The 112,532-nt window shown below is 71.2% G+C and carries 97 protein-coding genes, 1 tRNA gene and 1 pseudogene (1 of these 99 running past the window's edge); 48 read left to right on the top strand and 51 right to left on the bottom strand.

Translation table 11 applies throughout. The features are described from left to right. The first annotated feature begins 214 nt into the window (after positions 1-214). From DFH01_RS09655 to DFH01_RS09635, 6 genes and pseudogenes are all read left to right on the top strand, one after another. Positions 215-568: a DUF6634 family protein gene (locus DFH01_RS09655; RefSeq protein WP_199231186.1), complete on the top strand. Its 354-nt coding sequence runs from the start codon at positions 215-217 to the stop codon at positions 566-568. An 11-nt stretch (positions 569-579) separates the two neighbouring features. Then, a complete protein-coding gene (locus DFH01_RS09650) occupies positions 580-2,595 on the top strand; it encodes an AAA family ATPase (RefSeq protein WP_109870235.1) in 2,016 nt (671 codons plus the stop codon). Then, positions 2,592-2,903 (top strand): annotated as a pseudogene (locus tag DFH01_RS29130) (helix-turn-helix domain-containing protein); the annotation flags it as partial. The gene DFH01_RS09650 and the pseudogene DFH01_RS29130, both read left to right, overlap by 4 nt. 20 nt (positions 2,904-2,923) lie before the next feature. Beyond that, positions 2,924-3,709, top strand: a complete 786-nt coding sequence (locus DFH01_RS28690) for a site-specific integrase (RefSeq protein ID WP_233256088.1) — start codon at positions 2,924-2,926, stop codon at positions 3,707-3,709. Then, on the top strand, positions 3,591-3,977 hold the full coding sequence (locus tag DFH01_RS09640) for a tyrosine-type recombinase/integrase (protein WP_332903277.1): 387 nt from the start codon (positions 3,591-3,593) through the stop codon (positions 3,975-3,977). The genes DFH01_RS28690 and DFH01_RS09640 overlap by 119 nt, the downstream gene beginning before the upstream one ends. Positions 3,978-4,453: 476 nt before the next feature. After that, positions 4,454-5,803 carry a site-specific integrase gene (locus tag DFH01_RS09635; protein WP_158287686.1) on the top strand — a complete coding sequence of 450 codons (1,350 nt, stop codon included), beginning with the start codon at positions 4,454-4,456 and terminating at the stop codon, positions 5,801-5,803. A 75-nt stretch (positions 5,804-5,878) separates the two neighbouring features. Here DFH01_RS09635 and DFH01_RS09630 read toward each other — a convergent pair. Then, positions 5,879-5,953: transfer RNA gene (locus DFH01_RS09630), tRNA-Thr, on the bottom strand. Positions 5,954-6,106: 153 nt separating this feature from the next. Between DFH01_RS09630 and DFH01_RS09625 the strand changes: the two genes are divergently transcribed. From DFH01_RS09625 to DFH01_RS09590, 9 genes are read left to right on the top strand one after another with little or no spacing between them, the layout of a single operon-like run. Further along, a complete protein-coding gene (locus DFH01_RS09625) occupies positions 6,107-7,165 on the top strand; it encodes an ABC transporter ATP-binding protein (RefSeq protein ID WP_109870231.1) in 1,059 nt (352 codons plus the stop codon). Next, entirely contained in the window at positions 7,162-7,995 is an 834-nt protein-coding gene (locus DFH01_RS28125; RefSeq protein ID WP_158287685.1) for a sugar phosphate isomerase family, read from the top strand. Before DFH01_RS09625 ends, DFH01_RS28125 begins: the two co-directional genes overlap by 4 nt. Continuing rightward, on the top strand, positions 7,995-9,029 hold the full coding sequence (locus DFH01_RS28120; protein ID WP_158287684.1) for a Gfo/Idh/MocA family protein: 1,035 nt from the start codon (positions 7,995-7,997) through the stop codon (positions 9,027-9,029). The genes DFH01_RS28125 and DFH01_RS28120 overlap by 1 nt, the downstream gene beginning before the upstream one ends. A 55-nt stretch (positions 9,030-9,084) precedes the next feature. Then, a complete protein-coding gene (locus DFH01_RS09615; RefSeq protein ID WP_109870230.1) occupies positions 9,085-10,332 on the top strand; it encodes an ABC transporter substrate-binding protein in 1,248 nt (415 codons plus the stop codon). Next, on the top strand, positions 10,329-11,285 hold the full coding sequence (locus DFH01_RS09610; protein ID WP_109870229.1) for a carbohydrate ABC transporter permease: 957 nt from the start codon (positions 10,329-10,331) through the stop codon (positions 11,283-11,285). The genes DFH01_RS09615 and DFH01_RS09610 overlap by 4 nt, the downstream gene beginning before the upstream one ends. Beyond that, a complete protein-coding gene (locus DFH01_RS09605; protein ID WP_109870228.1) occupies positions 11,285-12,097 on the top strand; it encodes a carbohydrate ABC transporter permease in 813 nt (270 codons plus the stop codon). The genes DFH01_RS09610 and DFH01_RS09605 overlap by 1 nt, the downstream gene beginning before the upstream one ends. Further along, complete coding sequence (locus DFH01_RS09600; RefSeq protein ID WP_109870227.1) at positions 12,094-12,483, top strand: carboxypeptidase-like regulatory domain-containing protein; 390 nt, start codon at positions 12,094-12,096, stop codon at positions 12,481-12,483. Before DFH01_RS09605 ends, DFH01_RS09600 begins: the two co-directional genes overlap by 4 nt. Further along, the gene (locus DFH01_RS09595; protein WP_109870226.1) at positions 12,480-13,250 is read left to right on the top strand and encodes a shikimate dehydrogenase; all 771 of its coding nucleotides are present in this window, start codon (positions 12,480-12,482) and stop codon (positions 13,248-13,250) included. The genes DFH01_RS09600 and DFH01_RS09595 overlap by 4 nt, the downstream gene beginning before the upstream one ends. Beyond that, entirely contained in the window at positions 13,247-14,149 is a 903-nt protein-coding gene (locus DFH01_RS09590; protein WP_109870225.1) for a polysaccharide deacetylase family protein, read from the top strand. The genes DFH01_RS09595 and DFH01_RS09590 overlap by 4 nt, the downstream gene beginning before the upstream one ends. Before the next feature lie 6 nt (positions 14,150-14,155). Here the strand turns inward: DFH01_RS09590 and DFH01_RS09585 are convergent, their stop codons facing one another. After that, a complete protein-coding gene (locus DFH01_RS09585; RefSeq protein ID WP_109870224.1) occupies positions 14,156-14,545 on the bottom strand; it encodes a Zn-ribbon domain-containing OB-fold protein in 390 nt (129 codons plus the stop codon). Beyond that, on the bottom strand, positions 14,545-15,717 hold the full coding sequence (locus DFH01_RS09580; protein WP_109870223.1) for a thiolase family protein: 1,173 nt from the start codon (positions 15,715-15,717) through the stop codon (positions 14,545-14,547). Before DFH01_RS09580 ends, DFH01_RS09585 begins: the two co-directional genes overlap by 1 nt. A gap of 101 nt (positions 15,718-15,818) precedes the next feature. Here DFH01_RS09580 and hmgA point away from each other — a divergent pair, with 101 nt between their 5' ends. Together hmgA and fahA are read left to right on the top strand one after the other, a co-directional pair. After that, positions 15,819-17,150: a homogentisate 1,2-dioxygenase gene (gene hmgA / locus DFH01_RS09575; protein ID WP_109870222.1), complete on the top strand. Its 1,332-nt coding sequence runs from the start codon at positions 15,819-15,821 to the stop codon at positions 17,148-17,150. A 4-nt stretch (positions 17,151-17,154) separates the two neighbouring features. After that, a complete protein-coding gene (fahA, locus tag DFH01_RS09570; RefSeq protein WP_109870221.1) occupies positions 17,155-18,456 on the top strand; it encodes a fumarylacetoacetase in 1,302 nt (433 codons plus the stop codon). Positions 18,457-18,459: 3 nt separating this feature from the next. Here the strand turns inward: fahA and DFH01_RS09565 are convergent, their stop codons facing one another. The 8 genes from DFH01_RS09565 to DFH01_RS09530 form a co-directional block, all read right to left on the bottom strand. Next, positions 18,460-18,771 carry a DUF6285 domain-containing protein gene (locus DFH01_RS09565; RefSeq protein WP_109870220.1) on the bottom strand — a complete coding sequence of 104 codons (312 nt, stop codon included), beginning with the start codon at positions 18,769-18,771 and terminating at the stop codon, positions 18,460-18,462. Then, positions 18,771-19,772 carry a phosphotransferase family protein gene (locus tag DFH01_RS09560; RefSeq protein WP_109870219.1) on the bottom strand — a complete coding sequence of 334 codons (1,002 nt, stop codon included), beginning with the start codon at positions 19,770-19,772 and terminating at the stop codon, positions 18,771-18,773. The genes DFH01_RS09565 and DFH01_RS09560 overlap by 1 nt, the downstream gene beginning before the upstream one ends. Then, entirely contained in the window at positions 19,765-20,970 is a 1,206-nt protein-coding gene (locus tag DFH01_RS09555) for an acyl-CoA dehydrogenase family protein (RefSeq protein WP_109870218.1), read from the bottom strand. The genes DFH01_RS09560 and DFH01_RS09555 overlap by 8 nt, the downstream gene beginning before the upstream one ends. Before the next feature lie 72 nt (positions 20,971-21,042). Next, positions 21,043-21,801, bottom strand: a complete 759-nt coding sequence (locus tag DFH01_RS09550) for an SDR family NAD(P)-dependent oxidoreductase (protein ID WP_109870798.1) — start codon at positions 21,799-21,801, stop codon at positions 21,043-21,045. Between the two features lie 94 nt (positions 21,802-21,895). Beyond that, positions 21,896-22,285, bottom strand: coding sequence for a response regulator (locus DFH01_RS09545; protein WP_109870217.1), 390 nt, complete (start codon positions 22,283-22,285; stop codon positions 21,896-21,898). A gap of 12 nt (positions 22,286-22,297) precedes the next feature. Then, positions 22,298-23,839, bottom strand: a complete 1,542-nt coding sequence (locus DFH01_RS09540) for a sensor histidine kinase (protein WP_109870216.1) — start codon at positions 23,837-23,839, stop codon at positions 22,298-22,300. A 149-nt stretch (positions 23,840-23,988) separates the two neighbouring features. After that, complete coding sequence (locus tag DFH01_RS09535; protein WP_109870215.1) at positions 23,989-24,900, bottom strand: DUF6282 family protein; 912 nt, start codon at positions 24,898-24,900, stop codon at positions 23,989-23,991. A 14-nt stretch (positions 24,901-24,914) separates the two neighbouring features. Continuing rightward, on the bottom strand, positions 24,915-25,655 hold the full coding sequence (locus tag DFH01_RS09530) for an amino acid ABC transporter ATP-binding protein (RefSeq protein WP_109870214.1): 741 nt from the start codon (positions 25,653-25,655) through the stop codon (positions 24,915-24,917). A gap of 37 nt (positions 25,656-25,692) precedes the next feature. Here DFH01_RS09530 and DFH01_RS09525 point away from each other — a divergent pair, with 37 nt between their 5' ends. Genes DFH01_RS09525 through DFH01_RS09510 form a run of 4 tightly spaced genes read left to right on the top strand, consistent with a single transcriptional unit; the run spans position 25,693 to position 29,478 of the window. Further along, the gene (locus tag DFH01_RS09525) at positions 25,693-26,001 is read left to right on the top strand and encodes a (2Fe-2S)-binding protein (RefSeq protein ID WP_233256051.1); all 309 of its coding nucleotides are present in this window, start codon (positions 25,693-25,695) and stop codon (positions 25,999-26,001) included. Beyond that, a complete protein-coding gene (locus DFH01_RS09520) occupies positions 25,998-27,437 on the top strand; it encodes an FAD/NAD(P)-dependent oxidoreductase (protein WP_109870213.1) in 1,440 nt (479 codons plus the stop codon). Before DFH01_RS09525 ends, DFH01_RS09520 begins: the two co-directional genes overlap by 4 nt. Further along, positions 27,437-28,546 carry an NAD(P)/FAD-dependent oxidoreductase gene (locus DFH01_RS09515; RefSeq protein WP_109870212.1) on the top strand — a complete coding sequence of 370 codons (1,110 nt, stop codon included), beginning with the start codon at positions 27,437-27,439 and terminating at the stop codon, positions 28,544-28,546. The genes DFH01_RS09520 and DFH01_RS09515 overlap by 1 nt, the downstream gene beginning before the upstream one ends. Next, positions 28,543-29,478 (top strand): dihydrodipicolinate synthase family protein, encoded by a 936-nt coding sequence (locus tag DFH01_RS09510; RefSeq protein WP_109870211.1) that lies wholly within the window; start codon positions 28,543-28,545, stop codon positions 29,476-29,478. The genes DFH01_RS09515 and DFH01_RS09510 overlap by 4 nt, the downstream gene beginning before the upstream one ends. Here DFH01_RS09510 and DFH01_RS09505 read toward each other — a convergent pair. The 5 genes from DFH01_RS09505 to DFH01_RS09485 all read right to left on the bottom strand — a co-directional run bounded on the left by DFH01_RS09505 (position 29,423) and on the right by DFH01_RS09485 (position 33,336). Continuing rightward, the gene (locus tag DFH01_RS09505) at positions 29,423-30,151 is read right to left on the bottom strand and encodes an amino acid ABC transporter permease (protein WP_109870210.1); all 729 of its coding nucleotides are present in this window, start codon (positions 30,149-30,151) and stop codon (positions 29,423-29,425) included. The genes DFH01_RS09510 and DFH01_RS09505 overlap by 56 nt on opposite strands. Before the next feature lie 3 nt (positions 30,152-30,154). Continuing rightward, positions 30,155-30,823 (bottom strand): amino acid ABC transporter permease, encoded by a 669-nt coding sequence (locus DFH01_RS09500; RefSeq protein ID WP_109870209.1) that lies wholly within the window; start codon positions 30,821-30,823, stop codon positions 30,155-30,157. Positions 30,824-30,826: 3 nt separating this feature from the next. Next, entirely contained in the window at positions 30,827-31,654 is an 828-nt protein-coding gene (locus DFH01_RS09495) for a transporter substrate-binding domain-containing protein (RefSeq protein WP_109870208.1), read from the bottom strand. Positions 31,655-31,729: 75 nt separating this feature from the next. Further along, positions 31,730-32,920: an MFS transporter gene (locus tag DFH01_RS09490; RefSeq protein WP_109870207.1), complete on the bottom strand. Its 1,191-nt coding sequence runs from the start codon at positions 32,918-32,920 to the stop codon at positions 31,730-31,732. Further along, positions 32,917-33,336, bottom strand: a complete 420-nt coding sequence (locus DFH01_RS09485) for a VOC family protein (protein ID WP_233256050.1) — start codon at positions 33,334-33,336, stop codon at positions 32,917-32,919. The genes DFH01_RS09490 and DFH01_RS09485 overlap by 4 nt, the downstream gene beginning before the upstream one ends. 32 nt (positions 33,337-33,368) lie before the next feature. Here DFH01_RS09485 and DFH01_RS09480 point away from each other — a divergent pair, with 32 nt between their 5' ends. The 4 genes from DFH01_RS09480 (at position 33,369) to htpG (ending at position 38,363) form a co-directional block, all read left to right on the top strand. Further along, on the top strand, positions 33,369-34,478 hold the full coding sequence (locus DFH01_RS09480) for an FAD-dependent oxidoreductase (protein WP_109870206.1): 1,110 nt from the start codon (positions 33,369-33,371) through the stop codon (positions 34,476-34,478). Then, positions 34,475-35,176 carry a TVP38/TMEM64 family protein gene (locus DFH01_RS09475; RefSeq protein WP_109870205.1) on the top strand — a complete coding sequence of 234 codons (702 nt, stop codon included), beginning with the start codon at positions 34,475-34,477 and terminating at the stop codon, positions 35,174-35,176. The genes DFH01_RS09480 and DFH01_RS09475 overlap by 4 nt, the downstream gene beginning before the upstream one ends. A gap of 159 nt (positions 35,177-35,335) precedes the next feature. Beyond that, positions 35,336-36,457 carry a mechanosensitive ion channel family protein gene (locus DFH01_RS09470; RefSeq protein WP_233256049.1) on the top strand — a complete coding sequence of 374 codons (1,122 nt, stop codon included), beginning with the start codon at positions 35,336-35,338 and terminating at the stop codon, positions 36,455-36,457. A 79-nt stretch (positions 36,458-36,536) separates the two neighbouring features. Continuing rightward, positions 36,537-38,363 (top strand): molecular chaperone HtpG, encoded by a 1,827-nt coding sequence (htpG, locus tag DFH01_RS09465; protein ID WP_109870203.1) that lies wholly within the window; start codon positions 36,537-36,539, stop codon positions 38,361-38,363. Between the two features lie 13 nt (positions 38,364-38,376). Here the strand turns inward: htpG and DFH01_RS09460 are convergent, their stop codons facing one another. Genes DFH01_RS09460 through DFH01_RS09445 form a run of 4 tightly spaced genes read right to left on the bottom strand, consistent with a single transcriptional unit; the run spans position 38,377 to position 41,935 of the window. Next, positions 38,377-39,168, bottom strand: a complete 792-nt coding sequence (locus DFH01_RS09460; protein WP_158287683.1) for an SDR family NAD(P)-dependent oxidoreductase — start codon at positions 39,166-39,168, stop codon at positions 38,377-38,379. Between the two features lie 10 nt (positions 39,169-39,178). Continuing rightward, entirely contained in the window at positions 39,179-40,318 is a 1,140-nt protein-coding gene (locus DFH01_RS09455) for a mandelate racemase/muconate lactonizing enzyme family protein (protein ID WP_109870201.1), read from the bottom strand. A gap of 13 nt (positions 40,319-40,331) precedes the next feature. Next, positions 40,332-41,219, bottom strand: coding sequence for an SMP-30/gluconolactonase/LRE family protein (locus DFH01_RS09450; RefSeq protein ID WP_109870200.1), 888 nt, complete (start codon positions 41,217-41,219; stop codon positions 40,332-40,334). Continuing rightward, on the bottom strand, positions 41,216-41,935 hold the full coding sequence (locus tag DFH01_RS09445; RefSeq protein ID WP_158287682.1) for a FadR/GntR family transcriptional regulator: 720 nt from the start codon (positions 41,933-41,935) through the stop codon (positions 41,216-41,218). Before DFH01_RS09445 ends, DFH01_RS09450 begins: the two co-directional genes overlap by 4 nt. Before the next feature lie 212 nt (positions 41,936-42,147). Here DFH01_RS09445 and DFH01_RS09440 point away from each other — a divergent pair, with 212 nt between their 5' ends. The 7 genes from DFH01_RS09440 to DFH01_RS09410 are packed head-to-tail and all read left to right on the top strand — an operon-like array spanning position 42,148 to position 51,621. Then, entirely contained in the window at positions 42,148-44,079 is a 1,932-nt protein-coding gene (locus DFH01_RS09440; protein ID WP_109870198.1) for an ABC transporter substrate-binding protein, read from the top strand. A gap of 5 nt (positions 44,080-44,084) precedes the next feature. After that, complete coding sequence (locus DFH01_RS09435; protein WP_109870795.1) at positions 44,085-45,071, top strand: ABC transporter permease; 987 nt, start codon at positions 44,085-44,087, stop codon at positions 45,069-45,071. Next, positions 45,068-46,204 (top strand): ABC transporter permease, encoded by a 1,137-nt coding sequence (locus tag DFH01_RS09430; protein ID WP_109870197.1) that lies wholly within the window; start codon positions 45,068-45,070, stop codon positions 46,202-46,204. The genes DFH01_RS09435 and DFH01_RS09430 overlap by 4 nt, the downstream gene beginning before the upstream one ends. A gap of 2 nt (positions 46,205-46,206) precedes the next feature. After that, positions 46,207-47,991 (top strand): ABC transporter ATP-binding protein, encoded by a 1,785-nt coding sequence (locus tag DFH01_RS09425; protein WP_199231185.1) that lies wholly within the window; start codon positions 46,207-46,209, stop codon positions 47,989-47,991. Continuing rightward, complete coding sequence (locus tag DFH01_RS09420; protein ID WP_109870196.1) at positions 47,988-49,202, top strand: mandelate racemase/muconate lactonizing enzyme family protein; 1,215 nt, start codon at positions 47,988-47,990, stop codon at positions 49,200-49,202. Before DFH01_RS09425 ends, DFH01_RS09420 begins: the two co-directional genes overlap by 4 nt. Further along, positions 49,199-50,356: an enolase C-terminal domain-like protein gene (locus DFH01_RS09415; RefSeq protein WP_109870195.1), complete on the top strand. Its 1,158-nt coding sequence runs from the start codon at positions 49,199-49,201 to the stop codon at positions 50,354-50,356. Before DFH01_RS09420 ends, DFH01_RS09415 begins: the two co-directional genes overlap by 4 nt. Beyond that, a complete protein-coding gene (locus tag DFH01_RS09410) occupies positions 50,356-51,621 on the top strand; it encodes an enolase C-terminal domain-like protein (RefSeq protein WP_109870194.1) in 1,266 nt (421 codons plus the stop codon). The genes DFH01_RS09415 and DFH01_RS09410 overlap by 1 nt, the downstream gene beginning before the upstream one ends. 9 nt (positions 51,622-51,630) lie before the next feature. Here DFH01_RS09410 and DFH01_RS09405 read toward each other — a convergent pair whose 3' ends face one another. From DFH01_RS09405 to DFH01_RS09390, 4 genes are read right to left on the bottom strand one after another with little or no spacing between them, the layout of a single operon-like run. Further along, positions 51,631-52,236: a sarcosine oxidase subunit gamma gene (locus DFH01_RS09405; RefSeq protein WP_146217021.1), complete on the bottom strand. Its 606-nt coding sequence runs from the start codon at positions 52,234-52,236 to the stop codon at positions 51,631-51,633. Between the two features lie 7 nt (positions 52,237-52,243). Beyond that, the gene (locus tag DFH01_RS09400; protein WP_109870192.1) at positions 52,244-55,222 is read right to left on the bottom strand and encodes a sarcosine oxidase subunit alpha family protein; all 2,979 of its coding nucleotides are present in this window, start codon (positions 55,220-55,222) and stop codon (positions 52,244-52,246) included. Continuing rightward, positions 55,219-55,473: a sarcosine oxidase subunit delta gene (locus DFH01_RS09395; protein ID WP_109870191.1), complete on the bottom strand. Its 255-nt coding sequence runs from the start codon at positions 55,471-55,473 to the stop codon at positions 55,219-55,221. The genes DFH01_RS09400 and DFH01_RS09395 overlap by 4 nt, the downstream gene beginning before the upstream one ends. Before the next feature lie 7 nt (positions 55,474-55,480). Beyond that, entirely contained in the window at positions 55,481-56,731 is a 1,251-nt protein-coding gene (locus DFH01_RS09390; RefSeq protein ID WP_109870190.1) for a sarcosine oxidase subunit beta family protein, read from the bottom strand. A 474-nt stretch (positions 56,732-57,205) separates the two neighbouring features. Here DFH01_RS09390 and DFH01_RS09385 point away from each other — a divergent pair, with 474 nt between their 5' ends. The 3 genes from DFH01_RS09385 (at position 57,206) to hmuQ (ending at position 66,081) form a co-directional block, all read left to right on the top strand. Then, positions 57,206-59,467: a calcium-binding protein gene (locus DFH01_RS09385; protein ID WP_158287681.1), complete on the top strand. Its 2,262-nt coding sequence runs from the start codon at positions 57,206-57,208 to the stop codon at positions 59,465-59,467. A gap of 267 nt (positions 59,468-59,734) precedes the next feature. Beyond that, entirely contained in the window at positions 59,735-65,671 is a 5,937-nt protein-coding gene (locus DFH01_RS09380; protein WP_146217020.1) for an Ig-like domain-containing protein, read from the top strand. A gap of 83 nt (positions 65,672-65,754) precedes the next feature. Next, positions 65,755-66,081, top strand: a complete 327-nt coding sequence (gene hmuQ, locus DFH01_RS09375; RefSeq protein ID WP_109870187.1) for a heme-degrading protein HmuQ — start codon at positions 65,755-65,757, stop codon at positions 66,079-66,081. Between the two features lie 372 nt (positions 66,082-66,453). On the opposite strand, the gene DFH01_RS09365 is transcribed toward hmuQ, so the two are convergent. The 3 genes from DFH01_RS09365 to DFH01_RS09355 form a co-directional block, all read right to left on the bottom strand. Next, complete coding sequence (locus DFH01_RS09365; protein WP_109870185.1) at positions 66,454-66,831, bottom strand: c-type cytochrome; 378 nt, start codon at positions 66,829-66,831, stop codon at positions 66,454-66,456. Beyond that, positions 66,828-68,117 carry a c-type cytochrome gene (locus DFH01_RS09360; protein ID WP_109870184.1) on the bottom strand — a complete coding sequence of 430 codons (1,290 nt, stop codon included), beginning with the start codon at positions 68,115-68,117 and terminating at the stop codon, positions 66,828-66,830. The genes DFH01_RS09365 and DFH01_RS09360 overlap by 4 nt, the downstream gene beginning before the upstream one ends. Positions 68,118-68,201: 84 nt before the next feature. After that, entirely contained in the window at positions 68,202-68,897 is a 696-nt protein-coding gene (locus DFH01_RS09355; RefSeq protein ID WP_199231184.1) for a superoxide dismutase family protein, read from the bottom strand. A gap of 11 nt (positions 68,898-68,908) precedes the next feature. Between DFH01_RS09355 and DFH01_RS09350 the strand changes: the two genes are divergently transcribed. Together DFH01_RS09350 and DFH01_RS09345 are read left to right on the top strand one after the other, a co-directional pair. Further along, positions 68,909-70,729, top strand: coding sequence for a thiamine pyrophosphate-requiring protein (locus tag DFH01_RS09350; RefSeq protein ID WP_109870182.1), 1,821 nt, complete (start codon positions 68,909-68,911; stop codon positions 70,727-70,729). Between the two features lie 126 nt (positions 70,730-70,855). Beyond that, positions 70,856-71,611, top strand: coding sequence for a phosphatase PAP2 family protein (locus DFH01_RS09345; protein WP_233256048.1), 756 nt, complete (start codon positions 70,856-70,858; stop codon positions 71,609-71,611). A gap of 6 nt (positions 71,612-71,617) precedes the next feature. On the opposite strand, the gene DFH01_RS09340 is transcribed toward DFH01_RS09345, so the two are convergent. Then, positions 71,618-72,883, bottom strand: a complete 1,266-nt coding sequence (locus tag DFH01_RS09340) for a DUF389 domain-containing protein (RefSeq protein ID WP_109870181.1) — start codon at positions 72,881-72,883, stop codon at positions 71,618-71,620. 146 nt (positions 72,884-73,029) lie between these two features. Between DFH01_RS09340 and DFH01_RS09335 the strand changes: the two genes are divergently transcribed. Then, positions 73,030-73,971: a lipid kinase gene (locus DFH01_RS09335; protein ID WP_109870180.1), complete on the top strand. Its 942-nt coding sequence runs from the start codon at positions 73,030-73,032 to the stop codon at positions 73,969-73,971. Positions 73,972-73,989: 18 nt separating this feature from the next. On the opposite strand, the gene DFH01_RS09330 is transcribed toward DFH01_RS09335, so the two are convergent. The 4 genes from DFH01_RS09330 to DFH01_RS09315 all read right to left on the bottom strand — a co-directional run bounded on the left by DFH01_RS09330 (position 73,990) and on the right by DFH01_RS09315 (position 78,363). Continuing rightward, positions 73,990-75,237, bottom strand: coding sequence for a cytochrome P450 (locus tag DFH01_RS09330; protein ID WP_109870179.1), 1,248 nt, complete (start codon positions 75,235-75,237; stop codon positions 73,990-73,992). A 69-nt stretch (positions 75,238-75,306) separates the two neighbouring features. After that, positions 75,307-76,809 (bottom strand): tripartite tricarboxylate transporter permease, encoded by a 1,503-nt coding sequence (locus DFH01_RS09325; RefSeq protein WP_109870178.1) that lies wholly within the window; start codon positions 76,807-76,809, stop codon positions 75,307-75,309. After that, positions 76,806-77,297, bottom strand: a complete 492-nt coding sequence (locus tag DFH01_RS09320) for a tripartite tricarboxylate transporter TctB family protein (RefSeq protein ID WP_109870177.1) — start codon at positions 77,295-77,297, stop codon at positions 76,806-76,808. Before DFH01_RS09320 ends, DFH01_RS09325 begins: the two co-directional genes overlap by 4 nt. 55 nt (positions 77,298-77,352) lie before the next feature. After that, the gene (locus tag DFH01_RS09315; RefSeq protein ID WP_109870176.1) at positions 77,353-78,363 is read right to left on the bottom strand and encodes a Bug family tripartite tricarboxylate transporter substrate binding protein; all 1,011 of its coding nucleotides are present in this window, start codon (positions 78,361-78,363) and stop codon (positions 77,353-77,355) included. Between the two features lie 185 nt (positions 78,364-78,548). On the opposite strand from DFH01_RS09315, the gene DFH01_RS09310 reads away from it, so the two are divergent. Further along, positions 78,549-80,237: an FAD-dependent oxidoreductase gene (locus DFH01_RS09310; protein WP_109870175.1), complete on the top strand. Its 1,689-nt coding sequence runs from the start codon at positions 78,549-78,551 to the stop codon at positions 80,235-80,237. 1 nt (position 80,238) lies between these two features. On the opposite strand, the gene DFH01_RS09305 is transcribed toward DFH01_RS09310, so the two are convergent. The 6 genes from DFH01_RS09305 to DFH01_RS09280 all read right to left on the bottom strand — a co-directional run bounded on the left by DFH01_RS09305 (position 80,239) and on the right by DFH01_RS09280 (position 86,815). Next, on the bottom strand, positions 80,239-81,039 hold the full coding sequence (locus DFH01_RS09305) for a shikimate dehydrogenase family protein (RefSeq protein ID WP_109870174.1): 801 nt from the start codon (positions 81,037-81,039) through the stop codon (positions 80,239-80,241). A gap of 72 nt (positions 81,040-81,111) precedes the next feature. After that, positions 81,112-81,975: a sugar phosphate isomerase/epimerase family protein gene (locus DFH01_RS09300; protein WP_109870173.1), complete on the bottom strand. Its 864-nt coding sequence runs from the start codon at positions 81,973-81,975 to the stop codon at positions 81,112-81,114. Positions 81,976-82,102: 127 nt separating this feature from the next. Further along, a complete protein-coding gene (locus tag DFH01_RS09295; RefSeq protein ID WP_109870172.1) occupies positions 82,103-83,572 on the bottom strand; it encodes a trypsin-like peptidase domain-containing protein in 1,470 nt (489 codons plus the stop codon). Between the two features lie 103 nt (positions 83,573-83,675). Further along, positions 83,676-85,031: a sensor histidine kinase gene (locus DFH01_RS09290; protein ID WP_109870171.1), complete on the bottom strand. Its 1,356-nt coding sequence runs from the start codon at positions 85,029-85,031 to the stop codon at positions 83,676-83,678. Beyond that, positions 85,028-85,705, bottom strand: a complete 678-nt coding sequence (locus tag DFH01_RS09285; protein WP_109870170.1) for a response regulator transcription factor — start codon at positions 85,703-85,705, stop codon at positions 85,028-85,030. Before DFH01_RS09285 ends, DFH01_RS09290 begins: the two co-directional genes overlap by 4 nt. Positions 85,706-85,744: 39 nt before the next feature. Next, positions 85,745-86,815, bottom strand: coding sequence for a mandelate racemase/muconate lactonizing enzyme family protein (locus DFH01_RS09280; protein WP_109870169.1), 1,071 nt, complete (start codon positions 86,813-86,815; stop codon positions 85,745-85,747). 194 nt (positions 86,816-87,009) lie between these two features. On the opposite strand from DFH01_RS09280, the gene modA reads away from it, so the two are divergent. From modA to DFH01_RS09250, 6 genes are read left to right on the top strand one after another with little or no spacing between them, the layout of a single operon-like run. Then, entirely contained in the window at positions 87,010-87,786 is a 777-nt protein-coding gene (gene modA / locus DFH01_RS09275) for a molybdate ABC transporter substrate-binding protein (protein ID WP_109870168.1), read from the top strand. Beyond that, positions 87,786-88,475, top strand: coding sequence for a molybdate ABC transporter permease subunit (modB, locus tag DFH01_RS09270; RefSeq protein WP_109870167.1), 690 nt, complete (start codon positions 87,786-87,788; stop codon positions 88,473-88,475). Before modA ends, modB begins: the two co-directional genes overlap by 1 nt. Continuing rightward, positions 88,475-89,605: a molybdenum ABC transporter ATP-binding protein gene (gene modC / locus DFH01_RS09265; RefSeq protein WP_109870166.1), complete on the top strand. Its 1,131-nt coding sequence runs from the start codon at positions 88,475-88,477 to the stop codon at positions 89,603-89,605. Before modB ends, modC begins: the two co-directional genes overlap by 1 nt. Then, positions 89,602-89,976, top strand: coding sequence for a winged helix-turn-helix domain-containing protein (locus tag DFH01_RS09260; protein ID WP_109870165.1), 375 nt, complete (start codon positions 89,602-89,604; stop codon positions 89,974-89,976). The genes modC and DFH01_RS09260 overlap by 4 nt, the downstream gene beginning before the upstream one ends. A gap of 8 nt (positions 89,977-89,984) precedes the next feature. Further along, complete coding sequence (locus tag DFH01_RS09255) at positions 89,985-91,052, top strand: molybdopterin-binding protein (RefSeq protein WP_109870164.1); 1,068 nt, start codon at positions 89,985-89,987, stop codon at positions 91,050-91,052. Then, on the top strand, positions 91,052-93,034 hold the full coding sequence (locus DFH01_RS09250; RefSeq protein WP_109870163.1) for a molybdopterin biosynthesis protein: 1,983 nt from the start codon (positions 91,052-91,054) through the stop codon (positions 93,032-93,034). The genes DFH01_RS09255 and DFH01_RS09250 overlap by 1 nt, the downstream gene beginning before the upstream one ends. Positions 93,035-93,050: 16 nt before the next feature. Here the strand turns inward: DFH01_RS09250 and DFH01_RS09245 are convergent, their stop codons facing one another. Beyond that, positions 93,051-94,370 carry an aspartate aminotransferase family protein gene (locus DFH01_RS09245; protein WP_109870162.1) on the bottom strand — a complete coding sequence of 440 codons (1,320 nt, stop codon included), beginning with the start codon at positions 94,368-94,370 and terminating at the stop codon, positions 93,051-93,053. An 84-nt stretch (positions 94,371-94,454) separates the two neighbouring features. On the opposite strand from DFH01_RS09245, the gene DFH01_RS09240 reads away from it, so the two are divergent. Then, positions 94,455-94,766 (top strand): putative quinol monooxygenase, encoded by a 312-nt coding sequence (locus tag DFH01_RS09240; RefSeq protein WP_109870161.1) that lies wholly within the window; start codon positions 94,455-94,457, stop codon positions 94,764-94,766. Positions 94,767-94,772: 6 nt separating this feature from the next. Here DFH01_RS09240 and DFH01_RS09235 read toward each other — a convergent pair whose 3' ends face one another. From DFH01_RS09235 to DFH01_RS09205, 6 genes are read right to left on the bottom strand one after another with little or no spacing between them, the layout of a single operon-like run. Next, a complete protein-coding gene (locus DFH01_RS09235) occupies positions 94,773-96,824 on the bottom strand; it encodes an acetate--CoA ligase family protein (protein ID WP_109870160.1) in 2,052 nt (683 codons plus the stop codon). Beyond that, positions 96,821-98,602 (bottom strand): tripartite tricarboxylate transporter substrate-binding protein, encoded by a 1,782-nt coding sequence (locus DFH01_RS28685; protein ID WP_233256047.1) that lies wholly within the window; start codon positions 98,600-98,602, stop codon positions 96,821-96,823. The genes DFH01_RS09235 and DFH01_RS28685 overlap by 4 nt, the downstream gene beginning before the upstream one ends. Positions 98,603-98,615: 13 nt before the next feature. Next, the gene (locus DFH01_RS09220; protein ID WP_109870158.1) at positions 98,616-99,584 is read right to left on the bottom strand and encodes a Bug family tripartite tricarboxylate transporter substrate binding protein; all 969 of its coding nucleotides are present in this window, start codon (positions 99,582-99,584) and stop codon (positions 98,616-98,618) included. 39 nt (positions 99,585-99,623) lie between these two features. Further along, on the bottom strand, positions 99,624-100,664 hold the full coding sequence (locus DFH01_RS09215) for an amidohydrolase family protein (protein ID WP_109870157.1): 1,041 nt from the start codon (positions 100,662-100,664) through the stop codon (positions 99,624-99,626). Beyond that, positions 100,661-101,227, bottom strand: coding sequence for a carboxymuconolactone decarboxylase family protein (locus tag DFH01_RS09210; RefSeq protein WP_109870156.1), 567 nt, complete (start codon positions 101,225-101,227; stop codon positions 100,661-100,663). Before DFH01_RS09210 ends, DFH01_RS09215 begins: the two co-directional genes overlap by 4 nt. A gap of 2 nt (positions 101,228-101,229) precedes the next feature. Next, positions 101,230-101,973, bottom strand: coding sequence for an IclR family transcriptional regulator (locus tag DFH01_RS09205; protein WP_158287680.1), 744 nt, complete (start codon positions 101,971-101,973; stop codon positions 101,230-101,232). A 119-nt stretch (positions 101,974-102,092) separates the two neighbouring features. On the opposite strand from DFH01_RS09205, the gene DFH01_RS09200 reads away from it, so the two are divergent. Further along, entirely contained in the window at positions 102,093-102,893 is an 801-nt protein-coding gene (locus DFH01_RS09200; protein WP_109870154.1) for an SDR family NAD(P)-dependent oxidoreductase, read from the top strand. Between the two features lie 45 nt (positions 102,894-102,938). Here DFH01_RS09200 and DFH01_RS09195 read toward each other — a convergent pair whose 3' ends face one another. Genes DFH01_RS09195 through DFH01_RS09185 form a run of 3 tightly spaced genes read right to left on the bottom strand, consistent with a single transcriptional unit; the run spans position 102,939 to position 106,377 of the window. Continuing rightward, positions 102,939-103,913: a Bug family tripartite tricarboxylate transporter substrate binding protein gene (locus DFH01_RS09195; protein ID WP_109870153.1), complete on the bottom strand. Its 975-nt coding sequence runs from the start codon at positions 103,911-103,913 to the stop codon at positions 102,939-102,941. Continuing rightward, on the bottom strand, positions 103,910-104,767 hold the full coding sequence (locus DFH01_RS09190) for an alpha/beta fold hydrolase (protein WP_109870152.1): 858 nt from the start codon (positions 104,765-104,767) through the stop codon (positions 103,910-103,912). The genes DFH01_RS09195 and DFH01_RS09190 overlap by 4 nt, the downstream gene beginning before the upstream one ends. Further along, entirely contained in the window at positions 104,764-106,377 is a 1,614-nt protein-coding gene (locus DFH01_RS09185) for an FAD-dependent oxidoreductase (protein ID WP_158287679.1), read from the bottom strand. The genes DFH01_RS09190 and DFH01_RS09185 overlap by 4 nt, the downstream gene beginning before the upstream one ends. Positions 106,378-106,451: 74 nt before the next feature. On the opposite strand from DFH01_RS09185, the gene DFH01_RS09180 reads away from it, so the two are divergent. Further along, positions 106,452-108,470 (top strand): oxidoreductase, encoded by a 2,019-nt coding sequence (locus DFH01_RS09180; RefSeq protein WP_109870150.1) that lies wholly within the window; start codon positions 106,452-106,454, stop codon positions 108,468-108,470. A 64-nt stretch (positions 108,471-108,534) separates the two neighbouring features. On the opposite strand, the gene DFH01_RS09175 is transcribed toward DFH01_RS09180, so the two are convergent. The 3 genes from DFH01_RS09175 to DFH01_RS09165 all read right to left on the bottom strand — a co-directional run. Beyond that, on the bottom strand, positions 108,535-109,392 hold the full coding sequence (locus tag DFH01_RS09175) for an isocitrate lyase/PEP mutase family protein (protein WP_109870792.1): 858 nt from the start codon (positions 109,390-109,392) through the stop codon (positions 108,535-108,537). A 63-nt stretch (positions 109,393-109,455) separates the two neighbouring features. Continuing rightward, the gene (locus DFH01_RS09170; protein ID WP_109870149.1) at positions 109,456-111,339 is read right to left on the bottom strand and encodes a hydantoinase B/oxoprolinase family protein; all 1,884 of its coding nucleotides are present in this window, start codon (positions 111,337-111,339) and stop codon (positions 109,456-109,458) included. Positions 111,340-111,342: 3 nt separating this feature from the next. Continuing rightward, a protein-coding gene (locus tag DFH01_RS09165) for a hydantoinase/oxoprolinase family protein (protein ID WP_109870148.1) crosses the window boundary here: on the bottom strand, positions 111,343-112,532 show its 3' portion. It continues 856 nt past the right edge of the window; 1,190 of the gene's 2,046 nt are visible here — the last part of the coding sequence; its start codon lies beyond the right edge, outside the window; the stop codon is at positions 111,343-111,345.

The following is a 112,532-nucleotide window of genomic DNA, read 5'->3' as shown; positions in this document are numbered from 1 at the left end:
TCGTCATGAGCCCGCGCCCTTCCCGACGCCGGACCACCTCCCGACAGGGCACCTTCGCCCCGGCGTCCGCGTCGGCGCTGCTCATCCTCCTGCCCCGCCGAATACCGCTCCGCGCCTCGGTCGCCTGATCGGGTAGCGGTCCCTCCGCCCCGGTCGGCGTCCGCGGCCAGCCGTCCTCGACGGCCCCGGACACACCACGGAGCGGAGAACCACAGTGATCCTCATCACCAAGGCGGGCGCCGACATGGGCGCCGCCGATGCCGAAATCGCACGCCTCGCGGCGCTGCTCGACGACCTGAAGCGCCTGGCCAGCGGCGGATTGCCGACAGACGCCGAGTTGCGCGATGCCCCCTTCCTCGACGGCTGGACCCTGTCCCAGCGCCCGGTGCCCTGCCTGACCGGGCGGGTCAGCGGCCACCCCGTCCTAGGCGGCCCGACCGTCCGGACCAGCGATGTCTGGGCGCTCGCGCCGGGTCTCGGCTTCGCCCGGACCCTGTCGCGCCTCTACGCGCTCGGGCGGCCGCACGCCTCGGTCGCCGTCCCCTTCCGCAAGCCCGCCCGGCACTGAGGGGGCGCGCCATGACCGACAGGAAGGAAGACGGCTCGCGGAGCGAGTTCGTGGAAGCGCTGCTGGTCGGCGCCGACGCTGCGGCGCACGACGGCCCGCACGACCGGGTCTGCCCGGTTCAGGCCGCCGCCCGCGCCCTGGTGCGCCGGGCGCTGGCGGACGAGCCGGAGCTGAAGGAGATCGCGCTGGCCCCGGCGGCGGTCGTCGTGGTCGAGGTCCCCGACAGCGACTGGACCGACCCGGTCGCCGAGGCGTGGCGTGCCGAGGTCCGCGCGACCGAGGCCGTCCCCGACGACGGGGACGACGCCGACCCGCCGCGTGAGGATTGGCTCGAGTTTCGGCGCAACGAACCGCCCAAGGGCAATCCACTGGAGACGACGGCCCGCATCGGGAGCGCGTTGTCGCGGGGCAGGCAGGTCTACGCCTTCAGCCCCGAGCCGGGGCGCTGCCTCCCGGCGGACCTGCTGCGCTCGGCCGACCGGCACGTGGTCCTGCCGCGACCGGACAGAACCGCCCTCGTCGAGGCGATGGCGTTGCACCACGGGGCGGCGCCCTCGTTCGTACCGGACGACGCCGAGGCGCGCCTGGTGACGCCAGGCGACCTGCTGCTGGCCTGCCGCCCGGGCCGCGACCCCGACGGCCATCTCCGGCGCGCCCTGTCGCTGGCGTCGGCGCGGACCGGAACCACGCCCGATGCTCCCCGGCTCGAAGACCTGCATGGCATGGACGAGGCGGTGCGCTGGGGCCTGGACCTGCGCCACGACCTCGGCGCCTACCGCGCGGGACGACTGCCCTGGCGCGACGTGGACAAGGGCGTGCTGCTCGCCGGTCCCACCGGCACGGGCAAGACGACCTTCGCCCGCGCCCTGGCCGCCTCGTGCGGGATTCCGCTCGTCATCGGCAGCCTGGGCGCCTGGCAGGCGTCCGGCACCGGGCACCTCGGGGACATGCTGAAAGCGATGCGGACGACCTTCGACGAGGCGAGGAGATCCGCGCCCTGCATCCTCCTCATCGACGAGGTGGACGGTGTCGGCAACCGCGCGACCTTCGACGCCCGGCACCGCGACTACAGCGTGCAGGTGCTGAACGCGATGCTGGAACTCCTCGACGGCGCCCAGTCGCGCGAGGGTGTCGTGGTGGTCGCGGCGACCAATCGGCCGGATGCCATCGACCCGGCGCTGCTCCGTCCCGGCAGGCTCGACCGCATCGTCGGCATCGGACTGCCGGACGCCGAGGCGCTGACGGGCATCCTGCGCCACCACCTCGCCGACGACCTGAAGGAGGTCGACGTGTCGTGGCTCGCTCGTGCCTGCGTCGGGCTCAGCGGCGCGCACGTCGAGCAGGCCGTCCGCGGCATGCGCCGCCGTGCCCGGCGCGAGGACCGCCGCCCCATGCTGGCCGACCTCGAAGCGGAGATCGGGAGGGCGACGCCGGTTCCCGACGCGACGCGGCACCGCGTCGCCATCCACGAGGGGGGCCACGCCGTGGTCATCGCGCTGAACCGACCCGGCGCGCTGCGCTCGGTCTCGGTGCCGAAGGCGACCCTCGACCGGGGAACCCTCGGCACGGTCGCCTCGGAGTTCGGCTTCAACTCCGCCGAGGGCGACCGCCACGTCACCCGCGAGGTCATCGTCAACGCCATCGCCGAGAAGTTGGCCGGACGCGCCGCCGAGCATCTGCTGCTGAACGAAGTGTCGGCAGGTGCGGGCGGATCGCCGACCAGCGACATCGCGCAGGCGACCTGGATCGCGACCGTCGCGGTGACCGCCTTCGGTCTCGGCACCGACGGTGTGGAGCCACCGATCTGGAAGGGCCTGCCGTCGGTGGAGCGGGTGCCGCAACTCCTTGCTGTCGACCAGACGCTGGCGCGCGAGGTCGGCTTCCTGATGGCGGACGGCTACGCCACGACGATGCGGCTCGTGCAGAAGCATGAGACTGCCGTCGAGGAGGTCGCCCGCGCGCTCATCGACCGGGAGACGCTGAGCGGCGAGGAGGTCCAGCGCATCGTCGCCGGAAGCCGTCAATGAGGGCCGTCACCGAAACGGGCGCGCTGCACGCGTCGCTCGCGCGCGCCCAGGCGGAGACGGCGCTGCTCATGCGTGACCGTCCCCCGTCGCTGCGAACGGGCAAACGGGAAGAGGACCGCCTGACGCCATCGGTTGAGGCGTCGAGACCCCCTGAGGCGCGGGCGTCGCCGACCGGGCTGATGACGCTCGCCGACGCGGCGAGCCACCTCCGAATTCCCGAGCGGACGCTGCGCGCGCTTGTCGCCCGACACCAGCCGCCGGTCATCCGGGCTGGTCGCCGCGTGCGCTTCGACCCCGTCGCCCTCAACCACCTGATCGAGTGTCTCCGATGCCCCTCAAGGTCGTCTCCCGCCCCGGCACCCGCGTCCTCTGGCTCTCGGGGACCGTGCGCGGCCAACGCGTTCGAGAGAGCACTGGAACGGACGACCCCGCCCTCGCGGAGGAGAGGCGCGCGGCGCGCGAAGCGGAGATCTACCGGGGAGCCGTCCACGGGGTGACGGCCTCGCGCGGCTTCGCCGAGGCGGCGCTGAGCTACCTGAAGCGGGAGAGGTCCGACGACACCAAGCGGAGGCTCAACCGCTTCCTGGACTTCCTGAAGCGCACGAACCGGCAGGCCATCCGCTGCGACGACGTGAACCAGGAGCTGCTGGACGAGGCGTGCGAGGACCTGCTGCGGCCGGGCGCGGCCGACACGACGCGGCTGCGGGAGGTCGTCTCGCCGGTCCGCACCGTGCTGCGGCACGGCGCGATCCGGGGCTGGTGCCGCCTGCCGGTGTTCGAGAGCATCCGCCAGGGCAAGCGACGGAAGGAGTGGCTGACGCCCGAGGAGGCCGAGGCCATCGTCGCGGCGTCGCCGCCGCACCTGGCGCCGCTATTCGAGTTTATGTTCTGCGTCGGTCCGCGCCGCGGCGAGACGCTGAACCTGGACTGGAAAATACGTCCAGCTCCGCTACGCGCGGGCCACGCTGCGCGACGTGAAGGCCAGCTCCGGCGACGTGAAGGACCGCCTCGGCGACCTGGAGCCGCGCGCCGTGGCGGCGCTGCAGCGCCAGCGTGCGGTCTCGTCCAGCGGGCAGGTGTTCCGGCGCGCCGATGGCAGCGAGTGGCACCCTGACCCGAAGGTCTCCGGCGCTCAGCTGAACAAGGCGTTCAGGAAGATCGCCAGAGCCGCCGGGATCGACCGTCACGTGACCCTGCACATGATCCGGCACTCCTGGGCGAGCTGGCACTACTGCGTCCACCGTGACCTGAAGCGGCTGAAGGAGGAGGGCGCCTGGGAGTCGCTCGAGATGGCGGACCGCTACGCCCACCTCGCACCACCCGGGATGGCGCCGGAGATCGAGCGGTTCTGGGGGCGGCTCGCCAGTCCGGCCGAGGCATGAACGCCGCATCGCGCCGGTGAATTCCCGGCGCCGGGCTGCCTGCTTGTCAACACGAAGCCCGGCACCCGCCCCGGACGCGCCGCCAGCCTCCTCGCGCGCCCGTGATCGGGCGGTGGCCGCGCAGGGTCTTCCGCCCGACCTTGCGCAGTCCTTCAGCCGGAAGGCGGCGCCTCCGCGCCGCCCGGGGACCGCCCGAAGCCGGGCTTGGACTCCCCGGGATAAGCCCAGGCCGACGGCGCATCCGGGGACGCGCCTGGGGAATCGCCCCGTGATCGGCAAGGGCGCAGCCGATGCGGCATCAGCATTCTTCCGTAGTCGTGCAGCATTGCCAACAACAGGATGGCTTGCGTCGGCGCGACGGCGGCCGGTTTTGAAATCAAATGGTCGCAATTGCGCGGACTGTTCCTGGCCGCGTCGGAGCAGTACTTGAGACGGGGATTCATCAAGCAAAAACAGATGCTTGGAATGACCGCCCGATGGACGTACGTGACTTGATCGGCGCTGCCGGAACCCCGAGGGGAGACGCGGCGCGCGACGTGGAAGCGACACGCGGGGCGGCGATGCAGACAGGACGGGGACTGTCGAACCCGGAGGGCGGACGACGCAGGCGCCGGGGCAGCCTGGCGAAGGGGCTGCACCTGAAGCGCCGGGGGCGCATCTGGCAGGTCGTGGGGACGTATCGCGGGACAAGGGTCCGCCGGACGACCGGGGAGACCGACCGCGATCGCGCCCATCGCCACCTGGCCGACGCCCTGAGGGAGATTGACGCGAGGTTCGACGGCGTCGTCCTGCCGCCCCCGCGCGCACCCGCCGCGCCGCCGCCGCCGCCGCCCGTGGCGGTGCTCCTAGTCGAGCCGGAGGTACGCGACGCGCCCCCCAAGGCGACTTTCGGCGAGGCGGTGCAGGTCTACCTCGCGGACGAGGCCAGATCGCCAGATACGGAGACACGCGTGAAGAGGCTGCTCGGCCTGATCGGGCCAGACACGAGGTGCGAGGACATAACCGCGAACTTCCTGAAGGAGGTCGTTCGCCCAAAGGTTCTCAGCGCGAAAGCCGAGCGGGCGGAACGCCGTGGGAAGGCGCCTCCCGACACGATACCCGCTGTGTCCTTCGGCCGGGAGGTCGTGATTCCGGCGAAGGCCGTGCTGAACTTGGCGGCGCGACGGCTCGGGGCCACGCGCGGCTGCTTCAGGCCGGAATTCGACCCGATCCCGGTCTCCAAACGGCGCGAGGTCTGCCTCAGGCCCGACGACGCCGAACGCATCATCGAGGTGGCGAAGGCCAGGGGCGAGCACACGCTCGTCGTCGTCCTCGTCGTGGGGGTCTGCGAGGGCCCGAGACGCGGGGATTTCCACCGGCTGCATTGGTCGGATGTGGACCTGGAGCGGGGTTCCATGCTGCTCGGGCGGGTGAAGTCCTTGCCCGGCCAGACCCGCGAGCGCCTGATCCCCGAGATGCGCCCGCGCACCGTCCAGGCGTTGCGGGAATACCGCGCGCTCACCGGCATCTCGCACGGCCCGGTCTTCCGGACCGCCGACGGGACGCCGTTCCCCGACCCGGGTGCCCTCGGGAAGAAGATGAACCGCGTGCTCCGGGAAATCGCCGTCGAGCTCAAGATCCCCGACGCCCGCCGCCTCACGATGCACCCGCTGCGGCATACCAGCGCGAGCTGGGATTACGCGGACGACCGCGACATCCTGCGCGTGAAGGAGCGGGGCGACTGGAAGAGCCTCGAGAGCGTCGAGCGCTACATCCACCTGCTGCCGAATAAGCTCGCGCCGCTCGTCCGGGCGTTCTTCGCGGGCCGCGCCGAGGCACGATCCTGACACAGGAAAGCGCGACGGGCGGTCGCGGCGCTCCCTTCGAGTCCTCGCGGAGCCTTACGGATCAGGGGGTTGGCGTGGTGCTGCTGGAGAGGATTGAACTCTCGACCTCTCCCTTACCAAGGGAGTGCTCTACCACTGAGCTACAGCAGCGGGCCGACACGGAAGCGGCCGGGTTCCTAGCGGGTTGGGCGGGGGGCCGCAACCCCCTGCGGCCCGCCGGGGCCAGGCCCGGCGCGCCCACCCCGCTTGCACGGCGCGCCGGCAGACGCCTAGCATCCTGAAGGGGAAGGAAGCGGAACGGCAGTGGCGAGGGTCGAGCTTCGCGGCGTGCGCAAGCGCTTCGGCGATGTCCAGGTGGTCCACGGGGTGGACCTCTCGATCGCCGATGGCGAGTTCCTGGTCCTCGTGGGCCCCTCGGGCTGCGGCAAATCCACCATCCTGCGCATGGTCGCGGGCCTCGAGGAGGCCTCCGACGGCCGGATCCTGATCGACGATGCGGTGGTGAACGAACGCGATCCGAAGGACCGCGACGTCGCCATGGTGTTCCAGGACTACGCGCTCTATCCGCACATGTCGGTGGCGGAGAACATGGGCTTCTCGCTGCGCTGGCGCGGCGTGGGCAAGGCCGAGATCGGCCGCCGCGTGCGCCAGGCGGCCGAGGTGCTGGACATCGCGCATCTGCTGGAACGTCGCCCGCGCGAGCTTTCGGGCGGGCAGCGCCAGCGCGTGGCGATGGGCCGCGCCATCGTGCGGGACCCGAAGGTCTTCCTGTTCGACGAGCCGCTGTCCAACCTCGACGCCAAGCTGCGCGTTCAGATGCGCACCGAGATCAAGCGCCTGCGCGACCGGCTGCGCGCCACGACGATCTACGTCACGCACGACCAGGTGGAGGCGATGACGCTGGCCGACCGCATCGTGGTGATGCAGGGCGGGCTGGTGCAGCAGGTCGGCACGCCGGAGGAGATCTACGACCGCCCGGCCACCACCTTCGTCGCCGCCTTCATGGGCGCGCCGGCGATGAACCTGCTGCCGGGGCGCATCCAGGACGGGCACGCGCTTCTGGCCGACGGCACCGCCCTGCCGCTCCCCGATGCAGCGCCACCGGGCGAGGCCACCATCGGCATCCGGCCCGAGCGGCTGATCTGGCTGCCGCCCGGCCAGCCGGGCGAGGCCGCGATCAGTGGCGCCGCCGCCGTGGTCGAGCCGCTGGGCAGCGAGACGCTGGTGACGCTCGACATCGCCGGAACCGAGTTGCATGCGCGGGTCCCCGCCCGCAGCGTGCGCCGGGCGGGGGAGAAGGTACGCCTCGCCCTGGCGCCGGAGGATATCCACCTCTTCTCCCCGGAAGGAGCGCGGCTGTGACGGAGGTGCTGGCGATCCGGCCGGAGGATCTCGGCCGCGGCACGCGCATCCCGGTGCGCGTGGTGCCCGACGCCGCCGCGCTGACCCAGGCCTTCGCGGAGGCGCTGCTTGCGGAGTGCCGCCTGGCGAAGGCGGCCGGGCGCGAGACGGTGGTGTTCATCGTGCCGGTCGGCCCGGTCGGGCAATACGACGTGCTGGCGCGGCTCTGCGCCGAGCAGGACCAGTCGCTCGCCGACCTCGTGATGATCGGCATGGACGAATACCTGACGCCCGCAGGCGACTGGATACCCGAGACCGATCCCCTCTCCTTCCGCGGCCACATGGAGCGGCGCATGACGGCGGCGATGCCGCCGGGCCGCGCGCCGCGCATCGTCTTTCCCGATCCGCACGCACTGGATGCAGTGCCGGCGCTCATCGCGCGGCATGGCGGCGTGGATGTCGCTTTCGGCGGCGTCGGTATTGCCGGCCACATCGCCTTCAACGAGCCGCCCGAACCCGGGGAGGTCGTGGATGTGGAGGCCTTCGCGCAGCGGCCGACGCGCGTGCAACGCCTGACGCGGGAGACGCGGACGATCAACTCCGTCACCGCCACGCGCGGGGCCATCGACCTGATCCCCGAATACGCCGTGACGGTGGGCATGAAGGAGATCCTGGGCGCGCGGAAGCTGCGGCTGTTCATGAACCGTCCCTGGCAGACGGCGATGGTGCGGAAGCTCTTGCACGGGCCGGTCACGCCCGCCGTGCCCGCGAGCTACGCGCAGCGGCATCCCGACTGCGCGCTGGTGGTGACAGAGGAGGTCACCCGCATGCCGGGGGCGACGCTGGCGTGATGCGCGTCGCGCTGATCGGCTACGGGGCGTGGGGCCGGCACCATGCGCGCGCGCTGGACCAAGCGCCCTCGGCCGAGCTCGTCGCCGTCGTGGCGCATGGCGAGGCCAGCGCGGCACAGGCCGCCGCCGATCGGCCCGGCATCGCGGTGCATCGCGATCCGGCCGCGGTCTTCGCCGACCCGGCGATCGAGGCCGTGGTGATCGCCGCGCCGAACGCGCTGCATGCCGATCTCGGCCTGGCGGCGCTGCGCGCCGGCAAGCATGTGCTGCTCGAGAAGCCGATGGCGCTGACGCTGGCGGATTGCGATGCGCTGATCGCCGCGGCGAGGGCCAGCGGCCGCGTGCTGACCATCGGGCATGAGCTGCGCGTCTCGACGCAATGGGGGCGGATCAAGGCGCTGATCGCGGAGGGCGCGATCGGCGAAACGCGGCATGCGAGCGTCTCGCTCTTCCGCTTCCCCTACCGCACCGGCTCGGGCGGCTGGCGCTACGACCTCGGCCGCGTCGGCTCCTGGATCCTGGAGGAGCCGGTGCATTTCTTCGACCTGCTGCTGTGGTACGGCGAAAGCTGGGGGCGGCCGGTCGCGTTGCGTGCGCTCGCCTCGGGCGACCCCGCCATGCCGAAAGCGCTGGCCGTGACGCTGCGCTTCGACGGAGGACAATTCGCGACGCTGAACACGGTGGTGGGCGGCTTCGAGCATCACGTCGCGGTGCATGTGATGGGCGAAGCCGGCGCAATCCGCAGCCTCTGGTCCGCCGCGATGGACCGCAGCTTCGCACCCGCGGCCAGCCTGCACCTGTTCCGCGGCCGCGCCCAGCCCGGCGAGCAGGCCGAGGCGCTGCCGCTCGGGGAGAGCGGCGAGGTCTTCGAACTGGTGACGCAGGCCGAGCAGGCCGTGCAGGGTTTCCGGGCCGGCCGCGCGCTGGTGCCGCCAGAGGCGGCGCGCGACGCCGTGCGCTGCTGCCTGCTGGCCGAACGATCTGCCCGCGAGGGGCGTGAGATTCCTTGGAACGAAACGGCCGTCTCAGCCTAGGCTGCGCAACAGCTATCACGCCCGGCACGGGCGAAACGAGGAGGAAGAACGGACCATGCTTGCCAGGCGCACGCTTCTGAAAGCCTCGGCGGCCCTGCCGGCCGCGCTCGCCGCCCCGGCCATCGGCCAGACGACGCGGCGGATCAGCTTCCTGACCTGGAACATCATCGACCAGGAGCCGCTGATCCGCGGCTGGATCGCCAGCTTCCAGCGCGCCAATCCGGGCGCCGAGGTCGAGTGGCTGGACAAGAAGGGGCCGGAGCTGCCGGCCTTCTACCAGACGCAGCTCGCCGCCGGCACGCCGCCCGACGTCATCAACACGCAGGGCGCGCTGTGGATGGAGTACGCGGCGAATGGCGTCCTGATGGACATGACGCCGCGGCTGGCCGCGGAGGCCGACGTGAAGAACCGCTTCAACGCCAATTATCTGTCGAACTGGACGCTAGGCGGCAAGAACTGGATGCTGCCCTTCTACATCACCAAGACTCTGCTGTTCTACAACAAGACCATGTTCCAGCGCGCCGGCCTGTCCGGCCCGCCGCAGAGCTTCGACGAGATCCTGGCCCATGCCGGAAAGATGGCGCAGGGCGATGCCACGGGCTTCCTGACCCTGAACTTCGACTGGCTCTACTGGCCGCTCTTCGCCATGAACGGCGTGAATCTGCTGACGCCCGACCTGAAGCGGCCTGCCTTCAACACGCCGAAGGCGATCGAGGTGGTGGAGAAGCTGGCGCGGGCCAGCGAGAGCGGCGCGATCAACAAGATCTCCTGGACGGGCCGTTGGGTGGAGCCGAACGGCGCCTTCGCCACGGGCAATGTCGGCATGCTGCACGCCCACAGCCCGGCCTATTTCTTCATCCGCGGCCAGGGCAACTGGGTGAATGGCGAGACGCTCGGCGTGGCGCATGCGCCGGGCAACTACTCCACGCCGAACAGCCACGGGCTCGGCGTGTCGCAGGGATCGCGCAACCCGGATCTCGCCTGGGCCTTCGTGAAGCACGTCACGGCCAACGAGCAGGCGAACCAGCTTGCGACGCAGCGGCGCATCCTGACGGGCAACACGGCGGTGGACGAGGCGCTGCTGGCCTCGCTGCGCACCGCCGATCCACTGGTCCATGACGTGCTGAAGACCCAGATCGAGCACACCGACAAGATGGTGGGCAACTGGCCGCTGCCGCAGGATGCGCGGGTGAAGGACGCCTTCTGGCCGGAGCTGCAGAGCGCGCTGCTCGGCCGCAAGAGCGCGCGCCAGGCGCTGGCCGATGCCGAGCGCCGCGTGGGCAGGGAACTCTCGCGCGGGTGAGCGGCACGCGCGCCGAACTGCCGCCAGCCCGCATCGGGGCCGGCGGAAGCACGGGATGGTGGGGCCGGAAGCGCACGCGGCAGGCCGCGATGATCCTGTGCTTCCTGCTGCCCTCGCTGGCGATCTTCCTGCTGTATCGCGTGATCCCACTGGGCTGGAACGCGGTGCTGTCCTTCCAGTCCTGGTCGCCGATGCGCCCGCCGCGCTGGGTCGGCCTCGAGCATTACGAGGAGATGCTGTTCTACGACGACGTCTTCTGGACGGCCTTGTGGAACACGCTGATCTGGATCGGCGCCGCGCCACTGGCAATCGTGCTGGCGCTGGGGATCGCGCTGCTGGTCAATTCCGACCTGAAGGGTGCGAGCGTCTACCGCACCATCGTCTTCCTCTCCTACCCGCTGATGACGGTCGCGGTCGGCATCATATGGCGCTGGATGTACGACGAGCGCGGCGGTTTCATCAACTGGGCGCTGCGCGAGCTCGGCCTCATCGACAAGCCGCTCGGCTTCCTGCAGTCCTTCGACCTGGCGATGCCGAGCGTGATCCTGACCGACATCTGGCAGGTGATCGGCTTCTACATGATCATCCTGCTGACCGGCCTGCAGCAGATCCCGCAGCACCTGTATGAAGCCGCGCGCGTGGATGGCGTGCCGCGCCACGCGGTGTTCCTGCACATAACCCTGCCGATGCTGCGGCCATCGCTCTTCCTCTGCGCCGTGATCGGCCTTCTCAACAGCTTCACCAGCTTCGACCTGGTCTATGTGATGACCAATGGCGGCCCGGGCCACGCCACGGAACTGCTGGTCACCTACATCTACAAGCTCGGCTTCGGGCAGACGAAGTTCGACTACGCCGCCGCGGTCACCGTGGTGCAGTTCCTGCTGCTGCTGGTGCTGACCTTCCTGGCGAACCGGCTGGCCGGCGGCAACGCCGGCGCGGTGGAGAAGGATTGATGCGGCGCGGCGTGCCCTGGCTGCGCCATGCCGTGCTGATCCTGGTCAGCGCCGCGATGCTGCTGCCCTTCTACTGGGTGCTGAAGACGGCGATCACGGACGAGAACATCTACGCCTATCCGCCCAGACTGCTGCCGCAGAATCCGCATCCCTACAATTTCGTGGATGTCTGGTACCTCATCCCCTTCCCGCGCTACCTGCTGAACAGCATCGTCGTCTCGCTGCTGGCCGTGGTCGGCAACGTGGTGCTGAACGCCATGGCGGCCTATGCGCTCACCCAGAGTTTTCGCGCGAAGAAGCTGGTGATCCTGCTGCTGCTGTCCTGCATGCTGATTCCCTTCCAGGCCACGATCATCCCGGCCTACCTGATCACGGCGCGGATCGGGCTGCTGAATTCCTATCTCGGCCTGGCGCTGCCGCTGCTCTCCACCATCGTCTGCATCTTCATCTACAAATCGGCCTTCGAGGCCGTGCCGCGCAGCCTGGTGGAGGCAGCGCGGATGGACGGCCTCTCGGAATGGCGCATCATCACGCATGTGCTGCTGCCGCTGTCGCGCCCGGCCATCGCGACGAATGTGATCCTGGCCTTCATCTGGTCCTGGAACAGCTTCATGTGGCCGCTCATCATCACCCGCGATGCTGACATGCAGACGCTGCCGCTCGGCCTCGCCCGCTTCCTCTCCTACATGGAGGACACGACGGGCGCGCTCTACGCCTTTGTCTGCCTGGTGCTGGCGCCGGGCATCCTGGTGTTCCTGATGGCGCAGTCGGCCTTCATCCGCGGCTTGACGCACGGGGCGACGAAAGGATGAGCCAGCCGAGGCGCAGGCTTCATCCCTGGCTGCTCTCCCGCTGGGTGATCGTGCCGGCCGTGCTGCTGATCCTGGTCTTCGGCTGGAACCTGAACGTCGCGATGAACGCCACCGGCGAGATCCGCGGGCGGGTCGTCGGGCCCGGCGGTCAACCCGTGCCGAACGCAACCGTCCAGCTTTTCGAACGCAGCTTCGTCGTGAACACCGAGAAGCAGCGCACCACGACCGGCACCGACGGACGCTTCCGCTTCGAGGGCAATGCCAGCCATGCCGTGCAGTTGCAGGCCGAGGCGCCCGGCCTCGGCAAGTCCGAGCGCACCACGCTCCGCCTGCTGTTCCGCGCGCAGGATGCCGACCTGCCCGCGCCGCTGGTGCTGAAGCCATGATCTCCGGCCGCACCCGCCTGATCCTGCTGGCCGGCGATCCTATCGGCCACACCAAGGGCTATGCGGAATACGCAGCGGCCATCGCCGCTGCGGGGCATGACTGCGCGTATCTCCCGGCGCATGTGCCGGCCGGGCGGCTCGAGGATTTCCTCGCCGGCGTGGTGCATCTGCGAAACCTCGCGGGCGTGGTCTGCACCATCCCGCACAAGCAGGATGCCGCGCGCATCGGTCGCTGCGACACCGCGGCCCGCCGGGCCGGAAGCGCCAACCTGCTGCGCCCCGACGGCGCGGGCGGGTGGGAGGCCAGCATGGTGGACGGCGCCGGCTTCCTGGCCGCGGCGAGCGCCGCCGGGCTGCCGCTCGCGCGCCGTCGCGTGCAACTGCTCGGCGCCGGCGGTGCGGGCCGCGCGGTGGCGATGGCGATAGCCGGCGAGGGGCCGGCCGCGCTCGCCATCCACGATCCCGACGCGGTCCGCGCGGAGTCGCTGGTCGGGGCGGTCGCGGCGGAGTTCCCGGGCGTGCCGGTGCAGCGGCATCTTGGCGAGAGCGAGGTGCTGGTGAACTGTTCGGCCATCGGGATGGGCAGCGACGACCGCCTGCCCTGCGACGCCGCGCTGATCCCGGGCTTCGTCTATGACGTGGTGAACCGCGCCGACACACCGCTGATGGTGGCCGCCCGGGCGCGCGGCGCCGTCGCCGACCATGGCTACTCGATGATGGCCGCGCAGATCCCGCTGGTGCTGCGCTGGATGCTGGAGCGCGGATGAGCCCGACCCTTCGCCTGCTCGGCCTGCCCACGGATGCGCGCGTGGTGATCCTGCATGCCGACGATGTCGGGATGTGCCACGGCTCCAACCAGGCCTTCCTCGATCTCGCCCGCGCCGGGCGGATCGACTGCGGCAGCGTCATGGTGCCCTGCCCCTGGTTCCCGGAGATCGCGCGCGAGGCCGCCGCCGACCCGTCGCTCGACCTCGGCGTGCACCTGACGCTGACCAGCGAGTGGTACGGCTATCGCTGGGGGCCGGTCGCGGTGCGCAGCGCGGCGTCCGGCCTGCTGGATGCCGATGGCTATTTCCATCGCGACTGCCTCTCGCTGCGCCGTGCCGTGGACCCGCTCGCGGCGGAGGAAGAGATGCGCGCGCAGCTGGACCGCGCGCTGGCCGCCGGGATGGATGTGACGCATCTGGACACGCATATGGGCGCGGCGCTGCTGCCCGAATTGCTGCCCGCGACGCTGCGCATCGCGCGCGAGCACCGCCTGCCGCTGCTGCTGCCCCGCGACCTGCCGAGCTATCTTGGCGTGCTGCGCCTGGGCGAGGTGGACCCCGGCCCCTATGCCGAGGCCGTTGCCGAGCTGGACGCGGCCGGCCTGCCGGTGATCGACCGCTTCGCGATGACGCCGGGCGTATCCCTGGCCGAGACCGAGGCGGCCTATGACAGGCTCGTCACGCCGGACACGGCGGGCCTGACCTATGTCGCGCTGCATCCGAACCGGCCGGAGGATATCGGCGACATCCTGCGCGGCCATCCGCGCGCCCAGGTGCACTGGCGTACCGAAGAGCTGCGCCTGTTCGGCAACGGCTTCTGCGATGCGGCCATCGCGCGCGAAGGCGTGCGGCGGATGGGCATGCGCCGGTTGCGCGACCTGCATCGCGCCGCCGGCTGAACGGCGTCAGGCCGGCGCGAACATCGGCACCGGCGGGCCGTCCGCGGTCGGGACGAAGACGACGCGCAGCGCCATGCCGATGCGCACATCCTCCGGCGCGACCTGCACCAGGTTGGTGAAGAGGCGCGGGCCTTCCGCGAGTTCCACCATCGCCGGGATGTAGGGCTCCTTCGTGCGCATCACGGTCCAGCTGTAGAGCACGCCGCGGCCGCTCGCCTGCACCAGCTCGACATTCGGCGAGAGGGTGAAGGGCGAGACGCCGCGCGGCGGGAAGAAGTGCCGCCCCGTGTCGTTGCAGCGGCCGATCGTCAGCCGGCCTTCGCGCGCCGCGTGCCAGAAGGGCTCGGTGATGGGGTCGGGGATCGGGGCCGGGATCGGGCGCTCGTCGAAGGTCATCACAGCCGCTCCAGGATCAGGGTCGCGCTGCCGTGGCGGTGGCCGAGCAGACCGCCGGTGCCATGCGCCAGCGCCAGCCCGCAATCCTTCACCTGCACGGCCGGATGCGCCTCTCCGCGCAATTGCCGCACGGCCTCGATCACCTTGGTCATGCCGCCACGATTGGCGGGGTGGTTGTTGCAGAGGCCCCCGCCATCGGTGTTGAAGGGCAGCTTTCCGACGCCGCTGATCAGGTTGCCGTCGGAGACGAATTTTCCTCCATCACCCTTGGCGCAGAAGCCGAGGTCCTCGAGCTGGATCAGCACGGTGATGGTGAAGCTGTCATAGATGCTGGCGTAGCGGATGTCGGCCGGCGTCACGCCGGCTTCCTCGAAGGCGCGCGCGCCGGACCAGCGGGCGCCGGAGAAGGTCAGGTCGTTGTAGCCGCCGGCGTGGTTCTTCACCGCCTCGCCGGTGCCGCGGATGCTGACCACCGGCCGCTTCAGGCTGCGCGCGATCTCGGGCCGCGTGACGACCAGCGCGCCGCCGCCATCGCTGATGACGCAGCAATCAAGGCGATGCAGCGGGTCGGCGACGAGGGGCGAGTTCACCACCTCCTCCACCGTCACCACCTTCTTGAGCATCGCATGCGGGTTGTGCTGCGCATGGTGGCTGGCCGCCACCTTGATCCAGGCGAGCTGCTCGCTCGTCGTGCCGAATTCGTGCATGTGGCGCATCGCGCACATGGCGTAGGCAGCGGCCACGGTGCGGCCCATCGGGATCTCGAACTGGTCGTCCGGGACGGCGGGGTTCTGCGCGCGGGTCGCGGTGCCGGTCGCCTGGCCCTCGCTGCGCGGCCGCCCGGCCAGCGTGATCAGCGCGACATTGCAGCGTCCGGTCGCGATCGCCGCCGCGGCATGCGCGACATGCGCCAGGTAGGAGCTGCCGCCGATATCGGTGCTGTCCACATGGCGCAGCCGGTCGAGCCCGAGATACTCGACGACGGAAAGCGGCCCCATCCCGGGCGCGTCGCCGGCGCAGAAATAGCCGTCCACGTCGTCCTTGGAGAGGCCGGCATCCTGCAGCGCGCCCCAGGCGACCTCGGCATGCAGCTGCGCGACGGACTTGTCTTCCGCCTTGCGGGTCGGATGCTCGAATGCGCCGACGATGCAGGCGCTGCCGCGCAGGCTCATGCCCGGTTTCCCCTCATTTCCGGCGCAGACTGGCCCCGCCACGGGGCATTGGGCAAGCCGGGGCTGGCTGCGCTATATCGGGGCAAACGAGGAGGCCAGCCATGGACATCACCCCCCCGCAGGGCCTGACCGCGGCGATCGCCGGCTACATGTCCGGCTTCGGCAACGGCTTCGAGACCGAGGCGCTGCCAGGCGCGCTGCCAATCGGGCGCAATTCGCCCCAGCGTTGCGCCTACGGACTTTATGCCGAGCAGTTGAGCGGATCGCCCTTCACCGCGCCACGCGCGAGCAACCAGCGGTCCTGGCTGTATCGCATCCGGCCGACGGTCGCGCATATCGGGCGCTTCCGGAAGCATGCACTGCCTTTCTGGGTCAGCGCGCCGGACACGGTGGAGAACGAGTTGCCGATCCAGCCGCTGCGCTGGGACCCGATTCCGCTGCCGGACCACGCGCTGACCTTCCTGACCGGCATGCGCACGATCACCACGGCCGGCGACGCGTCCTCGCAGACGGGCATGGCCGCGCATATCGCGCTGGTGACCGAAAGCATGACGGACGAGACGTTCTGGAACGCTGATGCGGAGATGCTGGTCGCGCCGCAGCAGGGCAGCCTGCGCTTCCGCACCGAGTTCGGCGTGATCGACACGGCGCCGGGCGAGATCGCCGTGATCCCGCGCGGCGTGAAGTTCCGCGTGGAGGTTTCGGGGCCGGCCCGCGCCTATGTCTGCGAGAATTACGGCGGCGCTTTCACCCTGCCGGAACGGGGGCCGATCGGCGCCAACTGCATGGCGAACCAGCGCGACTTCCTCTCGCCCGTCGCGTCCTACGAGGATGTCGACGCCCCGCATCGCGTTACGGTGAAGTGGGGCGGCGTGTTCTGGACGACGGAGATCGGCCACTCGCCGCTGGATGTCGTGGCGTGGCACGGCAACTACGCGCCCTACAAATACGACCTCACGCGCTACTCGCCCGTGGGGCCGATCCTGTTCGACCACGCTGACCCCTCGATCTTCACCTGCCTGACGGCGCCATCCGAGACGCCCGGCACGGCGAACATCGACTTCGTGCTGTTCCCCGAGCGCTGGATGGTGGCCGAGAACACCTTCCGCCCGCCCTGGTACCACATGAACCTGATGAGCGAGTTCATGGGGCTGATCTACGGCCAGTACGATGCAAAGCCGCAGGGCTTCGTGCCCGGCGGCTTCAGCCTGCACAACTGCATGTTGCCGCATGGCCCGGATGCGGACGCCTTCGAGAAGGCCTCCACGGCGGAGCTCGCGCCGCACAAGCTGGCGAACACCATGGCCTTCATGTTCGAGACGCGGCTGCCGCAGCGCGTTACCGCCTATGCCGCGACGCTGCCGCAGCTTCAGAAGGGCTATCTCGACTGCTGGTCGGGGCTGCGCAAGACCTTCGATCCGGGCCGGCGCTGAAGCCATGCTGGACCACACGCACCTCGCCGCGCGACGCAGCTTCGTCGCCAGCGCCAACGGCCATCCCGACTTCCCGCTGCAGAACCTGCCGCTCGGGAGTTTTTGCACGGCGGAGGACGAGATGCCGCGCATGGGCATCGCGATCGGCGACCGCATCCTGGACCTGGAGGCCGCGCAGGAAGCGGGGCTGATCAGCGGCGAGGTCGCCGAGGCGGTCGAGGATGCCAGCCTGCTGGAGGGCTGGAACGACTTCCTCGCACAAGGACCCGCCATGCGGGCGGCGCTGCGGCGGCAGGTCTTCGACCTGCTGGCCGAAGGCTCGGCCCATCAGGCGGTTCTCGCGCCGATGCTGCACGCGGCGGCGGACTGCACGCTGCATGTTCCGATGCGGATCGGCGACTACACCGACTTCTATGCCGGCATCGTGCACGCGACCAATGTCGGCGCGCTGTTCCGGCCCGACAATCCGCTGCTGCCGAACTACAAGCATGTACCGATCGGCTATCACGGCCGCGCCAGTTCCGTCGTTGCCTCGGGCCATCCGCTGCGGCGGCCGAAGGGGCAGCGCAAGCCGGCAAGCGAGACGGAGCCAAGCTTCGGACCGTCGCGCAACCTCGACTACGAGCTGGAGCTCGGCATCTGGATCGGGCCGGGCAATGCGCTCGGCGAGTCCATCCCGATCAGCGAGGCGGCGCAGCACATCGCGGGCTATTGCCTGCTGAACGACTGGTCGGCGCGCGACATCCAGGGCTGGGAATACCAGCCGCTCGGGCCCTTCCTCGCCAAGAACTTCGGGACGACCGTGAGCCCCTGGATCATCACGCCGGAAGCGCTGGCGCCCTTCCGCATCGCGCAGCCGAAGCGCCCTGAGGCCGATCCGAAGCCGATGGACTATCTCTGGGACTCCGCCGACCAGGCGCATGGCGCGCTGGGGCTGGAGCTGGAAGTGCTGCTGCTGACGCCGGGCCTGCGGGAGAAGGGGCTGGCGCCGCATCGGCTTTCGCGCGGGCAAGCCAGCGGGCTTTACTGGACGCCGGCGCAGCTCGTCACGCATCACACCTGCGGCGGCTGCAACCTGCAGCCGGGCGACCTGCTGGGCACCGGCACGATCTCCACTGCGGAGGGGTTCGGCTCGCTGCTGGAGATCACGCGCGGCGGGCGGGAGCCGCTGACGCTGGCGAGCGGCGAGACGCGGCGCTTCCTGGAAGATGGTGACGAGGTGTTCCTGGTCGCTCGTGCGCGGAAGGAAGGCTTCGCGGCGATCGGCTTCGGGGAATGCCGCGGGACCGTCACGCCCGCGGTGTGAGACTCAGCCCAGGGCCTTCGGCGCGCTGACGCCGGCACGCAGCCGCGCGTAGTCGCGCAGCCAGGTGCGCATCGCGTCGTGGGTCGGTGTGCCGGGATCGTGGCGGCCTGCGCGGATCTCGCGCGAAAGCTGCGCAAGGTCGCGCGCCGGCACGGCGGCAGTATCCGCCTGGGCCTCACGCGCGGCGATCGCCATGGCGTTGGCGACCATGCGCGCCGCGAAGACCTTGTCGGGCGGCAGCGCGGGCAGCAGTTCCTTCAGCAGAACCTCGCGCGCGGTGGCCAGCAGGTCGGGGCCGTCCGGCTTCTCGAGCATCAGCGCCCCTCCGAAAGAAACAGAATCTCCCATTCGAGCTCCGGGACGATGTGGCCGGTGAGCGCAAGTTCCAGGCTGCGCTCCTCGCCCGACAGATGGCGTTGCGCCTGGTCGGCGGCGATGACGGCCCAGCGCAGATGCGCCATCAGCTCCCACCAGCGGACGCGCGCATCGTCCACGGTGGCGCCGCTCTCGGTTTCGTAGCCGGCGTAGAGCGCTTTGCGCGGGCCGAGGCCGCCGGCCTCCTGCGCGACATTGCCGAAGCGCCAGCACTTCGCGCAGAGCCAGCCGAGATCGGCATGGCCATCGCCCCAGGCAGCGAACTCCCAGTCCAGCACGCCCGTCACGCCAGAGGCATCCAGCATCAGGTTTCCGGTGCGGAAATCATTGTGGACCAGCACGGGCGGCACCGGCGGCGGCGCGCTGCGCTCGGCGGCCCGCAGGCCCCATTCGATGGCGGGTCGCGGCGTGCCCGCTGCGTCGAGCCGGCCGCGCAGCGTGGCGATGACGGCAAGGCCCGCATCGGCCGGCGGGGCACCCAGGAAGGCGAGGTCCGGACGAGGCGGGCGGATGCGATGGATGCGCGCGAGCTCGCGGCCCAGCGCGCGTGCCAGCTGCTCGCGCCCGCCGCCGAGCGCAGCATCCTTGACGACACGCGGGCCGAGCGCGGTGCCGCCGACGCGGCGCATGATGAAGAAGGGCGCGCCGGTGACGCCAGGATCCTCGCAGAGGAACAGCGGCTCCGGCACCGTCACGCCGGCATCCCAGGCCGCCTTCAGCAGCGCGTATTCCGCCGTGCGCGGCAGGCTGACGGCCAGCACCGCGGCGCTGTCGGTGCGCAGCACCCAGCGCTGCGCGCCGGCGATGGTCTCGACGTCCAGCGCCCAGTTCTGCTGAATCGCCCCGCCCGAGAGCTTCTGCGCCTGCTCGATGCGGAGCGATGCGTCGCCGGATGCCGCGGCGAGCCAGTCCCGCAGGCGGGTCAGGCGCGCCTCATCCATGCGCGCCCCACCGGAAGAAGTCGGTGCCCTCGCGGCGCAGGAAGTTCGCCAGCACCATGCGGTGCACCTCGCTCGCGCCATCCACCAGGCGGGCCTGGCGAGCGTAGCGATACATCCACTCGATGGGCGTGTCCTTGGAATAGCCGCGCGCGCCGAGCAGCTGCAGAGCGGTGTCCACCGCCTTGTGCAGCGCATCGGCCACGACGATCTTCGCCATCGAAACCTCCTTGCGCGCGAAGCCGCCCTGGTCCAGCACCCAGGCCGCCTTCATGGTCAGCAGGCGGCCAATCTCCAGCTCCATCGCGGCCTCGCCGATCAGGCCCTGCACGCTCTCGCGGTCGATCAGCTTCATGCCGAAGCTTTCGCGCGTGCGGATGCGCTCCATCGCGATCTCCAGCGCGCGCCGCCCCATGCCGAGCCAGCGCATGCAGTGCGTCAACCGCGCCGTCCCGAGGCGGATCTGCGTGAGCTTGAGCCCGTCGCCGACGCCCATCAGGACATTCTCGTCCGGCACTTCGAGCCCGTCGAAGCGGAGTTCGCAATGCCCGCCATGCTCCTCCGGCCCCATGATCGGGATGCGACGCACGATCTCCCAGCCCGGCTGGTCGGCATGAAACAGGAAGCAGGTGAGGCCCTTGCGTTCATCGTCGGAGGTGCGCGCGATCAGCAGGAAGTGCTTCGCCTCGCCGGCACCGGTGATGTAGTGCTTGCGCCCCGTTATGCGCCAGCGGTCGTTGCCGATGCGCTCGGCCTGCGTGTAGGTCAGGCCGGGATCGCTGCCGCAGCCATCGGGCTCCGTCATCGCGAAGCTGGACTGCACCGCGCCGTCCACGATCGGCTGCAGCCATTTCGCCTTCTGCGCCTCGGTCGCGACCTTCTCCAGCACGATCATGTTGCCGTCGTCGGGTGCGGCGCTGTTGAACACGACGGGGCCGAAGATGGAGCGGTTCATCTCCTCGTAGCAGGCGGCCATGCCGACCACGGGCAATCCGCCGCCGCCGCGGTGCTTCGGCATCTGCAGGGCCCAGAGCCCCTCCGCCTTCGCCTCGGCGCGCAGGCGCTTCAGCACGTCCGGGTGGATGTTCTCGTGCGCGTCGTAGTTGGCGCGGTCGGCTTCGAGCGGGATCAGGCGCTCATCCACGAAGGCGCGGAGCTTCGCGCGGACGGCGTCGATCTCGGGCGGGAGGGAGAAATCCATGTCGGCGTTCCGGCTGCGCTGGCGTTCCGCGCATCTTACGCCCTCCCCCCGGCCTGGGGGAGGGTCGGGCCGCTACAGCGCGTTGACGCTGTGCCCGCCATCCACGGTGATGACGCTGCCCGTCATATGCGCGCCTGCTTCGCTGGCCAGCAGCAGCAGGGGCCCCGTAAGGTCGTCCGGCGTGCCGAGCCGGCGCTGCGGGATGCGCTTCACCATCGCCTGCCCGGCCTCGGAGGCAAAGAAATCGCGATTGATGTCGGTCTCGATGTAGCCGGGCGCGATGGCATTCACGCGGATGCGGTGGCGCGCCAGTTCCACGCCCATCTGCCGGGTGAGCTGGAGCAGCCCGGCCTTGGCCGCGGTGTAGGCCGCGACGCCGGGTATGATGCGGACGCCGCCGATCGAGGCGATGTTGACGATGGCGCCGCCCTTTCCCGCCGCGACCATCCGCCGCGCCGCGGCCTGCGCCATCACGAAGGCGCCGCGCAGGTCCACGTCCATCACCTGGTCCCAGTCGGCTTCCTCCTGCTGCAGGAAGGGCTTGGTGACGGCGATGCCGGCATTGTTCACCAGCACGTCGCAGGGACCGAAGCGTGCCTCCACGGCATCCAGCGCCGCGGCGATCGAGCCCGCGTCCGTCACATCCAGCGCGACGGGCATGGCGCGGTCGCCGAGCGCCGTCGCCGCTGCGGCCACGCTCTCTGCCCGGCGTGCCGCCAGGACCACGGCGGCGCCGGCCACATGCAGCACGCGCGCGAAATGCCGGCCGAGGCCGCCGGACGCGCCGGTGACGAGCGCGACGCTGCCGGCAAGGGAGAAGTGGCCGGTCATGCGCGCCCGCTTGCGAAGCCTGCCTGCATGATTCTCATCGTCCTGCACTCCTTCCGCATTCCTGGCGGATCATGCCGCGCGGACGGCCCGGGGCCTATCCCACCAGCGGCAGCAGGCGGCGGAGTTCCAGGATCAGGGCATCCATGTCCACCGGCTTGGAGAAGAGCGCGACCGGCCCCTCCCCGTCCTGGCGAAAGGCGGCGGCGCCGTCGGAGGGGACATAGCCCGTCATCACCACGACCGGCAGCAGCGGCGCCATGCCGCGCAGGGCGCGAATCAGGCCGATGCCGTCGAGGCGCGGCATGCGGAGGTCGGTCAGCAGCAGGTCGGGCATGCGGCGCCGCGCAGCCTCGAGCGCTGCCTGGCCGTCGGCCGCCACCTCCACGGCATAGCCCTCGCCCAGCAATTCATCCTCGATCGCCAGCGCCGCGAGGATCTCGTCCTCGGCGACCAGGATGCGCGGCGTTGCGGCATGCTCCTGCATCCCGAAGCTGCCTCAGGCAGGAACCGCGCCGGCACCCGCGGGGACCGCACCCGCATCGGCCAGCGGCAGTTCCAGGCGGAAATTCGCGCCGCCGCCGGGGCGGTTCCACGCCTCCAGCCGGCCGCCCATGGCGCGGGCGGCGCTGGCGGCGAAGGGCAGGCCGAGCCCGATCCCGCGCCCAGGATCCTTCGTCGTGAAGAACGGGTCGAAGATCGCGTCCGCAACGGCCTCCGGGATACCGACGCCGCTGTCGCGCACCTCGACCACGACCGAGCCCGATTGCTGCGCCAGCGCCACCTCCACCGAAGCCGGCGCGTCCGGCTGGTTGCGGCGGCGCTCGATCACGGCGTCGCGGGCGTTGGCGAGCAGGTTCATCATGGCCTGTTCCAGGCGGCCGGCGCTGCCTTGGACCGGCAATGGGCCATCGGCGGCGCGCAGCGTCATCGTGATCCCCTCCGCGGCCGCCTCCGAGGCGGCGAGGCGGAAGGCGGCTGCGACCGGCTCCTTCGCGTCGAAGCGGCCTGCGGCTTCGGGTTCGGCGCCGGCGAGGGAGCGGATGCGCGCCACCAGGTCACCGGCACGGCGCAGCTGGTCCTCCACCACCGCCGCGGCGCGCGCGAAGGCGGCGCGTTCCGCCTCCGGCAGGCCGCGGGCGGCGGCCCGGGCGCGACGCAACCAGAGCGATGCGGTGTTCAGCGGCTGGCTTGCCTCATGCGCCAGGCCCGCGCACATGGTGCCGACCGTGGCGAGGCGGGCGCTCTGCACCAGTCCCGCCTGCAGCCGTCGCGTCGCTGTGACGTCGCGCGCCGAGCCGAGGAGGCGTTCGACGCGGCCATCCGCGCCGCGCAGCGGAACCAGCACGGTCTGCCAGGTGAGGCGACCTGACGGCAGGTCGGCGGTGATCTCGTATTCCATGGGCGCGCCCTGCTCCGCCACCTTGCGCCAGCGCGGCAGTGCCAACTCGGCAAGGGGCGGCGGCAGGGCCGTCTCGGGCGCGGCACCTGCCAGGCCCTCGCCCGGCACGCTGAACATGCGCTCGAAGGCCGGGTTGACGCTTTCGATCTGCAGCCGTCCGTCCGGGTGGACGCGCACGACGAACACGGCTTCCGCGAGGTTCGCGAGGAAGGTCCCCAGCCGTTCCTCGGCGGCGCGGCGCTCCATCACCTCGCGTTCCAGCGCGGCGGGCGAACGGAGCGCCAGCAGGCGCGGCAGCACCGGCCAGAGCGTCACCGCCACGGTTACGGATATGGCGGCGGTGATGGCCTTCAGCAGCGTGTCCAGCACGGGCGCGGGGCTGAACAGAGTCCAGGCATGCATCAGGTGCGTCAACCCGCAGGCGACGATGAACAGCGCGAACAGCCCGACCAGCCAGGGATAGGCAAGGTCGCGCCGCCGCAGCAGCACGACGAGCAGGACCGCCGGGATCGACAGGTACGACAACCCGATCGCCAGGTCCGAGAGCAGATGCAGCCAGGCCAGTTCGGGCGAGACCAGCGAACAGAAGCCGGACGCCGCAAGAAAGGGCGGCCAGGCGCCGACCAGAGGCGATGACATGGAACGATGTGCCCCGCGCGCGAACGAAGGGGCGCGACACTACGCCCGGCGTGCCGGCCGCGCCGCAGCCGTGGCGCGCACGGCTTCGTGACTCACGCCGGCTTGATCGCTGCGCGCGCCTTGTCGCGAAGCGTCACACGCATCGCGTGTCAGGCCGACAGTCCGAACAGCGCCGCCGGGTTCGTTGCCGTCATGCGGCGGATCTCCGCCTCGCTGAAGCCGACGCTCTCCACCAGCAGCAGGTATTCGCGGAAGGCCTCGACCGGGGGCGGCAGCAGGAAGACGCCGGCATCGGTGGAGAGGATGCAGCGCTCGCCGGCGGCACGGATGCGGGGGGCGAAGTCGTGGATCGTGGCGCCGCCGGCGATGCGGTGCTTCTCCTCGTCCACATGGGTCAGGCCGACCTGGGTGGCATGGGTGAGGATGAAAAAGGACAGTTCCACATAGCCGCCGAGTGCGACGATGGCGCGGATCTCGTCCTCGGCGTAGCGGCTGCCATGCGTGCGCAGGCGGTGGACGCCGCGGCGCTTCGCCTCCTCGGCAAGCGCAACGGCTTCCCGGCCGGAGACATGGCCGCAATCGAAAACCACGTCCTTCTCGGCGCAGAGCTCCATGATCGCGGGGACGGGATCCGGCACGCGACCGTTCGGCGGCACCTGGAAGGTGGTTTCGAGAAAGGCGGGGCTGCGGCCCTCGCGCTCGGCGATGTAGCGCGTGTGGTGCGTCGGCAGGCTGACGAAGCGTGCGCCCGTGCCGGGGCCGTAGCCGTATCCGATGGCGGCCTTCGCGACCTCCAGCGTCACGCCGCCGGCGGTGGGCTGCATGATCACGCCGCCGAAGGCGTGGCAGCCGAGATGGCCGAGCTCGTCATTCGCCAGCGCGGCGAAGCCCGAGCTGTTCTGGAAGTTGCACATGATGCCGATGCCGCGCATGCCCGCGGCCGCCGCCTGGCGCACGGCCTCGAACACATTGACGGAGCGGCCGTTGAGATGCGGCGCGCAGTGTACGTGGCAGTCGATCGCGCCCTGCAGCAGATGCGATCCGGGCGGGGTCCAGGGCATCGGTGCGCTCCCGTTCAGTGGCGAAGGATCTTGGCGGTGAAGTCCTTGAGGCGCGCGCTTTCGGGCGCATCGAAGATGCGGGCGGGCGGCCCTTGCTCGACCACGCGGCCGGCATCCATGAACACCACGGTGCTCGCGACCTCGCGGATGAAGGCCATCTCGTGCGAGACGACCAGCATCGTCATCCCCTCGTCGCGCAGTGCGCGGATGGCGTCCAGGACTTCCGTGACGAGCTCGGGGTCGAGGGCGCTGGTCACCTCGTCCAGCAGCAGGATGTCGGGACGCAGCGCCAGGGCGCGGGCGATGGCCACGCGCTGCTGCTGCCCGCCGGAGAGCTCATCCGGGTAGGCGTGCAGCTTCGCACCCAGGCCGACGCGCCCCAGCAGGCGCGTGGCCTCGGCCTCCACGTCGGCCGGCGGGCGCTTCTTCACGAGGGTCGGCGCGATGGCCACGTTGCGCAGCGCGGTCATGTTCTGGAACAGGTTGAACTGCTGGAAGACGATGGCGAAGCGATCGCGCGCGGCGCGCAGGCTGGCACGGCTGCCATAGTCCACCGGCTGGCCGGCGATGCTGACGCGCCCGGCGCGCGGTCGCAGCAGCCCGACCAGGGCCCGCAGCAGCGACGACTTGCCGGAGCCCGAAGGGCCGATCAGCCCGACGACCTCGCCCTGGCCGACCTGCAGGGAAATGTCGCGCAGCACGTCGTTGCGCCCGTCATGGCTGGCGCTCAGCCCCTCGATCGTCAGGAAAGCCATCTGGCGAGTGTCCCGGCGCCGTCGCGGGGGGTCAAGCATGGACGCGCGCGCCGCACGCACTATCCTCTCCGTCGTGCGTGCATCCATGCGAATCGCCGGCGTCGAACGACCCACCGAGGTGGCGTTCAGCTTCGCCGGGCAGGAACTGCGCGCGCCGGTGGGCGAGAGCCTGGCGGCGGCGCTCATTGTGGCGGGCGTGCGACGCCTGGGCGAAGGCCCCGGTTCGCCGCGCGCGGCCTTCTGCATGATGGGCACCTGCCAGCAATGCCTGCTGCGCGTGGACGGCCGGCTCGCGCAGGCCTGCATCACGCCGGTGCGCGCGGGCATGGTGGTGACCGAGGCATGACGCACCCCTACGACGTCGCGGTGCTCGGCGCCGGCCCCGCCGGCATGGCGGCGGCGACCGAGGCGGCGCGGCGCGGGGCAAAGGTGGTGCTGCTGGAGGAAAGCCCGGCACCCGGCGGGCAGGTGTATCGCGCGGCGCCGCCCGGCTTCGTCGTGCCCCCTGATGCGGACCGCCGCGCCGGCGATGCCCTGCGAGCCGCGCTGGCGGCGAGCGGGGCGGAGCTGCGGCTCGGTCATCGCGTCTGGGGGCTGGGCGGCGGGCCGCTGGTGCGGCAAGGCGAAGCGCCGGTTCCGTTCCGCATCGATGCGCTGCCACCCGATGGCGAGCCGGTGACGCTGGAGGCACGCGCGCTGGTGCTCTGCGCTGGCACGCATGAGCGGATCATCCCCTTCCCCGGCTGGACCCTGCCCGGCGTGATCGGTCTGGCGGCGGCGACGATCCTGCTGAAGGCGCAGGGCGTGCTTCCGGGGCGGCGGGTGGTGGTGGCCGGCGCGGGACCGCTGCTCTACGCGGTGGCGGCGAAGCTGCTGAAGGCGGGCTCGGAGGTGGCCGCGATCGCCGATCTTGCGACGCGTGGCGAATGGGCGCGCGCAATGCCCGCGCTGCTCGCGCGGCCGGACCTGCTGGCGCGAGGCCTGGCCTGGCGCGCGGCGCTGGCGACGAACGGCGTGCCGGTGCTGCAGGCCCATGCGGTGATCGCGGCGGAAGGTGTCGGGGCGGTGGAGCGCGTGCGCGTGCAGCCGATTTCCGGCGGCGCGGCGGAAAGCTTCGACTGCGATGCGTTGTGCATCGGACACGGGCTGGTGCCGGCGACGGAAGCGACGCGCGTGTTCCGGGCTGCGCATCGCTATGCGCGCGAGTCCGGCGGCTGGGTGCCGGTGCTGGATGCGGATCGCCGGGTTTCCGTGCCGCTTCTCTACGTGGCCGGCGATGGCGGCGGGGTGCGCGGCGCGGCGGCGGCACCGGCCGCGGGCCGTCTCGCGGCGCTGGCCGCGTTGCGCGACCTGGGAGTGCTGGATGGCCGCGCCCATGCGCGCGCGCGACGGCGCCCGGCCCTGGAGCAGTGGCGCGCCGCGCAGGCAGGACAGGCCATGGCGCGGATGATGGCGCTGCGCCCGGCGCTGGTGGACGCGATCGCGCCGGAGACGGTGGTCTGCCGCTGCGAGGGCGTGACGCGGGCGGAGATCGAGACGGCGCTGGATGATGGCGCGACCGAGATGAACCAGCTCAAGCAGTTCACCCGCTGCGGCATGGGCCCCTGCCAGGGCCGGCTCTGCGGCGAGGCCGCGGCGGAGCTGGTTGCGCGTCGCGTCGGCGGGCGGGAGCGCGCGGGCTTCGCCACGGGTCGCCTGCCGCTGCGGCCGGTGCCGATGGAAGCGGTGCTCGGCGAATTCGACTACGCCGACATTCCTGTGCCGGCGCCGGCGCCGCTCTGATGGCGTTCGACGTCGCGATCGTCGGCGCGGGCGTCATGGGCTGCAGCACGGCGCTGCACCTTGCTCGCGCTGGCATGCGCGTGGCGCTGCTGGATCGCGGCGCGATCTGCCGCGAGGCGTCCGGCGTCAATGCCGGCACGCTGACGATGCAGATGACCCGCGCGGCGCTGATCCCCTATGCGCTGCGCGCGCATGAGATGTGGCTGCGCATGGCGGAATGGTGCGATGGCGGCCATGTGCTGGCGGTGGCCTGCCCGGGGCTTTCGGTCGCCTTCACGGAACGCGAGGCGGCGATGCTGGAGGAGCGCGCGAAGGCCCGCCGCGCGGCCGGCGCGCCGATCGAGCTGATCTCCGGTGGGCAGGCGATGGAGATCGAGCCGGGGCTGTCCGACCGCGTGCTGCTGGCCGGGCATTGCCCCATCGACGGCTTTACGAGCGCCTATCTGACGGGCCGCGCCTTCCGACCGGCGCTGCTCAATGCGGGCGTCGCGCTGTTCGAGAACCGCGCGGTCTGGGGCGTGGACCGTGAGGCCGGGCGCTTCGTGCTGGAGACGGAGACCGGCCCGCTTCAGGCGAAGCGCATCGTGCTGGCGGGGGGCGTCTGGCTGGAGGAGATGGCCGGCTGGCTCGGCGTGCGGCTGCCGATCAAGGTGCTGATCAACCAGCTTGTCGTCACGGAGCGCATCCGCCCGGTGATGCGCACGGTGCTTGGCGTGGCCTCGGGCCTGCTGTCGCTGAAGCAGTATGCGAACGGCACGGTGCTGATCGGCGGCGGCTGGCAGGGCATCGGCGACCGGCAGCGCGGCGGGCTCGCGGTGCGCGCAGAGAATTTCCGGGGCAATGTGCGCCTCGCCGCGCACACCATCCCTGCGCTGCGCGATGCGCGCGTCGTGCGCGCCTGGCTGGGGCTGGAAGCCGAGACAGCGGATGCGCTGCCTGCCATCGGGCCGATCCCTGGGGTAGACAACGCATGGATCATCGGCAGCGTGCATTCCGGCTACACCAGCGGTCCATACTTCGGAAAGCTGCTGGCACAGGCCGTAGCCGGCGAAGCGCCGGAGATGCCGCTGTTCCCCATTGATCGCCTGCTGGCGATGGAGGCTGCATGATCCCCAAAGGCCCGACGCGCTTCCACGGCATCTATCCTTCGACCGTGCTACCGATGACGCGCGAGAACTTCGCGCCGGACTGGGAGGCCTATGCGCGGCACACCGCGCATTGCGTGCTGCGGCCGGGCATCGCGGGCGTGCTGATGAACGGCCATGCCGGCGAGAATTTTCTGCTCAGTCGCGCCGAGAAGCGGCGGGCCGTCGAGGTCGCGGTCGAGACGGTCGGCGGCTCGCACATCGTCGTCGCTGGGGTGAACGCCGAGAGCAGCCTGGAGGCGGCCGAGGAAGCGCGGGACGCGCGCGCGGCGGGCGCCGACGCGATCATGGTCTTCCTGCCCAACGGCTTCGCCCTGGCGCAGACCATGGAGATGGCGCTGCTGCATCATCGGACGATCCTCGACGCCGTGCCGGGCATGCCGACCTTCCTGTTTGCCGCGCATCACGGCGCCGGCCGCATGGCCTTTACGGAAGAAACCTTCGCCGCCCTGCTCGACCTGCCGGAGGTGGTGGGCGTGAAGGAAGGATCGTGGGAGGTGGACCGCTACGACGCGCTGCGGCGCATCTGCAAGGCGAAGCGCCCGGATGTGGCGTTCTGCGCCAGCGGCGACGAGCACCTGCTGGCCTGCATGGTGCACGGCTCGGACGGGTCGCTGGTGTCGCTGGCGGATGTGCTGCCGGACGAGATCGCAGCACTTGATGCGGCCGTGCGCGCGGGCGACCTGGCTCGCGCCCGCGCGCTGCACGAGAAGCTGGAACCGCTGGCCGAGGCGATCTACGGCGCGCCGCCCGGCGGGCGCGCCACCGCGCGCCTCAAGTTCTGTTTGGCGGAGATGGGGGTGATCGCCGACCCCGCGCTGCGCCCGCCACAGCCGCCGGTCAGCCCACCGGAAGCGGCGATGCTGCGCCAGGCGATGCGGTCTTCCGGCCTGTGAGGCGCCGTTCGGCATAACGCCCCAGCGCAGCCAGCGCCCAACCGAGGAAGAAGTAGAGGACCAGCGCCGTGCCGTAGGTGAGCAGCGCGGAGAAGCCGCGCTGCGTCAGCATCTTCGCAGCGAAGGTGATCTCGATGAAGCCGATCTGGCTGACCAGCGACGTCTCCTTCACCATGGACAGCACATGCGCGATGGAGGGCGGCAGGATCACCCGCCAGGCCTGCGGCAGCACGATCTTTCCCAGCACCGTCCAGGGCTTCAGGTTCATCGTCAGCGCCGCCTCCCATTGGGTCGGGCGCACGGACTCCAGGCCGGCACGGATGTTCTCGGCCGCCAGCGCGGACATGCGGATCGCCACGGCGACGACGGCGATGACCCAGAGCGGCGCCTCGAGCTTCGCGAACTGGCTGACGAAGAACACCAGCAGCAGCAGCACCAGGAAGGGGATGCGCCGGAAGATCTCGACCCACAGAATGCAGACCGCGCGGAGCGGCGCGAAGGGCACGAGTTGCGGCAGGCGCAGCGCCGCCAGCGCGAAGCCCAGCGCATAGCCGATCGCGCAGCCCAGCACGCTGGCGATGACGGTGTTGGCCATCGCCTCCAGCAGGAAGCGGATGTTCCACCAGGTGAAGAAGCGCGGCGCCTCCGCGACGATGATGTCCCAGGCCGACATCCGTCAGAAGACCTTCGCCTTGATGCGGAACATCCAGCGCCCGACGAACCAGAGCAGCGTGGACGCGACGATGGTGAGTGCAATGTAGATCACCGCGACGACGGAAAAGATCTCCACCGAGCGGAAGGAGATGGCGTTGGCGTTCAATGCACGTCCCGTGAGCTCCTCCACGCCGAAGATCGCCGCCATCGAGGTGCCGAGCGTCATGATGATGTAGTGGTTCGACAGCGCGGGATACAGGGCGCGCACCACATGCGGCGCGATCACGTACCAGACCGTCTGCACCCGGCTGAAGCCGAGCGTCTCCGCCGCATCCAGCTCGGCACGCGGGACGGAGGCGAAGCCGCCGCGCTCGATTTCGGTCAGGTAGGCCCCCGCGTTCAGCGTCATGCCGATCAGCACGGCCGTGAAGGGCGAGAGGATAATGCCCACCTCCGGTAGGGCGAAGAACAGGAAGAAGATCTGCACCAGCTGCGGCGTCCAGGTGAAGAAGCGCACATACGCGCCGACCAGGGCGCGCGCCGGACGCGGGCCGAACTGCAGCACCGCGGCACCGAACAAGCCGATCAGCAATCCGCCCGCGAAGGCGACGGCGGCGATCCAGAGCGCCACCGCCGCGCCGACCAGGAAATCGGGCAGGTATTGCCAGACCTGCCCGTACTGCAGCGACACGCTTCAGAACATCGGGTTGAACGGGATCGGCGTCTTCATGGGCACGCCGAACCACTTCTCCCAGGTGCGGTTGACGAAGCCGTCGCGGTGCATCTCGAACAGCACGATGTTCAGCACGTCGCGCAGGCTGTGGTTGCCCTTCTGCACGCCGATGCCGACCCAGGTGCTGCCGAGCACCTGATCGAGGACCTTCCACTGCACCTGCTGGAAGTTCCGCATCGGGATGACGACGCTCTCCAGCACGTCCACCATGGCGTCGGCGCGGCCCTGCGCCAGGGCGCGGAAGGTGTCGGGGTAGTTGTCGAGCAGGGTCACCTGGGCACGCGGCGCGTTCGCCTGGATCCAGGGCACGCCGATGGTGCCGCGCACCTGCACCAGCCGCACCGCGGGATTGTTCAGGTCCGCCGGCGTGTTGATCGGGGCGGCGGTGCCGCTCTGCTTGGTCAGCACCACCACGGACTGCGTATGCAGCGGGATGGTGTAGTCGATGACCAGCGCGCGTTCGATCAGGCGGGTCATCGCGCCGAGCACGATGTCGATGCGGTCGGCCTGGAGGAAGGGGATGCGGTCGGGGCTGCCGACCTGCACGATCTCAAGCTCCACATTCATCCGCCGCGCGATCTCGCGCGCGATGTCGGCATCGAAGCCGTCGATCTGGTTGCGCTCGTTGAAGGTGCCGAAGGGCGGCAGGGTCGGGTTGATGCCCGCGCGCAGCCGCTTCGTGGACAGAACCTGGTCAAGCGGGCGCGCGACGGCGGCGGGCGGCAGCAGCGCGGAGCCGGCCGCGGCGGCGGCGAGCGCGAGGAGGTTGCGACGGTCGAAGGCAGGCATGGGCGATCTCCGGTGGCGTGACAGGCCGGGTCGGCGTTGTCCCCTGGGCGGCGTCTTGCGCGCCGCGACGACAGGCTAGGTCGAGGGTGGAACTCTCCGCAACCCGTCGGCCGCCAGCACCCAACCCATCGTCGCCGCCAGCAGCCCGGCCAGCAGCAGCGGCAGCGCGAGGAAGCCCCAGGCGATGCCGGCAAGCGCGCCGAGCAGCGGCGGCGCAAGCAGCTGCATCAGGTTGTTCCCCTGGATCGTCATGCCGACGGCCGGCGAAACGAGCTCGGCGCGTGGCACGCTGGCCGGCAACAACGCGAAGCAGGCAGCCGGAACCAGCCCGCCGACGGCCGAGGCGAGCAGCGCAAGCCCGGTGGCGGCAAGGGACATCGGCGTCACGAACACGGCGGCCGCCAGCGCCCCCATCGCCAACGCACCGAAGGTCACCAGCCGCTCCGGCGCGACACCGCGGCGCATGAGCGCCGCCGCGGCAAGGTTGCCGGAGAGATTCGCCACCGCCGCGAGCGCGCCGGCACCGCCTGCAAGGCCGGTCCCGGTCCCGAGCGATTCGAGATAGGCCGGCAGGAAGGCGGCCACGCCGAAATACAGCACGCTGTAGGACGCGAAGGCCCCGGCGACGCGCAACGGGCGCCCTGCGGCCACGAGGTCGCGCAGCAGGCTCCGCAGCGGCGGGCGGGGGCCGGCAGCGGCCGGCTGCGGCAGGCTCGGCACCAGCCTCCAGCAGAAGACCAGCGCCACCGCCATCAGCAGCGCGCTGACCATCCAGGCGACACGCCAGCCGGCGAATTCGACGATCGGCGCCGTGGCCAGACCCAGCGCGATGCCGCCCGGCATGAAGCAGCCCCAGATCCCCATGGCGAAGGAGCGCTCCGCCGGCGCCGCCAGCGTCGCCACCAGGGAGGGCCCGGACACCACGATCAACAGGAAGCCCGCGCCTTCCAGGATGCGCACGGCGAAAAGCAGGTGCTCGCTCGGCGCCAGCGGTGCGATCGCGGCGGCGGCGACGCCAAGCGACAAGCCGGCCAGCAGGCCGCGGCGCACGCCGAGCCGCGCCACGGCGAGCCCGATCGCCAGCCCGCCGAGGCCGGCAAGCAAAGCGCCGAGCGAGACGACGAGCGCTGCCGTGGCCAAGGAGAGCGCGAACTCGGCGGCGATGGTCGTCATCGCCGCCGGCACCTTGCCGATCTGCGCCGCCGCCGCCAGACCCGCGAGGACCACCGCCCCGATGGCTGGCCAGCGGCTGCGCTCCGGGCTCATCCCCGGCGCTCGATGAGCTCCACACGGACGCCGTCCGGCATGCCGAAGAAGGCGATGCGCACACCCGGCCGCGGCTCTGCGGGGCCGGAGAGCAGCGGCACGCCCTTCGCGGCGAGGTCGGCGATGGCGCCGTCCAGATCGGCGGTCCCGAGGCCGATATGCTCAAGCCCGAGGAAGGGCGGCGCGGGCGGCGCATGCGTGCCGGCTGGCACCTGCTCGAGGAACAGCGTAACCCCGGCGAGGTCCAGGACGATCCGTAGCCAGGGGCCGGCCTGCATGCGTGCCTTGACCTCGGCGCCGAAGGCGGCGGTCCAGACGCGGGCGGCGGCTTCCGGATCGGGGCTGCGGAGATGGATGTGGTCGAAGCGATAGGTCTGCATGCGCGCAGTCTCGCGCATCGGCACGGAAGGCGCCATCTCCGGGCCGGCGGGATGACGCGAAGGGACGGATGACGGAACGGAACCTGGTTCTGGCGGGCGGCGGGCATGCGCATGTCGAGGTGCTGCGCCAGCTTGCCGCGCGGCCGATCGCCGGCTGGCGTGTGGTGCTGGTCACGCGCGAGGTCTTCTCGCCCTATTCGGGCATGCTGCCCGGCGTGGCGGCCGGGCTCTATCGCCCGGAGCAGGCGCTGATCGACACGCGCGCGCTGGCGGCGCGGGCCGGCGCGACTCTGGTGGTGGACCGGGTCACGGGACTCGACCCCGATGCGCGGCTGCTGCGGCGCGCGGAGGGCGCCCCCCTGCCCTATGACCTGCTTTCGATCGACACCGGCGCGACGCCCGATACGTCGCGCGTGCCCGGCGCGGCGGAGCATGCCGTGCCGCTCAAGCCAATCGACAGCCTGCTCGCGCGGCTCGACGGCCTGTTCGCGCAGGCGGAGGGCGGGCAGACCGTGGCGGTGGTCGGCGGCGGCGCCGCCGGCTGCGAAATGGCGCTTGCCATGGCCGCGCGACTCGGACCGCGCGGCGTGCGGGTGGTGCTGGTGGCGGGCGTGGGCGGCGTGCTGCCGCGCCTGCCGGAACCGGCCGTGCGCCGCATGACGCAGGCGCTGGCGGAACGCGGCGTCACGCTGCGGGCCGGCGAGGACGTGGCGCAGGTGACGGCGACGGCGTTGCACTTCGCCAAGGCCCCGCCGGTCGCCGCCGATGTGGTGCTCTGGGCCACTGGTGCCGCGGCGGCGCCGTGGCTGGAGGAGAGCGGGCTGCGCCGGGACGCGCGCGGCTTCATGCTGGTGGAGTCGACGCTGCAGGCCGTGAACCGCCCCGAGGTCTTCGCGGCCGGCGATGTCGCCAGCCTGCTGCCGGAGCCGCTGCCCAAGGCCGGGGTCTTCGCGGTGCGCCAGGGACCGGTGCTGGCCCAGAACCTGCGTGCCGCGGCGGAGGGCCGGTCTCTGACGCGGTATGAGCCGCAGAAGGACTGGCTGGTGCTGCTCTCGCTGGGCGACGGGCGCGCGATCGGCACGCGCAACGGGCTCGTCTTTTCGGGGCGCTGGGTGTGGTGGTGGAAGGACTGGATCGACCGCCGCTTCATGGCCCGCTACCAGGGCGCCGCGTCGTGACGCTGCTGCGCGACCGCCGGCTGTGGATCGCGCTCGGCATCGTCGCGGCGCTGGCCGCGCTGCGCCTGACGCCGCTCGGTGATCTTCTCACGCTGGAGACGCTGGCGCGGCACCAGGCCACGCTGGATGGCTTCGTCGCGCGGCACGCTCTGGTCGCCGCGCTCATCTATCTGCTGGCTTATGTCGCGGTCGTGGCCTTCTCGCTGCCGGGCGCGACGGCCATGACGCTTGCGGGCGGGCTGCTCTTCGGCGCGGTTGCGGCCACGGGCCTCGCTGTGGTGGGCGCGACGCTCGGCGCGACGCTGGTCTTCCTGTTCGCGCGGCGCCTGTTCGGGGCGGATGCGCTGGGGCGGCTCGGGCCACGGGCGAAGACGCTGGCAGCGGGCATCCAGCGCGACGCGGCCTCCTACCTGCTGGTTCTTCGCCTGGTGCCGCTGTTTCCCTTCTTCCTGGTGAACCTCGTTCCGGCCTTTGCCGGCGTGCGCCTGCCCGTCTTCGTGGCGACGACCTTCGTGGGCATCATTCCCGCCACCGCGGTCTTCGCCCTGGCCGGCGCAGGACTGGGGGAGGTGCTTGCGGCCGGCGGCGACTTCGAGATCGAGCGCGTGCTGACGCCCCAGGTGCTGGGCGCGCTGCTCGGCCTCGCCGCCTTGTCCCTGGCAGCGATCCCGCTGCGACGACGCTTCGCGCGGGATTGAAGCCCAGGCGCCGGAACCCGGGCGAAGCCTCGCCCAGCGATGGAACTTCGCGCCGCCCCATGCCTTCGGATCTGGACCTGGGCAGGCAGCCTTCGCGCTCCCATGCGGTCGTCATGGCCGATCGCCCGGTGTTCACGACGGGAAGGAAGGAAGCGGGCATTGCTGGCCGATCTCGACGGGTATGCGCGGAAAACGATCGACGCACTCGGCTGGGCGCCACCCTGGCTGATCAGCCTGTGCGTGCTGGCCGTCGCGGCGCTTCTTGCCATCGGGGTGCATCGCCTGCTGCACCGCGCGGCGACGCGGTTGGTCGCCGGCCGCGAGCTGTTCTGGCGCTCGCTGGTGGCCCGCGCGAAGGGCCCGACGCGGCTGGCGCTGATCGTGCTGTTCATCGGCCCCGCCGCTTCCATCGCGCCGCTGACCTTCGCCGAGGCCGCCTTCGTTCGCCAGGTGCTGCTGCTGTGCTTCATCGGGCTGGTGGCCTGGGTGGCGCTGACGGCGCTGCGGATCTGGACCACGCTGCATCTGCGCCGATTCAAGCTGGACACCGAGGACAACCTGCTGGCGCGCAAGCATGTCACGCAGTCCCGCATCCTGCAGCGCGTGGCGGCGGTGCTGATCATCCTGGTCGCCACCGCGATCGGGCTGATGACCTTTCCCTCCGTCCGGCAATACGGCGTCAGCCTTCTGGCCTCGGCCGGCGCGGCGGGTCTCGTCGTCGGCCTGGCGCTGCAGCCGCTGCTGAAGAACCTCATCGCCGGCATCCAGCTTGCGGTGACGCAGCCCATCCGGCTGGAGGACGCGGTGATCGTGGAGAGCGAATGGGGCAATGTGGAGGAGATCACCTCCACCTATGTCGTGGTGCGCCTGTGGGATCTGCGGCGCATGGTGCTGCCGCTGACCTACTTCATCGAGCGGCCCTTCCAGAACTGGACGCGGGAGAGCTCGGCGATCATCGGCAACGTCATGCTATACTTGGACTACACGGCCCCGGTGGCCGCCTTGCGTGCGAAGCTGGAGGAGATCGCGCGGGCCTCCCGCTTCTGGGACGGCAAGGTGGTGAACCTGCAGGTCACCGACTTGAGGCAGGACACGATGGAGGTGCGCATGCTGGTCAGCGCCGGCACCGCCGGCCGGGCCTTCGACCTGCGCTGCGAAGTGCGCGAGAAGATCATCGCCTGGCTCCAGGCCGAGCATCCGCGTGCCCTGCCCCGCCGCCGCACCGAGATCGAGCGCCTGCCCCGCGGCGCCGCCTGGCTGGAGGACCGCAACGCCGCCTGAGCCTCGCCCGGGCGGTTGAAACCCGGCCGAAGCTTTCGCATATCGCGCGCCGCGCCATGATGATGCGGAGCTTTGACAGGTGAGCGAGACGGTCGAACGGCATGAATTCGGCGCCGAGGTGGGGCGCCTGCTCGATCTGGTCGTGCATGCGCTCTACTCGGAGCGCGAGATCTTCCTGCGGGAGCTGGTGGCGAATGCCGCCGATGCGGTGGACCGCCGCCGCTTCGAATCCCTGACCGGCCAGGCGCCGGCGCTGCCGGAGCATGCGAAGCTTCGCGTCGTGCCGGACAAGGCGGCGCGGACGCTGACCATCTCCGACTCCGGCATCGGGATGAGCAAGGCGGAACTGGCGCAGCATCTCGGCACCATCGCGCGGTCCGGCACGCTGGCCTTCGCGCAATCCCTGGCCGAGGCCCCGGGGGCGGAGAAGCCGAGCCTGATCGGCCAGTTCGGCGTGGGCTTCTACTCGGCCTTCATGGTGGCCGATCGTGTCGAGGTGACGTCCCGCCGCGCCGGGGCGGAGGAGGCCTGGCGCTGGGAGAGCGACGGCAAGGGCCAATACACCATCGCCCCCGCGGAACGCGCCGAGACCGGCACGGACATCGTGCTTCACATGAAGGCGGATGCGGAGGAGTTCCTTGATCCGTGGCGGCTGCAGGCGATCATCCGCAAATGGGCCGACCACATCACCGTCCCCATCACGCTGCTGCGCGACGGCAAGGAGGAGCCGGCGAACGAGGGCACCGCGCTGTGGCGCAAGCCGCGGTCGGATGTCACCGCAGAGCAATATCGCGACTTCTACCGCCATATCGCGCATGCCTTCGACGAGCCCTGGGCCACGCTGCACTGGCGGGCGGAAGGCACGCTGGACTTCTCCGCGTTGCTGTTCATCCCTTCCGCCAAGCCCTTCATGGCGATGGAGGACAGCCGCGAGAGCCGCGTGCGGCTGCATGTGCGGCGGATGTTCATCACCGAGGAAGCCGGGCTGCTGCCGCCCTGGCTGCGCTTCGTACAGGGCGTCGTGGACACCGAGGACCTGCCGCTGAATGTCAGCCGCGAGATGCTGCAGGCGACACCCGTGCTCGCGCGCATCCGCAAGGCCGCGACGGGGCGCGTGCTGTCGGAGCTGAAGGCGAAGGCGAAGGACGCGGAGGCCTATGCGCCGTTCTGGGAGCATTTCGGCCAGGTCCTGAAGGAAGGCGTCTTCGAGGATGCGGAGCATCGGAAGGATGTGGCTGCGCTGCTGCGCTTCCGGTCCTCCGCCGTGGAGGGCTGGACCTCGCTGGCCGACTATGTCGGGCGGATGAAAGAGGGCCAGGCGGCGATCTACATCCTGGTCGGCGACGACCCGGCGGCGCTGGCGAAGTCGCCGCAGCTGGAAGGCTTCCGCGCCAAGGGTGTCGAGGTGCTGCTGCTGTCGGACGGCATCGACGCCTTCTGGCCGGAACAGCTCGGGACGTTCGAGGACAAGCCGATCCGCAGCATCACCCAGGCCGGCGCGGATCTCTCCGCCATCGCGGGCGCTACGGCGGAGGGCGAGGCTGCGGATCTCACCCTGCTGCTGCCGCGGATCAAGGAAGCGCTGAAGGACGAGGTCAGCGAGGTGCGTGCGACCGACCGCCTGGTGGACAGCGCGGTGGTGCTGGCCGCGGCGCAGCACGGGCCCGACCTGCAGATGGCGCGCATCCTGCGCCGCGCCGGGCGCGGCTTCGGCGGCCCGCCGGTGCTGGAGGTGAACCCGCGCCACCCGCTGATCCGCAAACTGGCGGAAGGCGCCGCCACGGATACGACGCTGGCGGAGACGGCGGGCCTGCTGCTCGACCTGGCGCGCATGCAGGATGGCGAGGCGCCGCGCGACCCGGCGGGCTTCGCGAAGCGCGTGGCGGCGGCGCTGGCCGGCGGCTGACGCCGCACCCGCCTTACCGCGCGCTGCCGTCCGCTATGGCCGGGTCCTGCGGCCGCGCGGCGAGTTGCGCGCCGCCGCAGACATGGATCACCTCGCCGGTGACGAAGCGCGCATCAGGCGAGCAGAGGAAGGCGATGGCGCCGGCCACGTCCTCCGGCGTGCCGATGCGGTCCAGCACGCCGATGCGGATGTGCTCATCCTCCGCGCGGCGCTGCGCCTCCTCGCCGCCGGCGAAGTTGAAGCCGGTGCGCAGGTAGCTCGGCGCCACCGCATTCACCGTGACGCCGAGCGGACCGAGCTGCACCGCGAGCGAGCGCGTGAGCCCCACGAGGCCGGCCTTGGACGCCGTGTAGGCCGGGCCCGCGCCGCTGAGCCAGACGCGGGAGGCGATGTTGACGATGCTGCCCGCGCGCTGCCGCTGCCAGAAGCGCAGCGATTCCTGCGCCAGCAACATCGGCGCGGTGAGGTTCACGGCTATCACCGCATCCCAGTCGGCCAGGTCCACCTCTCCGATGCGGCGCGCACGGCTCAGGCCGGCATTGTTCACCAGGCAGTCGAGCCTTCCGCATTCCGCCTCGATCCGGTCCATTACCGCGCGGGGTGCGTCGCGGTCGACGAGATCGGCGTGGATACCGAGCACGGGCAGGCCCGTCTCCGCATGCAGCGCTGCCACGGCGGCATCGAGCGCAGCGGCGTCGCGGTCCACCAGCGCCGGCACGATGCCGTCCCGCGCGAGGCGACGTGCGGTCGCCAGCCCGATGGCACCGGCGCCGCCGGTGATCAGGGCGATGCGCGGATCCGGCATGGCCTGGCCCTCAGCAATAGCCGGTCGAGCCGTCCGGCCGGCGCGGCAGCTTGCGCTCCCAATGGATGTAGCGGTCCTCCGCCAGCACGGCTTCGTCCATCTCCACGCCCCAGCCGGGCCGGTCATGGCGCAGTTCGAGGAAGCCGCCCTTCGGCAGGTAGGGATCGCGCACATAGGGGGCGCGGTCGGGCAGCTTGTACTCCAGGATCGTCACATTCGGCTGCGCGGCGCAGAAATGCACGTTCACCGCCGTCGCGAGCGGACCCATCGGGTTGTGCGGTGCGACGTTGACATAATGAGCCTCGGCCAGGGCCGCGATCTTGCGCATTTCGAGCAGGCCGCCGACGACGCAGATGTCGGGCTGGATGATGTCGGCCCCGCCCAGCTGCAGCAGGCGCAGGAACTCGAAGCGGCTGTAGAGGCTCTCCCCCGTGGCCAGCGGGCAGCGGAGCTGCGGCTTCATGCGGCCCCAGGCCTCGATGTTCTCGGGGCGGATCGGCTCCTCGTAGAAGAGCGGGTCGAAGGGGGCGAGGGCGTTGCCGAGCTGCACCGCCTGCCAGGGCTCGAAGAGGCGCGCATGCGCATCGAAGGCGAATTCGAAGCGGTCCGGGCAGATGGTGCGCAGCTTCTCCACCCAGCGCGCGGTGCTGCGCAACACCTCCCGCCAGGGCACGGCATTCGGGTCCACGCGGAACGGCTTGAACTTGAAGGCGGTGAAGCCGTGCTCCGCCTCCATCCGCAGGCAGAGATCCAACGCCTCCTCCGCATCCGGCGCGGTGCCGAGGCTCAGATAGACCCGCACCTTCTCCCGCGCATGGCCGCCGATCAGGTTGAAGACCGGCACGCCGAGCGACTTGGCGCTGATGTCCCACAGCGCGTGATCGACGGCGCTGACGGCGGCGAGGCCGAGCGCGCCGGGCGGGAAGCGCGCCTGCTGCAGCATCTTCAGGATCAGGTATTCGATGCGGCGCGGATCCTCGCCGCCAATCTGCAGCGCCAGATACTCCAGCAGCGGCGGCAGCGCGCGGTCGGGGCCGTGGTTGTAGCACTCGCCCCAGCCAGTGATGCCTTCGTCCGTGTCGATCGCGACGATGACTCGCGGACGGTCGCGGTCGCGCGTCATGAAGCTGCGAAGGCCGGTGATGCGCATGGCGCGTTCCTGTTCAGCCGGCGTAGCGCGTCTGCGGCAGGCCGGTGGTGCCGAGGCCGGTCACGGCAAACAGTCCGCCGGCGCCCGGCTGCCGCGCCTCGGTGCCCGGCGTCAGGCCGACGCCGATCGAGGTGACGTAGAGCGTATCGAGCCGCGGCCCGCCCCACATCGGGCGGGAGGGACGCTCGACCGGCATCTCGACGATGCGGTCCACGCGGCCATCCGGCGTGATGCGGACCAGCTGCCAGCCGCCGACGCCCGCCATCCAGTAGCAACCATCCGCGTCGACGGTTGCACCATCGGGGCGGCCGGCGACGGCGCGCGTGTCGAAGAACAGCTCGCGCGGCCCGATCGTGCCGGTGTCGAGGTCGTAGGGGGCGCGCCAGATCGTGCGCACCGAGGGATGGCTGTCGGAGAAGTAGATCGTGCGGCCATCCGGTGCGAAGGCGAGGCCGTTCGTCGTCCAGAAGCCGTCGGGGCCACGCGCCACGCCGCGGTCCGGGTCGAGGCGCCAGAAGGTGCCGCGCGCGGAGGGCTCGCCCTGGTCCTTCATCGTGCCGGCCCAGAAGCGGCCGCGCGCGTCCGTGGCGCCGTCGTTGAAGCGATTCTCCGGCAACTCGACCTCGGGGTCCGCGATGGAGGTGCAGCCGCCGGTCGCGGGATCGAACAGATGGAAGCCGCTGCGCGTCGCGAGCACGAGCCCGCCCGCCGCATGTCGGGCGAGGCAGCCCACCGCTTCCCCGATCTCCCAGCGCCGCTCCTCGCCGGACGCATCGTGGCGGTGAACGAGGCCGGCGGGGATGTCCACCCACCATAGCGCCTGGTCCTCCACGTCCCACACCGCGCCTTCGCCGACTCGCGCCGTGACATTGCCGACACGCTCGACCACCGGCCGTGTCATCGCGGATGGTCCCCCGCCTCGCCCTGGAAGATGCGGCGCTGTGCGCGCGTGATGTGATCGGCCATGGCCTTCTCCGCGCCCGCCGCATCGCGCGCAACGATGGCATCCAGGATCGCGCGGTGCTCGGCGCGGACGCGCGCGATACGGCTCGGCGTGCGGCGTTGCGCCAGGCGCGGCAGCATGCGCATGCAGGTGTCGATGTGCGGGCGGAGCACGTGCAGCGTCTCCAGGAAGAAGCGGTTGCCGCTGGCCTCGGCGACCGCATCGTGGAAGCGGAAATCGGCCTCGTTGCCGAGCGCGCCGGTCTGCAGCACGGCCTCAAGATGCGCATGCGCCGCGCGCAGCGCCTCGCGTTGCGCCGGGGTACGGTGGCGCGCGGCGAGACCTGCGGCACGGGACTCGATCGTGAGGCGGAACTCGAAGCAGCGCTCGATGTCGGCGACGCAGGAGATCGGGGCGAAGGGCGCTGGCACCTGATCCTCCGGCCGGCGCACATAGGAACCGGAGCCGCGACGGGAGGAGATGAAGTCCTCCTCCCTGAGCCGCGCCAGCGCCTGGCGCACGACAGGCCGGGAGACGCCGAAATCGGCCGCGAGCAGCTCCTCGCTCGGCAGCCGCTCGCCAGGCGCGTAGTCGCCCGACAGGATGCGGCCCAGCAGCGCCTCATAGAGGCGGTCGCGACTGAGCGGTGCCGTCGCCTCGACAGTGCTTCGCACGCCTCGCGCGATGCGGCCAGGGACGGCATCCCGCAACGCTGCTGCGGAACTGGAACGCGAAGCGGGCATGACCCTCCCGAGCTGCCGGACTGACCAGATCAGTCTAACTGCCGCAAAATCAGTTTGACAACTTTTGCGCCAAGGCGGAGCCTCTGCCGGTCCAAGGATGCACGGCACGCCGAAGGCGGCGGCCGGCGGGAGGGTTATGCCGCATGACGCCACGACGCAGCCTGCTCAGCCTGTCCGTGGGCTGTGCACTGGCGCTGGGCCTGGTGGCCCCGGTCGCCGCACAGAACGCGCATGAGGCCCCGAGCCTCGCACAGCGCGTCGGGCGCGGCGAGTTGCCGCCGCTGGCGCAGCGCATCGGCAGCCAGCCGGAAGTGATCACGCCGCTGGAGCGCGTCGGCACCTATGGCGGGCGGCTGCGCTTCGGTCTGCGCGGCAGTTCCGACCACAACCACATACTGCGCGTCGTCGGGCCGCAGGGCCTGGTGCGCTGGGATCAGCAATACACGCGCATCGTGCCGAACGTCGCCCGCTCCTTCGAGGTCAGCGACGACGCGCGCGTCTTCACCTTCCATCTGCGCCAGGGCATGCGCTGGTCCGACGGCACGCCCTTCACCGCGGATGACGTGCTGTTCAACATGGAGGACGTGGTCCTCGCCGGCGCGCTGGCTCCGACACCGCCGCGCTACCGGGCCGGCGGGCAAAATGTGCGCGTGGAAAAGCTGGATGCCCACACTGTCCGCTTCACCTTTGCCGAGCCCTATGGCGATTTCCTTGCCGAGCTCGCTTCGCCGCTCGGGCAGCATCCAGTGCTGTACGCGAAGCACTACTGCAGCCAGTTCCTGCCGAAATACAACCCGAACGTTGCCGATCTCGTGCGCGCGGCGAATGCGGCCGACTGGCAGAACCTGTTCATGGCGCGGTGCGGCGACATCGAGATCCCCTCGCGCTGGGGCAACCCGGAACGCCCGACGCTCGACCCGTGGGTGGTGCGCGAGCCCTATGTCGGCGGCGCCACACGCGTGGTAATGGTGCGCAACCCCTATTTCTGGCAGGTGGACACCGCCGGGAATCAGCTGCCCTATATCGACGAGCTCTTCGCGCCGATCGCACAGGATGTGCAGAGCCTCGTGCTGGAGGCGATCGCGGGCCGCATCGACTTCCAGATCCGCCATCTCGACGCGCCCTCGAATCGGCCGGTGCTGGCGCAGAACCGCGACCGCGGCGGCTACCGCTTCGTCGAGGCGTCGTCGGTCGGCGGCACCAACATGGTGATCAACCTCAACCTGACGCATCGCGATCCCGAATGGCGGCGGCTGTTCAACACGCGGGACTTCCGCGTGGCGCTCTCGCTCGGCATGGACCGCAAGGCGGTGATCGAGACGGCGCTGCTGGGCGAGGGCGAGCCCTGGCAGAACGGGCCCTTCGAGAATCATCCGAACTTCCACCGCCGGCTGGCCACGCAGTATCTCGACTACAACCAGGCGGAGGCGAACAGGCTGCTAGACGGCCTCGGGCTGCGGCGCGGGCCTGACGGCATCCGACTGCTGCCGTCGGGCAAGCCGCTGCGCTTCAAGGTGGATGTGATCCCGACGCTGCAGCCCGAGCAGGTGGACATGCTGCAGCTGATCAGCCAGCAATGGCGCCGCATCGGCGTGGCGATGGACGTGAACCCGCTGGAGCGCACCTTCTTCTACCAGCGCACCTCCGAGGGCAACGAGCACGACGCCGCCGTTTGGGGCGGCCAGGCCAGCTGGGTGCCGGGCGAGATTCCGCAGCAGATCGTGCCCGTGCATCACGACAGCCGCTGGGGCATCCCCTGGGTGCAGTGGTATCGCAGCGGCGGTGCGCAGGGCGAGGAACCGCCGGCGTCGGTGCGCGAGCGCATGCGACTCTACGACCAGGCGCGCGCAACAGTGGATCCGGATGCGCGGCGCGCCCTGATGATCCGCGTGGCCGACATCGCCGCCGAAGAGTTCGAGGTGTTCAGCGTCTCCAAGGCGCTGCCGACCTACGGCATCGTCAGCACCGGGCTCGGCAACGTGCCGCAGGCGATGCCCTCCTCCTGGTACTATCCGACGCCGGCGCCGACGCTCCCGCAGGCTTGGTTCTGGGCGACGCCGCAGCGCGGGCGCTGAGGCCCGTGCTGCTCGCCTTCATCGTCCGGCGCATCCTCTGGACGGTGCCCTTCCTGATCGCGGTGTCCCTGGTCAGCTTCGCGCTGATCCAGGCGCCGCCGGGAGACTACCTGACGAGCTTCGCTGCGACGCTCGCCGCGTCCGGCGACGAGGTGGACCAGGGGCGGCTCGAGGCGCTGCGTGAGCGCTACGGCCTCGATCAGCCCTTCCTGGTGCAGTACTGGCGCTGGATCTCCGGCGTGCTGCAGGGCGATTTCGGCATCAGCTTCGAATGGCAGCAGCCGGTCGCGAACCTGATCTGGGAACGCATGGGGCTCTCGGTGTGCCTGGCGCTGGGCACACTGCTCTTCACCTGGGCTGTGGCGTTCCCGGTGGGCATCTACTCCGCGGTGCGGAAATACTCGATCGGCGACTATGTCGCGACAACCTTCGGCTTCATCGGACTCGCGACGCCGAACTTCCTGATCGCGCTGGTGCTGATGTATATCGGCGTGATCTATTTCGGCTCCGACGTCAGCGGCCTGTTCTCCGAGGAATACCAGAACGCGCCATGGAGCTGGGGCAAGGTGCTGGACCTGCTGGCACATCTCTGGATCCCGGTGATCATCCTCGGCACGTCATCCTCCGCCAGCCTGATCCGCATCATGCGCGCGAACCTGCTGGATGAGCTGCACAAACCCTATGTCGTCACAGCGCGCGCAAAGGGACTTTCCGAGTTCACGCTGCTGATGCGCTATCCCGTACGGCTCGCGCTCAATCCCTTCGTCAGCACGATCGGCTGGGCCTTTCCGCAGCTGATCTCGGGCGCGGTGATCACGGCATTCGTGCTGTCCCTGCCGACCTCCGGCCCCCTGTTGCTGCAGGCGCTGCTGGCGCAGGACATGTATCTGGCGGGGGCCTTCATCCTGCTGCTGTGCAGCCTGACGGTGGTCGGGATGCTGGTGTCGGACATCCTGCTGGCGCTGATCGATCCGCGGGTGCGCTACCAATGAGCGTCGCCGTCACGGATCCGCGGGAACACCGCACGGCGGAGCAGGCCTCCCAGTGGAAGCTGATGTGGTGGGCGTTCCGGCGCCACCGCCTGGCGCGCTGGTCCCTCTATATCGTCGTCGCGCTCTACGCCATCGGCGCGCTGGCGGAGTTCTTCTCGCCCTTCGATCCCGATGCGGCAAGTGCACGGGACGTCTTCCACCCGCCCCAGGCCATCAACTTCATCGACACAGCGCCCGATGGGTCCTGGACCATCCGGCCCTGGGTGCAGGGCCACCGCCTGGTGCGCGACCGGTTCACGCTGGAACAGAGCTTCGTCGTCGATCCGAACCGGAAGATCTACCTCTCCTTCTTCGGCAAGGCGGAACCCGTGAAGCTCGCTGGGCTGTTCACGATCGAGCGGCGCTTCCTGACAGCCGCCGAGCAGGGCGAGCGCTTCTTCCTGTTCGGCGCGGACCGGCTCGGGCGCGACATGCTCAGCCGGGTGATCCACGGCACGCGCATATCGCTCTCCATCGGCCTGGTCGGCGTGGCGATGAGCCTGGTGCTCGGCCTGCTGCTCGGCGGCATCTCGGGCTACTACGGCGGCACGGTGGACATGGCGATCCAGCGGGTGATCGAGTTCATCCTGTCGCTGCCCACCATTCCGATCTGGCTCGGCCTGACGGCGGCGCTGCCGCAGGATTGGTCGCCGCTGACGCGCTACTTCGCCATCACGATCATCCTCTCCCTCGTCACCTGGACGGAGCTGGCGCGCGTGGTGCGCGGGCGATTCCTGGCGTTGCGGGGCGAGGATTTCGTCACGGCCGCGCGGCTCGATGGTTGCAGCCAGGCCCGCATCATCTTCCGGCACATGCTGCCATCGCTCGCCTCGCACGTCATCGCCTCGATCACGCTGGCTGTCCCGCTGATGATCCTGGCGGAGACCTCCCTCTCCTTCCTCGGCCTCGGCCTCCAGCCGCCGACAATCTCCTGGGGCGTCCTGCTGAAGGAGGCGCAGAACATCCGCTCCATCGCGCAGGCGCCCTGGCTGTTCATACCTGGCGGCGCGGTGTGTCTCGCGGTGCTGGCGCTGAACTTCCTGGGCGACGGGCTGCGCGACGCCGCGGATCCCTACGCGCAGGACGGGCGCTGACCATGCCAGACACGATGCAGGCGGCATGGTCGCCGGGCGAGGCCGAAGCCGCGCCGGTCGTGCTGGAGGTGCAGGGCCTCGCCGTGGATTTCCCCTCGCGCCGCGGGGTCTTCCGCGCGGTGGACGGGGTGGACCTCGTGCTGCGTTCTGGCCGGACCCTCGCCGTGGTCGGCGAGAGCGGCAGCGGCAAGAGCGTGACGGCACGCGCCATCCTGCAGATCCTGGACCAGCCGGGCCGGATCGCGGCGGGGCGCGTGCTACTGCACCGCCACCACACCACCAAGGGCGCCGCCGCGTCCGGCGGCGCCGAGGAAGTCGTGGAGCTGTCCGCGCTCGCGCCGCGCAGCGCGGCGATCCGGGCCATTCGCGGCCGCGACATCGCGATGATCTTCCAGGAGCCGATGAGCTCCCTCTCCCCGGTGCACACGATCGGCGCGCAGATCATCGAGGCGATCCGGCTGCATGACCGCCTGGGCAAGCGCGCAGCCCGCGAACGCGCGATCGACCTGCTGCGCCAGGTTGAAATCCCCCGGCCCGAGACGGCGGTGGATCGCTACACCTTCGAATTCTCGGGCGGCATGCGCCAGCGCGCGATGATCGCGATGGCGCTGGCCTGCAACCCGTCCGTGCTGATCGCGGACGAGCCCACCACCGCGCTGGACGTGACCACCCAGGCCGAGATCCTGGACCTGATCCGCCGCCTGCAGGCCAGCCACGGCATGGCGGTGATGCTGATCACCCACGACATGGGCGTTGTGGCGGAGATGGCGGACGAGGTCGCAGTGATGCGCCATGGCCAGGTGGTGGAACGCGGCCCGATCCTGGATGTGTTCGAACGCCCGCAGCACGACTACACGCGGATGCTTCTGGGCGCCGTGCGCGCTTTGGACCGTCCCTCGCCGCGCCGCCTGGCGATGCGCGCGGCCAACCCACCCGGCGCGCCCCTCCTGCGGATCGAGGCACTGCGCAAGGTCTTTCCCGGCCAGCGCCGGATCTTTCGCGCCGCGGCGCCGCCTGTGATCGCGGTCGATGACGTCACGCTGGAGTTGCGCGCCGGCGAAACGCTCGGCGTGGTGGGCGAGAGCGGATCGGGTAAGACCACGCTCGGGCGCTGCGTGATGGGCCTGTTCGACGGTCTCGGCGGCCGGATCGAGTATGTCGGCCGGGACGGGTCGCAAACCAATCTGCTCGGCCTGCGCGAGAGCGCGCTGCGGCCGTTGCGGCGCGAGATCCGCATGGTCTTCCAGGACCCCTTCTCCAGCCTCAACCCGCGCATGACCGTGGAGCAGATCATCGGCGAGCCGATGCTGGTCAACGGCATGCTGTCCGGCGCGGCGCTGCAGCGGCGGGTCGCCGAGTTGCTGGAGATGGTGGGCCTGCCGGCGACAGCGATGGAGCGCTACCCGCATGCCTTCTCCGGCGGCCAGCGCCAGCGCATCGGCATCGCGCGCGCCATCGCGCTGGATCCACGCGTGATCGTGGCCGACGAGCCGACCTCGGCGCTGGATGTCTCGCTGCGCAGCCAGGTGCTGGACCTGCTGCTGGACCTGCAGCAGCGGCTCGGCCTCTCCTTCATCTTCATCAGCCACGACATCGGCGTGATCCGCTATTTCTGCGATCGCGTCGCGGTGATGTACCGCGGAAAGGTGGTGGAGATCGGCGAGACCGAAGCCGTCTGCACCGCACCGCAGCACGCCTACACGCGTGCGCTGCTTTCCGCCGTGCCGCATCCCGATCCCCGTCGTCGCGGCCTTTCCGGCCGCCACCGCTACACCGAGGGCGCATGAAGATCACCGGCGTCGAGACGCATCTGCTGCAGGTCGGCGCGCGCCCGGCCGTACCCGGCCTTGGCACCAGCCGCGGCGCGGACGGCCATGGCGGGTCGCGCAACTGGCTTTTCGTGCGCGTGTTGACGGACGAGGGCATCCATGGCGTCGGCGAGGGATCCGGCTGGCCGCGCGTGGTGCGCGCCGCGGTGGAGGACTACGCCAACCTCCTGATCGGCGAGGACCCGCGCGACGTGGATCGCCTCTGGCACAAGCTCTATCTCGGCTCGATGGGCCACGGCCTGCTCGGCACGGTCGGCGGCGGCGCGCTCAGCGCGATCGAGATGGCGCTGTGGGACATCAAGGGCAAGGCGCTCGGCCTGCCAGTGTGGCAGTTGCTGGGCGGACGCTTCCGCGACCGCATCCCGGTCTATGGCCATGCGAAGACGCCGGAGCGCGCGCGCGAACTGATGGCGCTCGGCATCAAGGGCGTGAAGGTCGGCTTCACCGGCGCGGTGGACATCGACGCCGTCGCCGCCGTGCGGGATGCCGTCGGCTCCGAGGTGGACGTGATGGTGGACGCGCATGGCCCGTCCTGGATGACGCCGCAGGACGCGATCCTGGTCGGGCGCGAGCTGGAGCAGCTCGACATCCTGTTTTACGAGGACCCGGTGGCGCCGGAGAACCTGGATGCGCTGGAGCGCGTGCGCGATGCGCTGGACGTGCCGATCGCGGCCGGCGAGCGCGTCGCGACGCTCTGGGGCATGCGCCCCTATATCGAGCGCGACCTGGTGGACGTGATCCAGCCCGACACCGGCCGCGCCGGCGGCATCACACAGATGCGCAAGATGGCCGCGATGGCGGAGGCGCATTTCATCACCATGGCGCCACATTCCGGCTCGCTCGGGCCGGTCGCCGAATTCGCCGCGCTGCATGTGATGGCATCCATCCCCAACGCGCTGATGCTGGAACGCGTGGAGTTCGACTGGCCGGGCCGGGCGGAGGTGGTGGCGCCCGCGCTGCGCACCGTGGATGGCTGCCTGCCCGTGCCGGATGCGCCTGGCCTCGGCGTGGACCTGATGCTGGAGGAGATCGCCAAGCATCCCTCGGTGCGCAACGTCGCGACCTTCCCCGATGACGGCCAGGCTTTCGAGCCGGGGACGGCCGCGGAGCACAACTACTTCCAGACGCGGCGCGCCCGTGCGCGGCGGCTGCGGGGGCGCTGGGAATGAGGATTTCGCGCGTCGCCTCGACCGCCTTCATCTATCCAAGCCGCATCGCGCGCGACAGCGACGGCCATGCGCATCCGGGCGAGGAGACGATCGCGCGCGCCGCGATGCTGGAGATCACGGCGGAAGACGGCACGGTCGGCCGCGCCCTCGCCGCGCCAGCCGACGTGGAGGAAGGGCTGCTCGCGGCTTTCGTCCGCCCCGTCCTGCTCGGCGCCGATCCGCTACGGCGCGAGAAGCTGTGGCGCGCGCTGTACAAGAGCCAGCGCGGCAGCGGCCAGCGCTTCACCGACCGCGTGCTCTGCGCGGTGGACCTCGCGCTGTGGGACCTTGCCGGCAAGCTGCTCGGCGCGCCAGTGTGGAAGCTTGCGGGCGGCATGCGAGACCGCATACTCGCCTATGGCAGCACCATGTGCGGCGACGACCTGGAAGGCGGGCTGCGCACGCCGGAGGATTATGCGCGCTATGCCGATTGGCTGGTGCGCGTGCGCGGCTACAGGGCGGTGAAGCTGCACACCTGGATGCCACCCATCCCGGGCGCGCCGGATGTGCGCATGGACTACAAGGCCTGCGCCGCGGTGCGCGAGGCGGTGGGGCCCGACATTCCGCTGATGCTCGATCCGTCCCACTGGTACTCGCGCGAGGATGCGGCGTGGCTCGGCCGCAAGCTGCAGGAGCTCGGCTTCCTCTGGATGGAGGAGCCGATGGAGGAAGCCTCGCTGTCCTCCTATCGCTGGCTGTCGGAACAGCTCTCGCTCAACATCCTCGGGCCGGAGAGCATGCCGGGCAAGCACTGGACGCGCGCCGAGTGGATCGCGGGCGCAGCCTGCGACATGATCCGCTGCGGCGTGTGGGGCGTCGGCGGCATCACGCCCTGCCTGAAGATCGCGGCGACCGCCGAAAGCTTCAACATGAGCTGCGAGATCCACGGCACCGGCGCGGGCAATCTCGCCGTCTGCGGCGCGATCCCGAACACCACCTTCTACGAGCGCGGCTTGCTGCATCCCTTCCTCGACTACGACGCGCCGCCGCCCTACCTGACGCGCGCCGACGATCCGATGGATGCGGAGGGCTACGTGCATCTCTCGCAGGAGCCCGGCCTCGGGCACGCGCTCGATCTCGACTACATCGCCGCCCATCGCGTGGGGAACGCCTGATGCCGCGCATCGAGCATGTTGCCGTCACCCCGGTCGCCTTCCGCGACCCGCCGCTGCTCAACGCGGCCGGCGTGCATGAGCCCTGGTGCCTGCGCTCCATTATCGAGGTGACGATCGAGGGCGGCATCACGGGCCTCGGCGAGACCTATGGCGATGACGGCATCCGCCGCTGCCTGGAAGCCGCGGCGCCGGCGCTGGTCGGGCTCGACGTCACCGACCTCGCGGGCCTCGAGCGCGCGGCGCAGGCCGCCTGCGCGGCGACAACCATCCCGGCGAAGGAATCCTCCTCCCGCACCGGGCAGGACATGCTGGTGGCGCGCGTCTTCGGCGCCTTCGAGGTGGCGGCGACGGATGCGCTGGCGCGGCACCTGAACCTGCCGGTGGCCTCCCTGCTCGGCGGGCAGGTGCGCGACAGCATCCCCTTCGCCGCCTATCTCTTCTACAAGTTCGAGCGGCACAGATTCGATCCGTCCATCCCGGCCGACCCGTGGGGCGAGGCGCTGACGCCGGAAGGCGTGGTGGAGCAGGCGCGGCGCATGGTGGCACTGCACGGCTTCCGTTCGCTCAAGCTGAAGGCCGGCGTTCTGGAGCCCGAGGCAGAGGTGGAGGCGCTGCTGGCGCTGCGCGCCGCCTTTCCCGATGCGCCGCTGCGCATCGACCCGAACTGCGCCTGGCATGTCCACACCGCGCTCAAGCTGCTGCCGAAGATGCTGCCGGTGCTGGAGTATCTCGAGGACCCGGTGCCGGGCATCACGCCGATGGCAGCGGTGCAGGCCGCCTGCCCGATTCCGCTGGCGACCAACATGTGCGTCGTCGCCTGGGCGCATCTGGCGCCGGCGATCCGGCAGGATGCGGTGCGCGTGATCCTCTCGGACCATCACTACTGGGGTGGGCTGCGCGCCAGTCGGGAACTCGCGCGCATCTGCGCGGTGTGGGGGCTCGGTTTGTCCATGCATTCCAACTCGCATCTCGGCATCAGCCTGGCGGCGATGGCGCATTTGGCCGCCGCGACGCCGAACCTCACCTATGACTGCGACACGCATTACCCGTGGCTCGATGACGACCTGATCGAGGGCGGCAAGCTGCCGATCACGGATGGCGCGCTGCGCGTGCCGCCCGGCCCTGGCCTCGGCGTGACGCTGGACCGCGCGAAGCTTGCGGCGATGCATGCCGACTGGCAGCGCTGCGGCATCCGCAAGCGCGACGACGGGACCGAAATGCGGAAATACCAGCCCGACTGGCAGGACAAGCGGCCGCGCTGGTAGGGCGCCGCGTCAGCCCTCCACGGCGCAGCCGAACTCCGCCGCCGCCTCCAGCACCGCCTCCACCAGGCTTGCGCCGTAGGAGCGGAGGCATGCGAGGCACCATGCATCACCCGCGTCCGGGGCGCGCCAGAGCGTCACGCCGATGTGCCCGGCGAGCGTCACGGCCGCCGCGCCGGGCGGAAAGACGCATTCTTCGAGATCCACCGGCAGCAGCTTGCAGAGTGCATCGCGGAGGCGCGGCCCTGACAGGCTGAGGATCGCGCGCGCGCCGGTCAGGTCGGTGACGGGGGCCGCCTCGCCCAGCGCCGCCGCGAGATCCGGCGCGAAGCCGAATGCCGAGTGCCCCGCGCGCCCGCCATCCAGCGCGAGCCATTGGTTGGGGCCGGTCCAGACCAGTTCGATCCCGCCTGCTGCCGTGCAAGCACGGCTGCGCGGCACTGCAAGGCCGAAGCCTGCGCGCAGCGCTTCCTGCAACGCCGCCTTGCGCCCGTCGCGCAAGGCGATCGCCGCAACGGCCAATCCGGCACGCTCGCGCAGCATTACGCCCGCGGCGCCCTCCATCTGACCGTGCCGGCCGAGGCGCAGCCGGCCGGCGAGAGCGGGGCGCGGGGTCATCGGCGCCTCAGCCACGGCTGCGTTCCCCTTGTGGATCCACGAAGACCGGCGGGCAGATTTCGGCTTCCAGGTCGCCGCCGCGCAGCGGATCGAAGACGCGGATGCGCTGCCCGAGGCGCGCGGTGCCGTCCGACAGCAGCGCAAGTGCGATCGGCATGCCCAGCGTCGGCGAAAAGCAGGCAGAGGTGACATGGCCTAGCCCGTTCGCCGTGACCGCCGCCACGCCAGGCTCCAGCAGATGCGACCCGGCACGGATCGGCGTGCGCCCATCGGCGGGCTTCAGCCCGACCAGCACCGGCCGCGCCGGATCGGTCAGGGCCGGTCGCTCCGCCAGGCGCCGCCCGATGCAGTCTTTCCGTGTCGAGACGAGCCGGCCGAGCCCGAGATCGCGCGCCGTGGTCTGGCCGTTCAACTCGCCGCCCGCGGGGTGGCCCTTCTCGATGCGCAGCACGCCGAGCGCTTCGGTGCCATAGGGCGTCACGCCGAAGGACGCGCCGCGCTCCATGATCCGCCGCATCGCGGCCTCGGCGTAGTCCGCCGGTACGCCGAGCTCATAGGCCAGCTCCCCGGAGAAGGAGAGGCGATACAGACGGCAGGGCACGCCGCCGAGGCGCACCGCGATCCATGCCATGTGCGGCAGCGCTGCGTTGGAGAGATCGGGCCCCGGATCGAGCACCGCCGCCAGCAGGTCGCGCGCGCGCGGGCCGGCGACGGAAAGCTGCGCCCAGGCATCGGTGACCGAGAGCAGCGAGACATCGAGCGCCGGACGCAGAACCTGATGGCAGTATTCCAGGTGCTGCAGCACGGCGCCCGCATTCGCCGTGGTGGTGGTGACGAAGAAGCGGTCCTCGGCGAGCCGTGCGACCGTGCCGTCATCCATCACGAAGCCGTCCTCGCGCAGCATGAGGCCGTAGCGCAGCCGGCCCACCGCAAGCGTCGAGATGGTGTTGGCATAGACAAGGTCGAGCAGCGCGGCGGCGCCGGGCCCGGCGACCTCGATCTTGCCGAGGGTGGAGACGTCGCAGACGCCGACCGCGTTGCGCACCGCCAGCACTTCGCGGTCCACGCTGTCGCGCCAACCGGCCTCGCCCGGTCGCGCGTACCATTGCGCGCGGTACCACAGGCCCGCCTCCACGAAGCTGGCGCCGTTCGCGGCGGCCCAGTCATGCAGCGGCGTGTGGCGCGCCGGCCGGAAGTGCCGGCCGCGATGCGGACCCGCGACGGCGCCGATCGCCACCGGCGTCCAGGGCGGGCGATGCGTGGTGGTGCCGACCTCCGAAATCGCCTGGCCGGCGAGGCGCGCCAGGATCGCCAGGCCGTTGACGCCCGCGGTCTTGCCCTGGTCGGTCGCCATGCCGAGCGTGGTGTAGCGCTTCGCATGTTCCGCGGCGCGAAACCCCTCGCGATGCGCGAGCGCGATGTCGGCGTCGGTCACGTCGTGCTGCAGATCCACGAAGGCCTTGCCGCGGCCGCCGGGCACGTGGAACAGCGGCACCGCATCGCGCGGCGCATCCTCGGCGCGCGGGATCTCCGGCGCCGCCGCGTCGAAGCCGCAAGCCTGTGCGGCGGCCAGCCCCGTCGCCGCCCCGTCCGCGAGCGCCGCATGCGTGGAGAAACGCCCGGCGGCGGCACCCGCCACGACGAGGCCGGGCGGCAGTTCGCCCGGCACGAAGGCATGGATCGCCGCATCCCAGCGCGGCCGGTTGCCCAGGTGGCAGGCGAGATGCAGCGACGGATTCCACCCGCCGGAGACGGCCAGGAGATCGGCGCCGACGCCCTCCTCCCGTCCCGCGGCATCGGCGAAGCGCACGGCGGTGAGATGCCGGCCGCCCTGCGTGCCCGTCACCCGCCCCCCCGCGACCAGGCGCAGCCCATGCCGCGCAGCAAGCTGCGCCTGTTCAGGCGGCACCTCCGCGCGGGCATCCACGACGGCGTCGATCTGCGCACCGCCGCGCAGGAGATCGGCAACGCTGCGCCAGCCATCGTCGCCAACCGTGAACACCACCGCCCGCCTGCCCGGCAGCACGGCATGGCGATTCAGGTAGCTGCGCACGGCGCCCGCGAGCATGACGCCAGGCCTGTCATTGCCGCCGAAGACCACGGGCCGCTCGATCGCGCCGGCAGCGAGCACGATGCGCCGCGCGACGATCTTCCAGCTGCGCTGCCGCGGCAGATGCGCTGGCGGCTCCGGCAGGTGGTCGGCCACGCGCTCGACCGCCGCGACGACGCCGCCATCGAGCAGCGCGAAGGCGCTCGTCCGGCGCAGGATGCGCAGGCGCGGCATGTCGGCGAGCTCCGCCTCGACCGCGCCCGCCCATTCGGCGCCGGGGCGGCCATCCACCTCCTCGGCTTCCGAGAGCAGCCGGCCGCCGAGCGCGGCATCCTCCTCCACCAGCAGCACGCGCGCGCCGGCGCGACCGGCCGCGAGCGCGGCCATCAGCCCCGCGGGTCCGGCGCCGATCACCAGCACGTCGCAATGGGCATGCGCGCGCTCGTAGCGGTCCGGGTCCGCGGCCTGCGGCGCGCGGCCGAGGCCAGCGGCGCGGCGGATCAGCGGCTCGTAGAGCTTCTCCCAGAAGGCGGCCGGCCACATGAAGGTCTTGTAGTAGAAGCCCGCCCCGATCATCGGTGCCAACACGCCGTTGACCGCGCCGAGGTCGAAGCCGAGGGAGGGCCAGCGATTCTGGCTGCGTGCCTCCAGCCCCTCGAACAGCTCGACCTGGGTCGCGCGCGTATTCGGCTCGCGCCGCGCGCCGCCGCGCAACTCGACGAGCGCGTTCGGCTCCTCCGGTCCGGCCGAGAGGATGCCGCGGGGACGGTGATACTTGAAGGACCGACCGACCAGCCGCACGCCGTTCGCCAGCAAGGCGGAGGCCAGCGTGTCACCGGGATGGCCATGCAGAAGCCGCTCGTCGAAGCGGAAGGGAAGCACGCGGCTGCGATCGATCAGCCCGCCTTCCCCGAGGCGCCAGCGTTGCGCGCTCATGCGTCGCGCGCCGGGCGCACGGCGATCACGGCATGCGTCAACGTGTCGCGCTCCACCACCAGCCAGGCGCGGCAGCCATGCTGGTGCTGCCACAGATCCCGATGCGGACCGCGCGGATTCTCGCGCGCATGCGCATAGGCCACCCAATCGGGCACCGGTGCATCGGCATCGGGCCGGACGGGATCGGCGGCGCCGAGCACCGTGAACTCCTCGTTGCCACGGGTGCCGCAGAAGGGGCAGTTGATGCGCATCAGGCCCTCAGTGGAGGTTGGGCCGGGCGCCGGCGCCCTTCTCGTCCAGCACCGCGCCGGTTGCGAAGCGGTCGAGACGGAAGGCGGCGTTCAGCGGATGCGGCTGCCCGGTGGCGATGGTGTGCGCGAAGCACCAGCCGGAGGCCGGTGTCGCCTTGAAGCCGCCGTAGCACCAGCCGCAATTCAGGAAGAGCCCCTCCACCGGCGTGCGGTCGATGATCGGCGAGCCGTCCATGCTCATGTCCATCACGCCGCCCCATTGGCGCAGGTAGCGCAGCCGCGAGAAGGCCGGGAAGAGCGTGACGGCGCATTCCATCACCTCCTCCACCACCGGCAGGCTGCCGCGCTGTGCGTAGCTGTTGTAGCCGTCTATGTCGCCGCCGAAGACGAGGCCGCCCTTGTCGGACTGGCTGACATAGAAATGCCCCGCACCGAAGGTGACGACGGTGTCCAGCAAGGGCTTCACCGCTTCGCTGACGAAGGCCTGCAGCACGTGGCTCTCGATCGGCAGGCGCAGGCCCGCCATCGCGGCGACACGACTGGAATGGCCCGCGGCGGCAAGGCCGATCCGACGCGCGCCGATGAAGCCACGAGTCGTCTCCACGCCCAGAACGCGCCCTGCCTCGACGCGGATGCCCGTGACCTCGGTGTTCTGCAGGATGTCCGCGCCGCGCCGATCCGCCGCGCGGGCATAGCCCCAGGCGACCGCATCGTGCCGCACCGTACCGCCGCGCTGCTGCAGCAGGCCGCCCTTCACCGGGAAGCGGGCATCCTGCATCTCGATGCCCGGCACCATGGCGCGCACCGTCACGGCATCCAGCAAATCGGCGTCCACGCCGGCCAGGCGCATCGCATTGCCGCGGCGCGCATAGGCGTCGCGCTGCGCATCGGAGTGGAAGAGGTTCAGCACGCCACGCTGGGACACCATCGCGTTGTAGTTCAGGTCCTGTTCCAGCCCTTCCCAGAGCTGCAGCGACTTCTCGTAGAAGTGGGTGTTGGCGGGCAGTAGGTAGTTGGATCGGATGATCGTCGTGTTCCGCCCGACATTGCCCGAGCCGATGTAGCCCTTCTCCAGCACGGCAACGTCGGTGATGCCGTGCTCCTTCGCGAGATAGTAGGCCGTGGCGAGGCCATGACCGCCGCCACCCACGATCAGCGTGTCGTAGCGTTGCTTCGGCGCCGGGTCGCGCCAGACCGGCGCCCAGAGCCGGTTGCCGGTCAGCGCATTCTTCAGCAGGCCGAAGATCGAGTAGTCCATGCGCTGCTCCGTCGCGCGCCCCGCCGCGTCATCTCACGACGGCGACAGCCGCCACGAGCCGATGCCGCCGAGAGGCGACGCAGCAAGCCAGAGGCACGGCCTGCCGGGAAGCCCCCGACCTGTTCGCGGCCTGTTCGCAGCGCACGGATAGTTTCTTTCCCTCCGTCAGGGCGATCGTTCCGGGGCGCATCGCAGCACCGGCCACAGCGCGGCACGCCCGAAGCGCCCTTATTCGGCCGCTCAGGCGCCAGCAGACCTGCGGCATCACAGCAGCGCGACAACTTGCGTTCAGAACAATCGAGATAATGGTCCCATACGCTCAGAGTCCTTGCGTTCAATTCTCGTTGCGGCGCGCGTCTCATGTGAGCATAGCTGCAGATCAAGGGCCGGCCGGCGATGGCCCGAGACACCGTAGTCGGGCCAAGCGTCATGGGAACGAGCTACCGCGAAGGCTATATTTCTCTCCTGGACTCGGTGACCTTCGAAGCGTCTGGAAGCCAATTCGGTGGCAATTCAGCGCCGGAACCCTATCGCGAATTCTTCGGCGTCGGACGGCCGGAGCCGGTCGGCGGCCCGTTCAGCCTGGGTGGCGCCGTATCCGCGAAGCTGCCCTTCCTCGGCGATGTCGAGCTGTTCCGCGCGCGCCTCTTCGGTGAGCTCCGGGCCGTCTTCGGACTCGACATCATGGCGGCCTTCGACCCCGGTTCGATCGACGCGGTCCTGCCCTATGACCTGGCCCTCGCCTTCCCCGATCTCGATCCGGTCGGCGATGCCGGGGAGATCGTCTCGATCCACTTTGCCGGCACGCCGAACTTCGACCGCGATTCCGGCTTCACCACGAGCTTCCCGAGCCTGCGCTTCCAGCTGGACCTGGTCGCGGCGCTGGATGTGCTGCTGGCGGCCGAGCTCGGGGTGGCGGGCAACAACCGCACCTATGTGCTGGCGGACTTCTCGCCCAGCACGACCATCCCGCTGATCTCGGTGGACACGGCGCGGCAGACTGCGGAGGGCGCCGCAGATCCGGTCAACCTGTTCGGCGTCACCACGGAGGAGCTGGTGGACATGGCCGGGCTCGACCCGGCCTATGACGCCAATGGCCAGTTCGCGGGCATCAGCATCCCGCTCAACAGCTTCGTCTCAGCGCCGGAAGCCAAGGAGAAGCCCAAGACCGAGGTGAAGGAGGAGGACGGGGAGAACCCGAGGAAGGACGAAGAGAAACCGGAGGAGCCGGATCTCTCCGGCATCGACCTGGGCTCCATCGACATCCTCGTTCCCAGCATCAACACCGTCTCGAAGCTCGTGAACGGCATCTTCGTCACGGATCCCAGGCGCAAGCTGCTGAACGGCGAGATCGTCCAGGACCTCGACGCGGACGGCAACAACATCGCCGAAGGCAACAAGGACGACCTGGCGCGCCTCGTCCTGGACGTGGACGGGCTGATCACCTTCGCCACGGGCGGGCTCTTCCCGCCGCTGGAATTCGGCTTTCCGCCGCTGGAAGGCAGCCTCGGTCCGCTCGATTTCAGCGCCGCGTTCTACTACAACCTTTTCGACGTGGAGCTGGAGGCGGCGCTGCCGCTGGTCCAGGAATTCACCCTCACGCCCGAGCTGCGCACGCGCCTCAGCTTCTTCGCGCTGAACGAGGATGGCAGCAAGGGCGCCGCGAAGTTCGTAGACGTGGCGCAGGTCGAGCGACAGCTCGTCTACGATCCCACCGGCGTGTTCCAGGACGCCGCAGTGGAAGCGCGGCTGCGGGAACTTGCTGCGCAGAACCTCGCCTACGCCCGCGACGTCGAGCTGTTCGTGGATTTCGAGGATGGGATCCCCGGCGCCTTCACCGGGCAGACCGGCAGCATCGGCGGCCACATGGTCTGGCGGCCGGCCGGCACCACCGAATGGCAGGACCTCGACAACGGCACGGTCCTGGCACGCAGCGCGCCGATCCTGGGCGAGGACCAGACGATCGAGCTCGACCTCGACGGCATCGAGGTCGGCTATCGCATCAGCCGCGGCAGCGGCGACGGTGCGCAGATCGAGGTGATCCGGGTCGCCTTCGATCCCTCGGACAGCCTCTATCGCCAGCAGGTGGCCGAGGTCGTCTCGCCGCTGCAGCAGACGCCCTTCCTGCGCGACATCGGCGCGCTGAGCCTGCGCTACGACGGTGCGATGACTCATGTGGAGGTGGAGACCGAGGCCTATCCGCTTGCGACCAACCGCACCGGGCTGGAATTCGATCTCTCCCTACTGCTCTCGGGCCTCGCGGCCAGCGCGGAGTTCGATGCCAGCGTGGACATCGGGCCCTTCACCCTCGGCGCCGGCTTCGACATCGATCTCGGGCCGCTGTTCCGCGAATCCTTCCCGCTGTTCAACCTTGAGATCGTCGATCTCTACAACAAGGCCTTCCGACTGCAGGACAGCCACGTCGCAAGCTTCGTGCTGGGCGCCGAGCCGCCGGCGCCGCAGTTCGGCGACGCGATCCTCGGCACGCCGCAGGCCGACACGCTGGACGGCACGGAGGGCGACGACCGGATCATCGGCTTTGCGGGGGACGACAGCATCCGCGGCCTCGGCGGTGCCGACACGATCGAGCCCGGCGAAGGTGCCGCGACGATCCAGGGCGGCGACGGCCAGGACGTGCTCGACTTCGGTGGCCTGGACGGGCGCGTCCTCGGCGGCGACCTGTCGGCCACCATCCGCGCGGGCGAGCGCGCCGGCGTGGCCGTGTGGGCCGGTTAGCCGCCCGAAGGCTTCCTTCCCTATGTCGTCCTGCGGCCTGGCACGCCGCAGGCGCCCATATGGGCGACGACCTTCCTCGACGGGATCGAGCGCCTGCGCCTGACGGACGCGGCCGATTCCCTGCGCATCGACCAGGCGGCCAACGCGCTGGCCGGACTCGCCGAGATCGAGACACTGGGCGGCGAGGACGAGATCCTGCTGCGCCAGCTCGACCTTGTCCTGCGCGCCGGCGCCGGCAACGACCTCGTGATCATCGGCAATGCCGGGATGGGGGAAGGTCGCGCGCCGGGCCTGCTGGATGGCGGCGAAGGCGAGGACTGGCTGGAGCTTGTCGCAGACGGGCCGAGGCTGCCGACGGTGGTCGACCTGTCCCTCGGCACCGTCTCGGACGGCGACGACGTGCTGACGCAGCTCACCGGCTTCGAGAATCTGCGCAGCGCCCTCTCGACGCCCACGCGGCTTATCGGCGACGCCAAAGGCAATCGGCTGGAGGTGGCGCCGTCAGCCGCCGACACATTGGATGGCGGCGGCTTCAACGACTTTCCGGTGATGCCCATCGGCGCCGCGACACTGCAAGGGCGCGATGGAAACGACACGCTGGCCGGCGGTAGCGGCGACGACCTGCTCATCGGCGGCCACGGCGCCGATTCCATGGATGGCGGGGCGGGTGTTGACGGGGTGAGCTATGCGGATGCGCCCACCAGCGTCTTCGTCGACCTCGATGCCGGCGGGATCGGCCGCGGCTATCGCGGCGAGGCCCAGGGAGACGTGCTGACAGGGATCGAACGCGTCTTCGGCACGTCGTACGACGACATCCTGATCGGCTCCGCGGCGAGGGAGACGCTGCTCGGGCGGGATGGCAACGACCGCCTGGCCGCCCAAGGCGGCGGAGATCTGCTGTTCGGCGGCAATGGCGACGATCTGCTGGCCCGCGCCGTGCTCGACGATACGCAAACCGCGAACGTCACGGGCGCCGGCACCTTCGTCGGCGGCGACGGCTTCGACATGGTGGCCTTCGACGTCAACAACCGGATCATCAACGGCACGGTGAGCGGCACCGGCCGCTACAAGACGATCACCGAGGGCTTTCTCGGCAGCGATGTCGTGGGCACCACGAACCGCGCCCTCACCTTCGGCTACGTGGTTGCGGACACGCCCTACCTCTCCGTCCGGCTCGGCGAGGGTAACGCCTCAGGCTTCGCCACGCTCATCGCGCCGGAGCTGCGGTCGCAGATCTTGCTCACCTCGGTGAGCGGCAGCGGGCGCTTCGACTACACCCATACCGGCTTCGCCGGCTTCGAGACCGGATGGAACGACGGCTATGCGCGGGTGGCCGAGCGCTACTCCGGCTACACCCGCGACGCCATCATCGGCGTCTCACTGCCGCTGGATCGCGGCGTCAAGACAGTCGCCCAGTATCTCGACGACAACAACGGCAGCGACGACATCCGGAACTGGAGCTATTCCGGCTCGGTTGTAAGCGTGGGCACGGTGACCGCGCTTCGCTCCGCACCCGACATCCTGTCCGTCGACGAGCTCCAGAGCGTCGAAGGGATCATCGGCACGCAGAATGCCGATCTGGTGTTCGGCAACGCCGGCGACAACGCGCTCTTCGGCAATGGCGGCGACGACTACATCGAAGGCGGCGCCGGCGACGATCGGCTCGGCTTCGGCGAGGGAGAGCGCCTGAGCAACAGCTTCTCCTTCCCGCAGGCGCCGTCCTTCCGTGGCGGCGGCTTCCTCGGCCCGACCGGCGTGGCGAGCCTGCTAAGCCAGCTTCGCGGGCTGGATCCGGATGCCAGCACCACCAGCGCCTCGCCGCGGGTGAATGTCGGCCAGGTGAAGGTCGGGGGTTCCAGCAGCGTCACCGATTTCGGCTCCTTCCTCTGGGGCGGGACCGGCAGCGACACGCTGGACCTGCGCTTCGACCGCGGCCTGAGCTTCTACCCGTCTGTCGCGCCGACGGCGCGCGCCGTGGTGGACCTCGATGCGGCGCCGACCAACACCACCATCAGCACCGTCACCGGCCAGCGCGTGGTGTACGGCGAGGCCGCATGGCTCAACTTCGAGTGGGGCGTGATCGAGAAGGCAACGCTGTTCGGGATCGAGAACGTCGTCGGCGGCGCCGCCGACGACACGCTCCTCGGCGATGCACGCGACAACGTCTTCGAAGGCATGGGCGGCGCCGATTCCATGGACGGGCGCGGCGGCCGGGACACGATCAGCTACGCAAATGCGCCGGGCGGCGTGACGCTGAATCTGGTCGCAGCGGGAAGCGGCGTCGTGCTCGACAACCGCAGCCTGGGCCTGCCCGCGGGCAATCATGCGGCTGGCGACCAGGGGGTGAACGCCGAGCGCTTCCTCGGCTCCGCGCATGCCGACACCGCGCTGCTCGACCTCTCGCTTGCGCCGATCGTCGCGGAGCCCACCATCGCGCTGGAGATCGACGTGTTCGACCTGCGCGAAGGCGGCGCAGGCCGAAGGGTGGAGTTCGATTATCCCGCCCGGTTCCTGCAAGCTGCCCTGCCGCCGGACGGACCAGGCCCGGAGCTCGACCTCGGCGCGGGCGACGATGCGCTGACGGTGCTCGGCATCGGTCGTGCCGCTATCCGGCTCGGATCAGGCAACGACACCGTCCAGCTGACCGGCATGGGGCAGACGCTCCGTCTGGGCGACGGCGAGGACACTGTCCATGTCGGCCAGACGGCTGACGGCTCCTACGAATTCCTTCCCGTCGATCTCCGCACCACGGTCATCGACGGCGCCGAGAACACCGGCGTCGACACCGTGGTCTTCGAGGGCGAAGGCCTGGTGCAGCTGATCCTGACGCCGGACGGCGCGCGCGTACTGCGCCTCGGCGACCTGATGTTCAGCCCACCGACCGTCACGCCGCAGCAGATCATCGACTTCAACGGCGTGAGCGGCATCTATGCGCCGCAGGACGACGCACCGATCGACCTCGGCGCGATCTCGCCGATGCGGGATGTCATCGCGCGCGCGGATGCCGCGTCGGCGATCTTCGAGCTGATCGGCATCGAGCGCGTGATCATCGGCGGCGAGGTGATCCGCCTCGACAGTGTCGACCCGGCGGTGGACGCGGACCGCACGCTGACGATCCTGGAGGATGCGCGCGATCCCTTCGCGCTCGGCGCCAAGGCCCCGGCGGCGGAGGTCGCGGCGGGCGCGCTCTTTCGCGTGGTGGCCTTGCCCGACGGCGCCATGCTGCTGCGGCCCGACGACACGCCGCTCGCCATCGGCGACACCTTCGCGGCCGCCGACCTTGCCGCGCTGAAGGTTGTTCCCGGCCAGGCCTATGGCGCCGCGCCCGACAGCCTGACCTTCGCGCTCGTGGACGCGCCGGCCGGCACGCCCGACCGCATCGTCACCCTGCCGCCCGCGCCGCCCGTCGCGGGCGTCTCCCTTGGCATCGCCGCCCCCTCCGATCCGCTCGGGCATGCCCTGACGATCACCGTCACCGAAATGCCCGCGCAGGGCGCGGTGTTCTTCCGCGTACCCGACCCCGCCTTCGCGGGCTCCTCCATGGCGGTACTGACGGAGCAGCCGGTCAGGCTTGGCGACACGCTGACCCCGGACCAGCTAGCCGGGCTGTTCTATCGCGCACCGAAGGACGGGTCGGGCGACATGGGCGGCTTCTCCTATGTCGCGCAAACCGGCCTCGGCTTCCGCCAGCTTGCCGCCACGCCCGGCACGGAGAGTGCGGAGAGCGGCGTTGATCCGGCCACGCGCGACGGCAGCGCGTCACAGCGCATCGCGATCTCCGTCACGGCGCAGAACGACGCTCCGGACATCGCCACGCTGCTCTATCCGCTCTCGCCGGGCGGCACGCTGGAAGGCGGCCTGCTCGCCAGGGATGCGGAAGGCGACGCCTTCACCTTCTCCCTCCTGCGCGGTCCGGCGCTCGGCACGCTGACCTTCCTGCCCGACGGCAGCTTCACCTACGTGCAGGATGCGGCCGTGGATTTCGGCGGCTCGCCCTTCCTCGAGGACAGCTTCGTCGTGCAGGCCGGTGAGACCGGGAGCGGGCTTCTCTCGCCGGAGGCGATGCAGGTCCTGCGCATTGTCAATCCGGCAGACTGGGGGGTCATCGCCTTCGACACCAGCCGCAGGGACGTCTTCTTCGACGAAGAAGGCGACCCGATCCCGCTCGGCGGGCTCGGCACGGATGACGAGGTGATCGGTCATCCTGGCCCCGACCAGCTCTTCGGCTTCGGTGGCAACGACACCCTGCGCGGGCAGCAGGGCGACGACACGCTCGATAGCGGCGACGCCGACGATTCGCTGTTCGGCGATGCCGGGGCGGACAGCCTCTCCGGCGGCGCGGGTGCGAACCGGCTGACCGGCGGACCCGGCGCGGATTCGCTGCTCGGCGGGCCGGGACGGGACACGCTGGCCGGCGGGCTGAACGACGACCACATGGAAGGCGCGGCGGGCGACGACCTCTATGTGGTGCTGGAGCCCGGCGACACGGTGGTGGAGCAGCCCGGCGAAGGCAACGACACGGTGCTGGCCACGATCAGCTACGCGCTGCCGGCCCATGTGGAGGGGCTGATCCTCTCCGGCGGACGGAACGGCGCGGGCAACGCGCTCGATAACCGGCTCACCGGCGACGCGCTCGACCACCGGCTGGACGGCCTTGAGGGCGCGGACACCCTGGACGGTGGCGGCGACGCCGACACGCTGCTGGGCGGCGCGGGCGACGACACCTATCTGCACGCGCCCGGCGCCCTGATGCTGGAAGCGCTGGATGGCGGCATCGACACGGTGCGCAGCCGGGTCAGCCTGTCGCTCGGCTCCCGCTTCGAGAACCTGGTCCTGCTCGGCGCTGAGAGCCTCGACGGCACCGGGAACGCACTCGACAACCTCATCATCGGCAATGCGGCGGGCAACGAGCTGTCCGGCCTGGGCGGCGCGGACACGCTCATCGGCAGCGGCGGCGCCGACCTGCTGATCGGCGGAACGGGGCCCGACCGGATGGAGGGCAATTCCGGCGCCGATGCCTATGTGGTGGACGATGACGGCGACCTGGTGATCGAGGGCCCGGATATGGGCCTCGACACCGTGCTGTCGCTGATCGACTTCGTGCTGCCGGAGCATGTGGAAGCCTTGACGCTCGGCGGTAGCGCGGCGCTCCAGGGCACGGGCAACGCGGCGGCGAACCGGCTCAGCGGCAATGCGGCCGGGAACCTGCTGCGCGGCCTCGACGGCAACGACCGCCTGAACGGCGGCCGGGGCGCCGACACGATGGAAGGCGGCGACGGCCGCGATCTCTTCGTCGTGGACGATCCGGGCGACCGCGTGGTGGAGAAACCCGGCGAGGGCGTGGACTACGTGCAGGCCTTCATCGACTTCACCCTGCCGGATTCCGTCGAGATGCTGATCCTGGCCGGCGCCGCGCCTGGCGGCACGGGCAACGCGCTCGCCAATTTCATCCAGGGCAATGCCGTGGCGAATCTCCTGGCGGGAGAGGCGGGCGACGACACGCTCGATGGCGACATCGGCGCCGACACGATGGAGGGCGGCGCGGGGAACGACCTGTTCCGGGTGGACCAGGCCGGCGACGTGGTGGTCGAGCAGCCCGGCGAGGGCCTCGACACGGTGCAGGCGCAGGTGAGCCACGCCCTGGCGGAGAATGTCGAGAACCTCGTGCTGCTGGCCGCTGCCGGCACCAGCGACGGCACCGGCAACGCCCTCGCCAACCGCATGGTCGGGAACGGCACGGCGAATGCGCTGGTCGGCGAGGGTGGAGAGGACAGCCTGTTCGGGCTGGGTGGTGCGGACACGCTGCTCGGCGGCGACGGCGCGGATCGCATCCTCGGCGGATCGGGCGACGACCTGCTGGCGGGTGGCGCGGCCGAGGACACGCTGCTCGGCGAGGGCGGCCAGGATGTCTTCCGCTTCGATGCCGTTGGCGGTGGTGTCGATCTGATCCTGGATTTCGCGCCGGGGCAGGATTCCATCCGGCTCGTCTCCACCGGCTTCGGCGGCATCCTGCCACTCGGAACGCTGGCGCCGGAACGCCTCGCCCTGGGCGCCGCCGACGCGGCTGTACCGCAGCTCGTCTACGATCCCACCACCGGCCGCCTGGGCTGGGACGCGGACGGCACAGGGCCCGATGCGGCGTCGATCTTCGCCATTCTGGCGAACCAGGCGGCGCTGACGGCGGCGGACATCGTCATCGCCTGACGGGAGGCCGCCGCGCGCTGGCGCCTTCCGGCGCGACGTGATTCCATGCGCGCCTCTCAAGGACCAGCCGAGGAACCGTGCGCATGTTCGTCGCCGCCAACCGCTTCCGCGTCATTCCCGCGCATGCCGCGGAGTTCGAACGCGCCTGGCTGACGCGCGAGAGCCATCTGCACGAGCTTCCGGGCTTCCTCGAATTCCATCTGCTGAAGGGACCGCAGCAGGACGACCACATCCTCTATTCCTCGCTGACGCTCTGGGCCTCGCGCGACGCTTTCGAGGCCTGGACGCGCTCCGAGCAGTTCCGCCGCGCGCATGCCGGCGCGGGATCGACGAAGCCGATCACCCTCGGCCCGCCGCAATTCGAGGGCTTCGACGTGCTGCAGACGATCGCCGCGCCGGCGAAAGGCTGAACCAGGCTGGTCCGCGCGCCGCGCCTGCGGGTCGGGCGCGGCGCGAGCGCAACGGGGCGAAGCGGCAGGTCGCAGCGGAACACGACGCGCCCGCGCCTTCCGTCCGGGCATGGGCCAGCAGGGCGAAGAGGCCGGTGCCGCCGATGATGTTGCCGATCAGCGCCGGCAGGATCAGGCCGGCCGGAGCAGCTCCTCCTCGCCATGCCGGCGTACGACGGCGTGGATGACGGCCGCGCAGCCGCGCCGCGCGCTCCTCGACCGCCGCATGTTCGGCTGGACTGAGGCCCTGTCGTGGATCGGTGGTCAAGATGCTTCCGAAGTGAAGCGAGCCAGCGCCCCGAAGGTTTCCCGGGCCAGACTTCGCGGTTCGCCTCAACGCAGGGTGTAGAGGTAGGAGGCGATGTCGCGCGCCTCGCGCTCCGTCAGGGCGAAGCCCGGCATGGCGGTGCGCGGGTCCATCTCCGGCGCCGCGCTGACCCAGCGCACCAGCACCGGCGGCCTGTTCGGGAACTGGCCGGCGATGTAGCCGCGCCGGCCGAAGCCCTCGAGCGAAGGCCCGACCCGCCCGCGTGAGGGGCGCACGCCGGGAATCGCGTGGCAGGCGCCGCAGTCGAGGCGCGCGATAATGCGACGGCCGCTGGCGGGATCGCCTTCCACCAGGACCTTCGACTCCCCCACATCCCCCGGCCCGCAGCCCGCAAGGAGCAGGAGGGCGAGCAGCGCCGCGGTGGCGAAGGCACGGCGCCTCATCGTGTCGCCGCGACGGCGCTGCGGCTGGCCGGCGGCAGCGAGGCGTACCAGGCAGCGACGGCTTCGATCGCCGCGTTGTCGAGCGGCGGCTCCGCGGGCGGGTCGTCCGGGTCCATGCCGACCGCGCGCGCCATCACCCTGGCCAGCGGCTTCTCCCGCTCACCCCCGCGCACGCCGCGCAGCCACAGCCGTAGCTGCTGCGCGACATACCAGGCATGCTGGCCTTCCAGCCGCGGATAGAGCGCCGGCATGCCGCCGGCCTTGGGACCGTGACAGGATGCGCAGGCGGCGACGCCACGCTCCGGCACGCCCTTCAGCGCGATCCGGCGTCCGAGTTCCAGCACCTCCGCCGACGCGGTCTGCGCGCGCACGGCGCCGTCCTGCGGCTGGCCCGCGTAATGGTCGGCCAGCAACCGCATCTCGGCCTGGTTCAGCTCGGCCGCGACCGGCTGCATGATGCCGCTGGGCCGCGCCCCGAGCGCATAGGCCTGCAGGGCCTCGTAGAGATAGGGCGCCGTCTGCAGGTCGAGCCGCGGGAAGGCATCATCCTGCGCCGCACCCGTCGCGCCGTGGCAGCGGGCGCAGGCGGCGACCGCATTCCCGACCGGGCCGTTGAGCAGCAGCAGCCGCAGCCCTTCCGATGCGTCCTCCGTCGCCCCGGCGGCCGGGCCGAAGGCCAGCTGCCGATAGGTCGGCGCATCCATGTCCGGCAGGCGTCGCAGGAAGGCGACGACCGACCAGACCTCGTCCTCGCGCCCGAGCGCCACCCAGGCCGGCATGCCCGCGTATTTGATGCCATGCCGCACGATCCAGAACTGCTCCGCGGACGTCCAGCGCGCGACGACATCCGGCAGGTAGGGCGGCTCCGGCAGCATCCGCCGCGTGATCGGGTTGCGCGCCTGGCTGGGCGCACCATGGCAGGGGGCGCAGCCGCCCTGGTAGTGACCGGCGCCGCGACGGATCATGCCGGGATCGTCCAGCGCAGGTGCCGTGATGCCGATGCTGTGCGTGCGCACCGACTGCTCCAGCGCGAAGCCGAGAAAGGTGCGGAAGAAGGGATAGTGCCCGGTGCTGGCCGCGACGCTGTACACGCCCGACCAGGCGAACAGCAGCGCGGCAACGAGCGCCGCGACGCCCAGGCCGAGCACCAGCCGCCAATGCATGACGACATGCACGACCAGGTCGCCGAGTTCGGAACGGAACTCGGCGAGCCATGCCCGCAGCCTCGGGCGGGAGAGCGCGGGGCCTTCGCCATCCACGCCACGGGTGCCTTCGTCCTGGGGCATCTCCCGCGCCAACGCACAGCGGCCTCGACCTTGCCGCGCCGCTCGATCACGACCCGGAGAGGTTACGCCGCCGCCCGATCCAGCTCAGCCGCGCCGTTCGATCACCGCGCAGGCGATGCGCCCTCCGGCATCACCGGCAGGCTGGCTGCGATGGTCGTCGGCCTGCGCATGCAGCACGATGGCGGAGCCATCCCTGTCCAGCAGCGACGCCTCGCCCGGGCGGAGGGTGACTTTGTCGTTCATCACCTGGGCGCGCAGCATCCCGTCCTCGCCGACCTGCTGGTTCGGCATGTCGCCCGCATGTGCGCCGCCCTGCACCAGGTAGCCATGCTGGTGGCCACGCGGCGCGTAATGGCCGCCGGCCGACCGAAAACCGCCATCGGCCTCGCAACGGCCGGTTTCGTGCACATGAAACGCGTGCACGCCGGGCGGCAGGTTGCGCAGCTCGACCGTGATCAGCACGCCGTTCGGCGTGTCAGCGAGATGCGCCGAGCCGATCCGCTCGCCCTTGGGATCGATAAAGCTGCCCTGGGCCTGTGGCGTGCCCTCCGGCAGTTGTGGCTGCAACCCTGCCTGGGCCTGCGTCCCGGCGGCAAGGGGCAGCGAAAGAAGGAAGGCCAGGCCGAACGCCTTGCGCATGGATCGTCTCCGTTGAAGTTGGCAACCGTCGGAAGCAGCGAACCGGAAGGCAGGGAGGCGCCCCGCGGTTCCCGCGCCGCCGCGGCGGCGCCGGAACGGCCATGCGCCGCGCGGCGTTGCCCTCCGAAGGCGCAGCGGCATCGAGGTGGATCATGGCGAAGACGGTCAGCGACTTCCTCTGGCAGCGGCTGCAGGACTGGGGCGTGCGGCGCGTCTTCGGCTACCCCGGCGACGGCATCAACGGCCTGATCGGCGCGCTGGACCGGACCGAGGGTGCGATCGACTTCGTGCAGGTGCGCCACGAGGAGATGGCCGCCTTCATGGCCTGCGCACATGCTAAATACACCGGTGAAGTCGGCGTCTGTCTCGCCACCTCCGGGCCCGGCGCCATCCACCTGCTGAACGGGCTCTACGATGCGCGGCTGGATCACATGCCGGTGCTGGCGATCGTCGGCCAGCAGGCGCGTGCCGCGCTGGGCGGCCACTACCAGCAGGAAGTGGACCTGCACACGCTGTTCAAGGACGTGGCCGGCGCCTTCGTGCAGCAGGCGAGCGTGCCGGAGCAGATTCGCCACCTGCTCGACCGCGCCATGCGCATCGCCATGGCCGAACGGCGCGTGACCTGTATCATCCTGCCCAACGACCTGCAGGAACTGAACGCGGTCGAGACGCCGCCGCGCCGGCACGGCACGGTGCATTCCGGCATCGGCTATGAGCGCCCGCTGGTGATCCCGACGCAGGAGCAGCTGCGGCGCGCCGCCGACGTGCTGAACGCCGGATCGAAGGTCGCCATGCTGGTCGGCGCAGGCGCGCTGCGGGCGAGGGACGAGATCATCGCGGTCGCGGAGCGGCTCGGCACGGGCGTGGCGAAGGCGCTGCTCGGCAAGGCCGCCGTGCCGGACGACCTGCCCTTCGTCACGGGCTCCATCGGCCTGCTCGGCACGCGGCCGAGCTACGAGATGATGGCGGAATGCGACACGCTGCTGATGGTGGGCAGCGGCTTCCCCTATTCCGAGTTCCTGCCGAAGGAGGGGCAGGCCCGTGGTGTGCAGATCGACATCGATCCCGCCATGCTCTCCCTGCGCTACCCGATGGAGATCAACCTCGTCGGCGACAGCCGGGCGACGCTGGAAGCGCTGCTGCCGCTCCTGCGACCCAAGGCTGACCGAAGCTGGCGGGAACGCATCGAGGGCAACGTCGCCGAGTGGTGGAAGGTGCTGGAATCCCGCGCCATGAACGAGGCGGAGCCGCTGAACCCGCAGCGCGTGTTCTGGGAGCTGTCGCCGCGCCTGCCGGACCACTGCATCATCGCGGGCGATTCCGGCTCCCACACCAACTGGTATGCGCGGGACGTGAAGATACGGCGCGGCATGATGGCCTCGCTCTCCGGCGGCCTCGCGACCATGGGTTCGAGCGTGCCCTATGCGATCGCGGCGAAATTCGCGCATCCCGACCGGCCGGTGGTCGCGGTCTGCGGCGACGGCGCGATGCAGATGAATGGGATGAACGGCCTGATCACCGTCTCGAAATACTGGCAGCGCTGGAGTGATCCGCGGCTGGTGGTGCTCGTCCTCAACAACCGCGACCTGAACCAGGTGACGTGGGAACAGCGGGCGATGGCGGGGGATCCGAAATTCCTCGGCTCGCAGAGCCTGCCGGACATCCCCTATCACCGCTATGCGGAGATGCTCGGCCTGAAGGGCATCTTCGTGAACCATCCGGACCAGGTCGGTCCAGCCTGGGACGAGGCCTTCGCGTCGGACCGGCCGACGCTCGTGGAGTTCTACACCGATCCGAACGTGCCGCCGCTGCCGCCGCACATCACGCTGAGCCAGGCGCGGGCGCTGTTCTCCTCGATGTTCGGCGAGCCGGAGCTGGGCAGCGTGCTGAAGAACACGGCGCGGGAGATCGCCGCATCCGTCTTGCCGGGCCGCAGCGCCAGGACGGAGAAGGAGACGCCCGACCACGGCTAGGCACGCGCCGCGCGCCACTGCATTCGAAAGAGCCTTCCAAGATGCCCCAGAGGCGCCTGCCGATATCCACGCGCGAGATCCTGTCTCGCTTGCGCCCGCTGCCGTGGACACCTTAGGGCGACTGGCGTGACGGTCCCGATGAAGCGCGATGCCGCCCTCGGCCGCGGCGCACGCCTGCGGCGTGCCGCCGTCTCGCTCGGCGAGCGGCTGGAGGCCGGCGCCGTCCTGCTGGTGCTGCTGATCGCCGGCAGCGTCTGGGCCTTCGTCGAGCTTGCGGACGAGGTGCTGGAGGGCGAGACCGCCGCCATCGATCGCGCGGTGCTGCTGCTGCTGCGCACGCCAGGAGATCCCGCCGATCCCTTGGGCCCGCCCTGGGTGGAGGAGATCGGCCGCGACGTGACCGCGCTCGGCGGCATCGCGGTCCTGACGCTTCTAACGCTGGTCGTCGCGGCCTTCCTTGCGCTGCGGCGGATGCGGGGCGCGGCCTGGCTGCTGCTGCTGGCCACCGGCAGCGGCATGCTCGCCAGCTTCGTCCTGAAGGACCTGTTCGACCGGCCGCGGCCGGACCTTGTGCCGCATGGCGCGCATGTGGTCTCCGCCAGCTTCCCCAGCGGTCATTCCATGATGGCGGCCATCGTCTACCTGACGCTCGGTGCGCTGCTCGCCCGCGTGCAGCCGCAGCGTCGCATCAAGGCTTTCGTGCTGAGCGTCTCCATCCTGCTCGCGGTCCTCGTCGGCATCAGCCGGGTCTATCTCGGCGTGCATTGGCCGACGGATGTGCTGGCCGGCTGGACCGTCGGTGCGGCCTGGGCACTGATGTTCTGGCTGCTGGCGCGCTGGCTGCAGCGAAAGGGACAGGTGGAAGTCGGCGAGCCGGAATAGCGGCGCTCACGCCCCGTCCAGCAGCGTGACCGCGACGAAGGGCGTCGCCTCGAAGCGGTCCGCGATGCGACTGCGGATGGCCCGGATGACCTCCTGGCGCACGGCCTCGCGCTCCGCGTCGCGGTTGGGCTGCGCATAGACCTCGACCAGCAGGCGCGGCCTCTCGTCGTGTTCGCTGCCCGCGAAGCGCACACGTGCCTCCAGCAGGCGCGCGGCGCCGCTCTCCTTCACCGCCTCATGCACCGCCGCGACGGCGCGTTGCGCGCGCGTCGAGCGCTGGAGCGCCGGCGGATCGGCGAACTGCCAGGCCAGCAGCCCTGCCAGCGCGAGGGAGGAAACGCCGGCGGCGAACCAGGTCACCGGCCACCTTCCGCGGACATAGCGGGCGCCGCTTGGCGTGAGCCCCTGCAGTCGGAACACCGCGGCGGCGGAAAGGTTGATCCCGAACAGCTGCAACAGCAGCACGAAGGCGGCGGAGACCATCATCTCCCGCTCGCCGATCACCCAGGCCATCCCCAGCACGGCCGCCGGCGGTGCCAGGGACGCCGCGACGAGCATGCCCGTGGCGGCGCCGCTGACGAGGCTGCTGCGCTCCGACTGGCAGAGGTTGAGCGCGCCTGCCGCGCCGGCCACCAGCGGCAGCAGCACCGCGACGGAGGACAGCGCGCTGGTCTCCGTCATCAGTTCCGTGGCGATCCGCTGGCCGAGCGCGAGGCTCAGCGCCGCCGCGACCGCGATGCTGACCAGCAGGGCGGAGAAGTAGCGGGCCACGGAACGCCCAAGCAGCGCCCCATCGCCGCGCGCCGTCGCTAAGGCGGCGTTCATCGCAGGGCCGGCGAAGGGGGCGATCAGCATCGCCGCCGTCAGCAGGTAAATCGTTCCGGTTAACAGGCCGATCCACGCCACCACCCCCGCCGCGGCGGCATAGCCCAGGAAGCCGCTCCACGAACCGACGCTCTGCAGCCCGCCGAGAAAGACCTCGATCGGGCTGCGTGCGCCGACATCGGTGACCTGGTCCGGTGCCTCGGAGGGCGGCGGCCGGAGCGCGAAAACGCCCTGCGGCGCCAGCGTGACATGCAGGTCCGGCAGCCGCTCCAGCTCCGAGAGCAGCGGCCCCACCGCGCTGTTCGGCAGGCTGAGCAGGACCAGCTCGACCGCGCCCCGGCCGTCCCGCGCATCGATGCGGGCCATGTTCGCCCCGCCGCAGGCGGCCGCCACCGCGAGCACCTCCGCGCCGCTGCCCTGCCGCACGCGCACCATCACCTGGCGCATCCCGTCGCCTCCGCCGCTGTCGCCCGCGATCGGCGGACCCGGCGAGACAGCGCGCTGATCGCACCGCGGATGCCTCCGCAGCGGGAACCTCTCCACCCTGGCGCGCGCTCCGTGCGCAGGCGTGCCGTTCGGAGGGGAAAGGCAGGATGCGAAGTTGCAGCGAGTGCCAGGCGGAAGCTCCTGCCGCCGGAAGACGTCGCGCCCTCCTGATCTGCCACGCGAAGACGCGCGCGGCGCGGCACAGCATGGAAGCGGCGGCCGCGGTCCTTGCGGAGGGCGGGGTGGAGTTGACGCAGCTCGCGTGGCCCGGCCACGAAGCCATGCCGGCCGCAATCCGTCGGCATGCGAAAGAGGTGGACATGGTCGTGCTCGGCGGCGGCGACGGCACGATGAACGCCGCGGCGTCCGCCCTGCTCGCCACGCAGCTGCCGCTCGGCATCCTGCCGATGGGCACGGCCAACGACCTGGCCCGCACGCTCGGCATTCCGCCGGACCCCGAGGCCGCCGCACGCATCATCCTGGCAGGCGAGCGGCGCCGCATCGATCTCGGCGAGGTGAACGGCCGGCCCTTCTTCAACGTCGCCAGCATCGGCCTCAGCGTGGCGATCACGCGCGAGCTCACGACCGATCTGAAGCGACGCTGGGGGCGGCTCGCCTATGCGCTGGCGTCGCTGCGCGCGCTGCCCCGTGCGCGCCCCTTCCACGCCGAGCTCCGATACGGCGAACGCGTCGAGGTGGTGCGCACGCTGCAAATCGCCGTGGGGAACGGGCGCTACTACGGCGCCGGCATGGTGGTGGCGGAGCATGCGGAGCCGGATGACGGGCTGCTGCATCTCTACAGCCTGGAATTCGAGCGCGCCTGGTGGCTCGCCGCACTGTTCCCGGCGTTGCGGTCCGGGACTCAGCGGCGCTGGCGCCAGGTCCGTGCGGCCGATTGCGCCGAGGTCGAGCTCCGGACGCGGCGCGCGCGCCGCGTGGATGCCGATGGCGAATTGCTCACCACCACGCCGGCGCGCTTCCGCGTGCTGCCCGGCGCGCTGGAGGTTTTCGTACCGCCGGGCACGCAGGCGAAGGAGGCGGGTGGGTAGGCAACTGTCGGCGCGGCATCAGCCGGGCGGCGCGAGCCGAAGGATCACACCGCTGCGGGGTTGCGCCGGCATGCGAGAGAGGTCCACGGTCAGGTCCTGCTCCGGCATGTCCCAAGGCAGGCGCGCCAGCAGGCGCACCGCGCCGCGCATCAGCGCGATCGTCGCCCATTCGCCGGGGCAGCGATGCCCGGTGAAGTGCTCGCCGCCGCCCTGCGGCACGAAATTGAACGGGCTCCCATCCCAGTCGTGGAAGCGTTCGGGCCGGAACACCTCGGGATCGCCCCAGATGCGCGGGTCGTGATCGGTGCCGTAGAGGTCGAGCAGCACCCAGTCGCCGTCCCGGAAGTGATGGCCGCGCCAGTCGAAGGCGGCGCGCACGCGCCCGGCGACCATCGGAAAGAAGGGATGGAAGCGCCGCACTTCCTGGACGAAGGCTTCCAGTTCCGCGGAGGTCGGTGCTGCGGCCAGGCGGCGTCGCCACGCCGGCTCGCGGTGCAGGGCGAGCGCGGCGAAGACGACGAAGCGCGCCACCGCCACCGTCGGGCGCAGGATGTTGATCAGCTCCACCGCGACGGTGCCGGGCGGCAGCAGCTGTCCTTCGGCATCGCGATGCTCGGCGAAGACGCGCAAGGCGCTACCCTCAGGGGCCTGGAGCGCGCCGCGCCGCACCTGGCGGACCAGGCCGCTCGCCCACCGCTCGGTGCGCCGGCGCAGCCGCAGCGCTTTGAGGACGGATGGCCCGAACGCGCCCGCGCCGGCGATCATCGCGGCGAGTTCGCGCGTCCGCGCCGGTGTCTCGGCTTCGGGAAGCGGTATGCCGGCCCAGCGGCAGGCAGCACGGCAGAAAACCGCATGCGCTTCGTCCAGCAGAACCACATCCTGCCGCGCGGGCCAGGTGGCGATGCGCGCCTGCCAGGCATCCTCCGCCGCGGCCTCGAGCGCGGCGAGGCTTTCGGCACCCATGAGCGACATGAACATGGCCTTGCGCCTTCGATGCGCGGCGCCGTCCAGCGTCGCCACGCTGCCCTTGTCCTGCAGGAGGCGCAGCGTGGTCTGCGGCAGGGCGCCGCGGCGGGTGAAGCGATCCGGGGCGTAGAACATGCGCGCCGCCTCCTCGCCACGCATGCAGATGGCGCGGCGGAGCATCAGCCGCGTCTCGAACACATCCGTGTCGAGCCGCTCGCAGCGGGCCGGAATGAAGCGATAGCCCTCCCGCAGAAGCGCGAAAGTGCTGTCGAAGGCCGGATCACGCGGAAAGCTGGACACGGTGCGGCACCTGGGCTCGACGGTCGCGATGCGACGTGAACCGCCCGGCGGCGCCGCCGGTTCCCCGGTTCAGCCGCCCGCGAGGCGCGCCCTGATGCCGCGCCAGAGCGGCGTCTGGCTGATGACCAGCAGCGCCACCGCCAGCGCAAGCACCAGCGAAAGCGGGCTGGTCACGAATTCCTGCGCGAAGGCCACCGGGTCGTCACCGGCGGAGATCATCGCGCGGCGATAGGAGGTGTCCATCAGCGGGCCGAGGATCATGCCGAGAACGACCGGCCCCACCTGGAAGCCGTAGATCCTGAGAAAGTAGCCGAACAGGCCGAAGCCGAGCATCCAGTAGACGTCCACGACGCTGTTCTGGATCGCATAGGTGCCGACAACGGACAGGATCAGGATCAGTGGAATCAGGATGCCAGGCGGCGTCTCCACCACCTTCGCGAAGAAGCGGATGCCGCTCAGCCCGAAGACCAGCATGAAGATGTTGGCCAGCGTCAGGTTGCCGACCGTGAACCAGAACAGGTGCGGCGTCTCGATCATCAGCATCGGGCCCGGCTTCAGCCCGTGGATGAACAGCGCGCCGATGATAACGGCCGTCACGGCATCGCCCGGGATGCCGAGCGTCAGCATCGGGATGTAGGCGCCGCCGACCGCGGCGTTGTTCGCGGATTCAGGCGCCACCACGCCTTCATAGGCGCCCTCGCCGAAGGGCCGTGACGGGTTCTTCACCGTGCGCTTCGCCTGGTCGTAGGCCATCAGCGCCGCGATGTCGCCGCCGGTGCCCGGCAGCGCACCGATCACCACCCCGATCGCCGAGCTGCGCAGCGACAGCGGCAGGTAGCGGCGAAGCAGCGACCAGGAGGGCAGGATGCGCGACACATCCTGCTTGATCCGCGGCGCCTTGAGGTTGTGGAGCTGCGCCAGCGCTTCGGACACGCCGAAGAAGCCGATCATCGCGGCGACATAGGGGATGCCGCCCAGCAGTTGCACCGTGCCGAAGGTGAAGCGGCCTTCCGCAGTCATCGGATCCATGCCGACCATGCCGAGCGCCACGCCCAGTGCCCCGGCATAGAGCCCCTTGGCGAGGGATTCTCCCGACAGGCTGCCCACCAGCAGCAGGCCCATCACCGCCAGCAGCAGGTAGTCGCGCGGCGCGAAGAGCAGCGCGAATTCGGAGATCGCAGGCGCTGCGATCGCCAGCGCCGCGATGCCGACGAAGCCGCCGAGGAAGGAGCAGACGGTGGTCAGCCCGATCGCGACGCCGGCCTCGCCGCGCTTGGCCAGCGGAAAGCCGTCGAGCGCCGTGGCGATGGCCGCCGGCGCGCCCGGGATGTTGAGCAGGATCGCGCTGCGCGACCCGCCATAGACGCCGCCCATGAACACGCCGGCGATCAGCGCCAGGGCGGGATTCACGTCCCAGGAGAAGGTGAAGGAGATCAGGATGGAGGCCGCCATGGTGACGGACAGGCCCGGGATGGCGCCGATATAGATGCCCGCGAAGGTGCCGGCCGCGGTCAGCAGCAGAAGCTGCGGATCCGTCCAGGCCATCAGGAAGTAGGAGAGGCTGTCGCTCATCGAAACAGCCAGCCGCTCGGCAGGACCACGGTGAACAGCACGCGGAACACCACCCAGATCGCCGCCAGCGAACCGGTGGAGACGAGCAGCGCCGTCAGCAGCCCGCCGCGATGCAGGTAGAAGATCGAGAGGAACAGGAACGCGAAGGAAGCGCCGAGGAAGCCCACCGGCTCCAGCGCGAGCATGTAGGCCAGCATCAGCGCCGCCATCACCGCGACATCGGCCGGCGTGGTCCGTCGGACGAATTCGCGGGCGGTGCCGGAGCCTTCGGGGATGTGGGCGGGCCGCATGCGGTGGATGCGGCGGATGATCGCCAGCGCCGAGACGGTCATCACCAGGCCGGCCAGCGCGGGAAACACGCCGGCGGAGCTCGGCGAATAGAGGCCGTCGATGCGGTAGCCCTCTGCCATGACGAACAGACCCAGCAATAGCAGGGCATAGCCGAAGACGGTCTCGCCCGGCTGCCGCCGGCGCAGCGTCTGCTCCATCGCGCGCCTCCCGGTGTCGCGGCGCCCCGACCAAACGGCCGGGGCGCCTGCGCGATTACGGACGGGGGATTCCGAGCTCTGCCGGCGAGGTGCGGGCGGCGCCGGCCTCCTGCAGCGTCCAGGTCGTCACCGACTGCCAGCGCTTGAGGAAGCGGTCGGCCTCGTCGCCCGAGATGTTCATCACGACGTTGCCGTTGCGCTGCATCAGCTCGACGAATTGCGGGTTCGTCGCGCCGGTCTTGAAGGCCTGCACGAGCTTGTCGCGCCGGTCCGCCGGCACGCTGCGCTTGACCCACACGCCGTAGAAGGAGCCCCAGGGCATGAAGCGCGCGAGCTCCGGGAAGTCCGCGGTGGCGGGCGGCACGCCGGGGAAGCTCGGCAGCGGCTCGGTGTTCCAAACCGCGAGCGCGCGCAGCCTGCCGGCACGCACATGCTCCGCCGCGGCGCCGGAGCCCGCCGGCATGAAGTCCGCATGGCCGCCCTGCAGCGCCGTCAGGCCCGGCCCCTCGCCATCGAAGGGGACCGAGATGTGGCGGATGTTGCCGAGGGTGGAGAGCATGGAGCTGATCACATGCGGCTGGCCGCCCGGACCCGTGCCGGCCATGCGCACGCGGCCCGGATTGCGCCGCATCTCGTCCACCAGGTCCTTCAGCGTGCGCCAGGGCCGGTCCGGATTGGTGACGATCACCGGCACGCCGCGCGCCAGCACGTTCACCGCATAGAACTCCTGCACGAAGTCGATGCGGGAGAGGTTCAGCACGCCATAGAGCAGCGGGTTCTCCGCGGCGTAGAGCAGGGTGTAGCCGTCCGGATTCGCGGTGTGCACGGCCGTCATCGCGATGGCGCCGCTGCCGCCGGGACGGTTCTGCAGCACGATCTTGTGGCCGAGCGCGGCTTCGACATGCGGCGTGACGGCACGGGAGGTCACGTCCGTGGCGCCGCCGGCGCCCCACTGGATGAGGCCGAGCAGGTCGCGGCTCGGGAATGCCTCCTGCGCCGCGGCCTGGCGCAGCCCGCCCAGCAACGGCACGGCCGCCAGCGCCCCGAATGTCCTGCGGGTGATCATGACGTTTCCTCCCTCCTGCGGCGGGCAGCGCGCGCCACGCCTTTCGATGACGGGCGCATCCTGCCGGCTGCGGGCGGGCTTGGGAACCTCCCGGCGGCGGCCCCTGCCGGTTGCCGGGCCGCGCGGCGCCGGACTAGCCTCCGCCCACCGCATGCCGGCGCACTGCACGGCCGGGGAGCCGGGGCATGGAAACGGAAACGCGCGACCTGATCGTCATTGGCGGCGGCGGCGCCGGGATGGCGGCGGCGCTGTTCGCCGCGCTGGACGGGCTGCACCCGCTGCTGGTCGAGCACACGGCCCTCCTCGGCGGCACCACCGCCTGGTCGGCGGGCACCACCTGGGTGCCCGGGACGACTCATGCCGCAGAGGTCGGCGCCGAGGACGATGCCGAGAACGCCGCCGCCTTCCTGCGCAACGCGGTCGGCAACCATTCCAGCGAGGCCATGCGCCGCGCTTTCCTGGAGAACGGGCCGCGCGCCATCGCAAGGCTGGAGGCGGAGACGGAGGTGCGCTTCCGCGCCCGCCCGCTGCATCCCGACTACATCCAGGAGGTCGCCGGCGCGACGCTCCGCGGCCGGGCGCTGGAGCCCGTGCCCTTCGACGCGCGGAAGCTCGGCGCGCGACTCGCGCTGATCCGGCCGCCCATCCCGGAATTCACCGTGCTGGGCGGCATGATGGTGGATCGGGACGACATCCCGCACCTGATGAACATGACGCGGTCCTGGGCCTCCTTCCGCCATGCGGTGCGCCTGCTCTCGCGCCATGCCGTGGACCGGCTGCGGCATCCGCGCGGTACGCGGCTACTCATGGGCAATGCGCTGGTCGGGCGCCTTCTGGCATCGCTCGATGCGCGCGGCGTGGAGATCGAGACCGAGGCGAAGGTGGAGGATCTGCTGCATGGGCCCGCCGGCGTGGAGGGCGTGGTGCTCGCCCGCGGCGGCGTCAGGCGCCGCGTGCTGGCCCGGCACGGCGTGATCCTCGCGACCGGCGGCTTCAACCGCCACCCGACGCGTCGCGCGGCGATGCTGCCCGCTCCGCTCGCCGCCTTCAGCCCTGCCGCGCCTGGCCACACCGGGGAACTGCACGACCTCGCCGTCGGGCTCGGCGCGCGCTACGGCGAGGGCGCGCTGGACAACGCCTTCTGGGCGCCGGTCTCGGTGCGCAAGCGCGCGGATGGCAGCATGGCGGTGTTCCCGCATTTCGTGCTGGACCGCGGCAAGCCGGGCGTGATCGCGGTGAATGCGGCGGGCCGGCGCTTCGTCAACGAGGCGACTTCCTACCACCTGTTCGCGCGCGCGATGTACGCCGCGCATGCCACGGCGCCGACGATCCCCTGCTTCCTCGTCACCGACAGCGAGGGGCTGCGGCGCTACGGCCTCGGGATGGTGCGACCCGGCGGGCGCGGCCTCGCGCCCTATCTCGCCGACGGCTACCTGACCGAGGCGCCGACGCTCGCGGCACTGGCGGCGAAGCTCGGGATCGACGCCGCGAAGCTGGCGGAGACGGTTGCGCGCATGAACGACTACGCGGCGCGCGGCGAGGATCCGGAATTCGGCCGCGGCAGCACCGCCTATCACCGCGTGAACGGCGATGGCTCGCGTGGCCTGCCCAACCCGAATCTTGGCCCGATCGGCACACCGCCCTTCTACGCGATCCGCCTGTGGCCGGGCGACATCGGCGCGGCGACGGGGCTCGTCACGGATACGGATGCACAAGTGCTGGGGCATGACGAGCGGCCGATCGGCGGCCTCTATGCCTGCGGCAACGACATGCAGTCGGTGATGGGCGGCGTCTATCCTGCGCCGGGCATCACGCTGGGGCCGGCGCTCACCTTCGCCTTCATCGCCGCGCGCCACGCGGCGGGGCGCGCGTAAGTCAGGCGCCGCCGAGCAGGAAGTCGGCGATCAGCTCCACCTGGGCGCCGAACATGTCCACGCCGGTCGAGGTGCCGCAACCGAGCGCGCGCGCCGCGGCGAGCAGCGGCGTGACCTCGGGCGCGGTGATGACGTCGGCGACGAACATGTCGGCGCGCAGCCGCTCCGGCGGCACGGGCAACGGATCCTCCGGCCGCATGCCCGCAGGCGTCGCGTTCACGACCAGCGTGCAGCCTTCGGGTTCCGCCGCCGCGAGGCCGCGCAGCGGCACGCCGCCCGACACCGGCCGTAGCCGCGCCAGCAGCGCCTCCGCCCGCGCCGGATCGGCATCGTGCAGCGCCAGCGAGGCGACGCCTGCCTCCAGCAGGGCCTGCGCAATCGCGGTGCCGGCGCCGCCCGCGCCGACCAGCAGCGCATGGCGGCCGGCGGGCTCGCCACCGCAGGCGCGGATTGCGGCCACCATGCCGGCGCCATCCAGCATGTCGCCATGCCAGCTGCGATCGGGATTGCGCCGCATGACGTTCACCGCGCCGAGCAGCTGCGCGCGCTCCGTCAGCGTCGCGCAGTGCCGCGCGGCAGCGAACTTGTGCGGCACCGTGATCGTCAGCCCGTCCAGGTTGCGCGCCAGGCTTGCGCCGCGGACGAAGTCGTCGAACTCGGCCGCGGTCACATGCACGGGCAGCATCGCCGCGTTGCGGCCGCGCGCCGCGAAGCAGCGCGTGACGCCGCCGGGTGACTTCACCTGCGCGATCGGGTCGCCGAGGATCAGGTGCAGCCGCGTTGCGCCATCCAGCACGGTCATTGCCGCGCGACCTCCTGCCATGTGCTGCCGGACGCCATTCCACCCGCAAGCCGCGCCACGGGCAAGCCGGCCTCAGGCATCGACCGTCGCGACGCGCTGCCGCAGCCATTCCAGGCTGCGCGCGATCATCGGCTCCTCCTCCGTGCCGTAGTCCGGGTCGAGATAGTCGATCTCGAGCGCCAGCAGGCCGCCATAGCCGGCGTCCCGCAGCAGCCGAAGCACGGCGTCGAGGTCCACGAGCCCCGCATCCAGCGGCACGCTCGGCCAGAAGGCGAAGGTCTTCGGGTCCTGCCCGCGCCGCGCGCCGATGTTCTTGACATGCGTCGCCCGCGTGAACGGTGCGAGCAGCCCGGCGACCTTCACCGGATCCTCGAACATCCGCAGGTTGTTGGCGGTGTCGAGGCAGACGCCGAGATGCGGGGAGCCGATGGTCGTGACGATCTCGGCCAGCTCCTCGGCCAGCAGGTCGATGTGGTTCTCGATCGCCAGCACCACGTCCTGGCGCTCCGCTTCGGCGACCAGCGGCTTGAGCATGGGCAGCAGCTGCGCGCGGTGCTCCGCCCAGGAGGCCGGGCGCGTGCGGCGGCTCCCGGCGCAGATGCGCATCACCTTCGCGCCGACGGAGCGCGCGATGCCGATGTGGCGCACCAGGTCGGCGGCGGCCGCGGCATCCGTGCCGGAACGCAGCCCATCCGGATGCCCCCAGGCCCAGACCGCGTCGAGGCCGAGCGCCTCCAGCCTTTCGCCGATGCGCGCCAGGCTCGCGGCGTCGAGCGGCAGGTAGCAGGCTTCGAGCGAAACGCCCGCCACGCCATGCGACGCGGCACGATCGAGGAAATCCCAGACGGTCATGCGCCGGCCAGGGTCCTGCTGCAGCCCTGGATACCAGTCGCCGAACTGACGATGGTAGCAGTAGGAGTCGATCCCGATCCGCATCAGACGCCCCCGTCCGTGGTGGGACATCCTGGCAGCCCGGAACGGGAAACGGGAGGGTGGCCCCGCCACCCTCCCGCCGACCCGCCACGGTTTGCGCCGGCCTCCCTGTCCCACGGCGCGTCCGCGATCAGGCCTGCTTCAGCGGCACGGCCACGAAGCTGCGCGTGCCGTTGCGCAGGACCTGCAGCGCCACAGCGTCATTCGACGCCGCCTCGCGGATGGCCTTCACCGTCGCCTCGGCATCGGCGGTCTCCGTCGTGCCGACACCGACGATCACGTCACCGGGGCGCAGGCCGGCCTTCGCCGCCGGCGAGTCCGGCGTCACATCCGCCACGATCGCGCCCTTCGCGTCCTCGCCGAGCTTCAGCGCCTGGCGGGCTTCCGGCGTGATGGGGGCCAGCGCGACGCCGATGCGCGGCTGCTCCGCCTCGGCGCCGCCCTGGCGGGCGGCGACCTGCGCGCCCGGCTGCGTGCCGATCTCGACCGCCACCGTGCGCATCGCGCCCTCGCGCCACACTTTCAGGCTCGACTGGCTGCCCGGCCGCTGGTCGGCGATGGCGCGGGCCAGGTCGCGCGGGCTGGTGACGGCGCGGCCGTCCACCTCGGTCACCACGTCGCCGGCGCGCAGCCCGGCCTTCGCCGCGGGGCTGTCCTTCTCGACGCTGGAGATCAGCGCGCCACGCGTATCGCCGCGATCCTCGGCTTCCGGCATGCGCAGCGCCTTGGCCATCGCGCCATCCACGCCCTGCGTCGCCACGCCGACGAAGCCGCGCTCCACCCGGCCGTTGGCCTTGAGGTCCGCCACCACGCGCTGCATCAGGTTCGAGGGTACGGCGAAGCCGATGCCGACGCTGCCGCCGCTCGGGCTGAAGATCGCCGTGTTCATCCCGATGACGTTGCCGTCCTGCGAGAACAGCGGGCCGCCGGAATTGCCCTGGTTGATCGGCGCATCCACCTGGATGAAGTCGTCATAGGGCCCCGCGCCGATGTCGCGCCCGACCGCGGAGACGACGCCGGTGGTGACGGTGCCGCCGAGGCCGAAGGGATTGCCCATCGCGACCACCCAGTCGCCGGGCTGCGCCTTGGCGGAATCGCCCAGGCGCACGAAGGGCAGCGGCGCGCCGGCCTCCACCTTCAGCAACGCGACATCGGTGCGCGGGTCGCGACCCACCACCGTCGCGTTCAGGCGGCGCCCGTCATCCAGCGTCACGGTCAGGCGCTGCGCGCCGTCCACGACATGATTGTTGGTGACGACGAAGCCCTCGGCGTCGATGATGAAGCCGGAGCCCACGGCCTGGCCGCTGCGGCCCGGCATCGGCTGGCCCATCGGGCCGCGCGCTGGCATACCGCTGCTGGTGATGGTCACCACGGCGGGCCGGACCTGCTTCACGAGCGCCGCGAAGCCGGCGGCCGGGGCGCCGTTCGGCAGCGTCGCCTGCGGCGCGGGCGCCGTCTCGGCGGGCGCCGGCGTTGCGTGAAGCGCGAACCCGGTCAGGGCCGTCGTGCCCAGCATCAGCCCGAGCAGGGCGGCGCGGGCGCGCTTGCGGCCGGTGCCGTTCGCCGGCCCGGTGGCGGGCCCGGTGGCGGGAACGTCCATGCTGAATTCTCCTGTCGTCCTGCGCGGCGCCCCTGCGCCGTGCGTTCCGGCAAGAATGGCGAGAGACGCCTGCAAAGTCCCCGAAACGAGGCTGAAGAGTTTTTCAGCTTGCCCGCGCGCCGGAGAGATCCACCGTCACGCGCAGCCCGGGTTCCGCGTCCGACAGCACCGGCACCGCGCCATGCAGCCGCGCCACCGCCGCCACCAGCGCGAGGCCAAGCCCGCTGCCCGGCGTGCCGCGGCTGCGGTCCAGCCGGTAAAAGCGCCGCAGCACGCGCGGGCGCTCCTCCGCCGGGATGCCGGGCCCGTCATCGGCCACCTCCAGAACCGGGCCCGGGCGCAGCGTGACGGACACATGCTCGCCGCCATGCGCCAGCGCATTGTCGAGCAGGTTCGACAGCATCTGCCGCAGCAGCGCCTGGTCGCCATGCACGCGCTGGTCCGGCGCGACCTCCGCCGCCAGGGTGCGTCCCGCTTCTTCCGCGGCAACCTGGTAGGCCTCCGCCAGCGTCGCGACGGTGGCGGAAAGGTTCACCACCGGCGCCTGACCGCTCGCCAGCGCCGGCCCGGCCTCCAGCTGCGCGATGCGCAGCAGCGCGGCGAAGGTGGCGAGGACGGTGTCGAGCTCCTCCAGCGCCGCTTCCAGCAGCGCCGCGTCGGCTGCGGCGTCGCGCGGCTGCGCCAGCGCCGATTCCAGCCGCTGGCGCAGCCGCGACAGCGGGCCGCGCAGGTCATGCGCGACATCCACCGTCACCTGCTTCATGCCCTCGAGCACCGCCTCCAGCCGCGCGAGCAGCGCGTTGACCGTGCCGGCCAGGCGGTCGAACTCGTCAGCCGCGCCGGAGAGCGGCAGGCGCCGCGCCATGTCGCCCTGCATCACCGCCTCCGCCGCGCCGGAGACGGCACGGAGCCTGCCTTCGAGGCGCCAGGCCGTGAGCAGGCCGAAGACGAGTGCGAGCAGCACCGCGAGCCCGCCCGCCGCCAGCAGCGTGGAGGCCAAGGTCTGCGCCGTGTCCAGCACCAGGCGCATGCGCGCGGCGACGATCAGCCGGAAGCCGTCCGGCAGCGCGATGCCGAGGGCGCGCAGCGGCCCCTCGGCATCCGTCGTGGCGACCGTGGCGAAGCCCTGCAGCCCGGCCGGCGCGGCGGCCAATGGCGCCGCACCGGCAAAGACGGCGCCGCTCGGCGCGCGCAGCTGCACCAGCAGAACGCCCGGCGCGCGTTCACGCGTGCGCAGCTCGACCGACAGCATCAAGGCAGCGGCGCCGCCGAAGCGCCACTCGCGCAGCAGTTCATCCGCCTGCTGGCGGATCTCCGCATCCAGCGCGTCCTGCAGCGCCGCGGAGCTGCGCAGCCAGCCGAAGCCCAGGCCCAGCGCCGAGATGCCGAGGACGGCCGCCGCCGTCAGCAGCGCCGTGCGCAGCGCGAAGCTGCGCAAGAGCCGCGGCAGGAAGCTCATCCGCGCTCGCCCAGGATGTAGCCGGCGCCGCGCACCGTCTGGATCGGCCCCGGCTGGCCTTCCTGCGCCAGCTTGCGCCTCAGCCGGCTGACATGCACCTCGACGAGGTTGGTGGAGGGATCGAAGTTGAGGTCCCACACGCCTTCCAGCAGCATGGTCTTGGTCAGCACCTGGCCGGGCCGGCGCAGCATGTACTCCAGCAGCCGCATCTCGGTGGGCAGCAGCTCCACCGGCTGGCCCGCGCGACGCACGACGCGGCGCAGCAGGTCCATCTCGATGTCGCCGACGCGCAGCATCACCGGGTCCTGGGACACGGCGGGACGGCGGCCGAGAGCGTCAATCCGCGCGCGCAGCTCGCTGAAGGCGAAGGGCTTGGCGAGGTAGTCGTCCGCGCCCGCATCCAGCCCCTCCACCCGGCGCTCCACCTCGCCCAGCGCCGTCAGCACCAGCACGGGCGTGGAGATGCCGGAAGCGCGCAGCGCGCGCAGGATAGTCAGGCCGTCGGGCCCGGGCAGCATGCGGTCGGTGACGATCACGTCCCAGCTCTCGCCGGCCGCCAGCATCATGCCTTCCTTGCCGGTGCGCGCGAGCTGCACGACATGGCCGGCCTCCCGCAGGCCCTTGGCGATGTAGTCGGCGGTCGCCGCGTCGTCCTCGATCACCAGGATTCGCATGTCGGCATCCTAGCAGCACGAAGCGTGGCCCGCGCCCGTTCAGTCCCGCGCGCGGAAGCGGAAGCCGATGCCCGGCCGGTCCGGCAGCGCCAGGCTGCCGCCTTCGGGCACCATGTCCTCCTCCAGACGCGCGCGGAGCGCCAGTTGCGCACCGTGCATCTCCAGCAGGCCGCCATGCGCATGCCCGGCCAGAACCGCGGCATTGGCGATGTCCCAGCCGCCGGCATGGGCCACCGGCACGCCATGCGCCTCGGCCAGCGCCATGACGCGCAGCATGGCGGAGATGCCGCCGCAGAAGGCGGCGTTGGGCTGCAGCACGTCCACCGCGCCGGAGGCCAGCGCCCGGCGGAACCAGGCGAGCGAGCCCATCATCTGCCCTGCGCCGATGGGCACGGCCACGCTGCGCCGCAGCTCGGCCAGCGCCTCGATGTCGTTGCCGCGCACCGGTTCCTCGAACCATGCGATGTCGCAGTCGGCGACGCGCTCCGCCAGGCGGCGGGCATCGGCGACGGTCATCGCGCAATTCGCGTCCAGCACGAGCAGCGGCGCGGGCCCGATCGCGTCGCGCACGGCGCGCACCCGCGCCGCGTCCTCCGCCACGCCGCGCCCACCCGCGGCGACCAGCATCTTCACGCCGCGATAGCCTTGCGCCACCGCCGCGCGGCACACATCCACGAGCTTTTCGGTCGTGTAGCCGGGCAGCCCCACTGTGGCGTAGCAGGCCACGGACGCGCGCGCCCCGCCGAGCAGCCGCCACAGCGGTTCGTCCAGAGCCCGCGCGCGCAGGTCCCACAACGCCATGTCCAGCGCCGAGAGTGCGGCGGCGAAGGCGCCGGCGGCGCCGCGCGGATCGAAGCGCGTCGTGAGCAGCGCAACGATCGCCTCGATGCGCCGCGGATCGCTGCCGTGCAGCGCCGGGCCGAAGCCATCGGCGATCAGCGCGGCGACTTGGTTGGCCAGGAAGCGCCCGGTCACGCCCTGCCCGGACAGCCCGTCCTCGGTCGTGACCGTGCAACGCAGGAACGCCGGCGCCTCGAGCCCGGCATAGCCGCTGGCGCCGGCCGGCGGCGTGAGTGTCTCGACCTCGGCCGTCACGCTGCGGATGCGCATCTCGCCTGCTCGTCCGGTTGCTTCGCGGGGGTGATCGCAGGTCGCGCCGGGGCTGGCAACGGGGCCTACCCGGCTGGCGCCGCCATACACATTCGAATACAGCCAGGAGCGCGCCGGCTGCCGGAAGCTGCCTGTGGACAGCAGGTGGGAAGATGGTTATCTCCGATAGGATACGACGAGCCGGGAGACTGCCGATGCGCCGACGCTGCCTCCTCACGACCGCTGCCGCCTTCGGCGTCGTCGCGGCGCCGGCAGTGCGCGCGCAGACAACGCTCACGGTCTTCGCCGCCGCCAGCCTGACCGATGCGCTGCGCGCCCTGGCGCAGCAATGGCAGGCGGCGGGCCATCCGGCGCCGCGCCTGTCCTTCGCCGCCTCCTCCGCCCTCGCCCGCCAGATCGAGCAGGGCGCGCCCGCCGATCTCTTCCTCTCCGCCGACGAGCCCTGGATGGACTATCTCCAGCAGCGCAACCTGATCGCGAACGACACCCGGATCAGCCCACTGGCCAATGCGCTGGTGCTGGTCGTGCCCGCCGACGCCCCGCGGCGCGACATCGCCCTGACGCGGGGCTTCGACCTCGCCGCGCTGCTCGGCGCGAATGGCCGCCTCGCGGTCGGTGATCCCGCGCATGTGCCTGCGGGGCGCTATGCGCGCGCGGCGCTGCAATGGATGGGCCAGTGGGGCGCGCTGGAGCCTCGCCTGGCGCGCGCCGACAATGTCCGCGCCGCGCTGCTGCTGGTGGAGCGCGGCGAGGCGCCCTTCGGCATCGTCTACGCCACCGATGCTGCCGCCACGCGCGGCGTGCGCGTCGCCGCCACCTTCCCCGCCGGCAGCCATCCGCCGGTCAGCTACCCCTTCGCGATCACCCGCCGCGCCGAGGGCAATGCGCAGGCGCGCGACTTCCTGCGCTTCCTCACCGGCGCGGATGCGGCGCCGGTCTGGCAGCGCTTCGGCTTCCAACTGACGCAGTGATGCTGGGCGCGGAGGAGTGGCAGGCCGTCCGGCTGAGCCTGGAAGTCGCCTCCCGCTCCGTTGCGGTCTCGCTGCTGCCAGCGATCGGCGTCGCCTGGCTGCTCGCGCGCGGGCGGTTTCCGGGACGGCTGCTGCTGGACGCGCTGGTGCATCTGCCGCTGGTCGTGCCGCCAGTGGTGGTCGGCTGGGCACTGCTGATGCTGTTCGGCGTGCGGGGCCCGATCGGCGCGCCGCTCAACGACTGGTTCGGCATCCGCCTGGTCTTCACGACGGAAGGTGCCGCGCTCGCCACCGCGGTGATGTCCTTCCCGCTGATCGTGCGGGCGGTGAGGCTCGGGCTAGAAGGTGTCGATGCCGGTCTGGAAGCGGCGGCGCGAACGCTGGGCGCAGGCCCCCTCGATCGCTTTGTCACCGTCACCCTGCCGCTGATGTCGCCGGGAATCCTCGCCGGCGCGGTAACCGCCTTCGCCGCCGGCCTCGGCGAGTTCGGCGCGGTCATCACCTTCGCCTCCAACATCCCGGGCGAGACGCAGACGCTGCCGCTGGCGATCTACACCGCAACGCAGACGCCGGGCGGCGAGGCAGTGGCCGCGCGGCTTGCCGCGATCTCCTTCACTCTGGCGATCGGCGGGCTGTTGCTCGCGGAGCTCATCGCCCGGCGCATGCATCGCTTGCTCGGCCGCGCCTGATGCCGGAGGTCGCGCTGCGCCACCGCTTCGGGCGGGACGGCTTCGCCCTCGATGTCGCCTTCGCCGCTCCCGAATCCGGCGTCACCGCCCTGTTCGGGCCGTCGGGCTGTGGCAAGACCACGGTGCTCTCCGCCGTCGCTGGCCTGCTGCGCCCGGACGAGGGGCGGATCGTCGTCGCCGGCACCACGCTGCTGGACACGCGCGAGAAGTTGTTCCTGCCGCCGGAACGTCGGCGCTGCGGCGTGGTGTTCCAGGATGCGCGGCTGTTCCCGCATCTCTCCGTCGCGACCAACCTGCGCTACGGGCTGCGCCGGGCGCCGCGCGCCGCCGACGGGCCCTGCTTCGAGGACGTCGTCGCGCTGCTGGGCATCGGCCATCTGCTGGATCGCCGGCCCGGCCGCCTCTCGGGCGGCGAGCGGCAGCGCGTCGCGCTCGGCCGCGCGCTGCTGGCACGCCCTCGCCTGCTGCTGATGGACGAGCCGCTGGCCGCGCTGGACGCGCCTCGGCGTGGCGAGGTCCTCCCCTTCCTCGCGCGCCTGCGCGACGCCGCGCGCATCCCGATCCTCTACGTGACTCACGCATTGGAGGAGGTGGACGCGTTGGCGGATCACCTCGTGCTGCTGGAGCATGGCCGCGTGCTCGCCGCCGGACCGGTCGAGGACCTCACCGCGCGCACCGACCTGCCCCTGGCGGCGCGGCGCGATGCCGGCGTGCTGCTGCCCTGCACCGTGCTGGGCAGCGAGAGTGGCCTCACCCGGCTCGGCTTTCCCGGCGGCGTGCTGCTCGCCTCGCTGGAAGGCGGGCCGCCGGGCACGCGGGTGCGCGTGCGCTTGCGTGCGCGCGACATCAGCGTGGCGATCGAGGAGCCGCGCGGCATCTCGACCCAGAACATCCTGCACGCGGTGCTGGCAGAGATCCTGCCCGCCGGCGACGGACCCGAGGAGTTCCTGCGCCTTGCTGTCGGCGAGACGATGCTGCTCGCCCGCGTGACGCGCGACAGCGTCGCGCGCCTCGGCCTGCGGCCCGGGCTCGCGCTCTGGGCGCTGGTGAAGGCGGTCACCTTCGATCATCGGGTGATCGCTGGCCCGCCCTCAACCGATGCGTCTGCCATGCTAGGATTCCCAGCATGACCCGACCGGCAGAACCGGCCCGGCCCGGGGCCGGCGTGTTGAGCCTGCGCATCGACCTGCCCTCCGGCCGCATCGGCCCGGGCAAGATCCGTCTGCTGGAAGCGATCGACCGGGAAGGCTCGATCTCCGCCGCCGGCCGCGCCCTCGGCATGAGCTACAAGCGCGCCTGGGACCTGGTGGATGCGCTGAACAAGCAGTTCGGCACGCCGGTGGTGGAGGCAAGCACCGGCGGCTATCGCGGCGGCGGTGCGATGCTGACCGATACCGGTCGAAACCTGGTGGCGGATTACCGCGCGATCGAACGTGCGGCCCAGCGCGCGGCGGAACCGCGCCTCGCCGCGCTGCTGCAACGCAGCCAGGCCGCGGGCTGAGCCACGCCATGCCGCTGACGCGCCTCACGCCGCCCGAAGCGATGCTGGCCGCCCTGCTGGACGGCGTGGTGCCAGTCGCGGCGCAGCGCCTGCCGGCAGCCGCGGCGCTTGGCCGCATGATTGGCGAGGACCTCCGGGCGTCGGCCCCTTTTCCCCCGCAGGACATCGCGCTGCGCGAGGGTTGGGCGGTATCGGCGGCGGCGACGCTCGGTGCCAGTCCGTATGGGCCGATCCCGCTGACGGAAACGCCGATGCTGCTGCGCGCGGGCGAAGCGCTGCCACCGGGCACGGACGCGCTGCTCGGCCCCTTCGACCTGGAGGAACACCCCTTGCCGCAGGCGCTGCAGGCCGCAGCACCCGGCGACAACATCCGTCGCGCCGGCGAGGATTTTCCGGCTTTGGCGCCGGTCGCCCAGGCGGGACGGCGGCTGCGGGCGCTGGACATCCCTTCCCTGCTGGCCGCAGGCATCGCCGAGGTCGCGGTGCGCGTTCCGCGCGTCACGCTGCTCGATTGCGGCACCGGCCTCGCGCCGATGCTGGCCGCACTCGCCGGGATCGAGGGCGCGGAAATCACCTTGGACGACGCCGCGCCCGATGCCCTGCGGGATGCCGGGGGCGACGCGATCCTCGTCGTCGGCGGCACGGGCGAATCATCCGAAGACCCCGCGCCGCGTGCCCTCGCTGCCGCGGGCACGCTGATGGCACATGGACTTGCCGCGCGGCCAGGCATGGCAACCGCCATCGGCCGCATCGGCGCGGCGCCCGTGCTGCTGCTGCCCGGCCGGGCGGAGGATGCGCTGGCCGCTTGGTGGCTGCTCGGCCGCCCGCTGCTGCGCCACCTTGCCGGCGCCGCGGCGCCGCCGCCGCGCGAAGCACGGCTGGCCCGCAAGGTGGCCTCGACCATCGGCCTCGCGGAACTCGTGCCGCTGCGATTCGCCGAACCGGCCATCGTGGAGCCGCTTTCCGTCGGCGCCCTGCCGCTTGGCGTCCTGTCGCAGGCGGAGGCCCTGCTTGTGGTGCCGCCGGGCGCGGAAGGCTACGAGGCAGGCAGCATGATCGCCTGCGAAGCCCTGTGATGCCAATATCCTCGCCGCGCCCCGACCTGATCGACCGCATCCGCCGCGCCGCGCGGCAGGAACAGTTCCTGCAGGTCGTCACCGCGGAAGAGGCAATGCGGCGGATGCGCGCGTCCTTCCCCTTCGCGCGGATGCCCGCCGAGACGGTGACGCTCGCAGCCGCGCTCGGCCGCGTGGTGGCGGAGCCGATCGCCGCCGCCTGCGACGCGCCCCCCTTCGACCGATCGGCCGTCGACGGCTTCGCGGTGCGCGCCGCCGACACGGTAGACGCGAGCGAGGCGACGCCGCGCCGCCTGGTGCTGAACGCGGAGGTGCTGGCCTGCGGCGTCGCGCCCGCGATCGCCCTGGCGCCCGGCACCGCCACGGCCATCGCCACCGGCGGCATGATCCCGCGCGGCGCCGATGCGGTGGTGATGATCGAGCACACCGAGCTGGACGAAAGCGATCCCGCCACGCCCGCCATATTGCTGAAGCGTGCCGCCGCGCCGGGCGGCTTCATCGGCTTCGCCGGCAGCGACATCGCGCGCGGCGAGGCGCTGCTGCGCGCCGGGGCCGTCGTGACCAGCCGCGAGATCGGCATGCTCGCCGCCGCCGGCCATGCGGAGGTGCCGGTGGTGCGCCGCCCGCGCGTCGCGGTGATCTCCACCGGCGACGAGCTGGCGCCGCCCGGCACGGCCCTGCCGCCCGGCGGCGTCGCCGACAGCAACGCCGCCATCCTCGCCGCCGCCATCGCGGAGAATGGCGGCGATCCGATCCTAATGGGCATCCTGCGCGACGACGAGGCCGCGCTGGAAGCCGCCGTGCGGCAGGCGCTCGCGCACGCCGACATGGTCGTGATGTCCGGCGGCACCAGCAAGGGCGCGGGCGACGTCTCGCACCGCATCCTCTCGCGCCTCGGCGAGCCGGGCATCCTGGTGCATGGCGTGGCGCTGAAGCCGGGCAAGCCGCTCTGCGTCGCCTCGGCCGGCGGCGTGCCGGTGATCGTGCTGCCGGGCTTTCCGACCAGCGCCGTCTTCACCTTCCACGAATTCGCCGTGCCGCTGCTGCGCGCCATGGCCGGCCTGCCACCACGCGCCGAGACGGAGCAAGCCGCGCGGCTCGCCGTGCGGCTGCCGAGCGAGCTTGGCCGCACCGAATACGTCATGGTCTCGCTCGCCGAAGCGGCGGATGGCGCGGGCCTGATCGCCTGGCCCCTCGGCAAGGGCTCCGGCAGCGTCACCGCCTTCTCGCAGGCGGACGGCTTCTTCGCGATCCCGGCGCTCGACCAGGGCGCGGAGGCCGGCGCCACGGTCCAGGTGCGGCTGATCGGCGGCGCGGCGCGACCGCCCGACCTCGTCATCATCGGCAGCCACTGCGTGGGGCTGGATGCGGTGCTCGAGGCGCTGGCTGCCCAGGGCATCCGCGCGCGCACCCTGGCGGTGGGCAGCCTGGGCGGGCTTGCGGCAGCGAAGCGAGGCGAATGCGACCTGGCGCCCGCGCATCTGCTCGATCCGAAAAGCGGCGCCTACAACACGCCCTTCCTCGCGCCGGGGATTCGTCTCGTGCCGGGTTGGCGGAGGCTGCAGGGCGTGGTGTTCCGCCCCGGCGACGCGCGCTTCGAAGGCCTGGAGGGGAAGGAGGCGGTGCGTCGCGCCGCGGCCGATTCCGATTGCCTGCTCGTCAACCGCAATGCCGGATCGGGCACGCGCATCCTGCTGGATGGACTGCTCGGCGGCGCGAAGCCCGCAGGCTACGCGAACCAGCCGAAGTCGCACAACGCCGTCGCCGCCTCCGTCGCGCAGGGACGCGCCGATTGGGGCGTGGCGATCGAAACCGTCGCGCGCGCCTACGGCCTCGGCTTCCTGCCGCTGGCCGACGAGGTCTACGACTTCTTCGTGCCGGAAGCCCGAATCGCGCGGCCGGCGGTCGCGGCCTTCCTGGCAGAACTGCATGCACCGGCCACGCGCGCAAGGTTGACGGCGATCGGATTCACGCCGGCGTGAGCGCCGACGGCCGCGATCACGGGGGATCGCCGGCCGCGATACGGCCCAGCACGCGGTCGGCCGCGGCCAGCGTGATCGCGATATCGTCCTCGGTATGCGCGGCCGAGACATACCAGAGGCCACGCTCGATCAGCCGTACGCCTTCCAGCAGCATCCCGCGACAGAAGGCTTGGTAGGAAGCGCGGTCGTCGGCGGCGACGTGGCGGAACTCGGTGGCGCGCGGCAGCGCGGAGAAGGCCATGTTGAACATCGGCCCCGGCCCCTGCACGCGCAGCTTCAGCCCGTGCCGCACGCCAAGCACCGCCAGCCCGTCGCGCAGCCGCGCTCCCATCGCCGCGATGTGGCGGAGAGCGGCGCCCTCCTCGCGCGCCAGCAACTCCACCGTGGCGAGGCCCGCCGCGACGCAGGCGTTGTTCCCGTTCATCGTGCCGGCGTGATAGGCCGCGCCCGCTTCCAGCGGCGCCATCCAGCGCTGCCGCCCGACAATGGCTGCCAGCGGAAAGCCGGAGCCGAGCGCCTTGCCGAACAGCGCGAGGTCTGGCGTGACGCCGTAATGCGCCTGCGCGCCGCCCAGGCCCAACCGGAAGCCGGTGATGATCTCGTCGAAGATCAGCGCGGCGCCATGCGCGTCGCAGATCTCGCGCAGGCCCTGCAGGAAGCCTGGCACCGGCTCGATGCAGCCCTGGTTGCACATCACCGGCTCCGTGATGATCGCGGCGATCTCGGCGCCCTGCCGCGCCATGACTTGGCGCACCGCATCCAGGTCGTTCCAGGGCAGGCAGACCACATCCGCCGCGGCACTCTCCGCGACGCCGGCGCACCACGGCACCGGCGCGTCGCCGGCGGCATTGCCCGGCGGCGCGACGTTGAACGCCACGCTGTCGAGCCAGCCATGGTAGTGCCCGTCGAACTTCAGGATGCGCTGGCGCCCCGTGACGGCGCGGGCAAGGCGGATGCAGGCCTGTGCCGCCTCCGAGCCGGAGGAGGCGAAACGCACGCGCTCCGCACACGGGATCAGGCGTTGCAGCGCCTCCGCCAGCAGCACCTCCTCCTCGTGCTGGCCGGCGAAGAGTTGCGCCCGCGCCACCGCCCGCTGCACCCGCGCGACGAGCTCGGGATGCGACTGGCCAAGGATGCAAGGCCCCTGCGCGAGGGTGTAGTCCAGCAATTCGTTGCCGTCCGCGTCCCAGATGCGCGCGCCCTCGGCACGCACATAATGCATCGGGTGGAACACGCCGAAGGCGCGGAACTGCGAGGAGACGCCGCCGGCCAGCACCCGGCTTGCGCGCTCATGCCAGGCGCGCGACGCTGCGAAACGCTGGGCCGGATCCTGCATCGGCCTTTCCCCCCTTTGTCGCGCCGAGCTTGGGGAACGGCGGAGAAGCACGTCAATCCCGGCACAGCACGGAACGCACGGCCCATGATCCACGTCATCGCGGTGATCACCACCAAGCCCGGCATGCGCGAGGCGGTGCTGCGCGAGTTCCGCGCGAACATGCCGGCCGTTCATGCCGAGCAAGGCTGCATCGAATACGGCCCCGCCGTGGACGCCGAAGGCGCCGGCGCCATCCAGACCGCCTTCGGCGCCGATAGCTTCGTAGTGATCGAGAAGTGGGAAAGCCTCGCGGCGCTGAAGGCGCATGCCGCCGCGCCGCACATGGCCGCCTATGCGGCGCGCGTGAAGGAGATGATCGCCAGCCGTGTCATTCACGTACTCTCGCCGGCGGGCTGACCCCGCCTACGCGAGAATCGCCAGCGCGTCCGCCGCGCGCACGCCCTCGCCCTCGGGCAACACGAAAAGCGGGTTGATCTCCGCCGTCTCAAGGCGCGCGCCCAGTGCCTCGCCCATGCGGGCGAAGGCCAGCACGGCGTCGAGCAGCGCCGCCACGTCGGCGCGAGGCCGGCCGCGATAGCCGCGCAGCAGCCCCGCGCCGCGCAACTCGTCGAGCATGCCTTCGGCAGCGGCGCGGCCGATCGGCAGCAGGCGCAGCGCCGTGTCGCCGAACAGCTCCGCCGCGACGCCGCCCATGCCGAGCAGGATCGCCGTGCCGAGATGCGGGTCGCGCTGCAGGCCGAGGATCATCTCCACGCCTTCGCGCAGCTGTTCCTGCACCAGCAGCCCCTCCGGGGCGCGGCCGGTGGCGGCCGCCACGCGCGCCAGCATCGCAGCGCCTTCCGCCGCGACATCCTGCGCAGGCACGCCTATGCGCACGCCGCCGACGTCGCTCTTGTGCGCAAGATGCTTCGACAGGGCCTTCAGCACCACGGTGCCGCCGAGGCCCGCGGCGGCGGCCTGCGCGTCCTCGGGCGTCGCGCAAACCACCTCGCGCACCGGCGCAATGCCGAAGCGTGCGAACAGCGCCTTGCTCTCCGCCTCGTCCATCGGGCCGGAGGGCACAGCCTGCACACCCGCCGCCGGGCTCGGTACGAGCGCATGGACCGGCGCCGTGGCGAGGGCCGACAGCATCGTGGCGACCGCTTCCGGCGCGCTCGCGGCCGGGATGCCCTGGCGTTGCAGGGCCGCGCCGATCTGCGGCGCATGCGGGCTGAGATAGGCGATCACCGGCTTGTCGCTGATCGCCTGGCCCGCCGCGATCGCATCCGCCGCGAGCCGCGGCTTTGCCAGCGCGGAGGAGCCGACCACCACGGCCAGCGCGTCATAGCCCGGACTTTCCAGCAGCGCCGCGATGGCGCCGTTCATCACCTCCGGCTTCAAGCCGGCGAGCGTCAGATCGAGCGGGTTCGCCACCGCAGCTTCGCCGGTGAGCTGCGCCAGGCGGTCCGCCGTCGCGGCATCCGGCGGTGGCAGGCTGAAGCCGGCCAGGCCGAAGCTATCGGCCAGCAGGGCGCCGGCACCGCCAGTGGAGGTCAGCACCGCGACGCGACGCCCGCGCGCCACGCGGCGCGTCGCCAAGGCCGCCGCGATGTCGAGCAGGTCGGAGAAGCGATCCGCACGCAGGATGCCAAGCTGGCGGAACAGCGCGTCATAGAGCCGGTCGGCGCCGGCCAGCGCGCCCGTGTGCGAGATCGCGGCCTGCGCACCGGCCTCCGAGCGCCCGACCTTGAAAGCGACGATGCGCTTGCCCGCCGCATGCGCCTTGCGTGCCGCGGCCCGAAAGGCGTCGGGGCGACGCAGCCCCTCGACATACAGCGCGATCACATCCGTCGCCGCATCCTCGGCCAGGTGATCGACAAGGTCCGCCACGTCCAGGTCGGCCTCGTTGCCGGTGGCGACCAGGCTGGAGAAGCCGATGCCCTGCGCCGCGCCGCGCGAGAGCACGGCGCCGAGGATGCCGCCGGATTGCGAGACCAGCGCGATCCGCCCCGCGAAGAATTCCTCCATCTCCAGCGCGCCGGAGGCAGAGAGCACGATGCGGTCGGTGAGGTTGACGAGGCCGATGGTGTTCGGCCCCAGCAGGCGCATCCCGCCCGCCGCCGCCTTCAGCCGCGCCTGGCGCTCGCCGCCCTGCCCGCCGCTCTCAGCGAAGCCGCCGGCCAGAACGATCGCCGCCGCCGTGCCGCGCGTCGCCAGCACACGCACCGCATCCTCGGCGCGATCGGCACCGAGTAGCACGATGCCGACATCCGGCGCCGCTGGCAGGCTCGCCACATCGGGATGGCAGCGCAGACCGCTGATCTCCGCGACGCGCGGATTGACGGGCCAGATCTCGCCACCGAAGCCGTGGCGCTGCAGGTAGCCGACAGGCCGCCCCGTGGTCTTGCTGACATCGGCGGAGGCGCCGATGATCGCGACGCTGCGCGGCCGCAGCAGCCGCTCGAGGCCGCTCATCGCTTCGACTTCTCCAGGAAGCCGGCGACGGAGGCGCGGTGCTCGCCGGTGGTGTAGCACATGGCCTGCGCCTTCGCGCCTTCGGCCAGCACGGCCTCGAAGCTCATCTCCAGCGAGCGATCGAGCACCGACTTCGCCAGCGCCAGCGCCGCCGGCGAGCCGGCGGAAAGCTGCTTCGCCCAGGCCGTGGCGGACTGCAGCAACTCGGCATCGGGCACCACGCGCTCGATCATGTTGATCGCCAGCGCCTCCGCGGCGCCGACGCGGCGGCCGCTGAACACCAGTTCCTTGGCGCGCGCCAGGCCGACGCGACGCGGCAGGAAATACATGCCGCCGCCATCCGGGATCAGGCCGCGGGCGACGAAGCTCATGGTGAAATGGGCGCTCTCCGCTGCCATGACGAAGTCGCAGGCGAGCGCAACATCGCAACCGAGCCCCGCCGCGGCGCCGTTCACCGCTGCGATGGTGGGCTTCGGGAAGCCATGCAGCAGTGCGACGGCGCGATGCGTGCGGCCCTGGCGGCGCCAGCCATTGAAGGCGACCTCCTCGGCCGGCGCGGACAGCCGCTGCTGCATGCCGCGCACATCGCCGCCGGCGCAGAAGGCGCTGCCGGTGCCGGTGACGATCAAAGCCCGCACCGCCGCATCGCCCGCCGCATCCTCCAGCGCGGCGATCATCTCGCCGCGCGTCGCATCGTCGATCGCATTCCGCCGCTCCGGCCGGTCGATGCGGAGCGTGGCGATCCCCTCCTCCACCGCATAGGCGATGGCGGTTCGTTCCGTCATGGCGCAGCCCCTATTCGACGCGAAGATTCGCGCGGTCCACCACGCGCCGCCAGCGGGTCCGCTCCTCAACCAGCAGCGCCGCGAGATCGGCCGGCGTTGCGCTCGGCGCGATCTCGTCCACGCCGTTCTCCACCAGCTTGCGGCGGATGGCGGGTCGGCGAGCGTCGCGTTCAGCGCGCGATGCAGCGTGGCGATCCGCTCGGGCGGCGTGCCTGCCGGGCCGAGCAGCGCATACCAGGTCGCGCTGTCGAGCTCGGGAAAGCCCTGCTCCACGCTGGTCGGCACATCCGGCAGCGCGGCGCTGCGCGTCTTGCCCGCGATCGCCAGCGCGCGCAGCCGTCCCGATGCGATATGCGGCTGCAGCGGCGCGGAGGCGTTGGTGATGATCTCCAGCCGCCCGGCCAGCACATCGGTCAGCGCAGGCCCGGTGCCGCGGTAATGCACCGGTTCCAGCTCCACGCCCAGCACCACGCCGATCATCGCGCCCAGCGCATGGCCGGTGGTGCCGACGCCCGGCGAGCCGTAGCGCATCGGCGTCGGCGACGCCTTCGCCGCCGCCTGAAGCCCGCGCAGGTCGCGGGCGTTCACGCCCGGATTCACGCAGATCACGTTCGGCGCGGCGCCGATATACCCGATGGGCGCGAAGTCCTTCTCGGGGTCGTAGGGCAGGCGCGGCTGCACGAGGGAGGAGATCAGGAAGCTGCCGCTGCCGGCGAGTAGCATCGTGTAGCCATCCGGCTGCGCCTTCGCGACGAGGTCGGTGCCGAGCACGCCGCCCGCGCCGCCGCGATTCTCGATGACGATGGGATGGCCGAGTCGCGCCGCCATGTCCTCCGCGAGCAGGCGCCCGACGATGTCGTTGCTGCCCCCCGCGGTGAAGGGGATGACCAAGCGCATCGCGCGCGTCGGGAAATCGGCGGACTGGGCGCGGGCGAGGCGCGGCAGCGGCAGCGGCAGCAGGGCCGCGAGGGTCAGGGCTTGGCGACGACGCATGATGTGTTCCTCCTCAATCCGCCCGGATGTTGTTCCGCCGGATGACCTCGCCCCACTTCTCGAGCTCACTACGTATGAAGGCGCCGAATTCCTCCGGGCTGTTGCCGCCAGGGATCGCTCCCTGCTGGTTCAGCTTCGCGCGGATCTCGGGATCCTGCAGCGCGGCGATGGCGGCGCGCCGGATCGCGGCCAGCGCCTGCGGCTCGGTACGCGCCGGCGCGACAAGGCCGTGCCAGTTGTTCGCGTCGACGCCAGGATGGCCGAGCTCGCGGAAGGTCGGCACATCCGGCAGCCAGCTCACTCGCTGGGGCGTACCGACCGCGAGCGCACGCATGGTGCCCGCGCTGATATGCGGCAGCAGCACGGGCAGGTCGGCGAATCCAAGCTGCACCTCGTTGCGCAGGATCGCGGTGGAGAGTTGCCCGCCGCTGTTGTACGCGATCTGCACCATGTCGAGGCCAGCCGAAGCGCGCAGCTGCTCGGCCGCCAGATGCGGCATGGATCCGTTGCCGGTGGAGCCGAAGTTGAGCGCCCCCGGACGCGCGCGCGCATCGGCGATCAGGTCCTGCAGCGTGCGATAGGGCGACACCGCCGGCACCACCACCGGCTCCGGCACCAGCACGCCCAGCGTGACAGGCGCGAGATCCTGCAGCGGGTTGTAGGGCGTGCCGCGGCCGAGATTCGGCGAGATCGCAAGGGCCCCCGCGCTGCCGATGCCGAACACATAGCCATCCGGTGCCGCCTTCGCGACAACGTCCACGCCGGTCACGCCGCCGGCGCCGACGCGGTTGTCCACCACCACCGGCTGGCCGAGCGTGTTCTGCATGTGCGGCGCCAGCAGGCGGGCGACGATGTCGCTCGGCCCGCCGGCCGCGAAGGGCACCACGAAGCGCACCGGACGCGTCGGGAAGCGGTCCTGCGCAAACGCCGGCACAGCGACCACAAGGCCGAGCAGCGCGGCGGCAAGGCTCCTGAGCTTCATGGATGTTCCTCCTGCTTGTTGACGTGAAGCGTGGTGCCGTCAGCCGATGTCCGGAAGACGGTAGAAGCGCGCGGCGCTGCGCCAGAACAGGTCGGCCTTCTCCTCGGCGCTCGCGCCGGCGGCGATGCGCTTCATCGCGTTCCAGCCAACGCCATAGGCGTAGCCGCCCTTGTCCACGGGGAAGTTGCTTTCGAACATGCAGCGCGCCGTGCCGAAGGCCTCGATGCAGCGCTCCATCCAGGGACGCCAGGCTTCGGCAAGCTCCACCGAGGACGGCGCGCGCGGCCGCGTCTCGAAGCCGAAGCCGGGCAGCCGCATTCCGAGGCCACCGAGCTTCACCATCACGTTCGGGCAGGTGGCGAGCTCCGCGATGGCGGCCGACCAGGCAGCGAAGACCTCGTCGCGGCGGCCGGCATAGCGGCCGATGCCCAGGATGCCGCCGCAATGGTCGAGCACGATCGGCGTTCCGGGGAAGGCGCGCGCCAGGGCCGTCAGGCGCGGGATCTGATGGAAATACAGCCAGGCGTCGAAGCTGAGCCCGAGCGGCGCAAGATGCGCGAAGCCCGCGCGGAAGGCGGCGCTGTCCAGCATGTCCTCGGCAGGCGTGTAGGCGGGGTTCAGAAGTTCCGGCTCGGGATCCCAGGTGGCGATGTGGCGGATGCCGCGGAAGCGACCGCCACCCGCCGTGACATGCGCTTCCAGCACCGGGCGGATCGCGTCGCCATGGCGAAGGTCCGCGAAGCCGACGATACCGGCATTCACGCGCACCTTGCCGTAGCCGCCGCTCGCGCTCATCGCGGCGATGCCGTTGGCGAATTCCGTCTCGCCGACAGGCTGCATCACCTCCGGGCCGTCGGCGCGGTGCATGGCGCGCGCCTGGACATAGACCGTGGCCCGGATGTCGTGCCCGCTGTCGAGGTCGGCGAGGAACTCGTGCAGCAGGTAGCGCCAGCCCGGCCGGTCCCAGAGATGATGATGCGGGTCGATGATCACCTGGCCGGGATCGAGCGCCGGCTCCGGCGTCGTCGCCAGCCAGTCCGGCCGCACCGGCAGGTAGTGATGCTGTACCGGGTTGCTCATGCGCCGTACTCCGGATCCTCGAGCTCCGGCGCGATGCTGCCGGGGATGCCGAGCTCGAAGGCGTTCAGCGTCAGCGAGACCATGCAGTAGAAGCCGAGGATGGCGACCAGCTCCACCATGCCCTGCTCGCCCAGCACGGCGGTGCCGCGCGCATAGAGGTCGTCCGGCAGCCGGCCCTTCGGCAGCAGCGTGGTGGCAATGTCGTAGACCGCCTGCTCGCGCGCATCGCGCAGTGCCGGCACGCGGCGCGCGGCGATCGCGGCGATCACCTCCGGGTCCATCCCGGCCTTCAGACCCTCCCGCTTATGCGCGGTCCATTCGTGGTGCGAGGTCCAGTGCCGCGCGCAGACCAGGATCGCGAGTTCCGAAAGCCGCGGCTCCAGCGTGGTCTTGAAGCGCAGCAACTCGCCGAGGCGCTGGCCGCGATTCGCTAGTTCCACGTTGCGCAGCCAGGCGATCATCGGCGCGGGCACGCGCCCGCGGATGCCGGCGACGACCTCCGCCACGGCCGCCTTCTGCGCCTCCGTCATCGCCTCTTCGGGCAGCATCTCAAGCCTGGCCATCGCTATCCTCCTGCGGTGCCGAGCGCCGCAATCGGCGCGGGATCGCCGCCCAACGCGCGGGTCAGCGCCACCGCCTCCCGCAGCACCAGCGGCAGGCACGTCGCCTCGGCCGACGCGTCGAAGCGGTAGAGCGGCATGGTGATGCCGATGGAGCCGACCACCTGCCCGCGCGCATCCAGCACCGGCGCGGCGATGGCGGCCACTTCCTTCAGGCGCTCGCCGCGGCTGACGATCGGCAGGCGCGGCGGCGGCGCGGACTGCAGCGCGACCAGCGCGCGGCCATGAGCACCGACGCCGAGCGGCGCGACCTCGCCCACGCGCGCGACGGTGCGAACCGGCTGTGGGCTGTCGCGGCGGAACAGGCAGCGCCGCGCGTCGCCTTCGCGCACGAAGAAGGCGGCGCTCTCGCGGCTCTCGTCGCGCAGTCGCTCCAGCGCCGGCAGCACCTGGTCCTCCAGCCGCAAGCCGCGCCGGAACCGCTCGCCCAGCACCAGCAATTGCGGCCCGAGCGCATAGCCGCCCGCCGGCAGGCGCCGCACGAAGCCGTGATGCTCCAACGTGCCCAGCAGGCGCAGCGCGGTCGTCACATGCAGGCCGGCGCGGCGCGCGATGTCCGCCAGCGGCAACGTCGCCTCGCCATCCTCGAAGGCGAGCAGCAGCGCCAGCGCGCGATCCACGGCGCGCACATTGCCGTCCGGCTCGGCCGCGGCGGGCGCCGCCGCGGTCTGCGCGGACCGTGTCCGCACTCTCTCGGGCTTCCTCACCCGGGCCTTCTAGCCCACATCTCCGCCAGATGAAAGCCCATTGCACGTAGTGGAATTACGGCGCTAAGCAGAGGCTCGCCACGCGCAGCCCGGAGAACCCCATGTCCGCCCGCTTCACCGGCAAGATCGCCCTCGTCACCGGCGCGGGATGCGTCGGGCCGGGCTGGGGCAACGGGCGCGCCATCGCCGTGGCCCTGGCGCGGGAGGGCGCGACCGTGATCGGCGTGGACCGTAACGCGGAGTCGATGGCCGAGACGGCGGCGCGCATCGCCGAGGCGGGTGGCAGTTTCCGCCCGGCGGTTCTGGACGTGACCGACGGCGCCGCGATCGCGCGCCTGGTTGCCGACATCGCCGCGCGGCATGGCCGTATCGACGTGCTGGTCAACAATGTCGGCGGATCGGCCGCGGGCGGCCCCGTGGAGATGGCGGAAGAAGTCTGGGACCTGCAGATCGACACCAATCTGAAGAGCGTGTTCCTGATGCTGAAGCACGTGCTGCCGGTCATGGAACGGCAAGGCGGCGGCGCGGTCGTGAATCTTGCTTCCACGTCCGGCATCCGCTGGACCGGCGCGGCGCAGGTCGCCTATGCGGCCGCGAAGGCCGGCGTGATCCAGCTCTCGCGCGTCGTGGCCGTGCAATATGCGGCGAAGGGTATCCGCGTGAACACCGTGGTGCCCGGGCAGATGCACACGCCAATGGTGGAGGTGCGCCTCGCGGGCCAGCGTGCCGGCGGCGACGTGGAGGCGCTGGTGAAGCAGCGTCTGTCGCGCATCCCGCTCGGCTTCGCCGGCGACGGGCGCGACACCGCGAATGCCGTGCTGTTCCTGGCCTCGGACGAAGCGCGCTTCGTCACGGGCACGGAGCTGGTCGTGGACGGCGGCATGTCCGTGCGCTGCGGATGAGCAGCATGCCGGCGGGGGCGCGCTGTGCCCCCGCCGGATCGCGCATCAGTTCGCGCTGATGCCCGTCCGCTGCACGACATCGCCCCACACGCGCAGCTCTTCGGCGATGAAGGCCGTGTACTGGGCCGGCGTCATGTCGGACGGATCGGCCGTCAGCTCGCGATAGCGCTGCTGCACGGCGGGCAGCTTCAGGATCGCGCGGATTTCCGTGTTCAGCCGCTCCACGATGGGCGCCGGCATCCCCTTCGGGCCGGACACGCCGAACCAGGAATAGGAGGTCATGCCCGGCAATCCGCTTTCGATCAGCGTCGGCACCTGCGGCAGGTTGGCGTTGCGCTGCGGATCGGCCACCGCGATCGCCTTCACCGCGCCATCGCGGATATGTCCGATGCAGGAAGGCAGCCCGTCCACCATCAGGCCGACCGTGCCCGAGATCACGTCCAGCAGGGCGGGCCCCGCGCCGCGATAGGGGATCGGGTTCATCCTGATCCCCGTCGCCAGCCCGATGCGCATACCGAGCAGATGCGTCGTGGTGCCGTGGCCGGAGATGGCGAAGTCCAGCCCGTCCGGGCGCGACCTTCCGTATTCCAACAGCGCCGGCATCGTCTGCGCCGGATAGCGCGGATTGACGATGACGGCGGTGGAGGTGGTGGCCGCAAGCGCGATATGCGTGAAGTCCGCCATCGGATCATAGGGCGTGTTCTTGAACATGCTCGGCGAGATGCCGTGCGAGGCGCTGTTGGAGATCAGCAGCGTGTAGCCGTCCGCCGCCGCCTGCGCGACCTGGCCGGAGGCGAGCGTCGCGCCCGCGCCGGGCCGGTTCTCCGTCACCACGGGCTGGCCGAGTCGCTCCTGCATGTGCTGCGCCAGGATGCGCGCGACGATGTCCGTGGTGCCGCCCGGCGCGAAGGGCACGACCAGGCGGATCGGCCGCGCGGGCCAGGGCGCCTGCGCCACCGCCGGCAGCGGCAGCAGCGCGGTGGCGGCCAGCAGGCCGCGGCGTGCGATGGTGATGCTCATTCCTTGTCTCCTCCTCGTGAAGCCATGCCGTCCAGGAAGGCGGCGAAGATGGCGGCGGTCTCCGCGGCGGCGGCTGGCGTGGCTGCGCCCGGCGTCTCGGCCGTGGCTGCGCCCGGCAGCAGCACGGCGGCGCGTGCACCTTGGGGAAAGACGTTGTCGCCGCGCGCCGCGGCCAACAGCACGGGATGGCGCAGCCGCGGCAGCGCATCCTCCATGCGGAAGCGCAGCGCGGCGTGATAGGCACGGCGATAGGTGCGGCCATTGCGCAGCACTTCCATCAGCTTGGCGTGCACCGCTTCCGGCTTCGGCTCGGGCCCGTCGCGCCGATGCGCCTCGTCGCGGGCGAACCAGGGGAAGTAGCGGAAATAATCGCGGCACATCGCATGCGCGTCCTGCAGGTAACGGCCCTCGGCATCCGGCACGATCTCAGGCGCGACCTGCGCCAGCATGCGTGCGCGCGCGGCATCATCGTAGAAGCCCGCGCCGTCCAGGATCACGCACCGCACCCGCGCCGGATGGCGCAACGCGAGATCGGTTGCGATGCGCGCCCCGAGATGCGCGCCATGCACATCGCAGCGCACGATGCCGAGCGCGTCCAGCAACCCGATCAGCGCGTCGGCGAAGTCGGCGATCTCCGGCGCCTCGATGGGCAACGGATCACTCGCGCCGCAGCCCGGCAGGTCGGGCAGGATCACGCGCCGCGTCCGGGCAAGCGACAGGGCCAGCGCCGCCAGTGAAGCGCCATCCGCCGCCGCGCCATGCAGCATCACCAGCGGCGCCGCGCCGCCTTCGCCGGCTTCACGATAGAGAACCTGGCCGAATTCGAGGTCCGCGAAGCGGCGCAGCAGCCTCATCCCGCCGCGCCCACAGCGTGCCGCGCCGCCAGCCAGCCGAAGGTGAGCCCGCGCATGAGGGAAATGCCCGCCTGGTAGCCCGCGCCGGATTCCGTCGGCGCCGCGGCGTTGCCACAGGCGTAGAGGCCGGGGATCGGGCGGCCGCGCACATGCTGCACGCGCGCATCGGGATCGGTCAGCAGGCCCGCGGCGGAAATCCCGCCCAGTTTGATCCGCACCGCGCAGAAGGGCGGCTCCGCCAGCGTGCCCAGGTTCGGATGCTTCGCATGCGGATCGCCCGCAGTGGAACGCGCGAAGGCGGAGGAACCGCGGCCGTGCTCCGGATCCTCGCCGCGCTCGGCACCTGCGTTGAAGCGCGCGATGGTGTCGGCGAGCGCGGTGGCATCCAGGCCCAGCACGCCGGCGAGTTCCGGCAAGGTATCCGCGCGCATGACCCAGTCCGGCAGGTCCGCGCCGGGCGGGCGGCGGGCGAAGCTGTAGCGGCGGAGATACTGCGCATCGAACAGCATCCAGGCCGGCAGGTTGGGATGGCGATGCGCGCCGAGGTCGAAGCGCGTCAGCCCGGCGACGACATGCTGGAACTGGCTCTCGTCGCAGAAGCGCCGCGCCTGGTCGTTCACCACGATGCTGTGCGGATAGGAGAGGCCGCGCAGCCCTGCGCTGAAGAACACCCACTCGCCCGGCTCGGTCGGCGAGGGGATCGCGTAGCCCACCAGCATCGCCAGGTTGTTCGGAACGCGCCACACCGCGGCGCCGAGCTCGCTGCCCATCACCAGCCCGTCGCCCTCGACCGAGCGGGGGAAGATATTCATCCAGTCCGGCAGGCCTTCGAAGCGGTTCACCAGTTCCGGGCTGCCTTCATAGCCGCCGCTGGCCAGCACCACGCCGCGCGTCGCGCGGATGCGCCGCGGGCCTACCACGCCGGCGACGCGGCCATCCTCCAGGATAAGGCGCTCCGCGCGGAAGCCTGCGAGGATCGGCACATCCGCCGCCATCAGCCGTGCCAGGAACTGTCCCACGAGCGCTGGCCCGGCGGCCAACAAGCGCCTCTGCCGCCGCGCCTCCAGCTCGTGCTCCGGCCAGTTCTGCCGCGCGCCGAGGCCGCCCCAGGCGATCGCGTCGCCCCAGCTCACGCCCGCCTCGTTGTAGACGCCTTCCTCCAGCCGATCGCCCCAGGGGCCGAGCGCATCACGCGCGATCGGCATCGCCTCCACAAGCCGGCCATCGGCGACGGAGCCTTTGGCCTGCGGGTAATAGTGGTCCGGCAGGCCGCGCAGCAGGCGGAATGGCACGCCGGCATCGGCGAAGTCGCGCAATGCGATGCGTGATGACTGAAGATACGCTTCCGTCATCGGCGCCAGCGCGTAGCCGCCGGAGAGGAACTTCATATACGCGCGCGCCGCGTCCAGACTGTCGCTCAGCCCGGCCGCCGCCATCAGGTGGTTCTCCGGCACCCAGAGCCCGCCGAGCGAGGAGGCTGTGGCGCCACCCAGCCGCTCCGATTTCTCCACCACCACCACGCGCAGCCCGCGCGCCAATCCCGCCAGCGCGGCGCCGCAGCCCGCCGCGCCGGTTCCGACCACGACCAGATCCGTCTCGAGATCCGCCAAGGCCCCGCGCTCCGTCCGTTTCCTCTTGTCCGGACAATCTTGACGCAGCGCGGCGCGATGGCAAGGCTCGGCCCATGCAGGACACGTCGAAGTCGCCCTACCCCACCCTCTTCAGCCCGATCCGCATCGGCCCGAAGACGGCGCGCAACCGCACCTGGATGAGCGCGCATGCCACGCTGCTGGTGAAGGACCACGTCTTCACCGACGCCCATGTCGCCTACTACGCCGAGCGCGCGAAGCACGGCGTCGCAGTCATCACCATGGAATGCATGGCGGTGCACGAGACCTCCCTGCCCTATCGGGGAAAGGCGCTGTCCTTCGATCCGCGCATGGTGCCGCAATACCAGAAGATCGCCGCCGCCGTGCATGAGCATGGTGCTCTGCTGCTGGCGCAGCCCTGGCATCGCGGGCGGGAGACGAACTCCGTCGCTTCCGGAGCGCCGGTCTGGGCGCCCTCCGCCGTGCCCTGCGCCGTCTATCGCGAGATGCCGCATGCGATGACGGTGGAGGATATCGACGCGATCCGCGAAGGCTACCGGCTCACGGCGCGCCACGCGCGCAGCGGCGGGCTGGACGGCGTGGAGGTGCACTCCATGGCGCATGGCTACCTGCTCAACCAGTTCCTTTCGCCCGCCACGAACCACCGCAACGACGCCTTCGGCGGCAGCCTGGAGAACCGCCTGCGCCTTGTGATGGAGATCATCCAGGCGACGCGCGAGGAATGCGGGCCGGACATGATCGTCGGCGTGCGGATCAATTCCGATGACGGTCACAAAGGCGGGCTGCGGCCGGCAGATTGGGCGGAGATCGCCGGCCGCATGACGGCCTCCGGCCTGATCGACTACGTCTCCTGCAGCCACGGCACCTACCTCAACCGGATGCTGATCTACCCCACCTCGCCGGAGAGCCACGGCTACCAGATGGATGCGACGCGGCAGGTGCGGCAGGCGGCGAACGGCATTCCCGTGGTCGGCGTCGGCCGCATCGTGACACCGGCGGAGGCGGAGAAGCACCTTGCCGCCGGCGATTGCGACTTCGTCGCCATGGCGCGCGCGCTGATCGCCGATCCCGAATGGGTGGCGAAGGCCGCGCGGGACGAGGGCGCCGAGATCCGCCCCTGTGTCGGCGCCAATTGGTGCATGACCTCGATCTTCGCGCAGGCGCCTATCGCCTGCATCCACAACCCCGCCGCGGGGAACGAGAAGGAACTCGGCACCTTCACGCTGAAACGCGCGGAGCGCGCGAAGAAGGTCGCCGTCGTGGGCGGCGGGCCCGGCGGCATGCGCGCCGCCCTCACCGCCGCGCAACGTGGCCACGCCGTGACGCTGTTCGAGCGTGGGCATGAGCTCGGCGGCCAGATCCGCCTCTGGTCCCGCGCGCCCTCGCGACGCGAGCTGCTCGGCATCGCGGACTGGCTGGAGGGCCAGGTGACCAAAGCGGGCGTGGACATCCGCCTGCAGACCATCGCCGATGCCGAGATGCTGCTGGCCGATGGCTATGAGGCGATCGTCGTCGCCACCGGATCGCAGGGCCTGCGCCATGGCTGGACGCCGCTGCGGCCGCAGAACTGGAACGGCGCGCCTCTGCCGGGCACGGACCAGCCCAACGTGCTCTCCTACATGGACGCGCTGCGCGAACCCCGTGCGCCCGGCCGCCGCGCGCTGGTCTATGACGGCCTCGGCGGGCGGCAGGGCGTTGTCACGGCGGAATACCTCGCGTCGCAAGGCGCGGAAGTGGAGTTCGTCACCTGGCTCGGCCAGGCAGCGCCCGACCTCGCCGGCAGCCGCGACTGGGGCAAGACCTACGGCATGCTGCGCCGCATGGGCCTGCGCTTCGCCACCGACCTGGAACTGACGCGCATCGCCGGCGACGCCGCCCACTTCCGCGACATCTACACCGGCGATGAGATCGTGAAGGACGGCTTCGACAGCATCGTGCTGGTGCTGGGCGCGGAGGCGCAGGACGCGCTGTTCCACACGCTCGCACCGAAGCGCGCCGAGGGGCTGACCGTGAAGCTCATCGGCGATGCGCTCGCGCCGCGGCGCGCGGATGCGGCGATCCGCGAAGGAGAGATCGCCGCGCGGGCCATTTGAGAGAAGCGAGGGCGCTGCCCTCGCGCTCCCGCCGGGGAGCCTCAGGCTCCCCGGGCCCCTCCGATCAGACGATGAAGGGCTTCGCAGCCACGTCGTAGTCCGGGTAGCCCAACGTCGAACGCAGTTCGGGCGGGGGAAGCGCGCTCGAAGCCTCGGCCTCGCCGGCCAGCAGCGCGGAAAGGCCGGCCTTCATGCCGGCGATCGCGGGCGAGAGCATGCCCGTGGGATAGGTGCCGATCTTCCAGCCCAGTGCCTCGGCCTTCTTGCGGTCCGGCGTCGCGCGCGGGGCGCCCGGCGACAGCACGCAGAAGCTGGGCCGGCCCGCGGCCGCCGCCACGCCGCGGCGGATCTCCTCGTCGTCATGCGGCGAGTCGAGGAACAGGATGTCCGCGCCTTCCTCGACATACATCTCGATGCGCGCCACCGCCTCGTCGATGCCCTGCGTCGGTCGGCAATCCGTGCGCGCCAGCACCAGGATGCCCGACTCCTTCGCCGCCTGCACCGCCGCTCGGATCTTCATCCGCGCCTCCTCCCGCGGCAGGCAAGGCTTGCCCGCGGAAGTCAGCGCACGCGGCGTGATCTTGTCCTCGATCAGCACCGCCGCGGCGCCGGCGCGGCCATAGGCGCGCACCGTCCGCTGCACGTTCATCGCATTGCCGTAGCCATGGTCGCCATCGGCCAGGATCAGCGTCTCCGGCGCGGCGTTCCGCACCATGGTGAAGCTGTCGAACATCTCGCCGAAGGACACCAGGTCGAGATCGGGGCCACCGAGGCGGCTCGCCGCGACGCAGGAACCGGAGAGGAAGGCCGTCTTGTAGCCCGCCTGCGCCGCGAGCTTCGCGCTGATGCCGTCCCACACGGCGGGCATCACGACGAAACCAGGCTCGGCAAGCAGCGCACGCAGGCGTTCGGGGGGCGTCATCGGCATCTCGTCCTCAGCGGGAAGCAGGCGAGAAGCCTAGCCGCGCTTGCCGCCCGCACCAAGTCAGCGTCCGGCGCGTCCCTCCGCCAGCAGCTTGCGGCGCAGCCCCGGCGGTGCGGCCAGCACGCGGTTCGCAAGCGCCACGCTGCGCTCCACGGGCCACACGACCTCATGCGCCTCCCGCGCCGGCCCATGCTTCACCGCGAAGGCGGCCGCGGCGGGCATCGTCGCGCGCAGCGCCTCCGTCGCGGCATCGTCCACCGCACGGTCGCGGATCACCACGCCGTAGATCGCCCGCGCCTCCTCCTCGGTCAGCAGCGCGTCCAGCACGTCCCGCAGCACCAGCGCGGGATCGCGCGCCGCCGGTGGCCCGAAGCCGCCGCCGGAGGACGACACCATGCGCAGCACGTCGCCCTGCTGCAGCGTCAGCAGCTTGATGCGCCCGATGTTCCGCGCCTCCCCGGCGGGGTTCAGCGTGGTGACGGTGTTGGTCCCGGACCCGCCGCCGAACACGCCCCAGGGCTGGAAGCGGAAGCGGTCAAGGCCGCGCACGGTGATGCTCACTTCCGGCGCCCGGCATTCCAGCTCGATCGCCACCGAGGCGCCGCCGCGGAATCGCCCATGGCCGAAGCGGCCCGGCACCAGTTCGTGCCGGCGTACCACCAGCGGCGTCTCGGTCTCCACATGCTCGATCGGCGTGCTCTTGAGGAAGCCGAGCATGGTGTCCGTCGCGTCCACGCCGTCGCAGCGGTCGCGCCCGCCGGAGCCGCCGCAGAAGGGCTCGACCACGGCGACGCGCCCGCGCCCGGTGTCGGTATCGGTCCAGCCGCAGGCGATGATGCCGGCCTGGCCGGCGCCGCAGGCGGCGATGCCGCCGGGAATCGCCTGGTTGAGGCAGCCAATCAGCGTGTCATAGGTGCGCATGACGGCGACGAAGCGGTTGCCCATCGCGGCGGGGAATTCCGCATTCATCACGCTGCCTGGCTGCGCATAGCCTCGGATCGGGCGCATCATCCCGCCATTCATCGGGATGCCCGGCTCCATGGTCTGGATGTAGTTGGTCAGCGCCATCGCCAGGAAGGGATGCGTGCGGCTGCCCGTGGTGAAGTTGAAGGCGGCATGCACCTGCGGCGAGGAGCCGGAGTAGTCCACCTCCGCCTCGTCGCCCTTGATCGTCAGCTTGCAGTGGATGTGCACCGCCGCGCCGGAATCGTCGCCTTCGATGTAATCCGTAAAGGTGTAGGTGCCGTCCCGCAGCGCCGCGATCACGCGCCGCGCACGCATCTCGGTATAGGCCATCACGTCGTCCACCCCCTGGTGGAAGGCGGCCTTGCCGATGCGGGCGCAGAGCGCGTTGATGCGGCGGTCGAGCAGGCGCATCGCCGCCATCATCGCCTCCAGGTCGCCCCAGACGGCGTCGCCGATGCGCGAATTGTCCTTCAGGATGTTGACCACGTCCTGGTTCAGCGCGCCGCCGCGCACCAGCTTGGTCGGCCGCAGCCGCAGCCCTTCCTGGAAGCACTCATGGAGGTCGGGCGAGATCGAGCCCGGCACCGCGCCACCGATGTCGGAGGCATGCACGAAGGACCAGGCCCAGCAGGTCAGCTCGCCATCCACGAAGATCGGGCGCGCGAGATGGATGTCCATCATGTGCGTCACCACGCCGCCGGTGCTGAAGGGATCGTTGGAGATCAGCACGTCGTCCGGCCGCAGCTCCTCCAGGGGGAAGTGGCCGGTTAGGCCGGTGATGGACTGCCCGCTGCCCGATGTGACCCCATGCATCATCGGGAAGGCGAAGAACTCGCCGGACAGCCGGGCCAGCGCCACCTGGAAGTCCTGCGTCTGCTTGACGAAGGTGGTGTGCGCCGTGCGGTAGGCGACCGTCGCCGCTTCCTCCGCGATGGCGGTGAAGCGGTTCTTCATGATCTCGGTCTGGACGGGATCCATCGTTCAGCTCCTCGCCAGTTCGAGATCGCCGCGCAGCCCGAGCTGCGCCGTGTAGCCCGGCGGCACCAGGATGGTCGCGAGATCCTGCTGCACCACCGCGGGCCCGGCCGCAGACCAGCCGCGCGGCAGGCTGCCCCAGTCATACACTGGCACCGCCTTCACCCAGTTGCGCGCGAAGCGCAATCGGCGTCGTTCCAGCGGTTCCGGCGCAGTGCTGTCGGCCTGCGGCATCGGCGCGCCGGAAGGCTTGGCCTGGCGGCCGACCGTGCGCACGCGCAGCGTATCGGTGGCGACGGGCGCTTCCCGGTTCGCATGGCCGAACAGCCGCTCATGCTCGCGGTGGAACGCCTCCGCGACCTCGGCCTCGCCGCCATGGCGCAGCGCCGCCGTCACGTCGACCTGGATGGTGAAGGACTGCGCCGCGTAGCGCATCTCGGCCAGCCGCGCCTGTTCCACCGCCAGCACCTGTCCCGGATGCGCCTGCCGATCCAGCCAGGCGCGGCCCTCCTCCTCCAACGCGGCATAGGCCGCCTGCTGGCCGGCGGCGTCGAGCGCCACGCCCTGCACCGTGCGCACCGCGTCATGCACCAGGTCGGAAACGAGCCCACCGAACGCGCAGAACACGGAGGGCACGCGCGGCACGACCATGCGCCGGATGCCGACCTCGTCCGCCAGGATCGGGCCATGCACGCCGCCCGCGCCGCCGAAGATCATCAGCGTGAGGTCGCTGGCATTCACGCCCATCCGCGCCAGGAAGGGCGTGATCTTCGCCAGCATGTTGGAGGTCGCGACCTCGATCGCGCTTTCCGCCAGCGTCACCGCGTCCATGCCGAGCGCCTGGGCCAGTGGCGCGAAGGCCGCCTCCGCCAGGTCCCGCCGCAGCCGCAGCCGGCCGCCGAGCAGCCCCGCCGGCGAGAGATACCCGGCCAGTAGATAGGCGTCCGTCAGCGTCGGCGCCTCGCCGCCCATGCCGTAGCAGGCCGGCCCCGGCTTCGATCCCGCGCTGCGTGGCCCGACCTTCAGGATGCCGCCATCCAGCCACACGATGGAGCCGCCGCCCGCGCCCATCGCCTCCGCGCCGGTCACCGGCATCAGCAGCGGAAAGTCGCCGACTTCCGCCTGGCCCGTGATGAGCGGCCGCCCCTGGTCGATCAGCGACACGTCGGTGGAGGTGCCGCCCATGTCGAGCGTCA

Origin of the sequence: Falsiroseomonas bella, from assembly GCF_003173615.1 — a bacterium.
Classification (GTDB): Bacteria; Pseudomonadota; Alphaproteobacteria; order Acetobacterales; family Acetobacteraceae; genus Falsiroseomonas; species Falsiroseomonas bella.
The sequence above is the reverse complement of the archived record's forward strand: the minus strand, read 5'-3'. Positions and strand labels throughout refer to the sequence as shown.

What these genes read in the sequence shown, in the direction of transcription:
- DFH01_RS09455 (WP_109870201.1), bottom strand. Translation starts at nt 40,318, where the DNA reads ATGCGCATCACCGGCCTTCGCAGCTTCATGACGCGCGACCGCGACCGT.
- DFH01_RS09170 (WP_109870149.1), bottom strand. Translation starts at nt 111,339, where the DNA reads ATGGATCCCGTCCAGACCGAGATCATGAAGAACCGCTTCACCGCCATC.
- DFH01_RS09340 (WP_109870181.1), bottom strand. Translation starts at nt 72,883, where the DNA reads ATGCGCCAGGTGATGGTGCGCGTGCGGCAGGGCAGCGGCGCGGAGGTG.
- DFH01_RS09560 (WP_109870219.1), bottom strand. Translation starts at nt 19,772, where the DNA reads ATGGATGAGGCGCGCCTGACCCGCCTGCGGGACTGGCTCGCCGCGGCA.
- modA (WP_109870168.1), top strand. Translation starts at nt 87,010, where the DNA reads ATGCGCCGACGCTGCCTCCTCACGACCGCTGCCGCCTTCGGCGTCGTC.
- DFH01_RS09485 (WP_233256050.1), bottom strand. Translation starts at nt 33,336, where the DNA reads ATGGCGCCTTCCGTGCCGATGCGCGAGACTGCGCGCATGCAGACCTAT.
- DFH01_RS09360 (WP_109870184.1), bottom strand. Translation starts at nt 68,117, where the DNA reads ATGCCCCAGGACGAAGGCACCCGTGGCGTGGATGGCGAAGGCCCCGCG.
- DFH01_RS09300 (WP_109870173.1), bottom strand. Translation starts at nt 81,975, where the DNA reads ATGCGGATCGGGATCGACTCCTACTGCTACCATCGTCAGTTCGGCGAC.
- DFH01_RS09535 (WP_109870215.1), bottom strand. Translation starts at nt 24,900, where the DNA reads ATGCCCTGGACCCCGCCCGGATCGCATCTGCTGCAGGGCGCGATCGAC.
- DFH01_RS09555 (WP_109870218.1), bottom strand. Translation starts at nt 20,970, where the DNA reads ATGGATTTCTCCCTCCCGCCCGAGATCGACGCCGTCCGCGCGAAGCTC.
- DFH01_RS09395 (WP_109870191.1), bottom strand. Translation starts at nt 55,473, where the DNA reads ATGCGCATCAACTGCCCCTTCTGCGGCACCCGTGGCAACGAGGAGTTC.
- DFH01_RS09325 (WP_109870178.1), bottom strand. Translation starts at nt 76,809, where the DNA reads ATGAGCGACAGCCTCTCCTACTTCCTGATGGCCTGGACGGATCCGCAG.
- fahA (WP_109870221.1), top strand. Translation starts at nt 17,155, where the DNA reads ATGCTGGACCACACGCACCTCGCCGCGCGACGCAGCTTCGTCGCCAGC.
- DFH01_RS09235 (WP_109870160.1), bottom strand. Translation starts at nt 96,824, where the DNA reads ATGAGCGGCCTCGAGCGGCTGCTGCGGCCGCGCAGCGTCGCGATCATC.
- DFH01_RS09515 (WP_109870212.1), top strand. Translation starts at nt 27,437, where the DNA reads ATGGCGTTCGACGTCGCGATCGTCGGCGCGGGCGTCATGGGCTGCAGC.
- DFH01_RS09355 (WP_199231184.1), bottom strand. Translation starts at nt 68,897, where the DNA reads ATGCCGCTGCGCCTTCGGAGGGCAACGCCGCGCGGCGCATGGCCGTTC.
- hmuQ (WP_109870187.1), top strand. Translation starts at nt 65,755, where the DNA reads ATGTTCGTCGCCGCCAACCGCTTCCGCGTCATTCCCGCGCATGCCGCG.
- DFH01_RS09365 (WP_109870185.1), bottom strand. Translation starts at nt 66,831, where the DNA reads ATGAGGCGCCGTGCCTTCGCCACCGCGGCGCTGCTCGCCCTCCTGCTC.
- DFH01_RS09510 (WP_109870211.1), top strand. Translation starts at nt 28,543, where the DNA reads ATGATCCCCAAAGGCCCGACGCGCTTCCACGGCATCTATCCTTCGACC.
- DFH01_RS09255 (WP_109870164.1), top strand. Translation starts at nt 89,985, where the DNA reads ATGCCGCTGACGCGCCTCACGCCGCCCGAAGCGATGCTGGCCGCCCTG.
- DFH01_RS09505 (WP_109870210.1), bottom strand. Translation starts at nt 30,151, where the DNA reads ATGTCGGCCTGGGACATCATCGTCGCGGAGGCGCCGCGCTTCTTCACC.
- DFH01_RS09250 (WP_109870163.1), top strand. Translation starts at nt 91,052, where the DNA reads ATGCCAATATCCTCGCCGCGCCCCGACCTGATCGACCGCATCCGCCGC.
- DFH01_RS09420 (WP_109870196.1), top strand. Translation starts at nt 47,988, where the DNA reads ATGAAGATCACCGGCGTCGAGACGCATCTGCTGCAGGTCGGCGCGCGC.
- DFH01_RS09590 (WP_109870225.1), top strand. Translation starts at nt 13,247, where the DNA reads ATGAGCCCGACCCTTCGCCTGCTCGGCCTGCCCACGGATGCGCGCGTG.
- DFH01_RS09490 (WP_109870207.1), bottom strand. Translation starts at nt 32,920, where the DNA reads ATGAGCCCGGAGCGCAGCCGCTGGCCAGCCATCGGGGCGGTGGTCCTC.
- DFH01_RS09565 (WP_109870220.1), bottom strand. Translation starts at nt 18,771, where the DNA reads ATGCTCGAGAAGCCGGACGGCCCCGACCTGCTGGCCACCGCGCGCGAG.
- DFH01_RS09580 (WP_109870223.1), bottom strand. Translation starts at nt 15,717, where the DNA reads ATGAGCCTGCGCGGCAGCGCCTGCATCGTCGGCGCATTCGAGCATCCG.
- DFH01_RS09320 (WP_109870177.1), bottom strand. Translation starts at nt 77,297, where the DNA reads ATGGAGCAGACGCTGCGCCGGCGGCAGCCGGGCGAGACCGTCTTCGGC.
- modC (WP_109870166.1), top strand. Translation starts at nt 88,475, where the DNA reads ATGCCGGAGGTCGCGCTGCGCCACCGCTTCGGGCGGGACGGCTTCGCC.
- DFH01_RS09405 (WP_146217021.1), bottom strand. Translation starts at nt 52,236, where the DNA reads ATGACCCCGCGCCCCGCTCTCGCCGGCCGGCTGCGCCTCGGCCGGCAC.
- DFH01_RS09285 (WP_109870170.1), bottom strand. Translation starts at nt 85,705, where the DNA reads ATGCGAATCCTGGTGATCGAGGACGACGCGGCGACCGCCGACTACATC.
- DFH01_RS09380 (WP_146217020.1), top strand. Translation starts at nt 59,735, where the DNA reads ATGGGGGAAGGTCGCGCGCCGGGCCTGCTGGATGGCGGCGAAGGCGAG.
- DFH01_RS09310 (WP_109870175.1), top strand. Translation starts at nt 78,549, where the DNA reads ATGGAAACGGAAACGCGCGACCTGATCGTCATTGGCGGCGGCGGCGCC.
- DFH01_RS09540 (WP_109870216.1), bottom strand. Translation starts at nt 23,839, where the DNA reads ATGTCATCGCCTCTGGTCGGCGCCTGGCCGCCCTTTCTTGCGGCGTCC.
- DFH01_RS09290 (WP_109870171.1), bottom strand. Translation starts at nt 85,031, where the DNA reads ATGAGCTTCCTGCCGCGGCTCTTGCGCAGCTTCGCGCTGCGCACGGCG.
- DFH01_RS09220 (WP_109870158.1), bottom strand. Translation starts at nt 99,584, where the DNA reads ATGAAGCTCAGGAGCCTTGCCGCCGCGCTGCTCGGCCTTGTGGTCGCT.
- DFH01_RS09305 (WP_109870174.1), bottom strand. Translation starts at nt 81,039, where the DNA reads ATGACCGTGCTGGATGGCGCAACGCGGCTGCACCTGATCCTCGGCGAC.
- DFH01_RS09585 (WP_109870224.1), bottom strand. Translation starts at nt 14,545, where the DNA reads ATGACCTTCGACGAGCGCCCGATCCCGGCCCCGATCCCCGACCCCATC.
- DFH01_RS09425 (WP_199231185.1), top strand. Translation starts at nt 46,207, where the DNA reads ATGCCAGACACGATGCAGGCGGCATGGTCGCCGGGCGAGGCCGAAGCC.
- DFH01_RS09460 (WP_158287683.1), bottom strand. Translation starts at nt 39,168, where the DNA reads ATGCCGGATCCGCGCATCGCCCTGATCACCGGCGGCGCCGGTGCCATC.
- DFH01_RS09605 (WP_109870228.1), top strand. Translation starts at nt 11,285, where the DNA reads ATGCGGCGCGGCGTGCCCTGGCTGCGCCATGCCGTGCTGATCCTGGTC.
- modB (WP_109870167.1), top strand. Translation starts at nt 87,786, where the DNA reads ATGCTGGGCGCGGAGGAGTGGCAGGCCGTCCGGCTGAGCCTGGAAGTC.
- DFH01_RS09175 (WP_109870792.1), bottom strand. Translation starts at nt 109,392, where the DNA reads ATGACGCCCCCCGAACGCCTGCGTGCGCTGCTTGCCGAGCCTGGTTTC.
- DFH01_RS09245 (WP_109870162.1), bottom strand. Translation starts at nt 94,370, where the DNA reads ATGCAGGATCCGGCCCAGCGTTTCGCAGCGTCGCGCGCCTGGCATGAG.
- DFH01_RS09600 (WP_109870227.1), top strand. Translation starts at nt 12,094, where the DNA reads ATGAGCCAGCCGAGGCGCAGGCTTCATCCCTGGCTGCTCTCCCGCTGG.
- DFH01_RS09550 (WP_109870798.1), bottom strand. Translation starts at nt 21,801, where the DNA reads ATGACCGGCCACTTCTCCCTTGCCGGCAGCGTCGCGCTCGTCACCGGC.
- DFH01_RS09440 (WP_109870198.1), top strand. Translation starts at nt 42,148, where the DNA reads ATGACGCCACGACGCAGCCTGCTCAGCCTGTCCGTGGGCTGTGCACTG.
- DFH01_RS09450 (WP_109870200.1), bottom strand. Translation starts at nt 41,219, where the DNA reads ATGACACGGCCGGTGGTCGAGCGTGTCGGCAATGTCACGGCGCGAGTC.
- DFH01_RS09495 (WP_109870208.1), bottom strand. Translation starts at nt 31,654, where the DNA reads ATGCCTGCCTTCGACCGTCGCAACCTCCTCGCGCTCGCCGCCGCCGCG.
- DFH01_RS09635 (WP_158287686.1), top strand. Translation starts at nt 4,454, where the DNA reads ATGGACGTACGTGACTTGATCGGCGCTGCCGGAACCCCGAGGGGAGAC.
- DFH01_RS09480 (WP_109870206.1), top strand. Translation starts at nt 33,369, where the DNA reads ATGACGGAACGGAACCTGGTTCTGGCGGGCGGCGGGCATGCGCATGTC.
- DFH01_RS09260 (WP_109870165.1), top strand. Translation starts at nt 89,602, where the DNA reads ATGACCCGACCGGCAGAACCGGCCCGGCCCGGGGCCGGCGTGTTGAGC.
- DFH01_RS09215 (WP_109870157.1), bottom strand. Translation starts at nt 100,664, where the DNA reads ATGAGCAACCCGGTACAGCATCACTACCTGCCGGTGCGGCCGGACTGG.
- DFH01_RS09280 (WP_109870169.1), bottom strand. Translation starts at nt 86,815, where the DNA reads ATGCGCATCCGCAGCGTGACGGCCGAGGTCGAGACACTCACGCCGCCG.
- hmgA (WP_109870222.1), top strand. Translation starts at nt 15,819, where the DNA reads ATGGACATCACCCCCCCGCAGGGCCTGACCGCGGCGATCGCCGGCTAC.
- DFH01_RS09295 (WP_109870172.1), bottom strand. Translation starts at nt 83,572, where the DNA reads ATGGACGTTCCCGCCACCGGGCCCGCCACCGGGCCGGCGAACGGCACC.
- DFH01_RS09530 (WP_109870214.1), bottom strand. Translation starts at nt 25,655, where the DNA reads ATGGCTTTCCTGACGATCGAGGGGCTGAGCGCCAGCCATGACGGGCGC.
- DFH01_RS09200 (WP_109870154.1), top strand. Translation starts at nt 102,093, where the DNA reads ATGTCCGCCCGCTTCACCGGCAAGATCGCCCTCGTCACCGGCGCGGGA.
- DFH01_RS09390 (WP_109870190.1), bottom strand. Translation starts at nt 56,731, where the DNA reads ATGGACTACTCGATCTTCGGCCTGCTGAAGAATGCGCTGACCGGCAAC.
- DFH01_RS09430 (WP_109870197.1), top strand. Translation starts at nt 45,068, where the DNA reads ATGAGCGTCGCCGTCACGGATCCGCGGGAACACCGCACGGCGGAGCAG.
- DFH01_RS09180 (WP_109870150.1), top strand. Translation starts at nt 106,452, where the DNA reads ATGCAGGACACGTCGAAGTCGCCCTACCCCACCCTCTTCAGCCCGATC.
- DFH01_RS28120 (WP_158287684.1), top strand. Translation starts at nt 7,995, where the DNA reads ATGCGCGTCGCGCTGATCGGCTACGGGGCGTGGGGCCGGCACCATGCG.
- DFH01_RS09525 (WP_233256051.1), top strand. Translation starts at nt 25,693, where the DNA reads ATGGACGCGCGCGCCGCACGCACTATCCTCTCCGTCGTGCGTGCATCC.
- DFH01_RS09240 (WP_109870161.1), top strand. Translation starts at nt 94,455, where the DNA reads ATGATCCACGTCATCGCGGTGATCACCACCAAGCCCGGCATGCGCGAG.
- DFH01_RS09545 (WP_109870217.1), bottom strand. Translation starts at nt 22,285, where the DNA reads ATGCAGGAGCATGCCGCAACGCCGCGCATCCTGGTCGCCGAGGACGAG.
- DFH01_RS09195 (WP_109870153.1), bottom strand. Translation starts at nt 103,913, where the DNA reads ATGAGCATCACCATCGCACGCCGCGGCCTGCTGGCCGCCACCGCGCTG.
- DFH01_RS09315 (WP_109870176.1), bottom strand. Translation starts at nt 78,363, where the DNA reads ATGATCACCCGCAGGACATTCGGGGCGCTGGCGGCCGTGCCGTTGCTG.
- DFH01_RS09350 (WP_109870182.1), top strand. Translation starts at nt 68,909, where the DNA reads ATGGCGAAGACGGTCAGCGACTTCCTCTGGCAGCGGCTGCAGGACTGG.
- DFH01_RS09650 (WP_109870235.1), top strand. Translation starts at nt 580, where the DNA reads ATGACCGACAGGAAGGAAGACGGCTCGCGGAGCGAGTTCGTGGAAGCG.
- DFH01_RS09615 (WP_109870230.1), top strand. Translation starts at nt 9,085, where the DNA reads ATGCTTGCCAGGCGCACGCTTCTGAAAGCCTCGGCGGCCCTGCCGGCC.
- DFH01_RS09415 (WP_109870195.1), top strand. Translation starts at nt 49,199, where the DNA reads ATGAGGATTTCGCGCGTCGCCTCGACCGCCTTCATCTATCCAAGCCGC.
- DFH01_RS09210 (WP_109870156.1), bottom strand. Translation starts at nt 101,227, where the DNA reads ATGGCCAGGCTTGAGATGCTGCCCGAAGAGGCGATGACGGAGGCGCAG.
- DFH01_RS09190 (WP_109870152.1), bottom strand. Translation starts at nt 104,767, where the DNA reads ATGAGGCTGCTGCGCCGCTTCGCGGACCTCGAATTCGGCCAGGTTCTC.
- DFH01_RS09400 (WP_109870192.1), bottom strand. Translation starts at nt 55,222, where the DNA reads ATGAGCGCGCAACGCTGGCGCCTCGGGGAAGGCGGGCTGATCGATCGC.
- DFH01_RS09410 (WP_109870194.1), top strand. Translation starts at nt 50,356, where the DNA reads ATGCCGCGCATCGAGCATGTTGCCGTCACCCCGGTCGCCTTCCGCGAC.
- DFH01_RS28690 (WP_233256088.1), top strand. Translation starts at nt 2,924, where the DNA reads ATGCCCCTCAAGGTCGTCTCCCGCCCCGGCACCCGCGTCCTCTGGCTC.
- DFH01_RS09520 (WP_109870213.1), top strand. Translation starts at nt 25,998, where the DNA reads ATGACGCACCCCTACGACGTCGCGGTGCTCGGCGCCGGCCCCGCCGGC.
- DFH01_RS28685 (WP_233256047.1), bottom strand. Translation starts at nt 98,602, where the DNA reads ATGCGTCGTCGCCAAGCCCTGACCCTCGCGGCCCTGCTGCCGCTGCCG.
- DFH01_RS09335 (WP_109870180.1), top strand. Translation starts at nt 73,030, where the DNA reads ATGCGAAGTTGCAGCGAGTGCCAGGCGGAAGCTCCTGCCGCCGGAAGA.
- DFH01_RS09595 (WP_109870226.1), top strand. Translation starts at nt 12,480, where the DNA reads ATGATCTCCGGCCGCACCCGCCTGATCCTGCTGGCCGGCGATCCTATC.